The sequence below is a fragment of the Klenkia brasiliensis genome (genome assembly GCF_900100695.1).
Lineage (GTDB): Bacteria > Actinomycetota > Actinomycetes > Mycobacteriales > Geodermatophilaceae > Klenkia > Klenkia brasiliensis.
In genome coordinates this window covers 168051-279900 of sequence record NZ_FNCF01000004.1, presented here as the reverse complement: position 1 = coordinate 279900, position 111850 = coordinate 168051, and the positions used below count along the sequence as shown (strand labels likewise).

The 111850-nt window shown below is 74.5% G+C and carries 119 protein-coding genes and 3 tRNA genes (2 of these 122 only partly in view); 58 read left to right on the top strand and 64 right to left on the bottom strand.

Annotated elements, in window-relative coordinates; all coding sequences use genetic code 11:
* Positions 1-225, top strand: the 3' end of a protein-coding gene (locus BLT39_RS13230; protein ID WP_091063882.1) for an FUSC family protein. 1713 nt of this gene lie to the left of the window's left edge; the window shows 225 of its 1938 coding nt (coding positions 1714-1938); its start codon lies off the left edge, out of view; it ends in the stop codon at positions 223-225.
* Between the two features lie 4 nt (positions 226-229).
* Here BLT39_RS13230 and BLT39_RS13225 read toward each other — a convergent pair.
* The 3 genes from BLT39_RS13225 to BLT39_RS13215 all read right to left on the bottom strand — a co-directional run bounded on the left by BLT39_RS13225 (position 230) and on the right by BLT39_RS13215 (position 1238).
* Positions 230-301: transfer RNA gene (locus BLT39_RS13225), tRNA-Val, on the bottom strand.
* A 34-nt stretch (positions 302-335) separates the two neighbouring features.
* Positions 336-797, bottom strand: coding sequence for a peroxiredoxin (locus BLT39_RS13220; RefSeq protein ID WP_091063879.1), 462 nt, complete (start codon positions 795-797; stop codon positions 336-338).
* Positions 798-812: 15 nt separating this feature from the next.
* Positions 813-1238 carry a DUF3052 domain-containing protein gene (locus tag BLT39_RS13215; RefSeq protein WP_091063875.1) on the bottom strand — a complete coding sequence of 142 codons (426 nt, stop codon included), beginning with the start codon at positions 1236-1238 and terminating at the stop codon, positions 813-815.
* A 194-nt stretch (positions 1239-1432) separates the two neighbouring features.
* Here BLT39_RS13215 and aceE point away from each other — a divergent pair, with 194 nt between their 5' ends.
* The gene (gene aceE, locus BLT39_RS13210) at positions 1433-4234 is read left to right on the top strand and encodes a pyruvate dehydrogenase (acetyl-transferring), homodimeric type (RefSeq protein WP_091065054.1); all 2802 of its coding nucleotides are present in this window, start codon (positions 1433-1435) and stop codon (positions 4232-4234) included.
* Positions 4235-4421: 187 nt separating this feature from the next.
* Positions 4422-5450: a type IV toxin-antitoxin system AbiEi family antitoxin domain-containing protein gene (locus BLT39_RS13205; RefSeq protein ID WP_091063871.1), complete on the top strand. Its 1029-nt coding sequence runs from the start codon at positions 4422-4424 to the stop codon at positions 5448-5450.
* A 124-nt stretch (positions 5451-5574) separates the two neighbouring features.
* On the opposite strand, the gene BLT39_RS13200 is transcribed toward BLT39_RS13205, so the two are convergent.
* Entirely contained in the window at positions 5575-6777 is a 1203-nt protein-coding gene (locus BLT39_RS13200) for a M20 metallopeptidase family protein (protein ID WP_091063868.1), read from the bottom strand.
* An 83-nt stretch (positions 6778-6860) separates the two neighbouring features.
* Between BLT39_RS13200 and BLT39_RS13195 the strand changes: the two genes are divergently transcribed.
* Complete coding sequence (locus BLT39_RS13195) at positions 6861-7172, top strand: ArsR/SmtB family transcription factor (protein ID WP_091063865.1); 312 nt, start codon at positions 6861-6863, stop codon at positions 7170-7172.
* A complete protein-coding gene (locus tag BLT39_RS13190; protein ID WP_091063862.1) occupies positions 7169-7636 on the top strand; it encodes an SRPBCC family protein in 468 nt (155 codons plus the stop codon). Before BLT39_RS13195 ends, BLT39_RS13190 begins: the two co-directional genes overlap by 4 nt.
* Here the strand turns inward: BLT39_RS13190 and BLT39_RS13185 are convergent.
* The gene (locus BLT39_RS13185; RefSeq protein ID WP_242658378.1) at positions 7633-8205 is read right to left on the bottom strand and encodes a pirin family protein; all 573 of its coding nucleotides are present in this window, start codon (positions 8203-8205) and stop codon (positions 7633-7635) included. The genes BLT39_RS13190 and BLT39_RS13185 overlap by 4 nt on opposite strands.
* Positions 8190-8846 (bottom strand): phosphatase PAP2 family protein, encoded by a 657-nt coding sequence (locus BLT39_RS13180; RefSeq protein ID WP_242658377.1) that lies wholly within the window; start codon positions 8844-8846, stop codon positions 8190-8192. The genes BLT39_RS13185 and BLT39_RS13180 overlap by 16 nt, the downstream gene beginning before the upstream one ends.
* 32 nt (positions 8847-8878) lie before the next feature.
* Here BLT39_RS13180 and BLT39_RS13175 point away from each other — a divergent pair, with 32 nt between their 5' ends.
* The 6 genes from BLT39_RS13175 to BLT39_RS13150 all read left to right on the top strand — a co-directional run bounded on the left by BLT39_RS13175 (position 8879) and on the right by BLT39_RS13150 (position 15393).
* Positions 8879-10048, top strand: a complete 1170-nt coding sequence (locus BLT39_RS13175; protein WP_091063856.1) for a PucR family transcriptional regulator — start codon at positions 8879-8881, stop codon at positions 10046-10048.
* Positions 10049-10106: 58 nt separating this feature from the next.
* Positions 10107-11369 (top strand): acyltransferase domain-containing protein, encoded by a 1263-nt coding sequence (locus tag BLT39_RS13170; protein WP_242658376.1) that lies wholly within the window; start codon positions 10107-10109, stop codon positions 11367-11369.
* Positions 11366-12343 (top strand): beta-ketoacyl-ACP synthase III, encoded by a 978-nt coding sequence (locus BLT39_RS13165; protein WP_091063853.1) that lies wholly within the window; start codon positions 11366-11368, stop codon positions 12341-12343. The genes BLT39_RS13170 and BLT39_RS13165 overlap by 4 nt, the downstream gene beginning before the upstream one ends.
* Before the next feature lie 65 nt (positions 12344-12408).
* Complete coding sequence (locus tag BLT39_RS13160; RefSeq protein WP_091063849.1) at positions 12409-12651, top strand: acyl carrier protein; 243 nt, start codon at positions 12409-12411, stop codon at positions 12649-12651.
* A gap of 76 nt (positions 12652-12727) precedes the next feature.
* Entirely contained in the window at positions 12728-13969 is a 1242-nt protein-coding gene (locus BLT39_RS13155) for a beta-ketoacyl-[acyl-carrier-protein] synthase family protein (RefSeq protein ID WP_207507943.1), read from the top strand.
* A gap of 11 nt (positions 13970-13980) precedes the next feature.
* Positions 13981-15393: an acyl-CoA carboxylase subunit beta gene (locus BLT39_RS13150; protein ID WP_091063844.1), complete on the top strand. Its 1413-nt coding sequence runs from the start codon at positions 13981-13983 to the stop codon at positions 15391-15393.
* 110 nt (positions 15394-15503) lie between these two features.
* Here BLT39_RS13150 and BLT39_RS13145 read toward each other — a convergent pair whose 3' ends face one another.
* Positions 15504-15971 carry a DUF3145 domain-containing protein gene (locus BLT39_RS13145; protein WP_242658375.1) on the bottom strand — a complete coding sequence of 156 codons (468 nt, stop codon included), beginning with the start codon at positions 15969-15971 and terminating at the stop codon, positions 15504-15506.
* Positions 15972-16422: 451 nt separating this feature from the next.
* On the opposite strand from BLT39_RS13145, the gene BLT39_RS13140 reads away from it, so the two are divergent.
* Positions 16423-16695 carry a hypothetical protein gene (locus tag BLT39_RS13140; RefSeq protein ID WP_091063837.1) on the top strand — a complete coding sequence of 91 codons (273 nt, stop codon included), beginning with the start codon at positions 16423-16425 and terminating at the stop codon, positions 16693-16695.
* A gap of 62 nt (positions 16696-16757) precedes the next feature.
* Here the strand turns inward: BLT39_RS13140 and BLT39_RS13135 are convergent, their stop codons facing one another.
* Entirely contained in the window at positions 16758-17261 is a 504-nt protein-coding gene (locus tag BLT39_RS13135) for an OsmC family protein (protein ID WP_091063833.1), read from the bottom strand.
* Between the two features lie 35 nt (positions 17262-17296).
* Here BLT39_RS13135 and BLT39_RS13130 point away from each other — a divergent pair.
* Positions 17297-17373: transfer RNA gene (locus BLT39_RS13130), tRNA-Ile, on the top strand.
* A 146-nt stretch (positions 17374-17519) separates the two neighbouring features.
* A complete protein-coding gene (locus tag BLT39_RS13125; RefSeq protein WP_165640268.1) occupies positions 17520-17960 on the top strand; it encodes a DUF2505 domain-containing protein in 441 nt (146 codons plus the stop codon).
* Here BLT39_RS13125 and BLT39_RS13120 read toward each other — a convergent pair.
* Positions 17953-18477: a gamma carbonic anhydrase family protein gene (locus tag BLT39_RS13120; RefSeq protein WP_091063824.1), complete on the bottom strand. Its 525-nt coding sequence runs from the start codon at positions 18475-18477 to the stop codon at positions 17953-17955. The two genes, BLT39_RS13125 and BLT39_RS13120, sit on opposite strands and share 8 nt — an antisense overlap.
* Positions 18478-18671: 194 nt before the next feature.
* Here BLT39_RS13120 and BLT39_RS13115 point away from each other — a divergent pair, with 194 nt between their 5' ends.
* From BLT39_RS13115 to BLT39_RS13105, 3 genes are read left to right on the top strand one after another with little or no spacing between them, the layout of a single operon-like run.
* The gene (locus BLT39_RS13115) at positions 18672-19790 is read left to right on the top strand and encodes a serine/threonine-protein kinase (RefSeq protein WP_242658374.1); all 1119 of its coding nucleotides are present in this window, start codon (positions 18672-18674) and stop codon (positions 19788-19790) included.
* 31 nt (positions 19791-19821) lie between these two features.
* Positions 19822-20325 carry a mycothiol transferase gene (locus tag BLT39_RS13110; RefSeq protein WP_091063820.1) on the top strand — a complete coding sequence of 168 codons (504 nt, stop codon included), beginning with the start codon at positions 19822-19824 and terminating at the stop codon, positions 20323-20325.
* A complete protein-coding gene (locus BLT39_RS13105) occupies positions 20322-20927 on the top strand; it encodes a GyrI-like domain-containing protein (protein ID WP_091063817.1) in 606 nt (201 codons plus the stop codon). The genes BLT39_RS13110 and BLT39_RS13105 overlap by 4 nt, the downstream gene beginning before the upstream one ends.
* A gap of 63 nt (positions 20928-20990) precedes the next feature.
* Here BLT39_RS13105 and BLT39_RS13100 read toward each other — a convergent pair whose 3' ends face one another.
* Positions 20991-22112 carry a glycerate kinase gene (locus tag BLT39_RS13100; RefSeq protein ID WP_091065041.1) on the bottom strand — a complete coding sequence of 374 codons (1122 nt, stop codon included), beginning with the start codon at positions 22110-22112 and terminating at the stop codon, positions 20991-20993.
* A gap of 28 nt (positions 22113-22140) precedes the next feature.
* On the opposite strand from BLT39_RS13100, the gene BLT39_RS13095 reads away from it, so the two are divergent.
* Complete coding sequence (locus BLT39_RS13095; RefSeq protein ID WP_242658373.1) at positions 22141-23346, top strand: acyl-CoA dehydrogenase family protein; 1206 nt, start codon at positions 22141-22143, stop codon at positions 23344-23346.
* Between the two features lie 9 nt (positions 23347-23355).
* Here BLT39_RS13095 and BLT39_RS13090 read toward each other — a convergent pair whose 3' ends face one another.
* Entirely contained in the window at positions 23356-23613 is a 258-nt protein-coding gene (locus BLT39_RS13090) for a hypothetical protein (RefSeq protein WP_091063810.1), read from the bottom strand.
* 184 nt (positions 23614-23797) lie between these two features.
* Between BLT39_RS13090 and BLT39_RS13085 the strand changes: the two genes are divergently transcribed.
* Entirely contained in the window at positions 23798-24397 is a 600-nt protein-coding gene (locus tag BLT39_RS13085) for a TetR/AcrR family transcriptional regulator (RefSeq protein WP_091063807.1), read from the top strand.
* Between the two features lie 3 nt (positions 24398-24400).
* The gene (locus tag BLT39_RS13080) at positions 24401-26581 is read left to right on the top strand and encodes an MMPL family transporter (protein WP_091063803.1); all 2181 of its coding nucleotides are present in this window, start codon (positions 24401-24403) and stop codon (positions 26579-26581) included.
* A 2-nt stretch (positions 26582-26583) separates the two neighbouring features.
* Here the strand turns inward: BLT39_RS13080 and BLT39_RS13075 are convergent, their stop codons facing one another.
* From BLT39_RS13075 to BLT39_RS13065, 3 genes are read right to left on the bottom strand one after another with little or no spacing between them, the layout of a single operon-like run.
* Positions 26584-27042, bottom strand: a complete 459-nt coding sequence (locus BLT39_RS13075) for a cupin domain-containing protein (RefSeq protein WP_091063799.1) — start codon at positions 27040-27042, stop codon at positions 26584-26586.
* A gap of 7 nt (positions 27043-27049) precedes the next feature.
* Entirely contained in the window at positions 27050-28288 is a 1239-nt protein-coding gene (locus BLT39_RS13070) for an alpha-hydroxy acid oxidase (RefSeq protein ID WP_091063795.1), read from the bottom strand.
* Entirely contained in the window at positions 28288-29325 is a 1038-nt protein-coding gene (locus BLT39_RS13065) for a LacI family DNA-binding transcriptional regulator (RefSeq protein WP_207507941.1), read from the bottom strand. Before BLT39_RS13065 ends, BLT39_RS13070 begins: the two co-directional genes overlap by 1 nt.
* A 100-nt stretch (positions 29326-29425) precedes the next feature.
* On the opposite strand from BLT39_RS13065, the gene BLT39_RS13060 reads away from it, so the two are divergent.
* Positions 29426-29785 carry an L-rhamnose mutarotase gene (locus tag BLT39_RS13060; protein ID WP_091063792.1) on the top strand — a complete coding sequence of 120 codons (360 nt, stop codon included), beginning with the start codon at positions 29426-29428 and terminating at the stop codon, positions 29783-29785.
* Positions 29782-30981 (top strand): L-rhamnose isomerase, encoded by a 1200-nt coding sequence (gene rhaI / locus BLT39_RS13055; RefSeq protein WP_207507940.1) that lies wholly within the window; start codon positions 29782-29784, stop codon positions 30979-30981. Before BLT39_RS13060 ends, rhaI begins: the two co-directional genes overlap by 4 nt.
* Before the next feature lie 60 nt (positions 30982-31041).
* Here rhaI and rhaD read toward each other — a convergent pair whose 3' ends face one another.
* The 10 genes from rhaD to BLT39_RS13005 form a co-directional block, all read right to left on the bottom strand.
* Positions 31042-33081 (bottom strand): bifunctional rhamnulose-1-phosphate aldolase/short-chain dehydrogenase, encoded by a 2040-nt coding sequence (gene rhaD, locus BLT39_RS13050; protein ID WP_091063789.1) that lies wholly within the window; start codon positions 33079-33081, stop codon positions 31042-31044.
* 72 nt (positions 33082-33153) lie between these two features.
* Positions 33154-34584 (bottom strand): xylulokinase, encoded by a 1431-nt coding sequence (locus BLT39_RS13045; protein ID WP_165640267.1) that lies wholly within the window; start codon positions 34582-34584, stop codon positions 33154-33156.
* Between the two features lies 1 nt (position 34585).
* Positions 34586-35281: an HAD family hydrolase gene (locus tag BLT39_RS13040; RefSeq protein ID WP_091063782.1), complete on the bottom strand. Its 696-nt coding sequence runs from the start codon at positions 35279-35281 to the stop codon at positions 34586-34588.
* Positions 35278-36054: a class II aldolase/adducin family protein gene (locus BLT39_RS13035; RefSeq protein ID WP_091063778.1), complete on the bottom strand. Its 777-nt coding sequence runs from the start codon at positions 36052-36054 to the stop codon at positions 35278-35280. Before BLT39_RS13035 ends, BLT39_RS13040 begins: the two co-directional genes overlap by 4 nt.
* Positions 36051-37154 (bottom strand): ABC transporter permease, encoded by a 1104-nt coding sequence (locus BLT39_RS13030; protein WP_242658372.1) that lies wholly within the window; start codon positions 37152-37154, stop codon positions 36051-36053. The genes BLT39_RS13035 and BLT39_RS13030 overlap by 4 nt, the downstream gene beginning before the upstream one ends.
* On the bottom strand, positions 37151-38185 hold the full coding sequence (locus BLT39_RS13025) for an ABC transporter permease (protein WP_091063775.1): 1035 nt from the start codon (positions 38183-38185) through the stop codon (positions 37151-37153). Before BLT39_RS13025 ends, BLT39_RS13030 begins: the two co-directional genes overlap by 4 nt.
* A complete protein-coding gene (locus BLT39_RS13020; RefSeq protein WP_091063772.1) occupies positions 38182-39714 on the bottom strand; it encodes a sugar ABC transporter ATP-binding protein in 1533 nt (510 codons plus the stop codon). The genes BLT39_RS13025 and BLT39_RS13020 overlap by 4 nt, the downstream gene beginning before the upstream one ends.
* Before the next feature lie 74 nt (positions 39715-39788).
* Positions 39789-40817, bottom strand: coding sequence for an autoinducer 2 ABC transporter substrate-binding protein (locus BLT39_RS13015; RefSeq protein ID WP_091065029.1), 1029 nt, complete (start codon positions 40815-40817; stop codon positions 39789-39791).
* Between the two features lie 95 nt (positions 40818-40912).
* Positions 40913-42397 carry a rhamnulokinase gene (locus BLT39_RS13010; RefSeq protein ID WP_131801491.1) on the bottom strand — a complete coding sequence of 495 codons (1485 nt, stop codon included), beginning with the start codon at positions 42395-42397 and terminating at the stop codon, positions 40913-40915.
* A 17-nt stretch (positions 42398-42414) separates the two neighbouring features.
* Positions 42415-43200 (bottom strand): DeoR/GlpR family DNA-binding transcription regulator, encoded by a 786-nt coding sequence (locus BLT39_RS13005; protein WP_131801490.1) that lies wholly within the window; start codon positions 43198-43200, stop codon positions 42415-42417.
* Between the two features lie 337 nt (positions 43201-43537).
* On the opposite strand from BLT39_RS13005, the gene BLT39_RS13000 reads away from it, so the two are divergent.
* The 9 genes from BLT39_RS13000 to BLT39_RS12960 all read left to right on the top strand — a co-directional run bounded on the left by BLT39_RS13000 (position 43538) and on the right by BLT39_RS12960 (position 52715).
* Complete coding sequence (locus BLT39_RS13000) at positions 43538-44539, top strand: hypothetical protein (protein ID WP_091063764.1); 1002 nt, start codon at positions 43538-43540, stop codon at positions 44537-44539.
* 2 nt (positions 44540-44541) lie between these two features.
* Positions 44542-46107, top strand: a complete 1566-nt coding sequence (locus tag BLT39_RS12995; RefSeq protein ID WP_131801489.1) for an efflux RND transporter periplasmic adaptor subunit — start codon at positions 44542-44544, stop codon at positions 46105-46107.
* Positions 46104-46820, top strand: a complete 717-nt coding sequence (locus BLT39_RS12990) for an ABC transporter ATP-binding protein (RefSeq protein WP_091063761.1) — start codon at positions 46104-46106, stop codon at positions 46818-46820. Before BLT39_RS12995 ends, BLT39_RS12990 begins: the two co-directional genes overlap by 4 nt.
* A complete protein-coding gene (locus BLT39_RS12985; RefSeq protein ID WP_207507938.1) occupies positions 46817-48097 on the top strand; it encodes an ABC transporter permease in 1281 nt (426 codons plus the stop codon). Before BLT39_RS12990 ends, BLT39_RS12985 begins: the two co-directional genes overlap by 4 nt.
* Before the next feature lie 158 nt (positions 48098-48255).
* Positions 48256-49404, top strand: a complete 1149-nt coding sequence (locus tag BLT39_RS12980; protein ID WP_091063756.1) for an ABC transporter substrate-binding protein — start codon at positions 48256-48258, stop codon at positions 49402-49404.
* A gap of 77 nt (positions 49405-49481) precedes the next feature.
* The gene (locus BLT39_RS12975; RefSeq protein ID WP_091065020.1) at positions 49482-50315 is read left to right on the top strand and encodes an ABC transporter permease; all 834 of its coding nucleotides are present in this window, start codon (positions 49482-49484) and stop codon (positions 50313-50315) included.
* Positions 50312-51214: an ABC transporter permease subunit gene (locus tag BLT39_RS12970; RefSeq protein WP_091065015.1), complete on the top strand. Its 903-nt coding sequence runs from the start codon at positions 50312-50314 to the stop codon at positions 51212-51214. Before BLT39_RS12975 ends, BLT39_RS12970 begins: the two co-directional genes overlap by 4 nt.
* Positions 51211-52311: an ABC transporter ATP-binding protein gene (locus BLT39_RS12965; RefSeq protein ID WP_091063753.1), complete on the top strand. Its 1101-nt coding sequence runs from the start codon at positions 51211-51213 to the stop codon at positions 52309-52311. Before BLT39_RS12970 ends, BLT39_RS12965 begins: the two co-directional genes overlap by 4 nt.
* Complete coding sequence (locus tag BLT39_RS12960; RefSeq protein ID WP_091063749.1) at positions 52311-52715, top strand: PaaI family thioesterase; 405 nt, start codon at positions 52311-52313, stop codon at positions 52713-52715. The genes BLT39_RS12965 and BLT39_RS12960 overlap by 1 nt, the downstream gene beginning before the upstream one ends.
* On the opposite strand, the gene BLT39_RS12955 is transcribed toward BLT39_RS12960, so the two are convergent.
* The 8 genes from BLT39_RS12955 to BLT39_RS12920 all read right to left on the bottom strand — a co-directional run bounded on the left by BLT39_RS12955 (position 52687) and on the right by BLT39_RS12920 (position 60358).
* A complete protein-coding gene (locus BLT39_RS12955; RefSeq protein WP_091063746.1) occupies positions 52687-53268 on the bottom strand; it encodes a dihydrofolate reductase family protein in 582 nt (193 codons plus the stop codon). The two genes, BLT39_RS12960 and BLT39_RS12955, sit on opposite strands and share 29 nt — an antisense overlap.
* A gap of 78 nt (positions 53269-53346) precedes the next feature.
* Positions 53347-54246, bottom strand: coding sequence for an ABC transporter permease (locus BLT39_RS12950; RefSeq protein WP_091063742.1), 900 nt, complete (start codon positions 54244-54246; stop codon positions 53347-53349).
* Positions 54239-55021 (bottom strand): ABC transporter ATP-binding protein, encoded by a 783-nt coding sequence (locus tag BLT39_RS12945; RefSeq protein WP_091063739.1) that lies wholly within the window; start codon positions 55019-55021, stop codon positions 54239-54241. The genes BLT39_RS12950 and BLT39_RS12945 overlap by 8 nt, the downstream gene beginning before the upstream one ends.
* On the bottom strand, positions 55021-56091 hold the full coding sequence (locus BLT39_RS12940) for an ABC transporter substrate-binding protein (RefSeq protein ID WP_091063736.1): 1071 nt from the start codon (positions 56089-56091) through the stop codon (positions 55021-55023). The genes BLT39_RS12945 and BLT39_RS12940 overlap by 1 nt, the downstream gene beginning before the upstream one ends.
* A gap of 330 nt (positions 56092-56421) precedes the next feature.
* Complete coding sequence (locus BLT39_RS12935) at positions 56422-57240, bottom strand: MetQ/NlpA family ABC transporter substrate-binding protein (RefSeq protein ID WP_091063733.1); 819 nt, start codon at positions 57238-57240, stop codon at positions 56422-56424.
* Between the two features lie 23 nt (positions 57241-57263).
* Positions 57264-57923, bottom strand: a complete 660-nt coding sequence (locus BLT39_RS12930; RefSeq protein WP_091063728.1) for a methionine ABC transporter permease — start codon at positions 57921-57923, stop codon at positions 57264-57266.
* Positions 57920-58915 (bottom strand): methionine ABC transporter ATP-binding protein, encoded by a 996-nt coding sequence (locus BLT39_RS12925; RefSeq protein ID WP_091063724.1) that lies wholly within the window; start codon positions 58913-58915, stop codon positions 57920-57922. Before BLT39_RS12925 ends, BLT39_RS12930 begins: the two co-directional genes overlap by 4 nt.
* 369 nt (positions 58916-59284) lie before the next feature.
* The gene (locus BLT39_RS12920; RefSeq protein WP_242658448.1) at positions 59285-60358 is read right to left on the bottom strand and encodes an LLM class flavin-dependent oxidoreductase; all 1074 of its coding nucleotides are present in this window, start codon (positions 60356-60358) and stop codon (positions 59285-59287) included.
* A 262-nt stretch (positions 60359-60620) separates the two neighbouring features.
* On the opposite strand from BLT39_RS12920, the gene BLT39_RS12915 reads away from it, so the two are divergent.
* From BLT39_RS12915 to BLT39_RS12895, 5 genes are all read left to right on the top strand, one after another.
* A complete protein-coding gene (locus BLT39_RS12915) occupies positions 60621-61484 on the top strand; it encodes an ABC transporter permease (protein WP_091063718.1) in 864 nt (287 codons plus the stop codon).
* A gap of 74 nt (positions 61485-61558) precedes the next feature.
* On the top strand, positions 61559-62614 hold the full coding sequence (locus tag BLT39_RS12910; RefSeq protein ID WP_091063714.1) for a taurine ABC transporter substrate-binding protein: 1056 nt from the start codon (positions 61559-61561) through the stop codon (positions 62612-62614).
* Positions 62604-63413, top strand: coding sequence for an ABC transporter ATP-binding protein (locus tag BLT39_RS12905; protein ID WP_207507937.1), 810 nt, complete (start codon positions 62604-62606; stop codon positions 63411-63413). Before BLT39_RS12910 ends, BLT39_RS12905 begins: the two co-directional genes overlap by 11 nt.
* Positions 63414-63438: 25 nt before the next feature.
* Positions 63439-64290 carry a TauD/TfdA dioxygenase family protein gene (locus BLT39_RS12900; protein WP_091063710.1) on the top strand — a complete coding sequence of 284 codons (852 nt, stop codon included), beginning with the start codon at positions 63439-63441 and terminating at the stop codon, positions 64288-64290.
* Between the two features lie 26 nt (positions 64291-64316).
* On the top strand, positions 64317-64661 hold the full coding sequence (locus BLT39_RS12895) for a DMT family transporter (RefSeq protein WP_091063707.1): 345 nt from the start codon (positions 64317-64319) through the stop codon (positions 64659-64661).
* Between the two features lie 465 nt (positions 64662-65126).
* Here the strand turns inward: BLT39_RS12895 and BLT39_RS12890 are convergent, their stop codons facing one another.
* Positions 65127-65930, bottom strand: coding sequence for a COG4705 family protein (locus BLT39_RS12890; RefSeq protein WP_091063704.1), 804 nt, complete (start codon positions 65928-65930; stop codon positions 65127-65129).
* Between the two features lie 82 nt (positions 65931-66012).
* Here BLT39_RS12890 and BLT39_RS12885 point away from each other — a divergent pair, with 82 nt between their 5' ends.
* From BLT39_RS12885 to BLT39_RS12860, 6 genes are all read left to right on the top strand, one after another.
* Complete coding sequence (locus BLT39_RS12885) at positions 66013-66696, top strand: response regulator transcription factor (protein ID WP_207507935.1); 684 nt, start codon at positions 66013-66015, stop codon at positions 66694-66696.
* Positions 66693-68039, top strand: a complete 1347-nt coding sequence (locus BLT39_RS12880; RefSeq protein WP_091063697.1) for a sensor histidine kinase — start codon at positions 66693-66695, stop codon at positions 68037-68039. Before BLT39_RS12885 ends, BLT39_RS12880 begins: the two co-directional genes overlap by 4 nt.
* A 60-nt stretch (positions 68040-68099) precedes the next feature.
* Complete coding sequence (locus tag BLT39_RS12875; RefSeq protein ID WP_242658371.1) at positions 68100-68714, top strand: DedA family protein; 615 nt, start codon at positions 68100-68102, stop codon at positions 68712-68714.
* Between the two features lie 261 nt (positions 68715-68975).
* The gene (locus BLT39_RS12870; RefSeq protein WP_091063693.1) at positions 68976-69740 is read left to right on the top strand and encodes a COG4705 family protein; all 765 of its coding nucleotides are present in this window, start codon (positions 68976-68978) and stop codon (positions 69738-69740) included.
* Positions 69737-70570 carry an undecaprenyl-diphosphate phosphatase gene (locus tag BLT39_RS12865; protein ID WP_091063690.1) on the top strand — a complete coding sequence of 278 codons (834 nt, stop codon included), beginning with the start codon at positions 69737-69739 and terminating at the stop codon, positions 70568-70570. The genes BLT39_RS12870 and BLT39_RS12865 overlap by 4 nt, the downstream gene beginning before the upstream one ends.
* A gap of 24 nt (positions 70571-70594) precedes the next feature.
* A complete protein-coding gene (locus tag BLT39_RS12860; RefSeq protein WP_091063687.1) occupies positions 70595-71371 on the top strand; it encodes an ABC transporter permease in 777 nt (258 codons plus the stop codon).
* A 161-nt stretch (positions 71372-71532) separates the two neighbouring features.
* Here the strand turns inward: BLT39_RS12860 and modA are convergent, their stop codons facing one another.
* Entirely contained in the window at positions 71533-72354 is an 822-nt protein-coding gene (gene modA, locus BLT39_RS12855; RefSeq protein WP_091063683.1) for a molybdate ABC transporter substrate-binding protein, read from the bottom strand.
* A 209-nt stretch (positions 72355-72563) separates the two neighbouring features.
* Entirely contained in the window at positions 72564-74039 is a 1476-nt protein-coding gene (locus tag BLT39_RS12850) for an aldehyde dehydrogenase (protein ID WP_091063680.1), read from the bottom strand.
* Between the two features lie 245 nt (positions 74040-74284).
* Here BLT39_RS12850 and BLT39_RS12845 point away from each other — a divergent pair, with 245 nt between their 5' ends.
* The gene (locus BLT39_RS12845; RefSeq protein ID WP_091063677.1) at positions 74285-75538 is read left to right on the top strand and encodes a sigma-54-dependent transcriptional regulator family protein; all 1254 of its coding nucleotides are present in this window, start codon (positions 74285-74287) and stop codon (positions 75536-75538) included.
* A gap of 42 nt (positions 75539-75580) precedes the next feature.
* Here BLT39_RS12845 and BLT39_RS12840 read toward each other — a convergent pair whose 3' ends face one another.
* On the bottom strand, positions 75581-75790 hold the full coding sequence (locus BLT39_RS12840; RefSeq protein ID WP_091063674.1) for a TOBE domain-containing protein: 210 nt from the start codon (positions 75788-75790) through the stop codon (positions 75581-75583).
* A gap of 246 nt (positions 75791-76036) precedes the next feature.
* Between BLT39_RS12840 and exaC the strand changes: the two genes are divergently transcribed.
* Together exaC and BLT39_RS12830 are read left to right on the top strand one after the other, a co-directional pair.
* A complete protein-coding gene (exaC, locus tag BLT39_RS12835) occupies positions 76037-77560 on the top strand; it encodes an acetaldehyde dehydrogenase ExaC (protein WP_091063670.1) in 1524 nt (507 codons plus the stop codon).
* Complete coding sequence (locus BLT39_RS12830) at positions 77560-78024, top strand: DUF779 domain-containing protein (RefSeq protein ID WP_091063666.1); 465 nt, start codon at positions 77560-77562, stop codon at positions 78022-78024. Before exaC ends, BLT39_RS12830 begins: the two co-directional genes overlap by 1 nt.
* Positions 78025-78044: 20 nt before the next feature.
* Here BLT39_RS12830 and BLT39_RS12825 read toward each other — a convergent pair whose 3' ends face one another.
* The 3 genes from BLT39_RS12825 to BLT39_RS12815 all read right to left on the bottom strand — a co-directional run bounded on the left by BLT39_RS12825 (position 78045) and on the right by BLT39_RS12815 (position 81546).
* Positions 78045-79355 carry an MFS transporter gene (locus tag BLT39_RS12825; RefSeq protein WP_207507932.1) on the bottom strand — a complete coding sequence of 437 codons (1311 nt, stop codon included), beginning with the start codon at positions 79353-79355 and terminating at the stop codon, positions 78045-78047.
* Complete coding sequence (locus tag BLT39_RS12820) at positions 79352-80785, bottom strand: sensor histidine kinase (RefSeq protein ID WP_207507931.1); 1434 nt, start codon at positions 80783-80785, stop codon at positions 79352-79354. The genes BLT39_RS12825 and BLT39_RS12820 overlap by 4 nt, the downstream gene beginning before the upstream one ends.
* 83 nt (positions 80786-80868) lie before the next feature.
* Positions 80869-81546 carry a response regulator transcription factor gene (locus BLT39_RS12815; RefSeq protein ID WP_091063660.1) on the bottom strand — a complete coding sequence of 226 codons (678 nt, stop codon included), beginning with the start codon at positions 81544-81546 and terminating at the stop codon, positions 80869-80871.
* A gap of 89 nt (positions 81547-81635) precedes the next feature.
* Here BLT39_RS12815 and BLT39_RS12810 point away from each other — a divergent pair, with 89 nt between their 5' ends.
* The 7 genes from BLT39_RS12810 to BLT39_RS12780 all read left to right on the top strand — a co-directional run bounded on the left by BLT39_RS12810 (position 81636) and on the right by BLT39_RS12780 (position 87145).
* Positions 81636-82595 (top strand): ABC transporter ATP-binding protein, encoded by a 960-nt coding sequence (locus tag BLT39_RS12810; RefSeq protein WP_091063656.1) that lies wholly within the window; start codon positions 81636-81638, stop codon positions 82593-82595.
* Positions 82592-83473, top strand: a complete 882-nt coding sequence (locus tag BLT39_RS12805; RefSeq protein ID WP_091063654.1) for an ABC transporter permease — start codon at positions 82592-82594, stop codon at positions 83471-83473. The genes BLT39_RS12810 and BLT39_RS12805 overlap by 4 nt, the downstream gene beginning before the upstream one ends.
* Positions 83474-83475: 2 nt before the next feature.
* Positions 83476-83925 carry a hypothetical protein gene (locus BLT39_RS12800; protein WP_091063651.1) on the top strand — a complete coding sequence of 150 codons (450 nt, stop codon included), beginning with the start codon at positions 83476-83478 and terminating at the stop codon, positions 83923-83925.
* On the top strand, positions 83922-84557 hold the full coding sequence (locus BLT39_RS12795) for a phosphatase PAP2 family protein (RefSeq protein WP_091063647.1): 636 nt from the start codon (positions 83922-83924) through the stop codon (positions 84555-84557). Before BLT39_RS12800 ends, BLT39_RS12795 begins: the two co-directional genes overlap by 4 nt.
* On the top strand, positions 84554-85195 hold the full coding sequence (locus tag BLT39_RS12790) for a DedA family protein (protein WP_091063643.1): 642 nt from the start codon (positions 84554-84556) through the stop codon (positions 85193-85195). Before BLT39_RS12795 ends, BLT39_RS12790 begins: the two co-directional genes overlap by 4 nt.
* A gap of 349 nt (positions 85196-85544) precedes the next feature.
* Positions 85545-86783 carry a hypothetical protein gene (locus BLT39_RS12785; protein WP_131801488.1) on the top strand — a complete coding sequence of 413 codons (1239 nt, stop codon included), beginning with the start codon at positions 85545-85547 and terminating at the stop codon, positions 86781-86783.
* Between the two features lie 158 nt (positions 86784-86941).
* Positions 86942-87145 carry a helix-turn-helix transcriptional regulator gene (locus BLT39_RS12780; RefSeq protein ID WP_091063637.1) on the top strand — a complete coding sequence of 68 codons (204 nt, stop codon included), beginning with the start codon at positions 86942-86944 and terminating at the stop codon, positions 87143-87145.
* A gap of 22 nt (positions 87146-87167) precedes the next feature.
* Here BLT39_RS12780 and BLT39_RS23325 read toward each other — a convergent pair whose 3' ends face one another.
* Together BLT39_RS23325 and BLT39_RS12775 are read right to left on the bottom strand one after the other, a co-directional pair.
* Complete coding sequence (locus BLT39_RS23325; protein WP_278246982.1) at positions 87168-87299, bottom strand: hypothetical protein; 132 nt, start codon at positions 87297-87299, stop codon at positions 87168-87170.
* A gap of 99 nt (positions 87300-87398) precedes the next feature.
* Positions 87399-87471, bottom strand: a tRNA-Asn gene (locus tag BLT39_RS12775).
* Between the two features lie 117 nt (positions 87472-87588).
* Between BLT39_RS12775 and BLT39_RS12770 the strand changes: the two genes are divergently transcribed.
* A complete protein-coding gene (locus tag BLT39_RS12770; RefSeq protein ID WP_091063633.1) occupies positions 87589-87789 on the top strand; it encodes a hypothetical protein in 201 nt (66 codons plus the stop codon).
* Between the two features lies 1 nt (position 87790).
* On the opposite strand, the gene BLT39_RS12765 is transcribed toward BLT39_RS12770, so the two are convergent.
* The 12 genes from BLT39_RS12765 to BLT39_RS12710 all read right to left on the bottom strand — a co-directional run bounded on the left by BLT39_RS12765 (position 87791) and on the right by BLT39_RS12710 (position 98455).
* Positions 87791-88327 (bottom strand): hypothetical protein, encoded by a 537-nt coding sequence (locus BLT39_RS12765; RefSeq protein WP_091063630.1) that lies wholly within the window; start codon positions 88325-88327, stop codon positions 87791-87793.
* Positions 88324-90216, bottom strand: coding sequence for a DNA primase (gene dnaG, locus BLT39_RS12760; protein ID WP_091063627.1), 1893 nt, complete (start codon positions 90214-90216; stop codon positions 88324-88326). Before dnaG ends, BLT39_RS12765 begins: the two co-directional genes overlap by 4 nt.
* Complete coding sequence (locus tag BLT39_RS12755) at positions 90216-90680, bottom strand: hypothetical protein (RefSeq protein WP_091063624.1); 465 nt, start codon at positions 90678-90680, stop codon at positions 90216-90218. Before BLT39_RS12755 ends, dnaG begins: the two co-directional genes overlap by 1 nt.
* Before the next feature lie 70 nt (positions 90681-90750).
* Positions 90751-91371 (bottom strand): YdcF family protein, encoded by a 621-nt coding sequence (locus tag BLT39_RS12750; RefSeq protein ID WP_091063622.1) that lies wholly within the window; start codon positions 91369-91371, stop codon positions 90751-90753.
* Positions 91372-91405: 34 nt separating this feature from the next.
* Positions 91406-91855, bottom strand: coding sequence for an Rv0361 family membrane protein (locus BLT39_RS12745; protein ID WP_091063618.1), 450 nt, complete (start codon positions 91853-91855; stop codon positions 91406-91408).
* Positions 91852-93027 carry a tRNA dihydrouridine synthase DusB gene (dusB, locus tag BLT39_RS12740; protein WP_091063615.1) on the bottom strand — a complete coding sequence of 392 codons (1176 nt, stop codon included), beginning with the start codon at positions 93025-93027 and terminating at the stop codon, positions 91852-91854. The genes BLT39_RS12745 and dusB overlap by 4 nt, the downstream gene beginning before the upstream one ends.
* Positions 93024-93653: a response regulator transcription factor gene (locus tag BLT39_RS12735; RefSeq protein ID WP_091063611.1), complete on the bottom strand. Its 630-nt coding sequence runs from the start codon at positions 93651-93653 to the stop codon at positions 93024-93026. The genes dusB and BLT39_RS12735 overlap by 4 nt, the downstream gene beginning before the upstream one ends.
* Positions 93650-94780, bottom strand: a complete 1131-nt coding sequence (locus BLT39_RS12730) for a sensor histidine kinase (protein WP_131801487.1) — start codon at positions 94778-94780, stop codon at positions 93650-93652. The genes BLT39_RS12735 and BLT39_RS12730 overlap by 4 nt, the downstream gene beginning before the upstream one ends.
* 53 nt (positions 94781-94833) lie before the next feature.
* Positions 94834-95610 carry an ABC transporter permease gene (locus BLT39_RS12725; RefSeq protein ID WP_091063606.1) on the bottom strand — a complete coding sequence of 259 codons (777 nt, stop codon included), beginning with the start codon at positions 95608-95610 and terminating at the stop codon, positions 94834-94836.
* Positions 95607-96551: an ABC transporter ATP-binding protein gene (locus tag BLT39_RS12720; RefSeq protein ID WP_091063602.1), complete on the bottom strand. Its 945-nt coding sequence runs from the start codon at positions 96549-96551 to the stop codon at positions 95607-95609. The genes BLT39_RS12725 and BLT39_RS12720 overlap by 4 nt, the downstream gene beginning before the upstream one ends.
* A 154-nt stretch (positions 96552-96705) precedes the next feature.
* Positions 96706-98103, bottom strand: coding sequence for a glycine--tRNA ligase (locus BLT39_RS12715; RefSeq protein WP_091063599.1), 1398 nt, complete (start codon positions 98101-98103; stop codon positions 96706-96708).
* A gap of 64 nt (positions 98104-98167) precedes the next feature.
* Positions 98168-98455, bottom strand: coding sequence for an antibiotic biosynthesis monooxygenase (locus BLT39_RS12710; protein ID WP_165640264.1), 288 nt, complete (start codon positions 98453-98455; stop codon positions 98168-98170).
* A gap of 47 nt (positions 98456-98502) precedes the next feature.
* On the opposite strand from BLT39_RS12710, the gene BLT39_RS12705 reads away from it, so the two are divergent.
* The 4 genes from BLT39_RS12705 (at position 98503) to BLT39_RS12690 (ending at position 102649) form a co-directional block, all read left to right on the top strand.
* Positions 98503-98844, top strand: coding sequence for an ArsR/SmtB family transcription factor (locus BLT39_RS12705; protein ID WP_091063596.1), 342 nt, complete (start codon positions 98503-98505; stop codon positions 98842-98844).
* Positions 98844-99242 carry a Fur family transcriptional regulator gene (locus tag BLT39_RS12700; protein ID WP_091063593.1) on the top strand — a complete coding sequence of 133 codons (399 nt, stop codon included), beginning with the start codon at positions 98844-98846 and terminating at the stop codon, positions 99240-99242. The genes BLT39_RS12705 and BLT39_RS12700 overlap by 1 nt, the downstream gene beginning before the upstream one ends.
* A gap of 82 nt (positions 99243-99324) precedes the next feature.
* Positions 99325-101004 (top strand): serine/threonine-protein kinase, encoded by a 1680-nt coding sequence (locus BLT39_RS12695; protein ID WP_091063590.1) that lies wholly within the window; start codon positions 99325-99327, stop codon positions 101002-101004.
* 70 nt (positions 101005-101074) lie between these two features.
* Complete coding sequence (locus BLT39_RS12690) at positions 101075-102649, top strand: serine/threonine-protein kinase (protein ID WP_207507927.1); 1575 nt, start codon at positions 101075-101077, stop codon at positions 102647-102649.
* 12 nt (positions 102650-102661) lie between these two features.
* Here BLT39_RS12690 and BLT39_RS12685 read toward each other — a convergent pair whose 3' ends face one another.
* From BLT39_RS12685 to era, 3 genes are read right to left on the bottom strand one after another with little or no spacing between them, the layout of a single operon-like run.
* Positions 102662-103426, bottom strand: coding sequence for an isoprenyl transferase (locus BLT39_RS12685; RefSeq protein WP_091063586.1), 765 nt, complete (start codon positions 103424-103426; stop codon positions 102662-102664).
* On the bottom strand, positions 103423-104169 hold the full coding sequence (gene recO / locus BLT39_RS12680) for a DNA repair protein RecO (protein WP_091063583.1): 747 nt from the start codon (positions 104167-104169) through the stop codon (positions 103423-103425). The genes BLT39_RS12685 and recO overlap by 4 nt, the downstream gene beginning before the upstream one ends.
* Entirely contained in the window at positions 104170-105084 is a 915-nt protein-coding gene (era, locus tag BLT39_RS12675) for a GTPase Era (RefSeq protein ID WP_242658370.1), read from the bottom strand. It abuts the gene before it with no gap.
* Positions 105085-105133: 49 nt separating this feature from the next.
* On the opposite strand from era, the gene BLT39_RS12670 reads away from it, so the two are divergent.
* A complete protein-coding gene (locus BLT39_RS12670) occupies positions 105134-105730 on the top strand; it encodes a hypothetical protein (RefSeq protein ID WP_091063575.1) in 597 nt (198 codons plus the stop codon).
* Between the two features lie 3 nt (positions 105731-105733).
* Here the strand turns inward: BLT39_RS12670 and BLT39_RS12665 are convergent, their stop codons facing one another.
* From BLT39_RS12665 to dnaJ, 8 genes are all read right to left on the bottom strand, one after another.
* Complete coding sequence (locus tag BLT39_RS12665; protein WP_091063571.1) at positions 105734-106066, bottom strand: cytidine deaminase; 333 nt, start codon at positions 106064-106066, stop codon at positions 105734-105736.
* Positions 106063-107481 (bottom strand): hemolysin family protein, encoded by a 1419-nt coding sequence (locus BLT39_RS12660; RefSeq protein ID WP_091063568.1) that lies wholly within the window; start codon positions 107479-107481, stop codon positions 106063-106065. Before BLT39_RS12660 ends, BLT39_RS12665 begins: the two co-directional genes overlap by 4 nt.
* Entirely contained in the window at positions 107478-107969 is a 492-nt protein-coding gene (ybeY, locus tag BLT39_RS12655; protein WP_091063563.1) for an rRNA maturation RNase YbeY, read from the bottom strand. The genes BLT39_RS12660 and ybeY overlap by 4 nt, the downstream gene beginning before the upstream one ends.
* Before the next feature lie 3 nt (positions 107970-107972).
* Entirely contained in the window at positions 107973-109022 is a 1050-nt protein-coding gene (locus tag BLT39_RS12650; protein WP_242658369.1) for a PhoH family protein, read from the bottom strand.
* Positions 109023-109109: 87 nt separating this feature from the next.
* Positions 109110-109916 (bottom strand): enoyl-CoA hydratase/isomerase family protein, encoded by an 807-nt coding sequence (locus BLT39_RS12645; protein WP_242658368.1) that lies wholly within the window; start codon positions 109914-109916, stop codon positions 109110-109112.
* On the bottom strand, positions 109913-110272 hold the full coding sequence (locus tag BLT39_RS12640) for an HIT domain-containing protein (RefSeq protein WP_242658367.1): 360 nt from the start codon (positions 110270-110272) through the stop codon (positions 109913-109915). Before BLT39_RS12640 ends, BLT39_RS12645 begins: the two co-directional genes overlap by 4 nt.
* Before the next feature lie 13 nt (positions 110273-110285).
* On the bottom strand, positions 110286-111041 hold the full coding sequence (locus BLT39_RS12635) for a 16S rRNA (uracil(1498)-N(3))-methyltransferase (RefSeq protein ID WP_091063556.1): 756 nt from the start codon (positions 111039-111041) through the stop codon (positions 110286-110288).
* A protein-coding gene (gene dnaJ, locus BLT39_RS12630) for a molecular chaperone DnaJ (protein ID WP_091063553.1) crosses the window boundary here: on the bottom strand, positions 111038-111850 show its 3' portion. 324 nt of this gene lie beyond the right edge of the window; 813 of the gene's 1137 nt are visible here — the last part of the coding sequence; the start codon falls outside the window, past its right edge — the gene reads right to left on this strand; the stop codon is at positions 111038-111040. Before dnaJ ends, BLT39_RS12635 begins: the two co-directional genes overlap by 4 nt.

Sequence of the window (111850 nt, the reverse complement as noted above, 5' to 3'; positions counted from 1 at the left end):
GCGGTCACCGAGGCGGTGATCGCGATGCGGTCGGGCGACCCGGTGCCGCCGCGCGGCCAGGTGCACGTGCTGCGCCGGGCGATCCGGGAGCTGGACGACGACCTGCGGCTGCACCGCTTCCCCGACGACACCGAGATCCACGCCGAGGGGGTGCTCGCCCCGGTGGCCCGGGAGGTCGACGCCGCCCGCCGGCTGGTGCGCGCGCAGGCGCCGGGCCGGCACTGAGGGGTGGGCGCGGCAGGGTTCGAACCTGCGACCGCTCGCTTGTAAGGCGAGAGCTCTACCGCTGAGCTACGCGCCCGGGAGCCGCCCCACCGTAGTGGGCCGGTCCGGGTTCAGGCCGCCAGCGAGGCGATCGCGTCCTTCCAGCCGCTCTGCGCGCGGGCGTCGCCGGGGCCGTTGACCTCGGTGAAGGCGACCTTCCCCTCGGCGTCGACGAGGAACGTGCCGCGGTTGGCCATGCCGGCGGTCTCGAAGAACGCGCCGTAGGCCTTGGCCACCTCGCCGTGCGGCCAGAAGTCGCTCAGCAGCGGGAACTCGAACCCCTGCTGCTCCCTCCACGCCTTCAGCGTCGGCGCGGGGTCGGTGGACACCGCCACGACCTGCACGCCGGCGCCGGTGTAGGTGTCCAGCTCGTCGCGCAGCTGGCACAGCTCACCGGTGCAGACGCTGGAGAACGCGAAGGGGTAGAACACGACCAGCACCGGGGAGCCCCGGTGCTCGGACAGCGTGAACGGCTGCCGGTTCGAGTCGGGCAGCGTGAAGTCGGGCGCGAGGTCCCCCACGGAGAGAGTCATGCCCGCATCTTCACCTCAGCGCTTGGAGCGGGCCGCCTTGGGGGTGACCAAACGGATGCCGGCCCACTCCTTGGCCGCGGAGATGCTGCTGGTCTGCTGCAGCCCCGCGGTCGGCGCGGCCTCGGTGACCTCGCCGGGCTCGACGTGGCCCGGGCGGCCGGACTTCGGGGTCAGCAGCCACACCACGCCGTCGTCGGCGAGCGCGGCGAGGGAGTCCACGAGGGCGTCGATCAGGTCGCCGTCCTCCTCGCGCCACCACAGCAGGACGACGTCGGCCACCTCGTCGGAGTCCTCGTCGACCATCTCCCCGCCGGAGATCTCGACGACGGAGTCGCGGAGGTCCTCGTCGGCGTCCTCGTCCCAGCCGAGCTCCTGCACGACCATGCCCGGCTTGATCCCCAGCCGGGCCGCCATGCTGGCGCTGCCCGAGTCGACGCTCATCCCCGCTCGTCCTCCATGTGCTCCGTGGTCCGCCCCGGTGATCCAGGGTCGGTGCGTCAGTGTGTCCGACGCACGGGCGGAGCGGTAGCCGACCTGCCCAATCCGTTGCCTCGCGGAGACCTGCGGGCGGTTCTCTGCGACCACAACCGGAGGCGGCGTGACGCGCGCGGGTCCGGCAGGAGACGATGGTGCACATGAGCGCCCCGCAGCAGTCGGACGGAGACCCCGCCCGCGAGTCCGGCACCCCCCGTGCGGTCATCACCGACGGCCTGCCGAGCCAGTTGATCGACAACGACCCCGACGAGACCCAGGAGTGGCTGGAGTCCTTCGACGCCGTCGTCGACCACGCCGGCAAGGGCCGCGCCCGCTACCTGATGCTCCGCATGCTCGAGCGCAGCCGCGAGCAGCAGGTCGGCGTCCCCGCCCTGCGCAGCACCGACTACATCAACACCATCGCGCCCGAGCGGGAGCCGTGGTTCCCCGGCGACGAGCACGTCGAGCGGCGCATCCGTGCCTACATCCGCTGGAACGCCGCGATCATGGTGCACCGCGCGCAGCGGCCCGGGGTCGGCGTCGGTGGCCACATCTCCTCCTACGCGTCCTCGGCGTCGCTGTACGAGGTGGGCTTCAACCACTTCTTCCGCGGCAAGGACCACCCCGGCGGCGGTGACCAGATCTGGTTCCAGGGCCACGCCTCCCCCGGCATCTACGCCCGCGCCTTCCTCGAGGGCCGGCTCACCGAGCAGCAGATGGACGGCTTCCGGCAGGAGGTGTCCCACCCCGGCGGCGGGCTGTCCTCCTACCCGCACCCGCGGCTGATGCCCGACTTCTGGGAGTTCCCGACCGTCTCGATGGGTCTGGGCCCGATCAACGCGATCTACCAGGCCCGGTTCAACCGCTACCTGCACCACCGCGGCATCAAGGACACCTCCGACCAGCACGTCTGGGCCTTCCTCGGCGACGGCGAGATGGACGAGCCCGAGTCGCTGGGTGCGATCGGTCTGGCCGCCCGCGAGGAGCTGGACAACCTCACCTTCGTCGTGAACTGCAACCTGCAGCGCCTCGACGGCCCGGTGCGCGGCAACGGCAAGGTCATCCAGGAGCTCGAGAGCTTCTTCCGCGGTGCCGGCTGGAACGTCATCAAGGTCGTCTGGGGCCGCGGCTGGGACAAGCTGCTGGCCGCCGACCGCGACGGCGCGCTGGTCAACCTGATGAACACGACGCCGGACGGCGACTACCAGACCTACAAGGCCGAGGACGGCGCCTTCGTCCGCGAGCACTTCTTCGGCCGCGACCCCCGCACCCGCAAGCTGGTCGAGGGCATGACCGACGACGAGGTCTGGGCGCTGCAGCGCGGTGGCCACGACTACCGCAAGGTCTACGCCGCCTACAAGGCCGCGATGGACCACAAGGGCCAGCCGACGGTCATCCTGGCCAAGACCATCAAGGGCTGGACGCTGGGCAGCCACTTCGAGGGCCGCAACTCCACGCACCAGATGAAGAAGCTGACCGCCGAGGACCTCGCCACCTTCCGCGACCGGCTCTACCTGGACATCCCCGACTCCGCGCTGGAGGACAAGTACCTCCCGCCGTACTACAAGCCCGACCCGGACTCCGACGAGATGCAGTACATGCTCGAGCGGCGCCGGCAGCTCGGCGGCGCGGTACCCCGGCGGCACGTGGCGGCCAAGCCGCTCAAGGCCCCCGAGGACAAGGCGTTCGAGGTGCTGCGCCGCGGGTCGGGCAAGCAGCAGGTCGCCACGACGATGGCGTTCGTCCGGCTGCTCAAGGAGTTCCTCAAGGACAAGGAGCTCGGCCCGCGCTTCGTGCCGGTCATCCCCGACGAGGCCCGCACCTTCGGCATGGACTCGCTGTTCCCGACGTCGAAGATCTACTCCCCGCACGGCCAGACCTACACCGCGGTCGACCGCGAGCTGATGCTGGCCTACAAAGAGTCCACGGCCGGGACGATCCTGCACGAGGGGATCAACGAGGCCGGGTCCACCGCGTCCTTCACCGCCGTCGCCACGTCGTACTCGACGCACGGCGAGGCCATGATCCCGATCTACATCTTCTACTCGATGTTCGGGTTCCAGCGGACCGGTGACGCCTTCTGGGCCGCCGCCGACCAGATGGCCCGCGGGTTCGCCCTGGGCGCCACCGCCGGCCGGACGACGCTCAACGGCGAGGGCCTGCAGCACGAGGACGGCCACTCGCTGCTGCTGGCCGCGACCAACCCCGCGGTCGTGTCCTACGACCCCGCGTTCGGCTACGAGCTCGGGCACATCGTCAAGGACGCCCTCGCCCGCATGTACGGCGAGGACCCGGGCTCGCCGCTGGGCGGGTCGCGCAGCCAGGACGTCTTCTACTACCTGACGGTCTACAACGAGCCGTTCCAGCAGCCGGCCGAGCCCGAGGACGTCGACGTCCGGGGCCTGCTGGCGGGCATGTACCGCTACAACCAGGGCCCGTGGATCGACGACGCCAAGAAGGCGCAGATCCTGGCCTCGGGCGTGGCGGTGCCGTGGGCGCTCAAGGCGCAGCAGATCCTCGCCGACGAGTGGGGCGTCTCGGCCGACATCTGGTCGGTGACGTCGTGGACGGAGCTGCGCCGGCAGGCCGTCGAGGTCGACGAGCACAACCTGCACCACCCGACCGACCTCCGGCGGCCCTACGTCACCGAGGCGCTGGAGGGCGCCGAGGGCCCGGTCGTGGCGGTGTCGGACTGGATGCGCGCCGTCCCCGACCTGATCGCGCCCTACGTCCCGGGTGGCCTGGCGACCCTGGGCACCGACGGGTTCGGCCTGTCCGACACCCGCCCGGCGCTGCGCCGGCACTTCAACGTCGACGCCGAGTCGATCGTGGTGCGGGTGCTGGGCGAGCTGGCCAAGCGCGGCCAGGTCGACCCGCAGCGGGTGGCCGAGGCGGTCGAGCGGTACGCGATCGCCGACCCGAAGGCCGCCCCGCCGGACGACAGCCCCGTCGACAACACCTGACCCCCCGGGGTCTGCCCCCTGGTCGCAGCGTTGATCAGGGGGGTTGATCGAAGTCCGTCCTCCTGCGCCAGCTCTGGTGCAGGAGGACGGACTTCGGTGCAGGAGGACGTCGTCCACAGGCCCGGACGCCGTCCACAGATCGGAGGACGGGGCCCCACGGACGGGGACGACGCCGCACGCTGCGCCGGTGCACCCCGTCATCCGCGCCGCCATGGACCGCCACGGCGAGGTCTTCGCTGCCGCCGACGCCCGCCGCGCCGGGGTCGGCCGCAACGACGTCACCCCGCTGCTGCGCTCAGGTGAGTGGCGGCGGCTGCGGCACGGCGTCTACACGACCGGGGCGGTGTGGCGGGCGCACGAAGCGGCCGGCACGACGCACCTGCTCGCGTGCGCCGCCGTCCTGCTGCGGCTCGACGACGGCGCGGCCATCAGTCACGCCTCCGCAGCGCGGGTGCACCAGCTGGTGCTGCCGAGCGGCCTCGCCGGGGAGATCGAGCTGACCGCCCCGGACAACTACCGGGCCGGCCGCGGCTACACCGTCCACCAGGCCGGCCTCGCGGCTGAGGACGTGGCGGTGGTCGGTGGGCTCCGCGTGACATCCCTGGTGCGCACGTTGGTCGACGTCGCCCGGGAGTGGGACGTCGTGGACGCGGTGGTCGCGATCGACGACGCGCTGGCCGACGGTCGGGTCACCCGGGAAGAGCTCACCGCGGCCGTGCTGCGCCAGACCCACTGGCCCCGCATCGCCCGCGCGGCCGAGGCCGTCCGCCTGGCCCGGGTGGGCGCGCACTCTCCGCACGAGACACGCAGCCGTCTCGCCCTGGTCGGCGCGGGGCTACCCGAGCCGATGCTGCAGGCCGCGGTGTTCGTCGGCGCCCGGTTGGTCGGCGTCCTGGACTGGTTGTGGGAGGAGGAGGGTGTGTTCGGCGAAGCGGACGGCAAGGTCAAGGTGCTCGACCCGTGGGGCGGTCGCACACCCGGGGAGGCGGTGTGGAAGGAGAAGCTCCGCCACGACGAGATGCTGGACCTCGACCTGCGAGGGGTCCGGTTCGCGCCGGGTGACCTCCACGACGCACTCGTCGCCAAGGTGGCCCGCGTGCGCCGGCTGCTGGCCACCCCTCCGCCTCCCGGTCCGCGGCGCTACCGGGTCGAGCAGCGCAACGGCGGCCTGCGCCTGGTACCCCGCGTCGCCCCACCGTCGTCGTCCGCCGCCTGACCACCGTCTCCCTGCACCGGAGTCCGTCCTCCTGCACCAGATCTCGCGCAGGAGGACGGACTTCGATCAACCTCCCTGATCAACGCTGCGCCGGAGGGACACCGGAGGGGCTGCGCCGCCAGGGTCACCCGGCCAGGGCGGCGAGGGCCATGCGGGCGTACAGGGCGGTGCCGGCGGGCAGCGCGTCCTCGTCGAAGACCACCAGGTTCGAGTGGTTGCCCGGCGACTCGCCCGGCACCAGGTCCGGCGGGCAGGCGCCCAGGAACGCCATCGCGCCGGGCACCCGCTCCAGCACGTAGGAGAAGTCCTCGGCGCCCATCAGCGGGTCGGGCATCGGCACCGACGCCGCCGCGCCCAGCAGCGCGGCGGCGCGGGCCTCGACCTGGCCGGCGACCACGGCGTCGTTGACGGTCACCGGGTAGCCCTCCACCCGCTCGAAGACGGCGGTGAGCTCGTGGGCCTCGGCGACCTTCTCGGCCACCCGCTGCACCCGGGCCACCACGTCGGCGCGGCGCTCCGCGGACAGCGTCCGGATGGTGCCCTCGAGGAAGGCGGTCGCCGGGATGATGTTGTTCGTCGTCCCCGCGGCGATGTGCCCGACGGTGACCACGGCGGGGTCGAACACGTCGACCCGGCGGGTGACCATCGCCTGCAGCGCCAGCACGATCTCCGCGGCCACCGGGACCGGGTCGGCGGTGACGTGCGGGGTGGAGGCGTGCCCGCCGGCCCCCTGGAGGGTGATCCGGAAGTGGTCGGCGGCGGCCATCAGCGGGCCGGGCCGCACGTTGATCGTCCCCGTCGGGAACGACGTGCTGATGTGGATCGCGAACGCCCCGCTGATCGGCGCCCCGGGGACGGCGTCGAGCAGGCCCTCGTCGAGCATGTACCGGGCGCCGTGGTGGCCCTCCTCCCCCGGCTGGACCATGAGGACGACCTGCCCGGCGATCTCCTCGCGCCGCTCCGCCAGCAGCCGGGCCGCGCCCAGCAGCATCGCGACGTGGGTGTCGTGCCCGCAGGCGTGCATCGCGCCGGGGATCTCCGAGGCGAAGTCCAGCCCGGTGTCCTCCTGCAGCGGCAGCGCGTCCATGTCGCCCCGCAGCAGGTAGGTCGGCCCCGGCCGCGCCCCGCGCAGCACGCCCACCACGGACGACGTCGTCGTCCCCGTCGTCACCTCCACCGGCAGGTCGGCCAGCGCCTCGAGCACGATCGCCTGGGTCTGCGGCAGCTGCAGGCCGACCTCGGGACGGCGGTGCAGCCGCCGGCGGAGGTCCACCACCCAGGCGGCGTCGGCGCGGGCGGCAGCGAGCAGGGCGGCGTCGTCGGTCATGCCCGACAGTCTTCAGCAAGGCTCACGACCAGCCCAACGCATGACACTTGCGTCATATGACGACGGCGCAATACAGTGCGGCCGTGGATGTCTTCGCCGTGCTGGCCGACCCGACCCGCCGGGCCGTGCTCGACCTGCTGGCCGGCGGCGAGCGCACCGCGGGCGACCTCGCGCAGGCCGCCCCCGCCCTGACCCAACCCGCCGTGTCCCGGCACCTGCGCGTGCTGCGCGAGGCCGGTCTCGTCCGGGTCCGGGTCGACGGCCAGCGCCGGGTCTACCGGCTGGACCCCGCCCCGCTCACCGAGGTCGACGCCTGGGTCGATCGCTACCGCAGCCACTGGACGGCGGCCCTCGACCGGCTGGCCGACCACCTCACCGAGGGAGAACCGACATGACCGGCAGCTACTCCGCCGTCGCCGACGACCGCCGCTCCGTCACCTTCGTCCGGTTCCTGGCGGCCCCGCCGGAGCGGGTCTGGGCCGCACTGGCCGACCCCTCGGCGTGGCTGGCCCCGGCCACGATCGATCCCCGGGTCGGCGGCGCCGTGCGCATCGAGTTCGACAGCGGCGACACGACCACCGGCACCGTGCTCACCTGGGACCCGCCGCGGACACTGGAGCACGAGTGGCACCACCCCGGCGAGGACCGCTCGGTGGTCCGCTACGACCTGGTGGCCGTCGAGGGCGGCACCGAGCTGACGCTGGTGCACCGGCTGCTGCAGGCCGACCAGGCGACCGGCTACGGCGCCGGCTGGCACGCCCACCTCGACGGCCTCGCCGCCGCCCTGGCCGGCACCCCCCACGACTGGGACGCCGTCTTCGGCGAGCAGCTCCCCCGCTACCGCGAGCTGGCCCGCTAGTCGACCGCCCACAGCGGCCGGGCGCGGTCCAACTGCCACACGCACACCGTGGCCGGCCCGGTCACCCGGCCCTCGCCGGTCGTCGCGGCGGGCGCCGCCCAGACCTCGTCCCGGGTGGCCACGACGCGCAACCCGGCCGGGACGGCGACGGTGTCGTCGGCCTGCACCCGCGCCACCCACAGCCGGGCGTCGGGCCGGCCCAGGTCCACCCACCCGCGGTCGGCCACCGCCGACCAGCGCACCAGCCGGTGCCCGGGCTCCTGGCCGGCCGCGGCGGTGCGCAGGTAGGTCTGCAGCACGTGCGCGCCGTCCGCGCCGGCCACCTCGTCGTGCACCAGCCCGGTGCCCGCCCGCAGGATGCCGACGTCCCCGGCGCGCAGGGTGACCCGCCCGCCCCAGCCGTGCGCCAGCGACCCGGACAGCACGACGGCGACGACGTCGACGTCGGCGTGGGGGTGCGCGCCGTAGCCGGCGCCGGGCATGAGGCGGTCCTCGGCGATGCGCAGCAGCGGCCCGGCCGAGCCGTCGGTGGGCTCCACCAGGTGCCGCGAGATCAGGCCCTCGTCCACCGCACCCCCTGCACCACCGTGACGACCAGCAGCGTCCAGGCCACCCCGAGCGCCCACCCGGCGACCACGTCGGACAGGTAGTGCACGCCCAGCCACATCCGCGAGAGCCCCACCAGCAGCGCCAGCACGACGGCGGCCGCCGTCGACCACCGCCGGGCCGTGCGGGAGAGCACCGGCCAGGCCAGCACCAGCGCCGTCGTCACCAGGCAGGCGATCCCGGACGCGTGCCCGCTGGGGAACGACAGCGACGTCAGCTGGGCGCCGCCGTCGGCGAACTGCGGTCGCGGCCGGCCGACCAGCTCCTTGACCGCCGAGTTGACGAGGCCGACCCCCACCACCGAGACCGTCACCCAGACCGCGGAGGTCCAGCGGCGGGCCCGCAGCAGCCAGACCACCACCGGCAGGAAGACCACCAGCCGCGCCACCGTGTAGCCCGGGGCGGTCGCGACGTCCAGCAGCGCCTGCACCAGCGACGAGCGCCCGTCGCCGGCGTACAGCGCCCGGCTGACGTCGGTGTCCAGCCGCAGCTGCGGGCCCCACGAGGCCGCGACGCCCACCCCGAGCAGGACGACGACCAGCAGGCAGCCCGCCGCGACGGCCTGGCGGGCCCCGATCGGGTGGGTGCGCTGCGCCGTCGTCACCGGCCCAGCCTGCCGCATGACAGGCTGCACGGGTGAGTGCGGCAGGCCCGTCGGAGGCGACGTTGCGCCGGCTGGAGCGCGCGTCGGGCTCGCTGGCCACCCAGGCGGTGGCCCGGATGGACGACTCGCTGCCCTGGTTCCGGTCCATGCCGGCCGACCAGCGCTCCTGGGTCACCCTCGTCGCGCAGGCCGGCATCGCCTCGCTGGTGGAGTGGTGCCGCCACCCCGGCCGCCCGCCGCGGCTGACCGGCGAGGTGTTCGGCGCCGCCCCCCGCGAGCTCGTCCGCGCCGTCCCGCTCAAGCAGACCGTCGACCTGATCAAGGTGACCGTCGAGGTCGTCGAGGACCGGCTGGGCCAGGTCGTCGAGCCCGGCGAGGCGCAGGCACTGCGGCTGGCGGTGCTGCAGTACAGCCGCGAGGTCGCCTTCGCGACCGCGCACGTCTACGCCAGCTACGCCGAGAACCGCGGCGCCTGGGACGCCCGGCTCGAGGCACTGGTCGTCGACGCCCTGGTCCGCGGCGAGCGCCCCGAGGAGCTCCCCGGCCGCGCCGCCGCGCTGGGCTGGGCGGCCACCGCCCCGGTGCTCGTGCTGGTCGGGCACACCGCGCCCGACGTCGACGACCTGCACTCCGCCGTCCGCCGGGCCGCCCGGTCGATGCGGGCCGACGTGCTGGTCGGGGTGCACGCCCACCAGCTGGTCGTCGTCCTCGGCGGGGTGCCCGACCTGGCCCCGGTCGCGGAGCGGGTGGGCGCCGAGTTCGGCCCGGGCCCGGTCGTGCGCGGGCCGGCCGTGGACTCCCTGGCGCAGGCGGTGGACTCCGCGGCCGCCGCGCTGGCCGGCCTGCGGGCCGCCGTCGCCTGGCCCGGCGCCCCCCGCCCGGTGGACGCCGACGCCCTGCTCGCCGAACGCGCCCTGGACGGCGACCCGCTGGCCCGCGCCGCACTGGCCGAGCGGGTCGCCGCGCCGCTGGAGGCCGCCGGCGGCGGCGTGCTGGACACCGTGCGGGCGGTGCTGGGCAGCGGCGGCAACCTGGAGGCCAGCGCCCGGGCGTTGTTCGTGCACCCCAACACCGTGCGCTACCGGCTCAAGCGGGTCACCGAGCTCACCGGGCTGTCGGCCACCGACCCGCGTGGGTCCTGGACCCTGCAGGTGGCGCTCGCGCTCGCGGCGCTGGACGGCGGACGCTCGCTCTGGTCCTGAGCTGTGGCCGACCGCACCTCCGGTCACAGAATTGTGGGAACCCTCCAGAAGTGCACCCGTGTTCTTCGTGGCCGACGACGGCCCGCGGGGGCACCGGGACTGGCACGGTGGTCACGTGCTCGCCGTCCTCGCCCCCGGCCAGGGGGCCCAGAAGCCCGGGATGCTCACCGAGTGGCTCGACCTCCCCGGGGCCGAGTCCTTCTTCCGGTGGGCCGGTGCGGTCGCCGACGCCGACCTGCTGACCCTGGGCACCACCGGGGACGCCGAGGCCATCAAGGACACCGCGGTCACCCAGCCGCTGGTCGTCGCGATGTCGCTGTTCGTCGCCCGCGAGCTCGGTGGTCTGCCCGGCCCGGTGGCGCACACGCCGCAGGCCGGCCGGGACGTCGTCATCGCCGGGCACAGCGTCGGCGAGCTCACCGCCGCGGCGCTGGCCGGCGTGCTGTCGGTCGAGGCCGCCATCGCGCTCACCGCGGTCCGCGGCCGGGCCATGGCGCGGGCCTGCGCGCAGACCCCGACCGGCATGTCCGCCGTCCTGGGCGGCGACCCGGCCGAGGTGCTCGCCGCCATCGAGGCGCACGGGCTCACCCCGGCCAACGTCAACGGCGCCGGCCAGGTCGTGGCCGCGGGGTCGCTGGACGGGCTGGCCGCGCTCAAGGCCGACCCGCCGGCCAAGGCGCGGGTCATGCCGCTGTCGGTCGCCGGCGCCTTCCACACCGACTACATGGCCTCGGCCCGCGAGGAGCTCGAGGGCCTCGTCGGCGGCCTGCGCCCCGCCCAGCCCTCCCGCCTGCTGATCTCCAACAAGGACGGCTCCGCGGTCGAGACCGGCGCCGGCGTGCTGAACCGGTTGGTCAGCCAGGTCACCAGCCCGGTCCGGTTCGACGCCTGCCTGGACACCCTGCGCGAGCTCGGCGTCACCGCGGTCATCGAGCTGCCCCCCGCCGGCGCCCTGGCGGGTCTGGCCAAGCGCGACTGGAAGGGCCGCCACGACGTCGAGGTGCTGGCCATCTCCGGCCCCGCCGACCTGGACCGCGCCCGCGAGCTCATCGCCGCCGAGCGCGGCCGGCCCGAGGCCGAGCAGGCGCCGGACTGGCGGATGGTCGTGTCCCCCGCCCGCGGCTCGATCTCGCCGAACCCGATCGAGGAGGGCACCCGGCTCGCCGCCGGCACGCCGCTGGCCAGCATCGCCGGGCGCCGGGAGACCGTCGAGGTCGCCGCCGGGTACGCCGGCGTCCTCGCCGAGTGGTTGGTCGCCGAGGGCGACCTGGTCGACGCCGGTGACCCGCTGGCCCGTCTCTACCCGGAGGAGTCCGCATGAGCGACACCCGCATCCAGCTCACCACCGGCGCGCCCGGTGCCGCGGTGCTCGGCATCGGCGCCTACCGGCCGCGCCGCCGGGTCACCAACGACGAGCTGTCGCAGACGATGGACACCAGCGACGAGTGGATCCAGAGCCGGGTCGGCATCGCCGAGCGTCGCTGGGCCGAGCCCGACGAGACCGTCGTGGAGATGTCGGTCGCGGCCGGCGGCAAGGCCCTGGCGGCCAGCGGCCTGGCCCCCGAGGACGTCGACCTGGTCGTGGTGGCCAGCGCCAGCCTGCCGACGATGATCCCCGGCGCCGGCCCCGAGGTGGCCCACCGCCTGGGCATCCGCCGTCCGGGCTCCTACGACCTCAACGCCGGCTGCGCCGGGTTCTGCTACGCCCTGGGCGCGGCCGCCGACGCCATCCGCACCGGCTCGGCCACCCACGCGCTCGTCGTCGGCGCCGAGAAGCTCACCGACGTCACCGACCTGACCGACCGCAGCACCGCGGTGATCTTCGCCGACGGCGCGGGCGCGATGGTGCTCGGGCCGACCGAGGACCCCGGCGTCGGCCCGGTCGTGTGGGGCAGCGACGGCGACCAGCGCGACGCCATCGCCATCCCCACCGGCGAGGGCGCGAAGCTGACCATGGCCGGGCAGGCGGTCTACCGCTGGGCCACCACCAGGCTCACCGACACCCTGCAGCAGGCCATGGACCGCGCCGGGGTCACCGCCGCCGACATCGACGTCTTCGCCCCGCACCAGGCCAACCTGCGGATCATCGAGCTGATGGCCAAGCGGCTGGGCCTGGGCGAGGACACCGTCATCGCCCGCGACGTCGTGCAGGCCGGCAACACCTCCTCGGCCTCGGTGCCGCTGGCGCTGTCGGCGCTGCTGGAGTCCGGCGAGGCCAAGAGCGGCGACCTCGCCCTGCTGCTCGGCTACGGCGCCGGGCTCACCTTCGCCGGACAGGTCGTCCGGCTCCCCTGATCCCCGGGCGGCTCCGCCGTCCGGTCGCACGACCCCCTGACCAGCACGAAGAAGAGGAGGCCCTCGTGGCCAGCACCGCCGAGATCCAGTCCGGCCTCGCCGAGATCCTGGAGGAGGTGGCCGGGGTCGCCCCCGCCGACGCCACCCCGGAGAAGTCCTTCACCGAGGACCTCGACGTCGACTCGCTGTCGATGGTGGAGATCGCCACCGCCGTCGAGGACAAGTTCGGCGTCGCGATCCCCGACGACGAGCTGGGCGGCATCAAGACCGTCGGCGACGCCATCTCCTTCATCGAGAAGAACCAGTAGCACTGGCCCCCGTCGCAGGACCCGACGTCCTGCGACGGGGCCGTCCCACCCCTTCCGCTCGTCCCAGGAGGACACCGTGAACATCAACAACACCGACGTCGTGGTGACCGGGCTCGGCGCGACCACGCCGCTCGGCGGCGACGTCGCCTCCACCTGGGACGCGCTGCTGGCCGGGAAGTCCGGGGTCACCCGGATCACCGACGAGTGGATCGAGCCCTTCCCCGCCCAGCTGGTCGCCCGCCTGGCGCAGGACCCCTCCGAGAAGATCGACCGGGTCCGCTCCCGCCGGCTGGACCGCAGCCAGCAGGTCGCGGTCGTCGCCGCCGAGGAGGCCTGGGCCGACTCCGGCGCCGGGGACGCCGGCTACGACTCGCTGCGCGTCGCGGTGGTCATGGGCACCGGCATCGGCGGCGCCATGACGCTGCTGGACCAGGACGACATCCTCGAGGCCAAGGGCCCCAAGCGGGTCTCGCCCTTCACCATCCCCATGCTCATGCCCAACGGCCCGGCCGCCGCGGTGGGCCTGGCCATCGGTGCCCGCGGCGGCGTGCACGCCCCGGTCAGCGCCTGCGCGTCCGGCGCCGAGGCCATCCGCTGGGGCCTGGACATGCTCCGGCTGGACCGCGCCGACGTCGTCCTCGTCGGCGGCGCCGAGGCCTGCGTGCACCCGCTGCCGATGGCCGGCTTCGCCTCGATGCGCGCGATGAGCACCCGCAACGACGACCCCGAGCACGCCTCCCGGCCCTTCGACGCCGGCCGCGACGGCTTCGTCCTCGCCGAGGGCGCCGCCGCGCTGGTGCTCGAGCGCGCCGACGCCGCCAAGGCCCGCGGCGCGAAGGTCTACGGCACGCTCGCCGGCGCCGGCGGCACCTCCGACGGCTACGACCTGGTCGCCCCGCACCCCGAGGGCGAGGGCGCCCAGCGCGCCATCGGCGCCGCACTGCGGGACGCCGGCCTGTCCGCCTCCGACGTCGGCCACGTCAACGCCCACGCCACCTCCACCCCGGTCGGCGACATCGCCGAGGCCGCCGCGATCCTCGAGGCGATCGGTGACCACGCCGCGGTCACCGCCACCAAGAGCCAGAGCGGTCACCTGCTGGGCGCCGCCGGCGCGCTGGAGTCGGTGTTCTGCCTGCTCGCCCTGCGCGACCAGGTCATCCCCGGCACCCAGAACATCGAGCAGCTCGACGACGCAGCCGCCGTCCAGAAGCTCGACATCGTGCGCGGCGCCCCGCGCAAGGCCACCTTCTCCGCCGCGCTCAACGACTCGTTCGGCTTCGGCGGCCACAACATGGCCCTGGTCTTCACCACCGCCTGAGGGGACCCCGCATGACCACCGTCAGCCCTGCCGCCACCCTGGCCGAGCCCGACCCGCGCGACCCCGAGGACCGGCTCGCCCGGTTCTTCGACGAGGGCACCATGCAGCCGCTGGCCGCCCGCGACACCTCCGGTGCGATGGCCGCCCGCGGCACCGTGCAGGGCTCCCCCGCCATCGCCTACTGCACCGACGCCACGATCATGGGCGGCGCGATGGGCGTCGACGGCTGCCGGCACATCGTCGACGCCATCGACACCGCGCTGCGCGAGCACGTGCCGGTGATCGGCATCTGGCACTCCGGCGGCGCCCGGCTGGCCGAGGGCGTCACCGCCCTGCACGCGGTCGGCGAGGTGTTCGCCGGCATGATCCGGGCGTCGGGCCGCATCCCGCAGATCTCCGTCGTCCTCGGCCCGGCCGCCGGCGGTGCGGCCTACGGGCCGGCGCTGACCGACCTGGTCGTCATGGGCCCGCTCGGCCGCGTGTTCGTCACCGGCCCGGACGTCGTCCGGTCGGTCACCGGCGAGCAGGTCGACATGGAGGCCCTCGGTGGCCCGGACACCCACGGACGGCGCTCCGGCGTGGTGCACGTGGTCACCGACTCCGAGCAGGAGGCGCTGGCGACCGCACGCCGCGCGGTCGACCTGCTCGCCGCGCAGGGCAGCTTCGCCTCCGTCGACGGCGAGGCCGACGACGACCTGTCCGCGATGCTGCCGGAGGCCAAGCAGCGCGCCTACGACGTCAAGCCGATGATCGCCGGCCTGCTGGACGAGGCACCGCTGGAGCTGCAGAGCCGGTACGCGCCCAACGTCATCACCGCGCTGGGCCGCCTGGCCGGCCGCACCGTCGGCGTCATCGCCAACAACCCGCTGCGGCTGGGCGGCTGCCTGGACTCCCCCTCGGCGGAGAAGGCGGCCCGCTTCGTGCGCATGTGCGACGCGTTCGGCGTCCCGCTGGTGGTGCTGGTCGACGTCCCCGGTTACCTGCCCGGGGTCGGGCAGGAGTGGGACGGCGTCGTGCGCCGCGGCGCCAAGCTGCTGCACGCCTTCGCCGAGGCGGTGGTGCCGCGGGTGACGCTGGTGACCCGCAAGTCCTACGGCGGTGCCTACATCGCGATGAACTCCCGGTCCCTGGGCGCGACAGCCGTCTACGCGTGGCCGGGCGCCGAGGTCGCCGTCATGGGCGCCAAGGCCGCGGTCGGCATCCTGCACCGCAAGAAGCTCGCCGCGGCGCAGCCCGGTGAGCGGGAGGCCCTGCACGCCCAGCTGGCCGAGGAGCACGAGCGGATCGCCGGCGGCGTCGGGCGGGCGCAGGAGATCGGCGTGGTCGACGAGGTCGTGGAGCCGGCCCAGACCCGCAAGCGCCTCGTCGGCGCGCTGGCGGCGGCCCCCGCCGGCCGCGGCGCCCACGGCAACATCCCGCTCTAGCAGCTCCCCCCGCACAGCACAGCGGCCCGGCACCCATCCGTGGGTGCCGGGCCGCAGTGCGTCCGGGACGGTGTCGGTCCGGGGTCAGGGGGCCGACCGGTCCCGGCGCGCTACACCACCTGGTGCAGCCAGCTGATCGGGGCGCCGTCGCCCGCGTGGCGGTAGACCTCGAGGTCGTCGTCCCAGGCCGCGCCCAGGAGGGCGTCCAGGCCGTGCCGGAAGGACTCCCCCGAGCCGGCGGTGGCGGCCAGGTGGCGGAGCTGCTGCTCGGACACCATCAGGTCGCCGTTGGCCGACATGGGCGCGCGGAACACGCCGTGGCCGGGGACGTACATCATCCGCTCGCCGTCGGAGCCCTGGCTGGGCTCCTCGGTCACCTCGAAGCGCAGCATCGGCCACGCCTTGAGGGCAGCGACGAGCTTCGCACCGGTCCCGGAGGCTCCGGTCCAGGCGACCTCGGCACGGTAGGCACCGTGCTGCGCGGGCTGTTCGGCCCAGGACAAACTCACCGGCGCGCCGATGACCCGCTCGAGGGCCCAGTCGACGTGCTGGCAGAGCGCCTTCGGGCACGCGTGCACGAAGACAACACCCTGCGTAGACCGTCGTTGCACAGTGCACCTCCATCGGATCAAGACGGGTCTCGTCTTCCCCAACGGACCTGACTCGGGATGGCGGTGCGTGTTGCTCGAACGGGTGGTGCGGGGTGCTCGGGACAGTCTGCCCGACTACCACGCCCGAGCGCTACTGCGGGTCCGAATCGCGGGGCCAGCTGTGCCAGAAGTGACGCATGAGGTTCGTGGGACCAACAGCGTGTCCACGATCGGCCGAGGTTCGCCGTCAGGTTCTGCCCACACCCCATCGGCAGCCATCCAGCCGTTCGGCAGATGTCGCTGGACGATCGACCCGGAGATGTCCACTGCCTGGGACCGGTGTGCCGGTTGAGCCAGGATGGCCGATCGTGACTGTGTCGTTACGCGGAGTCCGGACTGTCGCAGCGGTGACCGCCTGTGCGACTGCCATGGTCGCTGCGTGACGTCGACACAGCGCCGCGGCCGGCACTCGGTCATCAGCGAGGAGACCTTCGCCTGCGGGCAGGCTGCCCTGCAGGTGCTGTGGGACGGCGTCAGCGGGACGCCGATCGTCGACTCCAGCGGGCCGTGGCACGCCATCGAGCCCGGCCCGGCCGACATCGTGTTCTCCCTCTGCGGGCGGGAAGTGGCGCGCATGGACGGCGCCGCTGTGTGGCCCGACCCCCGCCGGACGCCGGCCTGCGTCGTCTGCGCCGAGCTCGCCCTGGACTGAGTCCCCCCGGACACGCCGACGGCCCCGCACCTGCACGGTGCGGGGCCGTCGTGCTGTCGGGGTCAGGCGCGGCGGACGGTGAAGGTCGGCGGCTCCTTGAGCGTCTGGGCGACCACGCAGTACCGCTCGGTCAGCTTCGCCAGGGTGGCCAGCTTCTCGTCGTCGGCGTCGGTGTCGAGCTCGGCGACCACCTCGATGCCGGTCATGCCGACCGGGACGTCACGGGCGACGCCCAGGGTCCCGCGGGCGTCCATGTTCCCGCGCGCCGTCAGCTTGGCGCTGCGGATGTCGAGGGACATCGCGGTGGCGACGCTGCGCAGGGTGACCCCGGAGCAGCCGAGCAGGGCCTGCAGCAGCATGTCGCCGGAGCAGGCGTCGGAGCCGTCGCCGCCGGTGGTCTCGTGGAACCCGGCCCGCTGCGGGCCGGACCAGGTCTCGATCGTCGCGGTGACGCCGTCGTCGCGGAAGTCACCCTCGGCGTGCAGGTGGGCCATCGCGGCCGACGGGTCGTCCTTGTACTTCTGCTTGATGGGGGCCTGCATCTCGCGCAGGGCGGCAGCGTCCATGGCCGCATCCAACCCGCATGGCAGGCTGTCCGCTCGGGGCGGTAGCTCAGCCGGTCAGAGCATGGGACTCATAATCCCTGGGTCGTGGGTTCGAGCCCCACCCGCCCCACCACGCCTTCCGCGCTCTGACCTTGCAGAAGCGCAACGGCGGCGCGCCGGCCGCCCGCGTGCCGGCGGTGCCGTTCTGCACGATCAACGCGGGCGTGGGCCGCTGATCCGGGTCAGGATGGGGCGGTGCCGTTCCGCCACGAGACACCTGTGACCGCCCCCGCCGCGACCGTCGTCGCCACGCTGACCGACGAGGCCTTCGTCCGGGCCTTCCTCGCCGACCTCGGCGCCGAGGTCCGCGACGTGCAGGTCGGCGAGGGCCGGACGACGGCGCGCTACACCGTCCCCACGCAGGGCATCCCCGAGGTGTTCGCGCGCTTCGTCGGCGACCGCGTGGAGCTCACCGACGTCCGCACCTGGACCGTGGACGGCGACACCGCGACCGGCACCGTGCTGGTGACCGCCTCCGTGTTCGGCCGCGACGTCCGGCTCGAGGGGGACCGCTGCATCGCCGGCGGCACGCTGACCACCACCGGCCGCTCGCACGTCGACGCCCCCTTCGTGGGCCGCAAGGCCGAGGGCGGCGTCGACGAGCTCGCGGTCGTGGTGATGAAGAAGGAGGCGGGGACGCTCGGCCGTCGGCTCAGCTGAGCCGCTCGACGCCGGCGGCGTGCCGGCGGGCCAGCTCCCGGTAGATCGACGGGTTGCCGTCGACCCACTGCGCCGCGCCCTCGGTCAGCGGGCCGCGCACCCTGGCGGGCGACCCCAGCGCCAGCACCTCGTCCGGGACGACGAGCCCCGGCGGCACCAGCGACCCGGCACCGATGAGCGCCCGGCGCCCGATGCGGGCGCCGTCCTGCACGGTCGACCCGTTGCCGACCAGCGCCTCCGCGCCGACGACGCAGCCGTGCACCACGCACAGGTGCCCGATGGTGGCGCCCGGCCCGACCTCGGTGACCGGGTCCTCGCCGCCGTGCAGCACCGACCCGTCCTGCACGTTGGCGCCCTCGCGGACCACGATGCGGCCGAAGTCCGCCCGCAGCACCGCGCCGTACCAGACCGAGGCGTGCGCCTCCACGACGACGTCGCCGACCAGGGTCGCGGTCGGGGCGATCCAGGCCTCGGGATGCACCTGCGGGGAACGGCCCTCGAAGGAGAACAGCGGCATGGGCGGCACCCTCGCACAGCGGGACCGGCTGCACAGGTGCACCGTGTCGACATGACGACACCGCAGTCCGACGAGCCCCAGCCGCGCGACATCGCCCTGGAGCAGGAGACCGAGGAGCAGGCGCTGGACCTGGAGGAGCAGAGCGACCCCGAGTGACCGGGCAGGGCGATCCCTTACGTCGTACGTTGCCTTCCGTGGACCCGCAGCAGCCCCGTGTCCTGGCCGGCCGGTACCTCCTGGGCGAGGAGATCGGCCGCGGCGGCATGGGCGTGGTCTGGCGCGCACACGACCAGGTGCTCGACCGGGAGGTCGCCGTCAAGGAGGTCACCTTCGGCGTCCAGGTGTCGGCCCAGGAGCGCGAGGTCCTGCGCGAGCGCACGTTCCGCGAGGCCCGCGCCGCCGCCCGCCTGGACCACCCGGCGGTCACCACCGTGCACGACGTGGTCGAGGAGGACGGCCGGCCCTGGCTGGTCATGGAGCACGTCCGCTCCCAGACCCTGCTGCAGCTGGTCGAGCAGCACGGCCCGCTGCGCGTGGACCTGGTCGCCCGCGTCGGACTCGACGTCCTGGACGCGCTGTGCGCCGCGCACCGGGAGGGGATCATCCACCGCGACGTGAAGCCGGCCAACGTGCTCGTCGACGCCGACGGCCGCGGCCACCTCACCGACTTCGGCATCGCCACCACCACCGGCGACTCCAGCCTGACCGCCACCGGCACCGTGCTCGGCTCGCCGTCCTACATGTCGCCCGAGCGGGCCACCGGCCAGCAGCCCCAGCCGCGCGACGACCTGTGGTCGCTGGGGGCCACGCTCTACACCGCCGTCGAGGGCCGCCCGCCCTTCGACCGCGGCGAGCCGATGGCCACCCTGCTCGCCGTGGTCGGCGACCACCCGGCGCCGATGGTCCGGGCCGGCGCGCTGCAGCCGGTGCTGACCGCGCTGCTGGCCCGCGACCCGCAGCGCCGGGCCACCGCCGACCAGGCCCGCGCCGCGTTCGAGGCCGCGCTCGCCGCCCCGGCCACCCCGGTCGCGCCACCGGCCCCGCAGTACGAGGCGCCGGCGGTGCCGGCGGCCGGCGGGTCGGTGCAGCGCTTCGACGCCGCCGACCTGCGCCGCCGCGCGCACGACGCCAAGGAGGCGCTCAAGGCGCTGGCCGAGAAGCACGTGCCGCCGCCGCAGGAGCCCCGGCCGAGGTTCCGGTTCAAGCGGCGCTGGGTCGTCGTCCCCACGGTGGTGCTGCTGCTGGTCGTCGTGGCCCTGGTGGCGGGCGCGGTCTGGCTGGTCGCCGAGGGCGGGCAGCTCCTCGGCGGTTGACGCGGGCACGGCACCGGGTAGCGGCGGTCGCATGCGCACCGACGAACTGCTCGCCGCCGCCTTCGACAACATCGCCGGCGTGGTCGACGCCGCCGTCGACGGCCTGTCCCCCGACCAGCTGGCCCAGGCACCCGAGCCGGGCGCGAACACCATCGCCTGGCTGGTCTGGCACCTGACCCGCATCCAGGACGACCACGTCGCCGACGTCGCCGGCTCCGAGCAGGTCTACACCGCCGACGGCTGGGCCCGCCGCTTCGACCTGCCCTTCGACGACGCCGAGCACGGCTACGGCATGGACGCCGAGGACGCCGCGAAGGTCCGCGCCGACGCCGACCTGCTCACCGGCTACCACCACGCCGTGCACGCCCGGACCAAGGCGTACCTGGCGACGCTCACCGACGCCGACCTCGACCGCGTCGTGGACACCCGGTGGGACCCGCCGGTGACCCTCGGCGTCCGGCTGGTCAGCGTGGTCACCGACGACCTGCAGCACGCGGGGCAGGCCGCCTACGTGCGTGGTCTGCTGGGGGCGTGACCGCACCGGAGGTCGACCTGGCGGACGACGACGCCTACCGGGCGCACCGCGGTGAGTGGCGGCTGGTCGACCTGGGCCCGCGCCAGTACCTCGCCGTCGACGGGCACGGCGACCCGGACGGCGCAGCGTTCGCGCCGGCGGTGGAGTCGCTGTACCCGGTGGCCGCCGCACTGAGGACCGCCAGCGAGGACGCCGGCCGCGGCTACGTCGTGCCGCCGCTGGAGGGCCTCTGGTGGGCGCAGGACCTGGACGCCTCCACCCGCCGCCGGGACAGGGCCGTCTGGGAGTGGACGCTGCTGCTCGCCGTCCCCCACTGGCTGGGCGCGGCCGAGGTCGAGGCCGCCGTCGAGCGCACCCGACCCCAGGCGCCGCCGCGGCTGGACGACGTCCGGCTGGAGACGCTGACCGAGGGCCGGTGCATGCAGACCCTGCACGTCGGCGCCTTCGACGACGAGGGCCCGGTGCTGCGCCGGCTGCACACCGAGGTGCTCCCCGGGGCCGGGTTCGCCCCGACCGGCAAGCACCACGAGGTCTACCTCACCGACCTGCGCCGCACCGAGCCGGCGGCACGGCGCACGATCCTCCGCCAGCCCATCGCCTGAACCGTCACCTGACGGCCGTGGCCCAGAACGGGGCCAGCACGGGCCATGGGCGTCAGGTGATGGCTACGGGGCGGCGTCGGCGAGCGCGCGGGCGGTCAGCTCCGTCAGCAGGCGGGCGGGCTCGGCGAGGCAGACGGCGACGTCGGGCTCGATGTCGACCAGCCCGTGCGCGGCGGCGAACCCGGCGGCGGCGAGCTCGGCGGGCCCCAGCCGGACGACACCCGCCACCCCGACGCAGCGCACCCCGGCGGCCGCGGCCCGCTGCGCCACCACGGCGGGCGCCTTCCCCGACAGGGTCTGCACGTCCAGGGCGCCCTCGCCGGTCAGGCACAGGTCGGCGCCGGCCAGCGCGGCGTCCAGCCCGACGAGGTCGCAGACCAGGTCGGCCCCCGAGGTGATCCGGGCGCGCAGCACGGCCAGCGCGCCGGCCGCGGTGCCGCCCGCTCCCCCGGCGCCGGGCACCGCGTCGACCTCGACACCGAGGTCCCGGCGGACGACGTCGGCGAAGCGGACCAGCGCGGCGTCGAGCACCGCCACGTCGTCGGGGGTCGCGCCCTTCTGCGGGCCGAACACCGCCGCCGCCCCGCGCGGGCCGGTGAGCGGGTTGTCCACGTCGGTGGCCACGACCACCTCGACGCCGGCCAGCCGCGGGTCCAGCCCGGTGACGTCGACGCGGTCCAGCCCGGCCAGCGCGGCGCCGCCGGGCGGCAGCTCCGTGCCCGCCGCGTCCAGGAACCGGACGCCGAGCGCGGCCAGCATCCCGGTGCCGCCGTCGGTGGTGGCGCTGCCGCCGATGCCGACGACCAGCCGCCGGGCGCCGGCGTCCAGGGCGGCCCGCAGCAGCTCGCCGACGCCGCGGGTGGTCGCGGTCAGCGGGGCCGGCGGGGCCAGGTGCAGCCCGGCCGCGGTGGCCAGCTCGACCAGCGCGGTGCCGCCGTCCAGGGCCAGGACGGCGTCGCGCGGGGCGCCGTCCGGCCCGCTGACCCGCACCCGGTGGGCGGCCCAGCCGGCCCGCAGCGCCGCGGCGACCGTGCCGTCCCCGCCGTCGGCGACCGGCCGCAGCAGCAGCTCGGCCCCGGGGTGCACCCGACGCACGCCGGCGGCGACCGCGTCGGCCACCTCGTCGGCGTCGAGGGTTCCCTTGAACTTGTCGGGGGCGATGACGATCCGCACGCCGCGCAGCATGCCCGACACCGGCCTACCGTCCGTCGACGTGAGCACCGACGCCGACACCCTCGCCCCGGCCACCGACTTCTACGCCGTCGACGACCTCATCGACCCGGCCGACCTGGAGATCCGCGACCGGGTGCGCGCGTTCTGCGCCCGCGAGGTCACCCCGGTCATCAACGACTACTGGGAGCGGGCCGAGTTCCCCGCCCACCTGGTGCCCAAGCTCGCCGACCTGGGCATCGCCGGCGGCACGGTGAAGGGCCACGGCTCGGCCGGGATGAGCGCGGTCGCCGCCGGGCTGGTCGCCGCCGAGTGGGCGCGGGCCGACGGCTCGATGGGCACCTTCCACGGCGTGCACTCGTTCCTGGCCATGCAGTCGATCGACCTGCTGGGCAGCGAGGAGCAGAAGGAGCGCTGGCTCCCGCAGATGGCCCGGATGGAGAAGATCGGCGCGTTCGGCCTGACCGAGCCCGACCACGGCTCCGACGCCGTCGCGCTGGGGACCACGGCCACCCGCGACGGCGACGGCTTCGTGCTCAACGGCGCCAAGAAGTGGATCGGCAACGGCTCCATCGCCGACCTGGTGATCATCTGGGCCCGCGACGAGGAGGGGGACGTCGGCGGGTACGTCGTGGAGAAGGGGACGCCGGGATTCACCGCCACGGTCATGACCGGCAAGACGGCGCTGCGCGCGGTGTGGCAGGCCGAGATCACGCTGGAGGACTGCCGGGTCGGCAGCGAGAACAAGCTCGCGAACTGCCGGAACTTCAAGGACGTCTCCCAGGTGCTCGACCGCACCCGGTACACCGTGGCGTGGCGGGCGCTGGGCGTGGCGCAGTCGGCGTACGAGCTGGCGCTGGCGCACACCCTGCAGCGCGAGCAGTTCGGCTCGCCGATCGCCGGCTACCAGCTGGTGCAGGAGAAGCTCGCCCGGATGCTGGCCGAGATCACGACCATGCAGCTGATGTGCTGGCGGCTGTCGACGCTGGCCGACCAGGGCCGGATGACCGCGGCGATGGCCTCGCTGGCGAAGATGAACTGCTGCAAGAAGGCACGCACGATCATCGCCGACGCCCGCGACCTGTTCGGTGGCGACGGGATCCTGCTCGAGCACCACATCGCCCGCCACCACGCCGACATCGAGGCGATCTACACCTTCGAGGGCACCGACCACGTGCAGGCGCTGATCGTCGGCCGCGAGGTCACCGGGCTGTCCGCGATCACCGGCCGCCGGCCCCGGAAGGACTGACCCGCAGGGTCAGCTGGCGCGGGAGAGCTGGCCCGCGGTGATCCGCTTGCACTCGGCGCAGGCGGTCTCGCGGGCCCGCACGCGGTCCCAGCGGTGGGCGCCCCACACCTGCACGATCGCGCCGCAGCTGGCCAGCTCCACCTCCCCGTCGAGCTCGGCGGGCGGGCGGTGCGCCTCGACGGCGTGCCAGGAGGAGGAGACGGAGTCCTCCGGCTTCGACCGCGACCAGCGGTCGGGCCGGGCGCATCCGACGGCGTAGCTGTCCACGGCTCCAGTGTGCCCCCGATCACAGGTCCCTGCCATCGGATCGGAACCGGCCTGGTCGGCGGGGCGTCACGACACGCAGCGCCGAGCACGCAGCGCCGTCGGATCATCACGTGTGCCCGAGGTCACCGACCATTCTGGTCGGTCCACCGACCAGAATGGTCGGTACGCCGCTACCGTCGTCCGGGTGACCCGCCTGCAGCGCCAGCACGCCGACGACGCCATCCTCGACTCCGCCGCGGGCCTGTTCGCCCGGCACGGCTTCGCCGGCACCTCGGTCCAGCAGGTCGCCGACGCGGTGGGCCTGTCCAAGGCGGGGCTGCTGCACCACTTCCCGAGCAAGGACGCCCTGCACGCCGCGGTGACCGCCCAGGCCGACCGGCTCGCCGACCAGGTGCTCGCCGCCGGCGCCCGGCTGCCCGAGGGTCCCGAGCGCGACCGGGCGACCGTCGAGGTGCTGGTCGACGTCGCCCTCGCCCACCCCGGCCTCGTCGCCCTGATGCTGTCCCCCACCGGCGCGCAGCCGGGCCCCGACTGCGCGGTCAGCGCCGGGGACGCCGCCGTCCGCGCCTTCGGGCTGGTGCCCGGGGAGGTGCCGGCGGACCCCACGCGCACCGTCCGCGTGCTCGGTGCGCTGGGCGCCCTCGCCGTGCTGTCCCTGTCCGCCGCCGAGCTCGACGCGGTCACGACCTGGCGCCCGCTCGTGGTCGCCACCTGCCTCGACGCGCTCGGCCACGGCCGCCCGGGCGCCACCGACCCCACCCGCTCCACCGACTCGGAGGCCTGACCCATGGCTGCACTGCTCGCCCGGCTCGGCGCGCTCGCGCACCGGCGCCGCTGGTCCGTCGTCCTCGTCTGGCTCGCCGTCCTGGTCGCCGGCGGCGCCGGGGCCGCCACCCTGGCCGGGGAGACGACGACGTCGTTCTCCATCCCGGGGCAGGAGTCCACCGTCGCCCTGGACCGCATCCAGGCCGAGTTCGGCGCCGGCGACTCCGGGGCCGGCGCGCAGGTCGTCGTCCGGGCGCCCGAGGGCACCACCCTGACCGACCCCACCCAGGCGGCGGCCCTGCAGCAGCTGGTCACCGAGCTCGGCGCGCTCCCCGGCGTGGTGTCGGCGAGCAACCCGCTCGACCCCGCCGCGCCCACGGTCAACCAGGACCTGACCACCGGCTACAGCACGGTCACCTACGACGCCGGGCCCGGCGAGGTCACCCCCGCCGAGCAGGACGCGCTGCGCGGGGCCGTCGCCGACGCCCGCGGCTCCGGGTTGACCGTCGAGGTCGCCGGCCAGGCCCTGGAGGCCGCCCCCGAGGTGGGCGGCATCGGGGAGGTCGCCGGGGTCGTGGTCGCCGTCCTGGTGCTCGCCCTGACCTACGGCTCGCTCGTGGTCGCGGGGATGAACCTCCTCACCGCGGCGGTCGGCGTGGGCATCGGCGTCCTCGGCATCACCATCACGACCGGGTTCCTCGAGCTGTCCTCGACCACGTCGATCCTGGCCGCGATGCTCGGCCTCGCGGTCGGCATCGACTACGCGCTGTTCATCATCAACCGGTACCGCCAGGAGCTGCGCCGCGGCGCCGACGTCCCCGCGGCCATCGCCACCGCGGTGGGGACGGCCGGCTCCGCGGTGGTCACCGCCGGCCTCACCGTCGTCATCGCGCTGGTCGGCCTCTTCGTCGCCGGCATCCCGTTCCTGACCCAGATGGGTGTCGCGGCCGGGGCGACCATCGTCGTGGCGGTGCTCGTCGCGCTCACGCTGGTGCCCGCGGTGCTGTCGTTCCTCGGCCGCCGGGCGCTGCCCCGGAAGCAGCGGGACCTGCCGCCGGTCGCCGACCCCGACGACGCCGCGCCCACCACGGGCCTGTTCGCCCGCTGGGCCGCCGGCGTCACGCGGCACCGGGTGGTCGCCCTGCTCGCCGCGGTCGTCGCGCTCGGCGTCGTCGCGGTGCCGGTCGTCTCGATGCGCACCACGCTCATCCAGGCCCCGCCGGCCGGCAGCACGCAGGAGCGGGCCCAGCAGCTGCTCGCCGACGGCTTCGGCGCCGGCGTGAACGGCCCCATCACCGTGCTCATCGAGGGCCCGGACGCCGCGACCGCCGCCGGTGCGGCCACCCCCGGCATCCAGGGCCTGCCCGACGTCGTCACCGTCACCCCGCCGGTGCCCAGCGCCGACGGCGACGCCGCGCTGCTGACCGTCGTCCCGGGGTCCGGCCCGACCAGCGCGGCCACCGAGCAGCTGGTCGAGGACCTGCGCGGCCAGCTGGCCGACCTCGACGGGGTGACCGCCTCGGTGACCGGGCAGACCGCGGTGAGCGTCGACGTCGCCGCGTCGCTGAACAGCGCGCTGCCGGTCTACCTGGCCCTGGTCGTCGGGCTGGCGTTCGTGCTGCTCGTGCTGGTCTTCCGCTCGCTGCTGGTGCCGCTGGTCGGCGTGCTGGGCTTCCTGCTCACCATCGGCGCCTCGCTCGGGGCGACGGTGGCGGTGTTCCAGTGGGGCTGGCTGGGCGCCCTGGTCAACCTGGACAGCACCGGCCCGCTGATCAGCCTGACGCCGATCCTGGTGATCGGGATCCTGTTCGGCCTGGCGATGGACTACCAGGTCTTCCTGGTCAGCCGGATGCACGAGGCGCACGCCCACGGGCGGTCGCCGGTGGCGGCGATCCGCAGCGGCTTCCGGTCGGCCGCCCCGGTGGTGTTCGCCGCCGCGCTCATCATGTTCAGCGTCTTCGCCGGGTTCGTGCCGGCCGGGGACGCCACCATCAAGTCGATCGGGTTCGCCCTGGCGATCGGGGTGCTGCTGGACGCCTTCGTCGTCCGGATGGTGCTGGTGCCCGCCGCGCTCGCCCTGCTCGGCGAGCGCGCCTGGTGGCTGCCGCGCTGGCTGTCCTGGCTGCCCGAGCTGGACGTCGAGGGCGCCGCGCTGCAGCGGGACCGCCACGACGACCGCGAGCTGGTGGGCTCGCCGGGCTGAGCTCAGGCCGAGGTCGTGCCGTACCGGGCGCGGAGCCTGCCCAGCAGCTCGGGGGTGGGCTCCTGCCCGGCGGCGACGGCGGCGTGCACGTCGCGGAAGTACTGCTCGTAGCCGGCCGGGGTGTAGACGCACAGCGCCCGGGCCGGCTGCTCGGTGTCGTTGCGGTAGCCGTGCACCGTCCCCCGCAGGGCCGCGGCGGTGTCCCCCGGGCCGAGCACGACGGCGTCGCCGGCGGTGGTCAGGGTCAGCTCGCCGTCGAGGACGACGAAGACCTCGTCGTGGTCGGCGTGCACGTGCGGCCGGGCGCCCACGGCCCCCGGCGGGACGGTGAACTCCTCCAGCCCCACCCGCCCGCCGGTCTGGCCGGCGGTCAGGGCGAACACGTGCCGGACGCCGGCCGCGTCGATGTCCTCCCCCTCCCCGGCGCGCACGACCAGCGGCGGGGAGCCGTCCTCGCCCACGTCGGTCTCAGCCGCGGGGCAGCAGGCGGTGCAGCTGGGTCACGTGCCGGGGCTCGAGCTCGGCGACCGAGCTGACGCCCAGCAGCCGCATGGTGCGCACGATCTCCGACTGCAGGATGGCGATGGTCCGGTCCACCCCCTCGCGGCCGCCGGCCATGAGGCCGTAGAGGTAGGCCCGGCCGATCATCGTGAACGAGGCGCCCAGCGCCATCGCGGCCACCACGTCGGCGCCGTGCATGATCCCGGTGTCGACCATGACGCAGGCGTCGTCCCCGACCTCCTTGCGCACCGCCGGCAGCAGGTGGAACGGCACCGGCGCCCGGTCCAGCTGGCGGCCTCCGTGGTTGGACAGCACGATGCCGTCCACCCCGGCGTCCAGCAGCCGGGCGGCGTCGGCGACGGACTGGACGCCCTTGACCACGAGCTTGCCCGGCCACATGCCGCGGATGACGCCGAGGTCGTCGTAGCTGATCGTGGGGTCCATCGCCATGTCCAGCAGGTCGCCGACCGTGCCGCCGGTGCTCGACAGCGAGGCGAACTCCAGCTTCGGGGTGGTCAGGAAGTCGAACCACCACCAGGGCCGGGTCGCGGTGTCCAGCACCGTCGAGAGGGTGAGCTGCGGCGGGATCGAGAACCCGTTGCGCCTGTCCCGCAGTCGCGCCCCGGCGATGGGGGTGTCCACGGTGAACTGCAGGGTGTCGAACCCGGCCGCGGCGGCCCGCTCGACCAGGCCGTAGGAGATCGACCGGTCGCGCATCACGTAGAGCTGGAACCAGTTGCGGCCGTGCGGGTTCGCGGCCCGGACGTCCTCGATCGTGGTGGTGCCCAGCGTGGACAGCGTGAACGGGATCCCCGCCGCGGCCGCGGCGCCGGCGCCGGCGGTCTCGCCCTCGGTCTGCATCAGCCGGGTGAACCCGGTCGGCGCGATGCCGAAGGGCAGCGCGCTGGGCCCGCCGAGCACCTGCACCGAGGTGTCGACCTCGACGGCCGGGCGCAGCACGTCGGGGTGGAACTCCACGTCGGCGAAGGCCTGCCGGGCGCGGGCCAGCGACAGCTCACCCTCCGCGGCGCCGTCGGTGTAGTCGAAGGCGGCCCGCGGGGTGCGCCGCTTCGCGATCGTGCGCAGGTCGGCGATCGTCTGCGCGTTCCCCAGCCGGCGCTTCCTCCCGTCCAGCTCGGGCTTCTTGAACCTGACCAGCTCGAGGAGCTCGGCCGGTCGGGGCGCCTGGCGGCGGGTTCGGGACATCAGGGCACCTCGGGGTGGTCGGGGTCGGGACGCCGTGCACGGGAGGACTCCCGGACGACGAGGACGGGCTCGTGCACGACCTGCTCGTGCACGTGGTCGGGGCGGGCCTCGTCGAGCACGAGGCGCGCGGCGCGGCGGCCGAGCTCCTGGCGCGGCCGGCGCACCGAGGTGAGCGGGACGGCGGCGGCCGCGGCGAAGTCGATGTCGTCGTAGCCGACGATCGCGCACTCCTCGGGCACCCGGACGCCGCGCCGGGTCAGCTCCTGCAGCACCCCGAGGGCCAGCAGGTCGTTGGCGCAGATGACCGCGGTCGGGCGGACCGCGGCCGGCAGGGCGAGGACCTCCGCGGCCGCCTCCCGGCCGGTGGCCACGGTCAGCGCGGCGGGGGCGAGCACGGTGAGCGTCTGCTCGCCGCCGAGCAGCTGCCGGACGGCGGCCACCACCCCGGCCTGCCGCTCCTCGATCTGGGGCAGCCCGGACGACCCGCCGACGAAGGCGATCCGCCGGTGCCCGCGCTCGACCAGGTGCTCGGCGGCGAGGCGGCCACCGAGCACGTCGTCGACGGACACCGAGCACTGGCCCGGGCCAGTGGCCCGCCGGTCGACCAGCACCACGGGCGTGCCCCGGCGCCGCAGGGACTCCAGGTGCGGTGCCAGGTCGGCGGTCGGCGTTATCAGCACCCCCTGCACCCGCTGCTCGGCCAGCAGGTCGAGGTAGGCCGCCTCCTTCTCGGGGCGGTCGTCGGTGTTGCACAGGATGACCGCCAGGCCGGCGTCCTCCGCGACGTCGGTGACCCCGCGGGCGACGTCGGTGAAGAACGGGTTGGCGATGTCGAGCACGACCAGGCCCAGGGTGCGGGAGGCCCCCGCCCGCAGCTGCCGGGCCGACTCGTTGCGCACGAACCCCAGCTCGGCGATCGCCGCGCGCACCTTCTCCCGGCTGGCCGCGCCGACCTGGTCGGGGCGGTTCAGCACGTTGCTCACGGTGCCCAGCGAGACCCCGGCCCGGCGGGCGACGTCCTGGATGCTGGCGGGCACGGCGGGGCCTCCCGGGTCGGCGCAGCGCGGTCGGTTGACCGCGCACGCACCGGATCATAGTGTGCTGCAGACCACTTGTGAAACGATTCAGAGGATCGTCGTGCCCCGCGTCTGCTTCACCCTCCAGGTCCGCCCCGACCGGCTGTCCGAGTACCGCGCCCGGCACGCCGCCGTCTGGCCGGAGATGCTCTGCGCCCTGCGCGGGGCGGGCTGGCGGGACTACCAGCTCTTCCTGCGCCCCGACGGCCTGCTGGTCGGCACCGCCGACGTCGACGACCTCGCCCGCGCCCAGGCCGCCGTGGCCGCGACCGAGGTCAGCGCCCGGTGGGAGGCGGAGATGGGACCGCTGTTCGTGCCCGGCACCGGCGACGGCGGCAGCAAGGCCCCGCTCGACCTCGTCTTCGACCTCGACGCCCAGCTCGCGGCGCTCGACCCCACCACCCCCGAGGAGAACCCGTGACCAGCCCCGACCGCCGCGCCCGCGCCCTGGAGGTGCTGCGCGAGCAGCGCATCGAGACCCCGTCGTGGGGCTACGGCAACTCCGGCACCCGGTTCAAGGTCTTCGCCCAGCCGGGGGTGCCGCGCACCCCCGAGGAGAAGATCGACGACGCCGCGACGGTGCACCGGTTCACCGGCGTCGCCCCGCTGGTGTCCCTGCACATCCCGTGGGACCGGGTCGAGGACTTCGCGGCGCTCGCCGAGCACGCCCGGGCCCAGGGCATCGAGCTGGGCGCGATCAACGCGAACACGTTCCAGGACGACGACTACCGCCTCGGCAGCGTCTGCCACCCCGACCCGGCCGTCCGCCGCAAGGCCACCGACCACCTGCTCGAGTGCGTGGACATCATGGACGCCACCGGCTCGCGCGACCTCAAGCTCTGGTTCGCCGACGGCACGAACTACCCCGGGCAGGACTCGATCCGCGACCGCCAGGACCGGCTCGCCGAGGTGCTGGCCGAGGTCTACGCCCGGCTGACCGGTGACCAGCGGCTGCTGCTGGAGTACAAGTTCTTCGAGCCGGCCGTCTACACCACCGACGTCCCCGACTGGGGCACGTCGTTCGCGCACTGCCTGGCGCTGGGGCCGCAGGCGCAGGTCGTGCTGGACACCGGGCACCACGCCCCCGGCACCAACATCGAGTTCATCGTGGCGACCCTGCTGCGCCACGGCCGGCTGGGCGCCTTCGACTTCAACTCGCGCTTCTACGCCGACGACGACCTGATGGCCGGGGCCGCCGACCCGTTCCAGCTGTTCCGGATCATGCACGAGCTGGTGCAGGCCGAAGCGGTCGCCGGGGTCCCCGCGACCGGTTCCTCGACCGGTCAACCCATCTCGTTCTTCCTGGACCAGTGCCACAACATCGAGCCCAAGGTGGCCGCGATGATCCGCTCGGTGACCAACATCCAGGAGGCCACCGCCAAGGCCCTGCTGGTCGACACCGACGCGCTCACGGCGGCGCAGCGCTCCGGCGACGTGCTCGGGGCCTACGCCGTCCTCAAGGACGCCTACGACACCGACGTCCGCCCCCTGCTCGGTGAGCTGCGCGAGGGCCTGGGTCTGCACCCCGACCCCTCGGCGGCCTACGCCGCGTCCGGGTACTTCGAGCAGGTCTCCCGCGACCGGGTCGGCGGGGAGCAGGCCGGCTGGGGCGCCTGACCCCCCGACGACGACGGCCCCGTCCCCGGGTGGGGGCGGGGCCGTCGCCGTCGGTGCCGGTCAGCGCAGGAAGGCCGCGGCCACCCCGGAGTCCACCGGCACGAGCAGGCCGGTGGTGACCGCCAGCGTCCCGTTGGTCAGCGCCAGCACCGCCCCGGCCACGTGCTCGGGGAGCACCTCCTCCTTGAGCACCGTGCGGGAGGCGTAGTACTTGCCCAGGTCGTCCTCCTGGACGCCGTAGGTCGCCGCACGGGACGCCCCCCAGCCGCCGGAGAAGATGCCCGACCCGCGCACCACGCCGTCGGGGTTGATGCCGTTGACCCGGATGCCGTCGTCGCCGAGCTCGGTGGCCAGCAGCCGCACCATGTGCGCCTGCGCGGCCTTGGCCGAGGAGTAGGCCAGGTTGTTGGGACCGGCGAACACGGCGTTCTTCGAGCAGATGTTGATCACGTCGCCGCCCAGGCCCTGGGCCCGCATCACCGGCGCGGCCGCCTGCGCGACCACGAAGCTGCCGCGGGTCATGACCGCGAACTGGGCGTCCCAGTCGGCCAGCGTGGTGTCGGCCAGCGACCCCGGCTTCACGAACCCGGCGTTGTTGACCACGATGTCCACCCCGCCGAGTGCCAGCACCGCCTGCTGGATGCCGGCGGCCACCGCGTCGGGGTCGGAGACGTCCATCCGGACGGCGACGGCGCGGTCGGGCCCGCCGAGCTCGGCGGCGACCTCCTCGCTGCGGGCCAGGTCGAGGTCAGCGACCACGATGTCGGCGCCGTGCTCGGCCAGCAGCCGGGCGGTGGCCAGGCCGATGCCCGACGCCGCCCCGGTGACCAGCGCGACGCGGCCGGACAGGGCCTTGGGCTTGGGGCGCCGGGCGAGCTTGTCCTCCTCGAGCTGCCAGTACTCGACGGCGAACTTCTCGGCCTCGCTGATCGGCGCGTAGCGGGACAGGCCCTCGGCGCCGCGCATGACGTTGATGGCGTTGACGTAGTACTCCCCCGCCACCCGTGCGGTCTGGTGGTCGGCGCCGAAGGAGAACATGCCGATGCCGGGCACCAGCACGATCGCCGGGGCGGACCCGCGCATCGCCGGCGACCCCGGCTGCGCGTGCCGCTGGTAGTAGGCGCTGTACTCGGCCTGGTACTCCGCCAGCAGCTCGGCCAGCCGGGCCTCGACGTCGGCCAGCGGGGCGTCCACCGGGGTGTCCAGCACCATCGGACGGATCTTGGTGCGCAGGAAGTGGTCGGGGCACGAGGTGCCCAGGGCCACCAGCTCCGCGAGCTTCTCGCGGGAGAGGAAGTCGAGCACGACCTCGGAGTCGGTGAAGTGCCCCACCTGCCGGCTGCTGGCCGAGGCCACCCGGCGCAGCAGCGGGAACAGCTGCGCGGCACGGGCCCGGCGCTGCTGCTCCGGCTGGGCCTCGTGGCCGGGGACCACGGCGCCGAAGGGCTCGGCGACCGACCGGGCCGCGATGAACTCCGCGGCCTGCTCGATGATGCCCAGCGCGCGCTCCTGGGCCTGCGCGGAGGTGGACCCCCAGCTGGTCAGCCCGTGGCCGCCCAGGACGGCGCCGATCACCTCGGGGTCGCGGGCGATCTCCGAGATCTGCCGGCCCAGCTCCCAGCCCGGCCGCTTCCAGTCGACCCAGGCCACCTTCCCGCCCCACAGCTCGGCGACCAGCGCCGGGCCGTCGGCGGCGCAGGCCAGCGCGGTCACCGAGTCCGGGTGCAGGTGGTCGACGTGCGGGCAGTCGACCAGGCCGTGCATCGGGGTGTCGATGGACGGCGTGGCGCCACCGGCGCCGAACGCGGCGTGCGGGAACAGCGCGACCATCTCGTCCTCGTGCTCCACCCCCCGGTACACGTCGTCCAGGGCCAGGAAGGGCGCGCGCTCGAGCACCGCCAGGCCCTGCGGCTGCAGGGTGCCGAGGTCACCGCCGGAGCCCTTCACGTAGACCAGCTCGACGTCCTTGCCGGAGGCCGGGCTGGTCACGGTCACCTTGACCGAGGTGTTGCCGCCGCCGTAGTTGGTCACCGTGGGGTCGCTGCCGTACCGGTGGGACCGGTCGAGCAGCTCCTGCACGCCCTGGGGCAGGGAGGTCATGGTCGTTCTCCGTCCTGGCGGCCGGGCCGCCGTGTGGTTCCGCTGTGGGTGCCGGGCAGGGGTGGTGGGTCGTCAGGCCGGGACGGCCGGGGTGGGCAGCGGCCGGTGCTCGAGCAGGCCGCGGCGGCCGAGCTCGTCGAGCAGCCGCCGGTAGCCGGCGGCCAGGCCCTCGACCTGGGCCGGGTCGGGGTCGACGACGACGTCGGGGTGGACCGCGCGGGCGGTGACCTCGGGCAGCGCGGCCGGGCCGCCGGCCTCCAGCGCGGTGGCCGCCAGCAGGGCGGCGCCGAACCCGCTGTGCGGCGTGGCCGGCCGGGACACCGGGCGGCCGAGGGTGCTGGCGCGCACGGTCAGCCAGGGCAGCGACCGGCTGCCCCCGCCGACGGCGCGGTGGTCGGTGCTGGCCACGCCGAGCCCGGCGAGCAGCTCGAGGCCCAGCCGCTCGGTGAAGGCGACGCCGTCCAGCTCGGCCCGGTGCCGCTGCACGGGACCGGCCCGGTCGGCGCCGGGGCCGACCAGGAAGGCCTGCACCTGCTCGTCGCGGAAGGGGAACCGTTCGCCCTGCCGCGGCGGCGGGGGCAGCGGGTAGCAGGTCAGCGGCGAGGGACCAGCCGCCAGGGCCTCGGTGTCCAGCGCCGCCAGGTCCGCCGTCGCGGTCAGCGTGCCCGCCCCGGTGTTGGACGCACCGCCCGGCCACCACGAGCCGTCGGGGGCCAGGTGGGAGTAGACGCCGTCCCGGTCGACCTCGGCGGCGGCCACCCCCTTGAGGACCAGGGTCGTGCCGAGCACCCCGATGGTCTGGCCGGGGGCGACGGCGCCGGCGGCGATCTGCGCGGTGCAGCCGTCGGTCATGCCGGCGACCACGACCACCCCGCGGGGCAGCCCGAGCTCGGCGGCCACGGCGTCGCGGACCGTGCCCACCGGGGTGCCCGGGTGCACCAGGTCCGGCAGCGCCGCCCCCAGCCGGTCGGCCAGCGGCTGCGGCCACCGCCGGGCCGCGGGGTCCGTGCCGGCCTTGAGCGCGTGCGACGTGTCGGTCACCAGCACGCCGGTCAGGTCGGCGACCACGACGTCGGGCGTGTGCAGGTACCGGGCGCCGGGGGTGTGGGCGGCCAGCCAGAGCAGGCGGCCGGCGCTGGCACCGGTGCCGGCGGGGACGAGGTCGCGGCCGCGGTCGTCGGAGTAGAGCAGCGCAGGCCCCGTGGGCCGGCCGTCGGCGTCCGCGGCGAGGACCGTGCCGGAGGTGCCGGTCACCGACAGGGCCGCGACGTCCGCGGCCCGGGCCCCGAGCGCGGCGCAGACCTCGGCCAGCGCACCCCGGGCGGCGTCGGCGTACTGCGGGTCCTGCTCCACCCAGCCCGGGCGGGGCGTGCGCGGGGCGGGCAGCGGCCGGGCCGCCTCGGCGAGCACCGTGCCGTCGGCGGGGTCGACGGCGTGCACGCGGGCGGCGGCGGTGGCCAGGTCCACACCGAGCACGACCGGCCGGCCGGCCCCTCCCCCCACGTCAGGCACCCCGTGCCGGGAACAGTGCCGCGGCCAGGCCGTCCAGGCCGGGGACGGCGAGATCGGGCTCGGCCAGCTGCTCGGGCGTGGGCCGGTCGGGGGCCTCGCCCCGCAGCACCCACACCGTGCCGAGGCCCAGCGCCGATGCCGGCCGCACGTCGGTGTCCAGCCGGTTGCCCACGTGCACGGCCTCCCCCGGCGACACCCCGGCCTCGCGCAGGCACCAGCGGAACAGCTCGGGGCTGGGCTTCTCGTACCCGACCACCGCCGACACGCCCCAGACGTCCACGTGGTCGGCCACGCCGTCGCGGGTGAGCGCCTCGATGACCGTCTCCTCCTGGTTGGCCAGCACGCCGACCACCACGTCGTCGGACAGCGCCCCCAGGAACGGCAGGACGTCGGCGTAGAGCGTGCCCGCGGGGTGCCGCCAGTGCGCGCGGGTGCGCTCGTGCAGCTCGTCGCGGGCGCCGGCGTCGCCCAGCAGCTCGGTGGCCAGCGCGGTGCGCAGCGAGCCGCCCTGCTGGGCCCGGATCCGGTCGTAGACCCCGGCGAAGGCGGACCGGTCGACCGGGCCGCGACCGGCCTGGGCGCTCATCTCGTCCAGGGCGGTGAGCACGGCGTCGACGAAGTTCTGGTCGTCGTAGATCGGCCCCCCGACGTCGAGGAACACCGCGCGGGGGGCCGCGGGCAGGCTCACGCCGTCCCCCCGGCCAGCGAGCGCCGGCGCTCCTCGATGTCGTCGCGGGCGAAGAACTCGTCCACCGACTCGGTGGGCAGGGGTGCCACGCCCCCGGCGGCGTAGGCGGCCGAGCGGACCAGGGCGCCCTTCACGGCCATCTGCGACACGCCCTCGACCCCGGCCGCGCTCGGGGCGTGGGCCACGATGCCGTGGTTGCCCAACAGCACCAGCTGCGGGAGCTCGCCCCACGTCTCCCAGTGCCGGGTCAGCCCCTCCAGGTACACCCGGCCCAGCTTGACCCCGGGCTGGGCGTAGGGCACGAACAGCGGCCGGCCGATGACCACCGCCTCGTCGGAGTAGACGTGCCGGTCCCAGGCGGTGGCTGCGTGCACGCTGGCCAGCAGCCCGACCACCGCGGTCGGGTGGGTGTGCGCGACGAAGGGCACCGGGGCGAAGGCCTGCGCCGCGACGTGCACCAGCGTCTCGATCGACGCCCGGCGCCGGCGGCCGTCGTGCTCGCCGGCGTCCAGGGCGGCGGTGAGGTCGGCCTGCGTCGAGCGCGGGTCGCGCACCAGCTCGACCAGCGGGTCGACGTCGACGACGACGAAGTCCTCGGCGGTGGCGGTGCGCATGCTCGAGCCCGACGCCTTGACCACCACCCGGCCGTCGGGCAGCCGGGCCGAGGTGTTGCCCTCGGCCAGGATGACCAGGTCGCGGCCGGGCTCCCCGAGGTCGCGGGTGAGCTGGACCAGGTCGGGCCCGACGAGCGAGGGGTCCCACGTCGCGGTCACTGGGTTCCTCCGTAGCGGCGGTTGGTGATGCCGTTGAGCAGGGCGGCGAAGACGAGCACGGCGCCGAGGGCGAAGAGCTGGAGCTGGGTGCCGGCGTTGCCGGGGACGGCGAGCAGGATCCCGGCGTTGAGCCAGACCACGAGCAGGGCGGCCAGCACGACGCCGGCCACCCGGCCGATGCCGCCGGTGATGGCGACCCCGCCCAGGACGGCGATGGTGATGGCCGGCAGCGCCATGCCGGTGCCCGAGACGCCGGCGTCGGGCCGGGCCGAGGCGAACTGCGCCACGGTGACCACGGCGACCAGGCCGGAGATGGCCCCGGCCGCCACGTAGGCGGAGAAGCGGGTGCGTCGCACGTCGATGCCGGTCCACTCGGCGGCCACGTCGTTGGTGCCGACCGCGTACAGGCGTCGTCCCCACGTGGTGCGGGCCAGCACCAGCCAGACCACCACGACCGTGGGCACCAGGAAGGTGAAGATGCCCAGCGGCACGCGGGGGAAGGACTCGGGCAGGAAGGGCAGCTGCACCGCCGCGGCGGTGGAGTACAGGTCCTGCACCGGCTTGGTGCTGATCGGCTGCTGGTCGTTGATGACCAGCGCCAGCGACCGGAAGGCGTAGTAGGTGGCCAGCGTGGTGATCAGCGCGGGGAAGCCGACGTAGGCGACCAGCACCCCGTTCAGCGCGCCGCACAGCGCCCCGAAGGCCACCGCGAGCGCCAGCGCGGCCAGCAGCGACCAGCCCCACTGCCCGTAGGCGAAGCCGAACACCATGCCGGTCAGCGAGACGATGGCGCCCACCGAGAGGTCGATGCCGCCGCGCCCGGAGGTGATGACCAGCAGCTCGGCCAGCCCCAGCAGCACCAGCGGGACCAGGTTGATCAGCGTCGCGGACATGTAGGACGGGCTGTACGGGGCGCTGAGGTAGTTGTTCTGGCTGAGCGTGGTCATGGTGATGACCACCGCGACCAGCAGCACCACCAGCAGCGCGATCCGCTGGGTGAGCACCAGGCGCAGCAGCCGGGAGGCGAGCGAGGGCCGCTCGTCGCCGGTCGTGCGGGCCGGCGGGGTGCCGGTGGGGTCGGGCACGGTCGCGGTGGTCACGAGGTCCTCCTGCTCCGCTGCCGGACGAGGTCCGCACCGACGGCGACGACGATGAACAAGCCGACGAACAGGTCCGACAGCTGGGACTGCCAGCCCAGCTGCGTGACGCCGGTGGTGACGGTCTGCACCAGCAGCGCGCCGAGCACGGTGCCCAGCACCGACCCCCGCCCACCGGTGATGGACGTGCCGCCGATGACGACGGCGGCGATGACGGCCAGCTCGGTGCCCGAACCGACCGACGCGGCCAGGCTGGTGGTGCCCTGCGCGATGACGAAGCAGGCGGCCAGGCCCGACAGCAGGCCGGTGAGCACGTAGGCGATCAGCGACCGCCGGCGGACGGCGACGCCGGCCAGGCGGGCGGCCACGGCGTCGCCGCCGATGGCGTAGAAGTGCCGGCCCCCGGCGGTGTGGCGCAGGTAGAACCAGGCCGCGGTCGCCACCACCAGCATGATCAGGAAGCTGTGCGGGATGCCGAGCGTGCGACCGGCCTCGCCCCGGCCGAAGAAGGCGAACGTGGCGGGGATGCCCTCGACGGTCGAGGACCCGAAGAACTGCAGGCCGACGAACTTGAAGAGGTTGAGCGTGCCGAAGGTGATGATGATCGCCTGCACCCGCCCGTAGGCGATGAGCACGCCGTTGACCAGGCCGAGGACACCGCCGACCAGCACCGACAGCAGGACGGCGACCGGCAGGGACAGGCCGTGGTCGACCAGCGCCTGTGCCGTGACCACCGCCGACACCATGACGATGCTGCCCACCGACACGTCGATGCCGCCGGTGATGATCACGATGGTCATGCCGACGCCGATGAGCGCGATCGGGCTCATCGAGACCAGCAGCGGGATGATCGACCCGCTGGTGAAGAACGCCGGCGTGGCCAGGCCCAGCACCAGCCACAGCGCGGCGATGACGACGACGAGCACGACCTCCTGGCCGGTGACCGGCCGCGGCAGGATCCGCCCCCGCGCGGGGGCGTCGTGCACGACCTCCCCCACCCCGCCCGGCGGGGTGGCCGTGGTGGGTGCGCTCATGCCGGCACCCCCGACTCGTCCACGGCCCCGGCGGCGGCGGCGAGCACGTCGACCTGGGTGGCGCCCGGGCCGAACTCGACGGTCGTGGTGCCGGCGCGGACCACCTGCAGGCGGTCGGAGATGCGGATGGCCTCGGCGAGGTCGGAGGTCACGATGAGCACGGCGGTCCCGTCGTCGGCGAGCTGGGTGATGATCCGGTGGATCTCCTCCTTCGCGCCGACGTCGACCCCCTGGGTCGGTTCGGCGAGCACGAGGATCCGGGGGCGTTCGACGAGCTGGCGGGCCAGCACGACCTTCTGGGCGTTGCCGCCCGACAGCGCGGAGACCGCCTGCTTCTCGTCGGGGGTCTTCACCGAGAGCCGCGTGATCGAGCTGCGGGCCACCTCGCGCTCGCGGCGCCGGTCGACCCACACCCCCAGCCGGGACAGCAGCGGCAGGTGGCCGGCGGAGATGTTGAAGGAGATGGGCTGGAAGCCGAACAGGCCCTGCTGCTTGCGGTTGGCCGGCAGCAGCGCGATCCCCAGCTGCTGGGCCTGGCGCGGGGACCGCGGGCTGACCTCGCGGCCGGCCACCAGGATCGACCCGGCGGTGGCCCGGCTCATCCCGTAGACCGTCGCGCCGATCTCGGCGACACCGGACCCGACGAGGCCGTAGAGACCGACCACCTCACCGGGCCGGATGGCGACGTCCACGTCGTGGAAGGCACCCTCCAGGCCCAGGCCGCGCAGCTCGAGCACCGGGTCGCCGTCGGGCACGACCCGCTCCTGCCGGGCGTCGTCGAGGATGCCGCCGACCATGAGCTCGACGATGCGGCGCACGCTGAGCTCGCCGATCGGGTGGGTGCCGATGGTCTGCCCGTCGCGCATGACGGTGACCGTGTCGGCGATGGTGAACAGCTCGTCGAGGCGGTGGCTGATGTAGATGATGGAGACCCCCGAGGCGGCCAGCCGGCGGACGACGCCGAACAGCACCTCGACCTCGGTGTCGGTGAGGATCGCCGAGGGCTCGTCGAGGATCAGCACGCGGGCGTCGCCGGCCAGGGCCTTGGCGATGGAGACCTGCTGCTGCTCGGCGATGGACAGCTGGCCCACCGCCACGGTGGCGTAGCGGGCGGGCAGGCCGATGAGCTCGAGCAGCTCCACGACCTTCGCGTTCTGGGCGGCCCAGTCGATGCGGCCGCCGCGGGTGATCTCGCGGCCGGTGAAGACGTTCTCGGCCACGGTGAGCTCGGCGAACAGCTGCGGCTCCTGGTAGACCGTGGCGATCCCCAGGGCCAGGGCGGCGGCGGTGGAGCCGATGTCGGTGGGCCGGCCGTCGAACTCGACGCGGCCGGTGTCGGCGGTCTCGGCGCCGGACAGGATCTTGATCAGCGTGCTCTTGCCGGCGCCGTTCTCGCCCACGAGGGCGTGCACGCTCCCGGCGTCGACGCGCATGTCGGCGTGCCGGATGGCGCGCACCGCGCCGAAGCGCTTGGCGATGCCGGCGACCTCCAGACGGGGCGGCGCCGCTGGGGTCGGGTCTGCGGTCATGACCGGGTCCTCCGGGGTTGGCGGTACGGGGTGGCCGGCACGCGCGCGGGGCGCGCGTGCCGGCCGGGGTCCGATCAGTAGTCGAAGTCGCCCACGTTCTCGGTGGTGATGACCAGCGGCGGGCCGAGCAGCAGGGTCTTCGACGAGTCGTCGTACTCGACGCCGGACAGGTCGGAGCTGACGTCGTTGCTGGCCTCGAAGCCCGCGTCGTCGGACAGCTGCAGGCCGGCCCAGGCGGTCAGGTAGCCCAGGTTCTGCACGTTCCACAGCACGCTGGCCGAGGACGAGCCGTTGGCGAGGTAGTCGGCCATCGAGCGCGGCGTGCCGAGGCCGACGGTGAAGACCTGGCCCACCCGCCCGGCGTCCTGCACGGCCTGCGCCACACCCGGCGCGGCCGAGGTGCACTCGCCGACCAGGCCGGTCAGCGTCGGGTCGGCGTTGAGCAGGTCGGTGGCCATCTGCGTGGCCGCCGCCTGGTCCTCACCGGCGTAGACGACGTCGGTCAGGGTCACGTCGGGGTACTGCGAGGCGGTGTACTCCCGCTGCACGTCGATCCAGGAGTTGAGGTTCTCCGCGGTCTCGCCGCAGGAGACGATCGCGTAGCGGCCGGTGCCGCCCATGGCGTCGACGATCTGGTCGGTCAGCGCCTGGCCGATGCCCTCGGCGGTGGCCTGGTTGACGAACACCTCGCGGACCGAGTCCGGGGCGTCGGTGTCGGTGGTGCCGACCTTGATGCCGGCGTCCTCGGCCTCCTGCAGCAGCGGGGCCATCGAGTCGGGGTCGTTGGGGGCCACGAAGAGGACGTCGACGCCCTGCTGGATGAAGGAGCGCACGATGTCGGCCTGGGCGGCGGCGTCGGCCTCGACCGGGCCCTGGTAGAGCCAGGTGCAGCCGAGCTCCTCGCAGGCGGCCTGGCCGCCGGCGTTCATCGCCTCGAAGTAGGGGATGCCCTGCAGCTTCGGGACGAAGGCGATGGTGGGTCCGCCGGACTCCCCGCCCGAGTCACCCCCGGAGGCGGACCCGCCGCTGCCCTGGCCGCAGCCGGTCAGCACGAGGGCCAGGCCGACCCCGGCCACCACGGACTTGTAGTGCGCTGCCTTCATGATCACTCCATCGTGTTGCGGGTGGTCCCCGCTGTGCGGCCGCCGCCCGTGGGGTCAGCGGGTGTCACCCCGGGCCGGAGGGCCCGGGAGGTCTGTCAGGGCCCGCGGAGGCCCCGGGCGCGGTCGTCCTCCTCGACCAGGCCGCGCAGCCGCGCGGCGGCGTCGTCCCAGGCGGCGGAGGCCCGCGGCTCGTGCGAGCGCAGCTCGGTGGACGCGGCCACCACCCGGCGCAGGTCGGCCAGGTCGGCCAGCTCGCCGAGGGCGATGAGCTGCACCCCCGCGTTGCCCAGCGCGGTGGCCTCGGCCGGCCCGCAGTGCACCGGCAGGCCGGTGGCGTCGGCGGTGGCCTGGGCCAGCAGGCGGTGGTTGGCCCCGCCGCCGGTCACGTTCACCGACCCCGGTCGCCGTCCGGTCACCTCGGCGACGTCGTCGACGACCAGCCGGTAGGCCAGGGCGAGGCTGTCGACCACGCAGCGGGCGACCGCACCGACGCCCTGGGGCACCGGGTCGCCGTGCCGGGCGCAGTAGGCCTGCACGCGCGCGGGCATGTCCCCGGGGGCCAGGAAGTCCTGGGCGTTGACGTTGACGACGCTGCGCAGCGCCGGCTCGGCGGCGGCCAGCTCGGCGATCTGCGCGTAGTCGAGGTCGTGCCCCTCGGCCCGCCACTGCGCGCGGCACTGCTGCAGGACCCACAGCCCCATGACGTTGCGCAGCAGCCGGGTGGTGCCGTCGTAGCCGCCCTCGTTGGTCAGGTTGGCCGCCGCGGTGCCGGCCGTGATGAGCGGCTGGTCGCGCTCGACGCCGACCAGCGACCAGGTGCCGGAGGAGATGAACACGCCCCCGGGCGTGGCGAACGGGGTGCCCACCACGGCGGCCGCGGTGTCGTGGCCGGTCGGGGTGATGACGCGGGTGCGGCCCAGGCCCCGCTCGGCGAGCGGCCCGGTCACCGCGCCCAGGTCGGTGCCGGCCGGCACGACCTCGGGGAACAGCCGGGAGGGGATGCCGAGCTCCTCGGCCAGGTCGACGGCCCACTGCCCGGTGTCGCTGCGGTACAGCGCCGAGGTCGAGGCAGCGGTGGACTCGGTGACCCGGGCGCCGGAGAGGAGGTGGTGGAAGACGTCGGGGATCATCAGCATCGTCTCGGCCCGGTCGAGCCGGTCGGTCCGCGCGGCGTCGTCCATCAGGGCGAAGACGGTGTTGATCTCCATGGTCTGGATGCCGGCCGCGCCGTACAGGCGGTCGGCACCCACCCGCTCGACCGCCTCCCGCATGGCGCGCACCTGCCGCGGGTCGCGGTAGCAGGTCGGCTGGTCGACCAGCGACCCGTCGGCGGCGAGCAGGCCGTAGTCGACGCCCCAGGTGTCGACCCCCACCGAGGCGACGGGGGTCGAGGCGGCCAGGCCGGCGAGCACGTCGGACACGTGCGTCCACAGCGCGTCCAGGTCCCACCGGAGCAAGCCGTCGGCGAAGGGGCGGGCACCGTTGGGGAACCGGCCGGCGACGTCGAGCGCCAACCGCTCGCCGTCGAAGGCCGCCCGGACGACGCGACCGCTCTCGGCCCCGAGGTCGACGGCGGCCACGCTCAGCCCTCCCCCGGTCACCGGCCGGCCTCGACCTCGACGGCGTGCACGGGGACCCCGGCGGACTTGATCGCCGCCGCGGCCGCGGGGTCGACCCCCGAGTCGGTGTAGACGGCGGTCAACCGGTCGACCGGGACGCAGGTGTGGATGGAGAAGCTGCCGAACTTGCTGGAGTCCAGCAGGCCGTAGACCAGGTCGCAGGCGTCGGCCAGCTGCGCCTTGGCCGCGGCCTCCTCGCTGGCGAGGTCGAGCAGGCCGCGCTCGGCGGAGATGCCGTGACCGCCCAGGAAGCCCCGGTCGATCCGGCCCCGGCCGGCGAGGACGTCGCCGACGTGGCCGACGAGGGACCGCGCCGAGCGGCGCACCGTGCCGCCGGGCATGACGACGGTGGCGTCGGTGCGCTCGCTGAGCAGGGTGGCCGTGGGCAGGCTGGTGGTGATGACCACCAGGCCCCGGCGGTCGACGAGCTGGGCAGCCAGGTACCAGCAGCTGGTCGAGGAGTCCAGGGCGATGACGTCGCCGTCGCGCACCAGGGGCGCGACCGCTTCGGCGATGGCCTCCTTCGCCGCCTGCCGGTGGCGCAGGCGGGTCTCGAAGGCGCCCTCCTCGGCGGCCGGGGTCGCGACCGCGCCGCCGCGGACCCGGCGCAGCGCCGAGCGCTGCTCGAGCGCCTCGAGGTCCTTGCGGATGGTGACGGTGGAGACGCCGAGCTGGGCCGCCAGCTCGGTCACCTGCACCCGACCGACCACCTCGAGCGCCTGCAGGATCGCCTCCGACCGGGCGAACTCGTCGAGTGCGACCACCGCGCCGTCACCTCCGCCCTGGCTGTCCGTGAGCTGGGTCTCTGTGACCCAGGCCGCAACCTTGGAGAAAGCGAAAGCGAGCGTCAAGTAACGAAAGCGCAACGAAAGCGCAGTGGTTGTCCACCGCAAGTCCCGGCTTGCGGATGACCGGGACACCCCTGCAACGGGGGGCCTGACGCGGGTGGCGGTCGACGGGCCACCTGTCCCCGCGGGCCCGGTCCGGACCGGGATCAACCGGTCGTCTGGCAGGACCACCTGGGAATCCGACTCGGGGATGACTCGGAGAAAGCTGTGATTGTCCTACTGTCCGGGCACACCGCAACCCGGAGGAGATCCCATGCGCGTTCGTCGTCTGCCCGGCACCGTCCTCGCCGCGGCCGCCGCGGCCCTCGTCCTGGCCGGCTGCTCCTCCTCCGGGGGCGGCGGCGAGGCCGCGGCGGAGGAGACCACCTCGCCGCTGAGCGCGTACCTGGACGCCGTCTGGGGCGGCGACCTGTCCGAGGAGGAGCAGCAGCGGCAGTCCGAGGACCAGAACCGGCGCGTCGAGGAGCTGGTCGCCGACTGCATGCAGGAGCAGGGCTTCGAGTACGTCCCGAACACGGCGAACCTCAGCTGGGGTGGCGGCACCGAGTACGAGTGGGAGCCCGACGACCGGGCGTGGGTGTCGCAGTACGGCTACGGCGCGGTCGACTTCCCCGGCCGTGACGACGTGCCCGAGGACACCGGCGAGGAGTACGTCGACCCGGACGGCGACTACGTCGAGAGCCTCTCGGAGTCCGAGCAGACCGCCTTCTACGAGGCGCTGAGCGGTCCGGCGCCGACCGAGGAGCAGATGGCCGCCATGGAGGACGGCAGCTACGAGTACGACTGGGAGGACAGCGGCTGCTACGGCGCCGCCCAGCACGAGGTGTACGAGGCCGAGGACCTGTCGCAGTCGGCGGAGTTCGCGTCGCTGTTCGAGGCGATGGACGAGTTCTGGACCAGTACCGGTGAGTCGCCGGAGATGAGCGCGCTGGACGGCGAGTGGGCGGCCTGCATGGACGCCGCGGGCCACCCCGGGTTCGCCCAGCAGTGGGACGCGCAGAACTCGATCTACGACGAGCAGAACGCGCTGTACGAGGCCGGCGGCTCGGGCGAGGAGTACGTCGAGCCCGACCAGGCGGCCATGGACGCCCTGGGCGAGCGCGAGGTCGAGCTGGCCCTGGCCGACCTGGACTGCCGCGAGGAGACCGACTACCGCGACCGGCAGACCAGCATCCAGAACGAGCTGGAGCAGCAGTTCGTGGACGACCACCGGACCGAGCTCGAGGCGCTGCGCGCCGCGGCCGAGCAGGACTGAGCGTGGACCGGGACGCCACCGCCGCGCTCGACCCCGTCGACCCGACCGACCCCGCCGACCCCGCCACCGGGGGACGACGCGCCCGGCTCGCCGCGTGGGCGGCCCTCGCGCGGCGCAACCGCACGCTCGGGCTCACCGCACTCGTGGCCGTGGTCGCCCTGGTCGCGGGGCTCGTGCTCGGTCGGTTCGTGCTGGTCCCGGACGACGCGGCCGCCGACACCCCCGCGCCGGGCCTGGTCACCGCCCCGGTCGAGCTCGGCCAGCTGAGCAACGACGTCACCATCCGCGGCGAGGTCGCCTACGCCGACCCGGTCGAGGTCACCGTCGACACCTCGACGCTGTCCGGGCCGGCCGTCGTCACCGGGCAGGTGCCCGAGGTGGGCGCGGAGCTCGGCCCGCTCTCGGTGGCGCTGGAGCTGGCCGGTCGGCCGGTCATCGTGCTGCCCGGCGAGCTGCCAGCCTACCGCACGCTGCGGGTCGGGGTGTCCGGCCCGGACGTCGTCCAGTTCAAGGAGGCCATGCGCGCCGTCGGCCTGGACGCCGGCGACCCGGCCAGCAACCTCTTCGACGGGACGGCCGCCGCGGCCATCGGCACCCTCTACGCCCAGGCCGGCTACCCCGCACCCGCCGGCGAGGAGGGCGCCGCGGACGCGGTGTCCGCCGCGTCCGAGGCGGTCACCTCCGCCCAGCAGGGGCTCACCGCGGCGCAGGCCGCGCTGACCGCCGCGCAGGCCGGCCCCGGCCCGGTCGAGGTGCGGACGGCGGACAACGCGGTGGCCAGCGCCCAGCGCGCCCTCGACGCGGCCCTGGCCGCAGACCCCGGCGACACCGCCACGATCGGCGACCTGCGGGACGCGCTGGCGCTCGCCCAGCTGCAGCGCCAGCAGCTCGGGGCGCCGCGCAGCACCACGGAGGAGCGGGCCGCGGTCACCGGGGCCCAGCAGCTGGTCGACCAGGCCCAGGACGCCCTGGCCCAGGCCCGCCAGGACGCGCTGCCCTCCCTGCCCGCCGGCGAGGTGCTCTACCTGCCCCAGCTCCCCCGGCGGGTCGACGCCACCGAGCTGCGCCGCGGCGCCGTGCTGGAGGGCGCCGCCATGACCGTCTCCGGTGCCACCCTGGGGCTGAGCGGCACGGTCGCCGCGGCCGACGCCCGCCTGCTCTCCCCCGGCCTCACCGCGGCCTTCGACCTGCCCGAGGGGGGCGAGCAGGCCGCCACCGTCACCGCGGTGACCCCCGGGACCGACGCCGAGGACCGGTGGACCGTCGAGCTGGAGCCGGCACCGCTGACCCCCGAGCAGATCACCGCGCTGCAGGGCGCCAACGTCCGCGTGCAGATCCCGGTCGGCGCCACCGAGGGCGACGTGCTGTCGGTCCCGCTGGCCGCGCTCTCCGCCGGCCCCGGCGGGGAGTCCCGCGTCGAGGTGGTGGACGGCGACCCCCGCGACGGGGAGCGCGCGGCGACGCGGCTGGTCACCGTGGACACCGGCCTGGCCGCCGACGGCGCCGTCGAGGTCACGCCCACCGGGGGCGAGCTGGGCGAGGGCGACCTCGTGGTGGTCGGGCGGTGACCGCCCCGGCAGCGACCGGCGCCCGGCACGCCGGGCCGGGCACCGAGCCGGCCATCGAGCTGCGCGACGTGACCCGCTCGTTCCCGGGGCCGCCGGAGGTGCAGGCGCTCAAGGGCGTGAACCTGACGGTCGCGGCCGGGGACTACCTGTCGATCGTCGGGCCCAGCGGGTCGGGGAAGTCCACGATGCTCAACATCCTCGGCCTGCTCGACCGGCCCACGGTCGGTGAGTACCGGCTGGGCGGCATCCTGACCAGCACGCTCAGCGAGGACCAGCGCGCGGCCGTCCGGGCCCGGCAGCTGGGGTTCGTGTTCCAGGCCTTCCACCTCATGTCGCGGCGCACCGTGCTGGACAACGTGCTCCTGCCGATGCTCTACGCCGGTACGCCCCGGGACGAGCGCGAGCCGCGCGCACGCGAGGCGCTGGAGCGGGTCGGGCTCGGGCACCGGGTCGCCTTCCTGCCCGGTCGGCTCTCCGGCGGCGAGCGGCAGCGGGTCGCGGTCGCCCGCGCGGTCGCCACCCGGCCGCGGGTGCTGCTGGCCGACGAGCCCACCGGCAACCTCGACCAGACCACCACCGGCGGCATCATGGAGCTGTTCGAGGACCTCCACGGCGACGGGCTCACCCTCGTGGTCATCACCCACGACGCCGCCGTCGCACGCCGTGCGCGACGCTGCGTGCGGCTGGCCGACGGCCGCGCGGAGGAGGTGTGAGGCTGCCCCGCCGCCGACGCGGTGCCGCCCCGCCGTCCGCCGTCGACCCGGTCCCGGCCCGCGACCGGTTCGGCCTCACCGACCTGCTCGGGGAGGCCACCGCCGACATCGGCGCGCGGCCCGGCCGGCTGGTCACCACCGTGGTGGGCACCGTGCTCGGGGTCGCCGCCCTGATCGCGACCATCGGCTTCGCCCAGACGGCCGCCGCGCAGATCGCCCGGCAGTTCGACGCCGCGGCCGCCACCGCGCTGGTGGTCACCCCGGCGACGGCGAGCACCGGAGGGGGCGAGACGGTCGCCACCGGCACGCTGCCCTGGGACGCCGTCGACCGGCTGGAGCGGCTGGCCGGGGTCGACTCCGCGGCGCTGCTGGCGGAGCTGTCGCTGCCGGAGGCGACCGTCACCGCCGTCGCGGTCAACGACCCGTCCCAGGCGCCGGTCGCCCCGCCCGCGCTGTACGCGGCGTCCGCCGGGCTGCTCGACACCGTCGGCGGGCACCTGGCGACGGGGCGGTTCTTCGACTCCGGGCACGACGCGCGCGGGGACCGGGTGGTGGTGCTCGGCAGCCGCGCGGCGGAGCGGCTGGGTGTGGACCGGGTGGACAGCCAGCCGTCGGTGTTCGTCGACGGCATCGCCTACGCGGTGCTGGGCATCGTCGACGCCACCGATGTCCGCGCCGAGCTGCTGGACGCGGTCGTCCTGCCCACCGGCACCGCGCGGGCGGACTTCGGGCTGCGCGCCCCCGGCGACCTGCAGGCCCACATCGCCGTCGGAGCCGGTCCGCAGCTCGCCGAGCAGGCGCCGCTGGCGCTGGCGCCCGACGCCCCGGAGACCGTCGAGGTGAACGCTCCGTCGGCCCGCTCGCAGCTCGGCCGGGCCGTGCAGGCCGACGTCAACGGCGTGTTCGTCATCCTCTCGGTGGTGGTGCTGCTGGCCGGCGGGGTCGGGATCGCCAACGTCACCATGCTCTCGGTCGTCGAGCGGATCGGGGAGATCGGGCTGCGGCGGGCGGTCGGGGCGACCCGCCGCCAGATCGCCGGGCAGTTCATGGCCGAGTCGGTGGTCATCGGCCTGCTCGGCGGGCTCATCGGCGCCGCGGTCGGGGTGCTCGCCGTCGTCGGCATCTCCGTCGCCCGGGGGTGGAGCCCGGTCGTCGACCCGTGGACCGCGCTCGGCGGCACGCTGCTGGGCGCCGTCCTGGGCCTGGCCGCCGGTGGTCTGCCGGCCCGCCGCGCCGCCCGCGTCGAGCCGGTCGAGGCGCTGCGCGGGGGCACGTGACCCGCACCGGGACGACGCACCCGATCCGCCACCTGCTCTTCACCTGGGCGCCGCTCCGGCGTCGGGGCCGGTCCAGTCGCGCACCGCCTACTTCCAGACGGCTCGCCACGCCGGTCCCACCCGGGGCCCGGGCGGCGGCCCCTGGAACGGGAGTGACTGTGCGGACGACCCTCGTGCGGCCGGTGGCCGTGCTCTTCACCGCTGCCCTGGCCCTCACGGCCTGCGGCTCGGGCGACTCCGGCGGCGGCAGCGCCTCCGGCGGCGACGGCGACGCCGCCTCGGCGACCTCGCTCGCCGACTTCGGCAGCATGGACGCACTGGTGCAGGCGGCCCAGGCCGAGGGCACCCTCAACGTGATCGCCCTGCCGCCGACCTGGGCCAACTACGGCACCATGCTCGACACCTTCTCGCAGAAGTACGACATCGAGATCAACTCGGTCAACCCGGACGGCTCCAGCCAGGACGAGCTGAACGCGGTCACCAGCCAGCGCGGTCAGGACCGCGCCCCCGACGTGCTGGACCTGGGCACCTCCTTCGCCCAGCAGGCCGCCGCGCAGGACCTGCTCGCGCCCTACCAGGTGGCCACCTGGGACGACATCCCCGACGACCAGAAGGAGAACACCGGCCTCTGGTACAACGACTACGGCGGCTACGTCTCCATCGGCTGCAACGCCTCGGTCGTGACCACCTGCCCGACCAGCTTCGAGGAGCTGCTCGACCCGCAGTACGCCGGCCAGGTCGCCCTCAACGGCAACCCGACCCAGGCCGCGGCCGCCTTCGGCGGCGTCTGGGCCGCGTCGCTGGCCAACGGCGGCAGCCTGGACGACATCGGCCCGGGCGTGGACTTCTTCCGCCAGGTCAAGGACGCCGGGAACTTCAACCCGGTCGAGGTCACCCCGGCCACCATCCAGTCGGGCGAGACCCCGCTGGCCATCGACTGGGACTACCTCAACGCCTCGCTGACCGGCGACCTGGCCGACCAGGGCGTCACCTGGGAGGTCAACGTGCCCACCGACGGCCTGTTCGGCGGCTACTACAGCCAGGCCATCAGCGCCTACGCCCCGCACCCGGCCGCGGCCCGGCTGTGGCAGGAGTTCCTCTACAGCGACGAGGGCCAGAACATCTGGCTGGCCGGCGGCGCCCGGCCGGTCCGGCTGCCGGTGATGGAGTCCGACGGCACCGCCGACGCCGAGTCCCTCGCCGCCCTGCCGTCGGTGTCGGGCACCGCGGAGTTCCCGACCCAGGAGCAGAACTCCGCCGCCCAGCAGGTCGTCGCCAGCCGGTGGAACGCGGAGATCTCGGGCTGAGCACCGGCCCCGGCACCACCCCCCGCACGACCGCAGCGGTCCCCCGGCGCCACCGGCGCCGGGGGGCCCTGCCCGCGGTGCTGGGCACCCTGCCGTTCTTCCTGCTCGTCGGTGTCGTCCTGCTGCTGCCGGTCGTCGTGCTCGCCGTCGAGGCCTTCCGGGTCACCGACCCGGTCACCTACGAGGACACCTGGTCCACCTCGGCCATCACCTCGGTGACCACCGGCGCCTACGGCCGGGCCTACCTGGGCAGCCTGCGGCTGTCCCTCGTCACCGCGGCGCTGGGCACGGTCCTGGGCCTGGGGCTGGCCGCGGCGATGCTCTCGGTGCGGCGCGGCCGGCTGCTGCGCCGGCTGCTGCTCACCGCGTCGGGCGTGCTGGCCAACTTCGGCGGCATCCCGCTGGCCTTCGCCTTCATCGCCGCCATCGGCAACGCCGGCGTGGTCACCGCGCTGCTGTCCGACCTCGGCATCACCCTCGGCGCCTCCCTGTACTCCACGACCGGGCTCGCGCTGGTCTACCTCTACTTCCTGGTGCCGCTCATGGTCCTCACCATCACCCCCGCGCTGGAGGGACTGCGCCCGCAGTGGCGGGAGGCCTCCGACGTCCTGGGCGGTTCGGGCTGGCAGTACTGGCGCCGGGTGGGCGGGCCCGTGCTCCTGCCCTCGGTGCTCGGTGCCTCCGTGCTGCTGTTCGCCTCGGCGTTCGCCGCCTACGCCACCGCCCGCGCCCTGGTCGGCAGCAGCATCCCGTTGGTCACCCTGCAGATCGCCGACGCGCTGTCCTCCAACGTGCTGGTCGGCTCCGAGGCGCAGGGCAAGGCCCTGGCGCTGGGCATGGTCGTGCTGGTCGGCGCGGTCATGCTGGTCTACGGCTGGCTGCAGCGCCGGGCGAGCCGGTGGTCGGCATGACCGCCGTCGACACCGCGGCCGGCCTCCCGGCCGCGGCCGCCGCGGTGGACCCCGGCCCCGCGCCCACCGGTCGCCGCGGTCCCCGTCGCGCCGGGGTGCGCGTCGCCCGCGCCGTGCTGTTCACCGTGCTCGGCGCGTACTTCCTGGTGCCCATCGCGGCCTCGGTGGCCTTCACCGTCCGCGACCGCGGCACCGGTGGGCTGACCGCCCGCTGGTACACCGGCATCCCGTCGGCCGACGGGTTCGCCGAGACCTTCGGCCGGTCGCTGACCCTCGGGCTGCTCACCGTGGCCGGCACCCTGCTGCTCCTGCTGCCCACGGTCGTGCTGGTCACCCTGCGGCTGCCGCGGGTGCGCCGGGTGGTCGAGTTCCTCTGCCTGCTGCCGCTGGTGCTGCCGCCGATCGCCCTCGTGGTGGGGGTGCGCAGCGTGCTGTCCTGGGCACCGGACCACTTCTACGGGACCCCGCTGGCCGACGCCTTCTTCGCGCTCCAGGAGCCCGACCTGCCCTGGATCCTCGTGCTGGTCTACGTCGTCCTCGCCCTGCCCTTCGCGCACCGGGCACTGGACGCCGGGGTGCGGGCGGTCGACCTGGGCACGCTCACCGAGGCCGCCCGCAACCTGGGTGCGTCCTGGCCGCGGGTGCTGGTCACCGTCGTGGTCCCGGCGCTGCGCACCGCGGTGCTCAACGCCGCCTTCCTCACCCTCGCCCTCGTGCTCGGCGAGTTCACCATCGCCTCGCTGCTGGGCTTCCGCACCTTCCCGACCTGGATCGTCGAGATCTCCGGCGCCTCACCGCAGCTGTCGGTGTCGGTGTCGGTGCTCTCCCTGCTGCTCACCTGGGGGCTGCTCGTGCTCATCTCCGCCCTGGACCGCCGCCGCCCCCGGACGACGGCATGACCGCCGCCGTGGCCGGGACCCCCACCGCGACCGTCGCCGAGCTACGCGACCGTCCCCCGGCCGACGTCGTCCTCTCCGGGGTGACCCGCACCTACGGCTCCACCACGGCGCTGGACGCCCTGGACCTGCACGTCGCCGGCGGGGAGTTCCTCGCCGTCCTGGGGCCCTCCGGGTGCGGCAAGACCACCGCGCTGCGGGCGATCGCCGGGTTCGAGGTGCCCGACGCCGGCACGATCACCGTCGGCGGGCGCGACGTCACCACCGTGCCGCCGAGCAAGCGCGACATGGGCATGGTGTTCCAGGCCTACTCGCTGTTCCCCAACCTGACCGCCGCCGACAACGTGGCCTACGGCCTGGCCGTGCGCCGCCGGGGCCGGACCGAGCGCCGCCGGCGCGCCGCCGAGCTGCTGGAGCTGGTCGGCCTGGCCGACCGCGGCGACCGCTACCCCCACCAGCTCTCCGGCGGCCAGCAGCAGCGCGTCGCGCTGGCCCGCGCGCTGGCCGTGGCGCCGCAGGTGCTGCTGCTGGACGAGCCCCTGTCGGCGCTGGACGCGCAGGTCCGGGTCCAGCTGCGCGACGAGATCCGCCGCATCCAGCTCGAGCTGGGGACGACGACGGTCTTCGTCACCCACGACCAGGCCGAGGCGCTGTCGGTGGCCGACCGCGTCGCGGTGCTGCGGGCGGGACGGCTCGAGCAGGTCGCCTCCCCCGACGAGCTGTACTCGCGGCCGGCGACCGCGTTCGTCGCCCGCTTCGTCGGCACCACCAGCGCGGTGCCGGCACAGCTGCGCGCCGACGGGCAGGTCGACCTCCTCGGCACCACCCGCCCGGTGGCGGGCCCGGTGCCCGTCGGCGACGTGGTCGCGCTGCTGCGGCCGGAGCAGGTCGTGCTGCGCCCCGACGCGGGCGGCCGCGGCCGGGTGGTCACCCGCACCTTCTCCGGCGGCACGACCCGGGTCACCGCGGTCCTGCCCGACGGCACCGAGGTGGCCGCCGACGTGGTCAGCACCGAGTCCACCGAGCTGGTGCCGGGTACCGCGGTGGAGGTCGCCCCGACGGCCCGGCCGGTGCTGCTCGTCCCGGCCGGGGACGCCTGATGGAGGCCGAGCAGCGGGTGCAGCTCGCCCTGTCGGTGCCGCTGGTCGCGGCCCTCGGGGTGCAGCTGGTCGACCCCGGCCGCCCGTCGGCCGGGGTCTGGCTGCCGGTCGGGCCCCTGGCGGCCAACGGCGCGGGCGGCGCGCACGGCTCGGCGCTGTCGGCGGTGCTGGAGCTGGCCGGGTACCTGGCGCTGGCGCCCGCGCTGGCCGACGACGAGCACGCGGTGTCCCACGCCGTGGCGCTGCAGCTGATCGGCCCCGCCGCGGCGGGCAGCCGGGTGGTGGCGACCGGTCAGCTGGACCGGCGGGGTCGGCGCAGCGCGTTCGTCACCGCGGTCGCGCACGTGGAGGACGTGGTCGTCGCCCGCGCGCAGATCACGAAGACCGTGGTGCCCTGGGGCTGACCGGGCGGTACAGCTGGGCCACGACGCCCGACCGCAGCTCCTGCCGGTCCACGAGCTCCAGCGGCACCCGCTGCGGCAGGCCGGCGAGCAGCGTCGGGCCGTGACCGGCCACCAGCGGGTGCACCAGGAACTCGTACTCGTCGACCAGACCCGCGGCGGCCAACGCCACGGGCAGCCGCACACCGCTGACCGACAGCGGACCGCCGGGCTGCTCCTTCAGCCGCCGGACCGTCCCGACGACGTCGTCGCGCACCAGCTCGGCGTTCCAGTCCGCCGCGGGCAGGGTGCGCGAGAAGACGGTCTTCGGGACGGCGTCGAGCGCCTCGGCGAAGCGGACCTCGCGCTCCCCCATCCAGCCCGGCCAGCGCCCGTCGGCCGGACGGCGCCAGACCTCCGCCATCATCGCGTAGGTCACCCGCCCGAGGAGCATCACGTCGACCCGGCGGGCGCGCTCGGTCCACCAGGCCATCGACTCGTCGTCCGGCGGGAGGCCCGCCTCGTGGTGGCAGCAGCCGTCCAGGGTGGTGTTGATCGAGTACCGCAGCGGCCGCACGCCCGGGGACCGTACCGGTCCGGCGCGCCCGGAGGCCAGGAGCGCCGTCCCGGGGTCCGGGACGGCGCTCCGTGCGCCTCAGCCGCCGACCGTCAGCCCGCGGTTGCGCAGGATGCGCCGCTCGACCGGCGCGAAGACCAGCAGCTCGATGGCGATGCCCACCACCAGGATCAGCACGATCGAGGTGATGACCAGCGACATCTGCGAGAGCTCACGGCCCACGTTGAGCAGCTGCCCCAGGCCCAGACCCAGGGACGGCGAGTAGGTGATCAGCTCGGCGGCCATGAGCGAGCGCCAGGCGAAGGCCCACCCCTGGCGCAGGCCGCCCAGGTAGCCGGGCAGCGCCGCGGGCAGCAGCACGTGCCGCATCCGGCCGGCCGCGCCCAGACCGAGCACCCGCCCGACCCGGTCGTACAGCGGCGGGACCTGCTTGAAGCCGCCGAGCAGCCCGTTGGCGATCGAGGGCACCGCCCCCAGCAGCACCACGGTGTAGATGGCGGCGTCGGTGAGCTGGAACCAGATGATCGCCGCCGGCACCCAGGCCACCGACGGCAGGCTCTGCAGCCCGCTGACGATCGGGCCGACGGCCGCCCGCACCCACCGGCTGGACCACAGCAGCAGGCCCAGCAGGGTGCCGATCACCAGCGACAGGGCGAACCCGACGAAGCCCCGGCTGACGCTGACCCACACCGCCTCGAGCGCGCGGCCGTCGGCGACGGTCTCCAGGAACGTCGACCAGACGTCGGCCGGCCCGGGCAGGGCGTAGGGCGGCTTGACCTCCGCGACGTAGGCGATCTGCCAGACCCCGACGAGCAGGGCGAGGAAGACGACCGGCGGCAGCACCGAGCGCACCAGCACCCGGCCGAGGCCCGGCCGGGGCGGCAGCTGCGGAGCGGTGTCCAGGGCGTCGAGCCCGGCCTCGACCGAGCGCGCGTCGGCGTGCCCGTCGACCAGGGTGTCCGCGGACCGGTCAGCCATGACGACTGATCTCCCGGTGCAGCTGGGCGGTGATCTCGCTGGCCATCGCCCCCACGGCGGGGGCCTCGATGGAGCGGGGGTGGGAGATGTCGATCCGCCACTCCCGCGCGATCCGGCCCGGCCGCGAGCTCATGAGCACCACGCGCTGCCCGAGCCGGACGGCTTCCCGGACGTTGTGCGTGACGAACAGGACGGTCAGGCCCTGCTGCTGCCACACGCGGACGAGCTCCTCGTGCAGCACGTCGCGGGTGATCGCGTCCAGCGCGGCGAACGGCTCGTCCATGAGCAGGACGGGGCTGTCCTGGGCCAGCGCCCGGGCCAGGGCGACCCGCTGCCGCATGCCGCCGGAGAGCTCGTGCACCCGCTTGCCCTCCGAGCCCGACAGGTTGACCAGCCCGAGCAGCCGCTCGGCCTCGGCGCGGCGCTCGGCCTTGGCCACGCCGCGGGCCCGCAGGGCCAGCTCGACGTTGCCCCCGGCGGTCAGCCAGGGCAGCAGTGCCGACTCCTGGAACATCAGCGCCGGGCGGTCGGCCGCCACCTGGACCGTCCCGGCGGTGGGCGGCAGCAGACCGGCGACGAGGTTCAGCAGCGTGGACTTGCCGCACCCGGACGCGCCCAGCAGGCAGACGAACTCACCGGGGGCGACGGACAGGTCGACCCGGTCGAGCACCGGCGGCCGGCCCTCCTCGAACACCTGCGAGACACCGGTCACCCGGACCGCCGGGGCGGCGTCGGTGGCCACCGCCTGGTCGGCGGTGAGGTCGCGGGTGGCCATCACTCGGTCCCGAGCCCGTCGGAGGAGACCGGGTCCAGGCCCTGCTCCTCGAGGATCGCGTTCAGCGGGGCCAGGTCGTAGATGCCGTCGAGGTCCACCTCGTCGGCGGTGGTGCCGGCCTCGACCGCGTTCTGCGCCGACTGCGCCAGCGCCGTCGCGACGGGGTCGTAGGTGACCGTGAGGTTCGACCAGGCCCGCTGCAGGACCGCGTCGTCCAGCGCCGAGCCGCCGGCCGCGACCAGGCCGTCGTTCACCGCGGCCTGGGCGGCGGTGGGGTCGGAGTCGGCGAACTGCACCGACTCCACGTTGGCGCGCAGCAACGCGTCGACGGTCTCGGGGTGCTGCTGCAGGAACTCGGTGCGCACGATCAGCTGGGTGGTCACGAACCGGCCCTCGGGCCACAGGTCCGCCTCGTCCACCAGCACGTGGGCGCCCTCGTCGAGGACCAGGTCCGACGCGTAGGGCTCGGGGACCCAGGCGCCGTCGAGGTCGCCGGAGGCGAACAGGCTGAGGATGTCGCTGTTCTTGGTCGGGGTGATGGTGACGTCGCCGCCGCCGTCCACGCTGTTGGCCAGGCCCTGCGAGGTGAGCCAGGTGCGCAGCGCGACGTCCTGGGTGTTGCCCAGCTGCGGGCTCGCCAGCGTCGTCCCGCGCAGGTCGTCGGGGGTGTCGATGCCGTCGCGCACGACGAGCTGCGCGCCGCCGGACGCCGCACCGGAGATGATCCGGATCGCGTCGCCGTTGCTCTGGGCGTAGGCGTTGATGGTCGGGCTGGGCCCGATGTAGGCGGCGTCCAGCCCGCCGGCGAACAACGCCTCGACCTCGTCGGGGCCGGCGTTGAACACCTGGGTGGTCAGGGTGGTGCCCTCGCCGAGCTCGTCCTGGATGAAGCCCTGCTGCACACCGATGAGGGCGGCCGCGTGGGTGACGTTGGCGAAGTAGCCGAGCCGCAGCTCCGAGGCGGGGCCGGAGGCGCTGTCGTCGGAGGAGGAGCCGCAGGCGGCGAGGGCCGAGACGGTCGTCAGCACGGCGAGCGCGGCGAGGGTGCGGGTGGTGCGTCGAGAGCGCATGGGTCTTCCTGGGGGCCATGGCGCAGCCACGTGCGCGTCCACCGGTGCCCGCGCGGCCGTGACCGCGCCCGAGGGAGGTGGGGGCGGTGGGTCAGACGGCGCGACAGAGACTGCTGCTCAGCCGACCCTGGTCGACGTGGCGGCAGACCACGAGGAGGGGCAGCTTGGGCACGCGGGGACCTTAACCCCATCTCCATCGGGATGGTGAGGAATCCGGGAACCCGTCCTGCACCGCGGGAGTGGTCCTGCTCACGGTGGCGGGACGACGGAGGGCCCGGCGCGTGCGCGCCGGGCCCTCCGTGGTGGCTCCCCCGTCCCGGGGGCCGGGCGTCAGAACGCCGGCAGCACCGCGCCGTCGTACTCGTCCTCGATGAACTGCCGGACCTCGTCGGAGTGCAGCAGCTCCTCCAGGGCCTGGATGCGCTCGTCGCCCTCGTCGCCGGTGCGCACGACGAGCAGGTTGGCGTTGGGGTTGCCCTCGGCCTCCTCCAGCGCCAGGGCGTCCTCGGCCGGGGAGAGGTCGGCGTCGATGGCGTAGTTGCCGTTGATGACGGCGATGTCGACGTCGGCCAGCGACCGGGGCACCTGGGCGGCCTCGACCTCGGAGATCTCGAGGTCCTTCGGGTTCTCCTCGATGTCCAGCGAGGTGGGCGCGGTGTCGCCGGTGTCGGCCAGGGTGATCAGGTCGTTGGCCTCGAGCAGCCGCAGCGCGCGGGCTGCGTTGGTCGGGTCGTTGGGGATGGCCACGGTGCCGCCGTCGGGCAGGTCGGCGAGGTCGGTGAGGGAGTCGGAGTAGATGCCCAGCGGCTCGATGTGCACCGGCTCCAGGGCGGTGAAGTCGTAGCCGGCGCTGGACTCCTGCTCCTCCAGGTAGGGGATGGTCTGGAAGAAGTTGGCGTCCAGCGAGCCGTCGTCGAGGGCGACGTTGGGCTGCACGTAGTCGGTGAACTCCACGACGTCGAGGTCCAGCCCGGCGTCCTCGGCCAGGTTCTCGTCGATGAACCGCAGGATCTCGGCGTGCGGCACGGGCGAGGCCCCGACGCGCAACGGCTCGTCGGCGGCGGACAGCTCGGCGTCCCCTCCCCCGCAGGCCGCCAGCACGGCGGCCGAGGTGAGGACGGACAGGGCGAGGGCGAGGCGGGAGCGCACGGTTCTCTTCTCTTCGGGGATGGTCAGCGACGCGCCAGGCGGCGCGCCCAGGTGTCGCCGCCGAACTGCAGCGCCTGGACGACGACGAGCAGCAGGACGACGGTGAGCAGGGTGATGTCGGTGCGGAACTGCTGGTAGCCGAACCGGATGGCGAAGTCGCCGAGCCCGCCGCCTCCGATCGCGCCGGCCATGGCGGAGTAGCTGATCAGCGCGACGACGGTGACGGTGACGCCGGCGACCAGCGAGGGCAGCGCCTCGGGCAGGAGCACGGTGCGCACCACCTGCCGGCGGCGGGCGCCCATGGCCAGGGCGGCCTCGACCTTGCCGTGGGACACCTCGCGCAGCGAGGTCTCCACCAGCCGGGCCAGGAACGGGACGGCGCCGATGGTCAGCGGCACGATCGCGGCGGTGGAGCCGATGGTGGTGCCCACCAGGCCGCGGGTGACCGGTGCGACCAGGACCAGCAGGATGATGAACGGCAGCGACCGGCCGAGGTTGACGACCAGACCGAGGACCCGGTTGGTCCAGGGTCGCGGGGCCAGCCCGTCGGGGGCGGTGACGGTCAGCAGGACGCCGAGCGGGATGCCCAGCAGCACGGTGAGCACGGCCGAGACCGCGACCATGTAGAGGGTCTCCCCGGTGGCGTCGGCCAGCTGCGGGGCGATCCGGGACCAGTCGCTCATGCCGCCACCCGCTCGACCTTGGAGCCCTCGGCGCGCAGCTGGGTGAGCGCGGTGTCCAGGCCGGACAGGTCGCCGTCGGTGATCCGCAGCAGCAGCCGGCCGTGCCGGCCGCCGGCGACGGTCTCCACCGACCCGCCGGCCACCTCGACGGCCAGGCCCAGCTGGCCGACCAGCACCCGCAGCACGTCGGCCTCGGGCGCGGCCTCGGTGACGGTGACCCGCAGCAGGGTGCCGGCGACGCGGTCGTCGGCCACCGGCGCGGGCAGCAGTGCCGCGGCCAGCGGCGAGTCGTCGCGGGTGAGGACGTCGTCCAGCCGGCCGCCGTCGACGACCCGGCCGGCCTCCAGCAGGACGGCGGAGTCGCAGACCGCCTTGACCACGGCCATCTCGTGGGTGATCAGCAGGACGGTGAGGCCGAGTTCGTCGCGCACCCGGCGCAGGAGCTGCAGCACCCCGGTGGTGCTGGCCTGGTCCAGGGCCGAGGTGGCCTCGTCGCAGAGCAGCACCTGCGGCCGGGCGGCCAGCGCACGGGCGATGGCGACCCGCTGCTTCTGCCCGCCGGACAGCTGCCGCGGCCGCGCACCGGCCCGCTCGGCCAGCCCGACGAGGTCCAGCAGCTCGGCCGACCGGCGACGCCGCTCGGCGCGGCCCACCCCGGCCAGCTCCAGCGGGTGCTCGACGTTCTCGGCCGCGGTCCGGGAGTCCATCAGCTCGAAGTGCTGGAAGACCATGCCGATGGAGCTGCGCGCCTGCCGCACCTGGTCGGCCGGCAGGTCGGTGAGCACCCGGCCGTCGACGGCCACCGACCCCGACGTGGGCCGCTCCAGCAGGTTGACCAGCCGGATCAGCGTGCTCTTGCCGGAGCCCGAGGGGCCGACGACGCCGGCGAAGTCACCGGCCGGGACGGCGAGGTCGACGCCGTCGAGGGCGACGACGTCGGGACCGCCGCGGCGGCCGGGGAAGACCTTGCGGACGTGGTGGAGCTCGATCACGGGACAGCTGTTCCTCGGGCAGACGACGGATGGGGGCGCAGCGCCCCCTCGGGGACGACGTCGTCAGCGACAGAGGTAGCTGGCCGTGCCGGCGTGGTCGACGGCGCGGTCGCACGTCAGGAGGAGCCGGGGCACGCCGCCCATCCTGCCTGCCTGTGCGCAATCCCTACAACGTCGGTGGACTTTCTGTGAGCAAGCGCTCAGCGTCGCCCGCCGTGGATCCGGAGCCCGGATCGACGACCGGGCTCCGGATCGTCGGTCAGGGGACCTCGTGCAGCTTCCCGGTGGCGACGTCGAGGACGAAGCCCCGGAGTGCACCCGACCAGCCTGGCGATGCACATCCCTGCCGAACTGGTGCGCGGTGCGGAGTCAGCGCAGGAGCGGGAGGACCTCCTCGCCCACCCGCCAGGCCTCCTCCAGGTGCGGGTAGCCCGAGAGCACGAACTCGTCGAACCCCAGGTCGGCGTACTCGGTGATCCGCGCGGCGACCTGCTCGTGGCTGCCCACCAGGGCGGTCGCCGCGCCCTCCCGGACCAGCCCGATGCCGGCCCACAGGTTCGGCGCCACCTCCAGAGACCGGGCGCCGTCCCCGGCCGACCCGCCGTGCAGCGAGGCCATCCGGGCCTGGCCGACGGAGTCCATCCGGGCGAAGCGCTCCTGGGTGGCCGCGACCGCGTGGGCGGGCATCCCGGCGAGCATCCGGTCGGCCTCGGCCCAGGCCTGTTCGGGCGTGTCCCGGCTGACCACGTGCAGCCGGATCCCGAACCGGACCGTGCGGCCCTGCGCTGCGGCCTTCTCACGCACCCGGTCCAGCCGCTCGGCGACCATCGTCGGCGGCTCGCCCCAGGTCAGGTAGGTGTCGACGTACTTCGCGGCGACGTCCTCGGCCGGCCCGGACGCCCCGCCCAGGTAGACCGGCGGGACGACGTCGGGCGGGTTGGTCAACCCGGCGCCCTCCACCCGCACGTGCTCACCGGCCAGGTCGAAGCGCTCCCCGGCGAAGCAGCGGCGCACCACCTCGAGGAACTCCGCGGTGCGGGCGTAGCGGGCGTCGTGGTCGGCGAAGTCGCCGTAGGCCCGCTGCTCGACCGGGTCCCCGCCGGCCACCACGTTGAGCCGCAGCCGACCCCCCGACAACCGCTGGAAGCTCGCCGCCTGCTGCGCGGCCAGCACCGGGGCGATGAAGCCGGGCCGGAACGCGACCAGGAAGTGCAGCCGCCGGGTGCGGTCCAGCAGCGCCGCGCAGGTCACCCAGGCGTCCTCGCAGCCGGACCCGGTCGGGGTCAGCACGGCGGCGAACCCGGCCTGCTCGGCGGCCTGGGCCACCGCGCCCAGGTAGTCCAGGGTCGGCCGCCGGCGCAGTGCGGCGGCGTTGTGCCCGCGGTCGGTGGTCGCCGGGCCGACGTCGCGGCTGTCGCCCCGGGTGGGCAGGAACCAGTGCATCTCCACCGGTGAAGTGCACCATGTCGATGGGAATTGACGGGATAGCAGTCGGGCACATAGGTTGCCGCCGTCGACCCGGGCGGGAGCCCACGGACCAGGACGAGGTGAGTGCAGTGCGACACAGCCTGCTCACCGTTCGCCGGGTGGTCGACCACGGGCGCGTCTGCAGCGCCCTCTGTCTGCGCACGCGCTGACCTCTCCTCACCTGACCCCGCCACCGGTCCGCCCTCACGCGCCGGGGCCTGCTCCGTGGAGTCCCCCTGTGACCACCCTGCTCGCGCGTGCCGAGGAGGAGGCGCCCACCGGCGCCGCCCCCGGCCGCCCGCGGCTCGCCCGCTCCGCCAGCCGCTGGCGCCGCGTCGGCGTCCGCATCCTGGCCACCGGCGTCCTGCTGGCGCTGTGGCAGCTGCTGTACTCGCTGCAGATCTGGAGCCCGGTGCTGCTGCCCTCACCGGGCGCGGTCTGGGAGGCGCTCGTGCGCACCTCGACCACCAACGACGGTGTGGTCGGCTACCAGGGCCACTACCTGATCGACCACCTCGGCATCAGCCTGGGCCGCATCGGTCTCGGGTCGCTGTTCGGCGTCGCCGCCGGCCTCGTCGTCGGGCTGCTCATGGGGACCCTGCCCTGGGTCCGGGTCGTCGTCGAGCCCTGGGTGACCTTCCTGCGCACCCTGCCGCCGCTGGCCTACTTCAGCCTGCTGATCATCTGGCTGGGCATCGACGAGTCACCCAAGATCTGGCTGCTCGGCATCGCGGCCATGCCGCCGGTCGCGGTCGCCACCGCGGCAGCCGTCGTCGGCGCCCCGGCAACCCTGGTGGAGGCCGCCCGGGCGATGGGCGCCAGTCGGTGGCAGACCACGATCAGCGTGGTGCTGCCCTCGGCGCTGCCGGAGATCTCCACCGGCGTCCGGCTGGCCGTCGGCATCGCCTACTCCTCCCTGGTGGCCGCCGAGACGGTCAACGGCCTTCCCGGGATCGGCGGCATGATCCGCCAGGCCCAGGCCTTCAACCAGTCCGACGTCGTGATCCTCGGACTCTTCGCCATCGGCATCTCCGGCCTGCTCATCGACGCCGCGCTGCGCGCCGTCGAGCGGCGGGTCGTGCCGTGGCGCGGCCGCGCCTGACCCCGCCGCCGCCCCCTCCGCACTCCCCGCAGACCTCCGGCCCGCCGGGTCGGACCCCACCCCGAAGGAACCCCATGACCGCGCACCGCGGCTGGCGGCGTCTTGCCGCAGCCCTGTCCCTGACCGCCCTGCTCGCCGGCGTCACCGCCTGCGGCGGCGGCTCGGACGACTCCGCCGACGGCGACCGGCCGACGATCCGCATCGCCTACCAGAACTTCCCCAGCGGCGACCTCGTCGTGAAGGACCAGGGCTGGCTGGAGGACGCGCTGCCCGACTACGACATCGAGTGGACCCTGTTCGACTCCGGCGCCAGCATCAACACCGCCTTCGTCGCCGACGCGGTCGACATCGCCGCCATCGGCTCCAGCCCGGTGGCCCGCGGGCTCTCCGAACCGCTGAACATCCCCTACCAGGTCACCTGGATCCTCGACGTCGCCGGCGACAACGAAGCCCTGGTCGCCCGCGACGGCGCCGGCATCAGCTCGGTGTCGGACCTGGTCGGCAAGAAGGTCGCCACCCCCTTCGCCTCCACCTCGCACTACAGCCTGCTCGCCGCCCTCGACGACGCCGGCGTCGACAGCTCCCAGGTCGACCTGATCGACCTGCAGCCGGCCGACATCCTGGCCGCCTGGACCCGCGGGGACATCGACGCCGCCTACGTCTGGCTCCCGACTCTGGCCGAGCTGCAGGACAGCGGCACCACGCTGACCACCAGCGCCGAACTGGCCCAGGGCGGCAAGCCCACCCTCGACCTGGGGGTCGCTGCCACCTCCTTCATCGAGGACCACCCGGACGCCGTCTCGGCCTGGCGTCAGGTGCAGGCCCGCGCCCTGCAGCTGATCGCCGACGACCCCGACGCCGCCGCAGCGGCCGTGGGCCGGCAGCTGGGCATCGACGCCGACGAGGCCGCCACCCAGCTCAGCCAGGGCATCTTCCTGAGCCCGGCCGACGAGGCCAGCGACCAGTGGCTCGGTGGCGCCGACGGCCCGGGCAACCTGGCCGCCAACCTCGAGGACGCCGCCCGGTTCCTCGCCGACCAGCAGCAGATCCCCGACGCACCGTCCCTGGAGACCTTCCAGGACGCGATCTACAACGACGGCCTCGAGGACGACGTCACCGGTGGCCAGTGACCAGCCGGCGGCGACCCCGCTGACCACGCCCCGGGGCGGCGCCCTGTCGCTGCGGGGGGTGGAGCACGACTACGGCCAGGGCCGGGACGCCGTGCACGCCCTCGGCCCGGTGACGCTGGAAGTGCCGGCCGGGGAGTCCCTGGTCCTGGTCGGCCCCTCCGGCTGCGGCAAGAGCACCCTGCTGCGGCTGGTCGCTGGCTTCGAGACCCCCACCCGCGGCACGCTCACCGTCGACGGGGACCAACCCGAACCGGGCCGGCAGGCCGGCGTCGTCTTCCAGCAGGCCCGGCTGTTCCCCTGGCGGACCGTCGGCGGCAACGTCGAGCTCGCCCTCAGGCTGGCCGGGGTGGCCCGCGAGGAGCGGCGGGCGCGGGCCGGCGAGCTGCTGGCCCGCGTCGGGCTCGAGGGCGTGGCCGGTCGGCGCACCTGGGAGGTCTCCGGCGGCCAGCAGCAGCGGATCGCCATCGCCCGGGCCCTGGCCGGCGCGCACCCCCTGCTGCTGCTCGACGAGCCCTTCGCCGCCCTCGACGCGCTCACCCGCGAGCGGCTGCAGGAGGACCTCCGCGGGGTCAGCGCGCAGACCGGGCTCAGCTCGGTGTTCGTCACCCACAGCGTCGACGAGGCCGTGTTCCTCGCCTCCCGGGTCATCGTCCTCACCCGAGCGCCCGGGACGGTCGCCCTCGACGTCGCCGTCGACCTGCCCCGCACCGGCGTCGAGCCCGACGAACTGCGCGGGTCACCGGAGTACGCCGCCTTCCGCGCCGAGATCGGCGCCGCCGTCCGCACCGTCGCCAGCTAGCACCCACCCGATCCGAGGAGCCGTCATGACCTTGCTCGCATCCACCGACACCCTGGTCGTCGAGCGCCTCGGCGCCTTCCACGGCGCCCGCATCCACGGCCTCGACCTCGCGCAGGCCACCGACGAGCAGATCGCCGCCGTCCGGGCCGCACTGGTGGAGCACAAGGTGCTCTTCTTCGGCGGCCAGGACCTCGACCCCGACTCCCAGGTGCGGCTGGGCAACCGGGTCGGCGAGCTCACCCCCTCGCACCCCGTCATCAAGGGCGTCGACGAGGCGCACCCGGAGATCTACGCGCTCGACGCCGCCGACAACGGCTTCGCCGACATCTGGCACACCGACGTCACCTTCGTCCGGCGTCCTCCCCTGGGCTCGATCCTGCGGGCGGTGTCGATCCCCCCGGTGGGCGGGGACACCCAATGGGCCGACGCGGAGGCCGCCTACGCCTCGCTGTCCGAGCCGGTCCGGCGGCTCGCCGACCAGCTGACCGCCGTGCACGACGGCACCCGGGAGTTCGGCTACTACCTGGCCCAGCGGGGCGGCAACAGCTGGGAAGGCGAGGACGTCGCCCGCCTGGAGCCGGTCGAGCACCCCGTGGTGCGGGTGCACCCCGAGACCGGCCGGCGCAGCCTGTTCGTCAACCCGGGCTTCACCTCGCACATCAGCGGGGTCTCCGACGCCGAGAGCCGGCACCTGCTGGACCTCTTCTACGCCCACATCACCAAGCCCGAGCACATCGTCCGGCACCGGTGGAGCGAGGGCGACGTCGCCATGTGGGACAACCGGGCCACGCTGCACTACGCCAACCGCGACTACGGCGACTTCCGGCGGATCATGCACCGCATCACCCTGCGCGGCGACGAGCCGGTCGGGGTCTGACCGGCACCGGCGGGCAGGATCACCGGGTGCCCTACGTCCTGCTCGCCGGAGCCATCGCCGCCGAGGTCGCCGCCACCTCGCTGCTCCCCCGGACCCTCGGCTTCACCCGCCCCGGGGTCAGCGTCCTGGTGGTGCTCGGCTACGCCGCCTCGTTCTTCCTGCTCTCCCAGGTCGTGAAGACCGTGCCGGTCGGGATCGCCTACGCGCTGTGGTCGGCGGTGGGCACGCTGGCCGTGGTGTCCATCGGCGCGGTCTTCCTCGACCAGCAGGTCACCGGGTGGCAGGTCGCCGGGATCCTGCTGGTCGTCGTCGGCGTCGTGCTGCTCAACCTCGGCGGCCCGACCGTCGGCCACGGCCCACCCGCGGGGTGAGCGCGACGACGACACGACCCCGACATACCGAGAGCCTGGTCAGACCGAGGTCTGACCAGGCTCTGGTGCTCCCCCGTCTGGACTCGAACCAGAAACCGTTCGAGTTGATCTTGTTGTATTCATGGTGTGCGGCTGGCGTTGAGAACGTGGGTCTGACCTGCGAAATCAGCGCCTCGAACCAAAGTCCGAATTCCGCCACAGCACTTCTCAACCGCCCCATTCTCGGTACATCGAACCGATTACGGAACCAGTTCGCCATTCCAAGCAGGTCATCGGCAGCCTCTTCGGCAGCGTCGCGCCGTGTTCCCGGGCGTGCCGCAGTACCTGGGCGCACCCGTGGCCACGGGCCCGGACGAGCGGCGAGACCTCGTGCGCGCACCTCTCGACGAGCAGGGGCGACCCTCACCGCGGCGAGCCGTGGCCGTCACCGCCTACAGCGACGGCCGTGGCCCGCCCGACCTCGCGCTAGCCCTGGCGCACCGCGTCGGTCTCGACCGGGGGCAGCTGGTCTCGCTTGCTCACCGCCAGGTAGGTCACGACCGCGACGATGGTGACCAGGAACAGCACGCTGGTCAGAGTCGTGCCGAGACCCAGGCCGCCGTCGACCTTGTCCTGCGAGAACCCGTCGCCCAGCGACGCACCCAGCGGGCGGGTGAGCACGTAGGCGATCCAGAAGGTCAGCACCGCGTTGGCCTTGAACACCAGGTGGCTGGCGGCCACCGCACCGATCAGCGCAGCGAACAGCAGCGCCGACAGCCAGTACCCGGCACCGAGGCGCTCGGCGGTCAGGTCACCGGCTGCGGTGCCGAGGGCGAAGGTGAACAGGATGGCAAGCCAGTAGAAGGCCTCCCGGCGACGGGTGACGATCGAGTGGATCGACAGGGTGCGCTCCGAGGCGTACCAGCCGGCGAAGGTGAGGCCCAGCGCGACGGCGAAGACGGCGGTGGTGGCCTCCAGCGGCACCCCCAGGTTGTCGGTCAGGTTGTCAGTGATCAGCGTGCCGACGACGCTGATCAGCACGACCGTGGCCCAGTACAGGGGCGCGATGTAGCGCCGGGCCCGGAACTGGAAGCCGAGGACGACGAGGAAGACCGCCCCGATGACCAGGGTGGTGTTGGTCAGCCCGAACCCGAGGGTGTCGTTGAGGTAGTCAGCGGCGGTCTCCCCGACCGTGGTGGCCAGGATCTTGATGACCCAGAACCAGATGGTGACCTCGGGGACCTTGTTCAGCAGCGCGCGCCCCGTCGAGGGGGCCAGGGGTGTGGTCATGGCGGCAGCGTCGGGCCCGTCGTCTGCACACGACCTGAACGGTTCGCCGACGATCGGGGCAGGTCACCCCATGATGGGTTCCGTGAGCGAACTCGAGCCCCGGGTGCTGGTCGTCGAGGACGACCACGGGCTGCGCGACGTACTGGCCCGCGGGCTGCGCGAGCACGACGTCGTCGTCGTCACCGCCCGGGACGGCGCGGGTGCGCTCGGCGCGGTGCGCGGCGCCGGCCCCGACGCCTTCGACGCGGTGGTCCTGGACATCGGCCTGCCCGACTCCGACGGCCGCGACGTCTGCCAGGCGCTGCGCGCGGCCGGGTTGACCGCGCCAGTCCTGTTCCTGACCGCCCGCGACCAGCTGCACGACGTCCTGTCCGGGTTCGCCGCCGGCGGTGACGACTACCTGGCCAAGCCCTTCCACCTCAGCGAGCTGGTGGCCCGGCTGCGGGTCGCCCTGCGCCGGTCGGCCGCGGCCCGGCCGGCGCCCTCCGGGCTGGCCCTCGACCCGACCACCCATGCCCTGGTCGGCCCCTCGGGCACGCAGCGGCTGACCCCGACCGAGTTCCGGGTCCTCGCCGCGCTGATGGCCCGCTCTGGAGAGGTGGTCCGGCGCCGGGACCTGCTGGCCGCCGGCTGGCCCGACGGCGCCCGGGTCGCCGACAACACCCTGGACCAGTACGTCGCCCGGCTGCGCCGCAAGGTCGACGCCGCCGGGGACGCCGGACGCTCCATCGGGACCGCCCACGGCGTGGGCTACACGTTCACGTGACCGACCGGACCGCCCGCACGAGCCTGCGCACCCGGCTGTCCTGGTCGGCCACGCTGGTGGTCGCGCTGTGGGTGCTGCTGCTCGCCGTCGGCGCCAACACGCTGCTCGCCCGGGTACTGGCCGGGCAGGCCGACGACGTCCTGCAGGCCCGCGCCGAGGCCGTCGCGCAGACCGTCGACGTGTCCGCCGACGGAACCGTGACCGTCCTGGACGCCCGCGACGACCAAGCCCTGGACGTCGGCACCTGGATCATCGACGGCGCCGGCGGCATCGTGGAGAGCCCGTCGGGCAGCACCGACGCCCTCGACCGCCAGGCCATCGAGCTCGCCGCGCGGGGCGCCGGGGCCGTCGACGTCGACGCGGGCGGACCGCTGCGGCTCCGCGCGCTGCCGTTGACCGACGGCGGTACCCGGGTGGCCAGCGTCGTCACCAGCACGTCGCTGTCCCCCTACCGGCAGGTCGAGCGCACCGCCCTGCTGGGCAGCGTCGGGGTGGCTCTGCTGCTGGTCGTCGTGGTGCACCTGGTGCTGCGCGCCAACGTCACCCGCGCGCTCCGACCGGTGCAGGACATGAGCGCCCAGGCCGATAGGTGGAGCGCCGACGACACCGACCTCCGGTTCGGACAGGACGCGCGCCCGGCCGAGCTCGCGGAGCTGGCCCGCACCCTGGACCAGATGCTGGACCGGCAGGCGGCGGTGCTGCGGCACGAGCAGCGGTTCACCGAGGAGCTGTCGCACGAGCTGCGCACCCCGCTGGCCCGCGCGCAGGCCGAGCTCGACCTGCTGCTGGCCCAGCCCCGCGGGCCCGAGGAGACCGCGTGGGCCCACGCCGCCGTCGACCGGGCCACCCGGTCCATGGCCTCGATCCTGGAGACGATGCTGTCGGCCGCGCGCAGCTCCGACGTGCTGACCCCCGGAAGGTCCCGCCTGGCCGACGCCCTCGCCCGGCTCGCCGACCCGCGCGGGGAGGACCACCCGGTGCCGGTCATCGTCGAGGTTGCATCCGACGTCGTCGTCGGGGTCGACCCCGACGTCGTGGTCCGGGCGCTGTCCCCCGTGGTCGACAACGGCGTCCGGTACGCCGAGACCGGTGTGCGGATCACCGCCCGGCAGGACGGCGGCCGGGTCGAGGTGGTGGTCGCCGACGACGGTCCCGGGATGACGCCGGAGGTGGCCGCCCGTGCATTCGACCCGGGCTACCGGGGCGATGCGGGGAGCACGCACCCGGGTGCCGGTCTCGGGCTGGCGCTCACCCGCCGGCTGGTGGTCGCCGCCGGCGGCGGGGTCACCGCCGTGGCCTCCCCCGACGGCGGCCGCGTCGTGCTGAACCTGCCTGCGGGCTGATCCGGGCGCCGTCCCCGGCGTACAGGTCGTGTTCAGGCCTGACGCGTCACGGTGGCCACCGTGAGCTCATTCCTGGACCCGACGCACCTGGTCAACACCTTCGGGCTGATCGGGATCATGGTGATCCTGTTCGCCGAGTGCGGACTGCTGATCGGGTTCTTCCTGCCCGGTGACTCCCTGCTGTTCACCGCGGGCCTGCTGGTCGCCAGCGGCGTGCTCACCGTGCCGCTGTGGGTGCTTCTCGTCGCGGTGCCGCTGGCCGCGATCGCCGGCAACCTCGTCGGCTACTGGATCGGCCGCCGCGTCGGCCCCGCCGTCTTCAACCGACCCGACAGCCGCCTCTTCAAGACCCAGCACGTCGAGCGGGCGCAGGCGTTCTTCGACCGCAACGGCAACCGGACCATCCTGCTGGCCCGCTTCGTCCCGATCGTGCGCACCTTCGCCACCGTCATGGCCGGGGTCTCCCGCATGGACGTCCGCCGCTACGTCGTCTGGTCCGTCCTCGGCGGCGTCCTCTGGGCCGCCGGCGTCACCCTGCTGGGCTACTTCCTCGGCCAGGTCGCCGTCGTCCGCGACCACGTCGAGCTGTTCATCCTCGGCGTCGTCGCGCTGTCCCTCGTCCCCGTCGCCGTCGAGGTGCTCCGTGCACGGTCCGGCAGCCGTGCCCGTGGCTGACCGGTGAGCGGGACCGGCGAACAGGTCGCCGCGGACCTCTCCTTGACCACTCTGGCTTTCCTGGCGGCGGTGGGCGGGGTCACGGGCCTGGCCCTGCACTGGGGGCGCGGATGGCGGGACGCTCCCCCACCGGAGCCGGGCGACCGTTCAGGTCGTCGTCAGGAACAACCCCGCACCATCACCGCGGCCCTCGTCACCGACGCACCGGCCGACGGGCTCAGCGCCGAGCTCCCCCCTCGACACCATGCCCTGGAGCAGCCCGTGCCGCAGCACGCCCCGACCACCCGCCACCGGGTGCCGGTCACCGCCGTCAAGGTCCCCGCCGTCACCGCTGTGTTCTGGCTGATCAAGCTCCTGACCACCGGCACCGGCGAGGCCGCCGCCGACGGCGCCGCCCTGGCGAACCTGCCGGTGGCCGTCGCGGTCTCCGGGGTCGGCCTGGTCACGGCCCTGTGGTGGCAGCTGCGCGCCGACCGGTTCCACCCCGGCCGCTACTGGACCACGGTCACGATGGTCGCGGTGTTCGGCACGATGGTGGCCGACGGCCCGCACGTCGTCCTCGGCCTGCCCTACACCGTCACCGCCGGGCTGGCCGCCGCCACGCTGGCCGTCGTCTTCGCGGTCTGGCACCGCCTCGAGGGCACCCTCGACGTGCACAGCATCACCACCCGGCGGCGCGAGGTCCTCTACTGGGCCGCGGTGCTGACCACCTTCGCGCTCGGCACCGCCCTCGGTGACCTGGCCGCCGTCGTCTGGCACCTGGGGTTCGCCGGCTCGATCGTGCTGTTCGGCGTCGCCATCGTCGTCCCGTGGGTCGCCTGGGCCCGGTTCGGGCTCTCGCCCGTGGTCGCGTTCTGGGCCGCCTACGTGCTCACCCGCCCACTCGGCGCCTCGATCGCCGACTGGCTGGGCAAGCCCGCGGAGCTGGCCGGCGGCCTCGGCCTGGGCGACGGCCCCGTCGCGGTGACCGGTCTGGTGCTCATCGCCGTCCTCGTGGGGACGACGGCCCGGCGGGTGACCCGGTGAGCTGGCTGGAGGCCCTCGTCCTGGGCGTCGTGCAGGGGCTGACCGAGTTCCTGCCGGTGTCCTCGAGCGCGCACCTGCGCATCGTCGGCGCCCTCGCCGGCTGGCCCGACCCGGGTGCGGCGTTCACCGCGATCATCCAGATCGGCACCGAGCTCGCCGTGCTGGTCTACTTCGCCCGCGACATCGCCCGCATCGTCGCGGCCTGGTGCTCGGCGCTGGTGCACCGGGAGCGCCGCGGCGACCCCGACGCCCGGATGGGCTGGCTGATCATCGTCGGCAGCATTCCCATCGTGGTGCTCGGCCTGCTGCTGCAGAACACCATCGAGACCACCTTCCGCGACCTGCGCATCGTCGCCACCGCGCTCATCGTGTTCTCGCTGTTCCTGCTGGTCGCCGACCGGGTCGGCCGCAAGCAGCGCACGCTGGACCAGCTCACCGTCGGGCACGGCGTGGCCTTCGGGCTCGCCCAGGCCCTCGCGCTGGTCCCCGGGGTGTCCCGATCCGGCGGCACCATCACCGCCGGGCTGCTCCTGGGCTACACCCGAGAGGCCGCGGCGCGGTACTCCTTCCTGCTCGCCGTCCCTGCCGTGCTGGGGTCGGGCGCCTACCAGGCCTACGACGCCCTGCACGGCGCCACCGCCGGCGCACCCGTCGCCTGGGGCCCGACCGCGCTGGCCACCGTGGTGTCCTTCGGCGTCGGGCTCGCCGTGATCGCGTGGCTGCTGCGCTACCTGCAGCACGGCAGCTTCGTGCCCTTCGTCGTCTACCGGGTCGTGCTCGGCGCCGTGGTGCTGGGCCTGGTGTCCGGCGGTGTGCTCGCCGCCCGCTGACCGGGTGCGGCGAGGATGACCGGCATGGGGTCCTCCGTCGTCACCCTGGGCCCGGGCCTGCTCGTCGCGCTCGCCGCGCTGCTGGTGCTCGCCGCCGTCGTCGGGCGGCTGTCCGGCCTGGGGCAGCAGCGCCCGGTCGTGTGGGCCGTGCTGCGGGCCACCGCCCAGCTGGCCGCGGTGTCCTCGGTCATCGTGGTGGTCGTCCGGTCGCTGTGGACCTCGGCCGCGTTCGCCGCCCTGATGCTGCTCGTCGCGGCGGCCACCTCGGCCGGCCGGGTCACCGGCGGGCCGGCGTGGGGCCGGGGGTCACCCCGCAGGGCGGCGGTGCTCGCCGCGCCGATCGCCGCCGGCGTGCTGCCGGTGCTGGGCCTGGTGCTGGCCAGCGGGTCGGTCCCGCTGCGCGGCGTGGCCGTCGTCCCGGTCGCGGGCATCGTCATCGGTGGGGCGATGACCGCCACCTCGCTGGCCGGACGGCGGATGCTCGACGAGCTCGAGCAGCGCCATGGCGAGGTCGAGGCCGCCCTCGCCCTGGGGTTCCTGCCCCGGGACGCCGCGATGCTGGTCGCGCAGCCGGTGGCCGCCACCGCCCTGGTCCCCGCGCTGGACCAGACCCGCACCGTCGGCCTGGTCACCCTGCCCGGCGCCTACGTCGGCGTCCTTCTCGGCGGCGGCGGCGCACTGCAAGCCGGCGCTGCCCAGCTGCTCGTCCTCGTCGGCCTGCTGGCAGCGGAGGTCATCGCGGTGTGGATCGTCTGCGAGGAGGTCGCCCGGGGTTGCCTCCGCCGGACGGAGCTCAGCTGAGCTGAGCCGCGGCGCCCGGTTCGGATCACGACGAAATGCCACTGCAGCACTGACAACCGGAATGGTTGTCGGCGTCCCCGACCGGCCGGAGACGCCCGGTCACCTCGATCGACGGATGATGGTGCGGCGAACGTGCGGCCGTCGCACCATCACCCGATGGTTCAGCTAGCGGGGCTCCGGAACCCGGCGTCGGTGAGCGCCTGCTGACCGGCCTCGGACTCCACCAGGTCCAGGAACGCCTGCGCGGCCTCCGGGTTCTGCGTCCCGTCGAGGGTGCAGATCGGGTACTCGTTGACCGCGTCCTCGGCCTCGGGGAACTCGATGCCCTCCACCTGGTCGCCGGCGGCCTGCACGTCGGAGGCGTAGACCAGCGCGGCGTCGACCTCGCCGAGCTCGACCTTGGTCAGCGCGGCCCGCACGTCCTCCTCCAGCGTGTCGGGCTGGGCGGTGATCCCGGCGGCCTCGAAGACCTGCTCGGCGGCCGCACCGCACGGCACGTCGGGCGCGCAGATCGCCAGGGTGAGGTCGGGGTTGGCGAAGTCCGACAGCCCGGTGACGTCGGCCGGGTTGCCCTGCGGGACCGCGATCTCCAGGACGTTCTCGGTGAACACGGTCGGGTCGTCGCCGTTGAGCCCGGCGTCGGTGACGACCGTCATCTGGGTCTGGTTGGCGCTGGCGAACACGTCGGCGGGGGCGCCCTGGGTGATCTGGGTGGCCAGCGCCGAGGAGCCGGCGAAGTTGAACGTGATGTCGAGGTCGGGGTTGTCGGCCATCAGCTGGTCGCCGAGGTCGGTGAAGACGTCGGTGAGGCTGGCCGCGGCGAACACGGTCAACGTGCCGCTGAGGTCGCCGCCGTCGGAGCTGCTCGCAGCAGCCCCCGAGGAGGACGACGCGGACGAGGTGTCCGAGGACGACGAACCGCCGCACGCGGTCAGGGTGAGCAGGCCGGCGACGGCCAGGACGGGGAGGGCACGGAAGCGCACAGCTGGGCCTTTCACAGGGAGCAGACAGAGGCGCCATTAGAACGCATCCGCGGTTCTCAGGCCGGATTGAGCCCGTAGCTGCGGCTTTCCGGGCCCGAGCCGCTCACGGTCCTGTGCGCGTGTGCCGACCGCGCGCCATGGCCCATCTGCTGCGGGGGCCTAGCTAGACCCCCGCAGCAGGCGTAGAGCGCCCCTGCCCCGCGCTGCTCCTACGCCAGCTGGTCGGCGCTGACGAAGACCGACTTGTACTCGAGGTAGTTGTTGAGCGCCTCGGGGCCGAGCTCGCGGCCGATGCCGCTGGCCTTCATCCCGCCGAAGGGCGAACCGAGGTCGAGCTGGTAGTAGTTCACCCCGATCGTGCCGGTCCGCACCTTGCGGGCGACGTCGATGCCGCGCCCCTCGTCGGTGGTCCAGACCGAGCCACCGAGGCCGTACTCGCTGTCGTTGGCGATCGCGATGGCCTCCTCCTCGGTGTCGTAGGGCATGACGGCGTAGACGGGACCGAAGACCTCCTCGCGGGCGAGCTGGTCGCCGTTGTCGACGTCGGCGAACACGGTGGGCTCGACGAACCAGCCCCGGTCCAGACCGGCGGGCCGGCTGCCGCCGGTGATCAGCCGAGCACCGGAGGCCTTGCCGATCTCGATGTACTTGTTCACCCGCGCCAGGTGGGTCTCGCTGGCCATGGGTCCCAGCGTCGTGGACTCCTCCAGCGGGTTGCCGACGACGAGTCCGCGGCAGTAGTCAGCGAGGGCGTCGGTGACCTCGGCGTAGCGGCTGCGCGGGGCGAGGATCCGCGACTGGGTGGTGCAGGTCTGCCCGTTGTTCATGAACGAGGCGCCGTCGAGGTTGGCCAGGAAGGTGTCCATGTCGGCGTCGTCGAGCACGATGGCCGCGGACTTGCCGCCGAGCTCGAGGGTGACGCGGCGGATCAGGCGGCCGCACTCGGCGCCGATGGTGCGGCCGGCTGCGGTGGAGCCGGTGAAGGCGACCTTGTCCACCAGCGGGTGGCTGACGAGTGCGGCGCCGGCCTCGCGGCCTGCGAGGACGATGTTGAGCACGCCCGGGGGCAGCCCGGCCTCCTGCGCTGCGTCGGCGAACACGTAGGTGTCCAGCGCGGTCTCCGGAGACGGCTTGAGCACGATCGTGCAGCCCGCGGCGAGCGCGGGGGCGATCTTCATCATCGCCAGCACCTGCGGGTAGTTCCACGGCGTGATGGCCGCGACCACGCCGACCGGTTCGCGGCGGACGATGGTGGCACCGCTCAGGCTGGGTCGTACGGACTCGAAGTCGGTCTGGCGGGCGATCTGGGCGTACATCTGGAGCAGCCCGGCCGGGGCAGCGCCGTTGAAGGCGTTGGACAGCGTGATGGGCATGCCGTTCTCGCGGCTGACCAGGGTGCTGGTGGCGTCGGCGCGCTCGGACAGTGCGGCTGCGAAGCGTTCCATGACCTGGGCGCGCTCCTCGGCCGTGGTCCGGCCCCACGGGCCCTCGTCCAGCGCACGTCGGGCGGCGCGGACGGCGGCGTCGATGTCGGCCTCGGTCCCCAGGGACGCGACCCCGATGACCTCCTCGCTGTGCGCTTCCAGAGCGGTGTGCTGCTCGGTGCCCTGGGGGGCGACCCACTCGCCGTCGATGAAGAAGCGGGTGCGGTCGAACTCGGTGCGACTCTCCTCGATGAGCGTCACGTCAACTCCTCAGCTGGGGCCGGGTGGGCCTCGGGGTGGGGCCGGACGGGAGTGACCGGCAGCACACATCATGCGCACGCATCTGCGGGCCCTGGCGAGCGTTGGCTCCGCTCAATCGTGGATAGTGGCCGGAAGTCACCGCTGACGCGGATCCGGAACGTTGCAGGGGAGGTTGCACGATGGCAGCCGGACTACCCGATCCCGGTGCGCGGCGTCCTCGGTTCGCCCTTCCCCCGCACCTGCCGTTGGACGACGCGGGCGCCGTCGAGGAGGCCCGTGCCTGGCTGTTCGCCCTCGGTCCGGAGGCAGGCGTCGATGCCGCGCCGCCGGCCATCCGGGAGGAGATCTGGACGTCGTGGCTGCGGTCGCTGTGCGCCGGCGCGGACCCGTCGCTGACCTCAGCCCCGGTCGTGCGCGGACCGTCGGAGGTGGCATCCATCCGTGCCGCTGGGCCGTGGCCGGCCGCCGTCGCCCGCCTCGAGCGCGACCTGGTCGAGGACGCCGCCGCCGACCAGCTGCTGGTGGTGCTGTGCGACGTCGACGGCGTCGTCGTGTGGACCGGGGGCTCCTGGACCATGGGCCACCGGACCGCCTCGATCGGCCTGGTGCCGGGGGCGAGCTGGGCGGAGGGCACCGTCGGCACGAACGCGCTGGGGACGGCGCTGGTGACCGGCGCTCCGGTCCAGGTGCTGCGCGGGGAGCACCACCTCGGCCCGGCCCGGGCCTTCGCCGGCGCTGCGGCCCCGGTGCGGGACCATGCAGGTGGCCTTGTCGGCGCAGTCGGGGTCGTGGGCGGGGACCACGTGGCGACACCCCTGGCCCTGGCACTGGTGCGGTCGGTCGCCGGCGGGCTGGGTCACGACGTCACCCCGGCCGGAGGACAGGGGCACCCCGGCGACGTGGGTGCGGCCGCGACGCACCTGCACGTGCTGGGGCGGGAACGCGGCGTCCTGGAGGGCCCGCACGGCAGCGTGGAGCTGTCACCCCGGCACTCGGACCTGCTGCTGAGCCTGGCACTCGCGGCCGACCGGGGCACCGGCCGCTCCGCAGGGGAGCTGGCCGCTGAATGCTGGGACGCCGCCGTCCCCGAGGCGACGGTGCGCGCGGAGATGCACCGGCTGCGGCGGGCGGTGCCCGGCCTGCTGCCGAACTCGCACCCCTACCGGCTGCACCACCGCCTGGCCGTCGACGCCCTCGACGTGCTGGCCCTGCTGCGGCGGGGGGCGCACCGGCAGGCGGTGCAGGCCTACCGTGGGCCGCTGCTGGCCCGCTCGACCGCGCCCGGCACGCGGGCGTTGCGGGAGCGGGTGGCCGAGCACCTGCGGCAGGGCCTGGTGGCCCATGCCCGGACCGACGTCCTGATGGAGTTCGCCGAGCGCAGCGGGGAGGACGCCGTCCTCTGGCAGGCGGTGGTCGACCGGTTGCCGTCGGGGACGGCCCGCCACACCGCGGCGCTGCTGCGGCTGGACGAGATTGAACGCCGGCTCGTCCAGTTCTGACCGTGCCGGAGGAGGACTGCGGCCCTCCTCCGGCGGGGTGGATCAGTCCTCGACGCCGAGCATGACCTCGGTGGACTTGACCAGGGCGACGACCTTCGATCCCACGGTCAGGCCCAGCTCCTCGACGGCCTCCTTGGTGACGGCCGCGGTCACCTCCTGGCCGGAGACATCGACCTTGACGGTGGTCATGACCGAGCCGACGTTGATGGCGGTGACGGTGCCGGCGAGCTGGTTGCGGGTGGACAGGCGCACGGATGCTCCTCAGACGTTCGCGGATGGTGTTCCCCGACCGTAAAGGCCCGGTGAGCAGCGTGTTCGCTGCGATCCGCACACGCGGCCGGGGCGCCGGGGACCGTGCCGCAGCACCGACGCCGGTGTGGCACAGATCGCTTTCCGTTGCCCGTACGTTGTCGGTGCGACCCCGCTGCAACCCCGTCTGGACCCACCCTGTGGTCACCGCCGGTGGTTCCCGGCGTTCCCCGGTCGAGGAGGACCACGATGGCCGTCTACCCGGCACCCGGCAGCAGCGAGAGCAGCGTCGCGGTCAAGCCCCGCTACGACAACTGGATCGCCGGGGAGTGGACCCCGCCGGCCAATGGCCAGTACTTCGACAACCCGACCCCGGTCACCGGCGCGGTCTACACCCAGGTCGCCCGCGGCACCGCCGATGACGTCGAGAAGGCCCTCGACGCCGCCTGGGCCGCGTTCCCTGCCTGGGGGAAGACTTCGGTCGGTGAGCGCGCCGGCATCCTGCTGAAGATTGCCGACCGCATCGAGGCCAACCTCGAGGACCTCGCCGTCATCGAGTCCTGGGACAACGGCAAGCCCATCCGGGAGTCCCTGGCCGCGGACCTCCCGCTGGCCATCGACCACCTGCGCTACTTCGCCGGCGCCGCCCGCGCCCAGGAGGGCGGCATCTCCCAGGTCGACGAGGACACCGTCGCCTACCACTTCCACGAGCCCCTGGGCGTCGTCGGGCAGATCATCCCGTGGAACTTCCCGATCCTGATGGCGATCTGGAAGCTCGCCCCCGCACTTGCCGCCGGCAACTGCGTCGTCCTCAAGCCGGCCGAGCAGACCCCGGTCTCGATCCTGCACCTGGTCGAGCTGGTGGCCGACCTGCTCCCCGCCGGGGTGCTCAACGTGGTCAACGGCTTCGGGGTGGAGGCCGGCAAGCCGCTGGCGTCCTCCTCCCGGATCCGAAAGATCGCCTTCACCGGTGAGACCACCACCGGGCGGCTGATCCTGCAGTACGCCAGCCAGAACCTCATCCCCACCACCCTGGAGCTGGGCGGGAAGAGCCCGAACATCTTCTTCGCCGACGTGATGGCCGAGCACGATGCCTTCCAGGACAAGGCGCTCGAGGGGTTCACGATGTTCGCCCTCAACCAGGGCGAGGTGTGCACCTGCCCGTCGCGGGCGCTCATCGAGCGGCCCATCTACGACGACTTCCTCGAGCTGGGTGCCATCCGCACCAAGGCCGTCCGGCAGGGCGACCCGCTGGACACCGACACGATGATCGGCGCGCAGGCCAGCAACGACCAGCTCGAGAAGATCCTGTCCTACATCGAGTTCGGCAAGGGCGAGGGCGCCCGCCTGGTCACCGGCGGCGAGCGGGCCATGCTCGGCGGCGACCTCAACGGCGGCTTCTACGTCCAGCCCACGATCTTCGAGGGCCACAACAAGATGCGGCTGTTCCAGGAGGAGATCTTCGGCCCCGTGCTGTCGGTGACCTCCTTCGACGGCTACGACGACGCCATGTCCATCGCGAACGACACCCTCTACGGCCTGGGCGCCGGCGTCTGGTCCCGCAACGGCACCACCGCCTACCGCGCCGGCCGCGAGATCCAGGCTGGCCGGGTGTGGACCAACTGCTACCACGCCTACCCCGCGCACGCGGCCTTCGGCGGCTACAAGGCCTCCGGCATCGGCCGGGAGAACCACAAGATGATGCTCGACCACTACCAGCAGACCAAGAACCTGCTGGTCAGCTACTCCGACCAGGCGCAGGGCTTCTTCTGATGGCCGGCCCGCTCACCCAGGTCGAGCGGGTCGCGATCACCCCGGAGGCGGCGGACGTGGTCCGCCGCCTCCGGGCCACGCACGGCCCGCTGATGTTCCACCAGTCCGGCGGCTGCTGCGACGGGTCGGCACCCATGTGCTACCCCCGGGGTGACTTCATCGTGGGGGACGACGACGTCCTGCTCGGCCTGGTCGACGACGCCCACCCCGGCGCGCCCTCACCCGCCCACACGGCCGGGACGCCGATCCCCGACGACTTCTCGCCCGTCTGGATTTCCGGCCCGCAGTTCGCCCTGTGGGAGCACACCCAGCTGCTGCTCGACGTCGTCCCCGGCCGCGGCGCCGGCTTCAGCCTCGAAGCCCCCGAAGGCGTCCGCTTCCTCACCCGTAGCCGCGTCTTCGACGACGCCGAGCGCGCCTGGCTCGACGCCTGCCCCGCACCCCGCGGACGCGACATCAGCTGACCGTCGAGACATCGCCGCCTTCAAGACGAGGGACGGTGGGCAGCCTCACCGGCTGTCTGCTGACCGGGTCCCGAGACCGGTGCCGGCCCAGTCCGGAAATGTTGCGAGCGCAGCGTGACGAGCAGCAAGCACCCGGCCCCCACTTGGAGGACGGCGACGACGCCGGCCAGCAGCGGCACCGAGCGTGCGTACAGCCCACCGGCCAGCGCGCCGCCCGCGACCGCGGCGACTCCTTGCACCGCGGCGAACATCCCGTAGGCGGTGGCCCGCCGGGTTGCCGGGACCAGCTGAGCGACGAGCGCCTTGACGGTGGAGTCCTGCAGCCCGGTGGCCGCGCCCCACACGAGCACGCCGACGAGCACCACCGGCCAGGAGCCCGCGAAGGCGAGGGGCGGCACCACCGCCACCAGGACCGGCACGAGAACCATCGTCCGGGCGCCCCACCGGTCGTGCGCCCAGCCGACGCCGAGGGCGGCGACGGCAGCCGCCGCCATCGCCGCGGCGTAGACGACCGGCACCGCGGCCGTCGGGACCAACTGGTCGGTGACCAGGTGGTAGCTGATGACCCCGAAGGTGACCAACCCCGCGGTCGTCAGCGCGGCGCAGCCGCTGAACGACCAGAAGGCCCTCGGCAGGCCGCGGTAGACCGCGGAGAACGGCGCGCGCGGGCGCGGCCCGGCCTCGAGCGTCTGCTCGCGCAGCGGGTCACCGACCCGCCGCCGCAGGAATGCCAGCAGAGCGATGCTGGCTGCCCCGGGCAAGGTCAGCGCAGCCATCGCGGGCCACAGCGCCCCGGTGCCGGCCACCAGCGCCGCCACCAGGAGCGGACCGGAGAACGCGCCGACCTGGTCCAGCGCCTTGTGCACGCCGAACCCGCGGCCGAGCCCCACCGGGCCGGCGGCGTGGGCGAGCAGGGTGGACTTGGCCGGGCTGCGCACTGCCTTGCCCGCCCGCTCGGCGAGGACGAGGACGCAGGCGACGGCGAGCCCGGCGGCGCCGAGGAACGGGGTCACCGCCAGCAGCGGTACGCAGACCGCCGTCAGCCCGTAGCCGGCGATGGTGGCCCGCCAGTAGTTGCCCGAGCGGTCCACCCGGGCGCCGAAGGGCAGCCGCAGCACGAGTGCCGCGGCCTCCCCGAGCCCGGTGACGAGGCCGACGAGCAGCGCCGAGGCGCCGAGGGAAGCGAGCAGCGGACCGGTGATCGACCGGGCACCTTCGTAGACCATGTCCGCAGCCAGGCTGACCACGCCGAACCCGGCGACCGCCCGCCACGCCGACCGGGCGGAGGCGACCTCGGGCGCGGCCCCCGACGTGGGGCCGAGGTCACTCACGTGGCCGCTCCGGTGTCGGCGGGGTCGACCACGGGCAGCAGGACGGTCACCGTCGTCCCGCTGCCGGGGTGTGCGCAGGGCAGGTCGTGGCGCTGCTCGTACCGGTGGTGCGCACCGGATGAGCACAGCCGCAGTTCGCCCCCGGCCCGGTCGACGAGTTCGTGCACCAGGGACAGGCCGAGTCCGGCGCCCGGCCTGCCGCGGGCGTCGTCGGTGCGGCTGAAGCGCTCGGCAGCGTGCGGCAGGAAGCCGACCGGGATCCGTCCGCCGTCGCTGACGGTCAACACGGCGACGGCGCCCTCCGGTGCGGGCGCGGCGCGCACCGCGACCTGGACGGGGGGTGCGCCGTGCACCGCGGCGTTGCCGAGCAGGTTGAGCAGCACCTGCCGCAGGGCGGCGTCCGGCACGGGGACGGGCACCGTCTCCGTCCCGGCCATGTCCACCGACCACGTCGCGGGGAGGCGGGCGCCCGGCGCGTGGTCGCCGGTCGGGGTCAGCCGGGCGACGACGGAGCGGACGTCGCCGGTCTCGCTCGGCCCCTGGGCCGGCGCCCCGGTCGCCACGCCGATCTGCAGCAGCTGCTCGGCGAGGTCGGTGAGCGCGACCACGTCGGTCTGCAGGTCCCGCAGGACGGCCTCGTGCTCCTGGGGCGACCGTGGCCGGCGGAGGGCGAGCTGCACCCGCGTGGACAGCAGGGTCAGCGGGGTGCGCAGCTCGTGGCTGGCGTCGTCGAGGAACCGGCGTTCGCGGGCGAGGGAGCGGTCCAGGGCGTCGAGCATGTCGTTGAGGGTGTGCCCGAGGCGGGTGATCTCGTCGTCCCGTTCGGTGGGGACGTCGAGACGCACGCCGGTGGCACCGGAGGCGATGGAGCGGGCCCGCGCCCGGTAGCGCTCGACGGGTGCGAGGGCGGCCTTCGCCAGCCGTTCACCGACCACCGCGGTGATGACGAGCGCGCCGAGGCCGGCGATGGCGAGCTGGCCGAGCAGCTCGCGGAGTGCTTCGTCGCGTTCGTCCCGGCGCAGGCCCACGACGAGGACGGCCGCCGGTCCGGACCCCGGCACGGGGGTGGCGAGCAGCCGCAGGGGCCGCTTGCTGATGGGCAGCAGCAGCCCGATGTCGGAGTACACCGGACCCCGCTGGGCTGCCTCGACGTCGCCCGCGTCCAGGACCGGGGCGTCCCCCAGGCCGGGACCGGCCGACAGCACCCGCCCGGTGCGGTCGAGCACCTGGTGCTCGCTGACCCCTGGTACGGCCGCGTCGAGATCCGACGTCCGGAGCGTGCCGTCGGGCTGGACGAGCGGGCTGAGGACGTCGGCCTCGGCGGCGAGGTCGGCGTCCAGCCGCTGGTCCAGGGCGTACTCCACCCGCCAGTAGATGAAGCCGCCGGTGGCCAGCAGGACGACGGTCATCGCCGCGGTGAAGCCGGCCACGAGCCTGGCGCGCAGGGGCAGCTGCCTGGCCCACCGTCGCAGACGGCCGGGCCGGGACGCGGGGCGGGCGGGTCCGGTCGCGGTCATCCGCCGGCCGGGTCCAGCCGGTAGCCGACGCCGCGGACGGTCTGGATGGCCGACCGCCCGAAGGGGGAGTCGATCTTGGCGCGGAGGTTGGCGACGTGGACGTCGATGACGTTGCTGGACAGGTCGGTGTTCCCGTCCCACACCTCGTCCAGGATCGCGAAGCGCGTGACGTGCCGGCCGGCCCGCTGCAGCAGGAGCACCAGGATGGCCAGCTCCCGGGCCGACAGCTGCACCTCCCGCGCGCCGCGCAGGACGCGACCGGACTCGGGGTCGACCACCAGGTCCCCGGCTCGCAGCGCGACGACCGCGCTCGGGGTGGCACGGCGGTGCAGGGCCCGCAACCGGGCCAGCAGCTCGTCGACCTCGAAGGGCTTGGCCAGGTAGTCGTCAGCGCCGGCGTCCAGACCCTGCACCCGGTCGGGCAGGGTCGCGCGGGCGGTGAGCATGAGCACCGGCGTGGCGTGCCCCTCGGCCCGCAGCGCGGTGAGCACGTCCGGGCCCTCCAGACCCGGCAGCCCCCAGTCCAGGACGAGGACGTCGTGCCCACCGCTGCGCACCGCCGCCAGCGCCGCGGGACCGTCCGGGACCGCCGTCGCCGTCCAGCCGGCCTCGACCACCACCTGGACGAGGAGGTCGGCCAGCCGGCCCTCGTCCTCGGCGATCAGCACCCGCACGGTGGCCAGTGTGCGCCCGCCGTCCGGCCCTCCCGTGGGGCGTGCCGGCCTTCATCGTCACTTCATGCCGCCTCCCTAGCGTCGCCGGCGTGACAGATCAGCTGGCCGTCCGCATCGAGGGGCTCACGAAGCGGTACGGGTCCCTCACCGCCGTCGACGGCATCGACATCGCCGTGGCCGAGGGCGAGGTCTACGGCGTCCTCGGTCCCAACGGCGCCGGTAAGACCACCGTGCTGCGCATGCTGTTCGGGCTCATCCGGCCCGACGCCGGCGTGCTGGAGGTCTTCGGCCGCTCCTGGGAGCAGAACGGGACCGACACCCTGGCCGGGGTCGCCGGGTTCATCGAGAGCCCGAAGTTCTACCCGTACCTGACCGGCCGGAAGAACCTGCAGCTGCTCGCCGGCCTGGACGGCGGGGCCGCCCGGGAACGCATCGACGAGGTCCTCGACGTCGTCGACCTCACCGGCCGCGACCGGGACAAGGTGGGCGGCTACTCCTTCGGCATGCGCCAGCGCCTCGGGGTGGCGGCGTCCCTGCTGCGCGACCCGCGGCTGCTGGTGCTGGACGAACCGGCCAACGGCCTGGACCCCGCCGGCATCCGCGACATGCGCGCCCTGGTGCACCGCCTGGCCGACTCCGGTCTCACCGTCCTGCTGAGCAGCCACGACATGGCCGAGGTCGAGGAGATCTGCGACAACGTCACGATCATGAAGACCGGCTCGGTCGTCTACCACGGCACGATCAGCGCACTGCGCGCCCAGGCGCCCCCGCAGGCGCACCTGCTGCGCACGACCGACGACGCCGCCGCGGCGCGCCTGGCCGCCGGGGCCGAGGGCCTGTCCGTCGCCACCGCGGAAGGCCAGCTGGCCGTCCGCGGCACCCAGGACGCCATCGACGCCTACGTGCGCACCCTGGCCCTGGCCGGGATCGCCCCCCGCAGCCTGACCCTGGGCGAGGCCCCCCTCGAGGCCCTTTTCTTCATGCTCACCGAGGCCAGCCCCGACAGCCCGCCGCACGGCACCCGCACCGACCAGGAGGCCCTGTCGTGACCACCGCACGCGCACTCCCCACGACGCCGGCCGGTCCCGGCCACGCCGGCCCGTCGCCGGCGCGCCCGGCCGGGGTCGGCACCGCCTACCGGTGGGAGATCACCAAGCTGGCCGCCCTCGTCCGGACCCGCGCCGCACTGGCTGCGGCCCTGGTCCTGCCCCCGCTGGTGGTGCTGGTCCTGAACGGCCAGACCCCGCCGGTGGACACCCTCTACGGCCGGTACGTCCACGACAGCGGCTACGCCGTCCCGCTGCTGCTGCTCGGGTTCGCCACCCAGTTCGTCTACCCGCTGCTCACCAGCCTGGTGGCCGGGGACATCTTCGCCAGCGAGGACCACTTCGGGACCTGGAAGACCGTGCTCACCCGCTCGGTCAGCCGCAGCCAGGTCTTCTGGGCCAAGACGCTGGCCGCGTCCACCTTCGCCGTCGTGCTGCTCGGCGTCCTCGCGACCAGCTCGATCGTGTCCAGCCTGCTGCTGGTCGGTCACCAGCCCCTGACCGGCCTCACCGGGCAGACCATCGCGCCCGGCCGCGCTCTCGGGCTGGTGGCCGCCGCGTGGGCCACCGACCTGCCCCCGCTGATCGGCTTCACCGCCCTGGCGATCCTGCTGTCGGTGGTGTCCCGCAACCCCGCCGTCGGCGTCGTCGGACCAGTCGTCATCGGCTTCGTCATGAGCCTGGTCGGGTCCGTCGGCGGCATCGGCCTGCTCCGCCCGGCGCTGCTCACCACACCGCTGGAGTCCTGGCACGGCCTGTTCACCGACCCGTCCTTCCACGGGGTCATCTGGCAGGGCGTCGCGGTGTCCGCCGTGTGGACCGCCGTGTGCCTGTTCCTCGCCTACTCGTCGCTGCGTCGCCGCGACATCACCGGAGGCTGACCGTGAAGTTCCTCAAGCCCACCCTCGCCACCGTCGGCGTCCTCGCCGTCGCCGGCGCCCTCACCGCGTTCGGCAGCCCCGACGTCACCCAGCCCCGCGTGCAGGACTCGGTGACGACGACGTTCGTCAACCTCTACCTCGACCAGCAGCGCCTGCTCGGCGACGACCAGGTCACCGCCGACTCGATGGCGCCCAGCACCACGTGCGACCGCCACAACGGCGCCGTCGCGCCGGTCGGGCCGGGGACGGACTGGATCTGCATGATCACCTGGAACGACGCCACCGGGACCTCCCAGGAGGGCAAGTTCGAGGTCCAGGTCCACTCGAACTCCTGCTGGACCGCCTCCGGCCCAGCAAAGATCGTCGGCTCGTTCACCATCACCGACGCGCAGGGCAACGAGGTCACCAACCCGGTCAACGCCTTCGACGGATGCTTCGACCCCTCGTCATGACCACCCTGCGCCGCCTCGACGACCAGCTGCTGTTCGAGGTCAACCACATCGCCCGCTCCACACCGGGGCTGCACGGGGTGGTCCTCGGCTACGCCACCTACGGAGTGGTGCTGTTCGCCGTGCTCCTCATCCTGGGCCTGCTCGCCACCCGGTCCGGCAGTGACCGCCAGCTCGCAGCGGCCGGCTGGGCGGCCGGGGCCCCGCTGATCGCCGTCGGGCTGAACCAGCCGCTCGTCGGTCTCGTCGCCGAGGCCCGGCCCTACACCAGCCACCCGGGAGTGCTGGTCCTGGCGACCCGCAGCTCGGACTACTCCTTCCCCTCCGACCACGCCGTCATGGCCGGGGCCGCAGCGGCCGGCCTCTGGCTGGCGTCGCGCCGGCTCGGGTGGGTCGCGCTGGGAGCTGCACTGCTCATGGCGTTCGCCCGGGTGTACATCGCTGCTCACTACCCGTGGGACGTCGCCGCCGGCCTCCTGGTCGGTGCCGTCGTCACCGTCGTCGGCTGGGCCCTGCTCCGCCGACTGCTGACCACGCTCACACAGCGGCTTCGTCGGCAACCGGGGCTGTCGAGGCTGTTCCCTGACCCAGCCGCCGGTAGAGCCGGTACGCCCGCCGGAGCAGCAACCGCATGAGTGGCTGGATCGAGCGCATCCTCGGCCTGCCCGGTTGGCTGGTGCTCGTCATCGCCGGCGCGGTCGTCTTCGCCGAGGACGCGCTCTTCGTCGGGTTCGTCATCCCGGGCGAGACCGTGGCCTTCCTCGCCGGGGCGGCCGCGAAGGTCGGCAACGCACCAGTGGCGGGGGTGGTCGTCGTGGTCGTCATCGCTGCCGTCCTGGGCGACACCGTCGGGTACCAGGTCGGCAAGCACGCAGGTCCGCGGGTTCTCCGCCTCCGGGTCCTCGACAAGCGGCGACCGAAGATCGATCAAGCCCAGGCGTTCTTGGCCCGCCGCGGCGGCAGCGCCGTCTTCCTCGGCAGGTGGGTCGCCTTCTTCCGCGCAGTGATGCCGTTCCTCGCCGGCTCCTCCCGGATGCCCTACGGCACGTTCCTGGCCTGGAACGCCGCCGGCGGCCTCGCCTGGGGCGCAGCTGTCACCCTGCTCGGATTCGCCGCCGGAGCCTCCTACGCCCGCGTCGAGAAGACCTTCGGCCGGGACGCTGCACTCGTCGTCCTGGGCGTCGCGATCGTCGCCCTCGTCGTCTGGCGAGTCCGCGAGCACCGGTCCGAACGCAAGGCCAACGATCGAGCGCCCGTCAGACGTCCACGTTGAACCCCGGACCGCAGGTCGAGGGACCGGGTGCTGGGTTGTGGCCGCCGCGTCCGCCCGCGATCGATGGGCCAGCGACCACACTGCGCAGGGCAACGGCGACCGCTGGACCATCGCCGCCGTCCGACCCTCCGGTGCCGTGGACGTCGTCCACACCAGCACCGCTGCACTGGTCACCCTGCCGCCCGACTACGTCGCCGCTCACCTCGCCCTCGGCTACGCCACCACCGTCCACGGCGCCCAAGGCGTCACCGCGGACACCAGCTACACCGTCGTCGCCGGCACCGAGTCGCGTCAGCTGCTCTACGTCGCGCTCACCCGCGGCCGGCACACGAACCACGCCTTCGTCACCGTGACCGGCGACGGCGACCCCCACACCGCTATCACCCGCGACGGCGTCCTTCCCCCCACCGCGGTGGAGGTCCTGCGGCGCATCCTGGCCCGCGACGACGCACCGACGACGGCCACCCGCATCGCCGCCGACCAGCACGACCCGGCCTTGCAGCTCGTGACCGAGGTCGGCCGCTACGTGCACTCGCTCACCACCGCCGCGGAGGACCAGCTCAAGGCCGACGAGCTGGCCGCCATCGACCGTGCCGCCGAGACCACCGTCCCGGGCCTGACCAGCGCACCGGCCTACCCCACGCTGCGAGCAGCCCTGACCCTGCACGCCGCCGCCGGATACGACCCAGTCCGGGTCCCGCGCGAGGCCGCCGACGACCCGCGCGGCCTGCAGGACGCCGCCGATGCGGCCGCAGTTCTGGACTGGCGCATCGGGACACCGGCACCGGATGACCCACCGCCCCTTCCCTGGCTCCCGGCGATTCCCCACCCGCTCGCCGGCGATCCGATCTGGGGTGGCTACCTGGCCCGCCGGGTGGAGAGGGTGCGGGACCACGCTCAGGCCGTCGCGAACACCGCGGCAGGATGGACCACTGTCACGGCACCGGCCTGGGCGCGGCCACTGACCGGCGATCCGGAGCTCGTCCGTGACCTCGCGGTCTGGCGGGCTGCCACCGGCACCGACCCCTCCGACCTCCGATCAACCGGCGCCACGAGCACCATCGCCACCGACGCAGCCCACCAACAGCAGCTCGATGACAGCGTCGGCCGCTGCGTCGGCAGCAGGACCCCGGACTCCGGACGCTGGGCCGAGCGCCTTCGCGACGCCGCGCCCGACATCACGGCGGATCCCCACTGGCCGGTCCTGCTGGACCAGCTGGCCGATCTTCAGATGGGCGACCCGGCCAGTGCGTCCCTGCTGGCTGCGATGACCGCGACATCGCTGCCCGACGAGCTGCCGGCGGCTGCCCTGTGGTGGCGTCTTGCCGAACATGTGCAACCCGGCGCAGCGCCCCCCGACCCCGGCGGCCAGGACCTGGACATCCCCGCCCCTGTGGCTCCCGCGGCGACCCTGGTCATGGGTGCGCCCTCGCTGGGCGGCGTCGTGGACGCGGACGAACCAGCCGGCGTCGCCGAGCACCAGCTCGAGCCGCCGACCCAGATAGGGCGGTTGGTGGCTGCTGCGCTGCGCCACGACCGCAGTGTTCTGACGCACCGCACCCCTGCTCGTCCGGGGCCCCGTCGCTGAATGCATCTTCATCTCCTGCAGTCCCCGGCCGCCCGCTCGGTCGGGGTGACGTGCGTGCAGTCGGCCGGGCAGCAGATGTCACCCCGGCGCAACCGGCAGCCGGCCGCAATGTCCAACGCCTGGGCAGGTGTCCAGCACGTGATCCGAGGAGGAGCACCATGCCGAGCCCACTGCTCACCACCGACGACGTCGCCGCCCGCTTCCGCACGAGCCCGGCCACGGTCCGCTACTGGCGCCACGCCGGTATCGGGCCGGCCGGGGTCAAGGTGGGTCGCCGGGTCCTTTACGAGGAAAGCGAGTGTGACCGCTGGTGGGAGGCCAAGCGGTCGGCAGCCCTCGCTGCCGCTCTCGCCGTCTCCTGACCGGGCCCAGCGCCGAGGTCGCTCACCGGCCCAGCACGGTGGCGGCCTCGGCGCTGACGACCTTGCGGCCGATGTCACGGAACCGGGCCCGAGCGATGACCGCCCCGCCCTCGGTGGGCAGGAAGGAGATCTTCCCGTAGGTGCCGACGGGCAACGGGGGTCGACCTGCGCCCACCAGACATCATCTCCGCATCGTTTCCGGTGCATTGATGATGTCTGGTGGAGGCTCTGCAGGCCATACCTGCAGGTCAGGCTCCCCCGTCTGGACTCGAACCAGAAACCGTTCGATTAACAGTCGAATGCTCTGCCAATTGAGCTACGGGGGACCGTGTCGTGCGGGTCCCGAGATTACCCCACGCGGGCGGACCCCCCGGGGGCGGCCCCCGGGCGTGTCGGGCCGGTAGCGTCGGACGTCCCCCGCCACCCCCCAGGAGGTCTCCCCCGTGGCCAAGTTGTCCTTCCTCGCCGGCTTCGGCGCCGGGTACGTGCTGGGCGCGCGTGCCGGCCGCGAGCGGTACGAGCAGATCCGCCGCGCCTACGAGCACGCCAAGGACGACCCGCGGCTGCAGTCGGCCGCCGGCACCCTGCGGGCCCAGGCCGACCACGCCGTCTCCGACCTCCGCACCCAGCTGCGCGGCCGCTGACTCAGCGGGTGGCGTCCTCGCCGTCCACGGCCTCGGCCAGCCGCGCCCGGGCGACCTCGCGCGCCGCGGGGTCGTCGCGGTCGGCGTCGTCGTCGAACACGACGCTCCACTCCCGCGCGGCCTGACCGGGCACCCGCCGGGCGACCAGGAGCACGCCGCCCCCGGCCGGAAGCGGGTGCCGCCTGCTGGCCACCACGGTCTGGTCGACCCGCCGCCGCACGACGGCCGGGAGCTCCCCGGCGTCCTCCAGCACGTACCGGGTCACCGGGCCCCGGGCCTGCACCCCCGGCTCGACCTCCACCAGCGGCGTGACGGCGAAGGACCCGCCCCCGTCCGCCGCGGTCCAGCGGGCGTGCCCGACCAGGTGCCAGGGCAGCACCTCACCGCCGGGGACCGCGCGCAGCCCGACCGAGCTCGCGACCAGCCAGCCGCCCCCGGCCCGCGAGCCCCAGGCCAGCACGTCCTCGTCGCCGGCCGCGGTGACCACCTCGGCGGGCGGGCGGCCGAAGCGCTGCACCAGCCGGCGGAACGGGTTCACGCCGAGAGACCGCCGATGGCCCGTTCGCGCAGCGCCCGCGCCTCCTGCTCGAGCGCGACGAGCTGGCCGAACACCTTGGTGTACTCGTCGGCGGACTCCACCGGGTTCATCCGCTGCAGCCGGCCCTTGAGCGCGGCCACCCGGCGCACGGCGGCCATCTCCTGCAGCCGGGCCAGCACCGCGTGCACGTACCCGCTGTCGGGCTCGTCGGCCGGGGACTTCAGCGGCTCCACGGCCAGCGCGGGCAGCAGCCGCCGGACGTCGTCGGTGCCGGCGTGCTGGCCCACCTGGTCCACCCACGCGGCGCCGCTGACGGTGGCCGAGGCCGCACCGCCCGCGGCGGCCACGGCGACGGCCACCGCCGCGTAGTCGGCGTGCGTCCAGGACTCCGGGGCGATCGCGTCGAAGGCCGGGCCGGCCAGCTCCGGGCACTGCAGCGCGGTCTTGACCGCCTCCCGCTCGATCTCGGCGGCGGCGTCGTCGGCGGTGCGGGCCGGCGCCTTGGGGCGCGACCGCGGCCGTGCGGACGGCGCACCCTCGCCGGTCGCGGCCCGCACCCGCTCGAGCACCTCGGCCTCGTCGGTGTTGCCGAGCATGCCGGCGAGCTGGCGGGCGTAGGCCGGCCGCAGCGCGTGGTCCTTGATCTGGGCGACCATCGGGACCGCCTTGTCCAGGGCGTGCACCCGGCCCTCGACGGTGTCCAGGTCGTAATCGGCCAGGGTCGTCTTGAGCACGAAGGCGATCAGCGGCACACGCCGGGCGACCAGGTCGCGGACGGCGGCGTCGCCGTGCGCCTGGCGCAGCTCGCAGGGGTCGCGGCCGTCGGGCTCGACGGCGACGAAGGTCTGCCCGACGAAGCGCTGGTCCTCGGCGAAGGTCTTCATCGCGGCGGCCTGGCCCGCCTTGTCGCCGTCGAAGCAGTAGACGACCTCACCGCGGAACTCGTCCTGGTCCATGAGCAACCGGCGCAGCACGTTGATGTGCTCGGCACCGAAGGCCGTGCCGCAGGAGGCGACCGCGGTGGTGACACCGGCAATGTGGCAGGCCATCACGTCGGTGTAGCCCTCGACGACGACGGCGCGGTGCTGGCGGGCGATGTCGCGCTTGGCCCGCTCCACGCCGTAGAGCACCGTCGACTTCTTGTACAGCGGTGTCTCGGGGGTGTTGAGGTACTTCGGGCCCGGGTCGTCGTCGGCGAGCTTGCGGGCGCCGAACCCGATGACGTCGCCGGTGATGTCCCGGATGGGCCACAGCAGCCGGCGGTGGAACCTGTCGATGTAGGTGCCGCGCGAGGACTGCTTGGACAGGCCCGCGGTCTCCAGCTCCTGCTGGCTGAACCCGGCCTGCCGCAGGTGCTTGGTCAGGGTATCCCAGCCGGCCGGGGCGAAGCCGCAGTCGAAGTCGGCGGCCATCTCGCGGGTGAACCCGCGCTGGGCCAGGAAGGTGCGGGCGATCGCGGCGTCGGGGGTGGCCAGCTGGGCGCGGTAGAACTCCGCGGCGGCGGTGTTGGCGGCGACCAGCCGGGCGCGCTGGCCGGCCGCGGCCCGGTCGGGGGCGCCGGTGGGCCGGCCGCCGTCGTCCTCGTACTGCAGCTGGACGCCGGCCCGCCCCGCCAGCAGTTCGACGGCCTCGCTGAAGGTCAGGTGGTCGATGTCCTGCACGAACTTGATGACGTCGCCGCCGGCGCCGCAGCCGAAGCAGTGGAACAGGCCCCGGGTCGGGGTGACGTGGAACGAGGGCGACTTCTCGTCGTGGAAGGGGCACAGGCCCTTGAGCGACCCGCCGCCGGCCCGCTTGAGCTGCAGGTGCTCGCCGACGACCTCGTCGATCTTGGCCCGCTCGCGCACGGTGGCGATGTCGGCGGCCCGGATCCGCCCGCGACCGGCCATCAGACGGCCACCGGCCGGGTGCGCCGCCGGGTGACCAGGGCGACCCAGAGCAGGAACACCTGCTGGTCCAGCGGCACCCCGGGGGCCGGGTCCAACGACAGGGCGGCGGTCCAGGACGTGGCCGACGTGGTGCCCAGCACCCGGCCGCCGCTGGTGAACCGGTGCGTCCCGTGCGCGGCCGACACCAGCTCCATCGCCACCGGCTCCTCGTGCAGCTCGATCTCCCACAGGTCGGTCGCGAACCCGGTGCGCCGGGCCCGGAACCGGGCGGCTGCGTCGTCGTCCTGCTGGGCGAGGAGCTGGTCGCGCTCGCCGCGGTAGGTCCAGGCCCGGTCGCCGACGGTCGCCGCAACGGTCTCCTGCCAGCCCCGCGACCGCAGGGAGGCCACGACGGCACCGTCGGCGAGGACGGGGGTCAGCTTGTCGCGCACCCCGTCGGTCATGGTCTCGCCCAGCACCAGCACCGCTCCCCCTCCTGCTCCCCGACCATCATCCCAGCGTGCTGCCCGGCACGGCCCGCGGTGTGGACGGAGCTCACCCGATGCCCGGGGCGCCGGCGACGCTCTCGCCGGTGACGCGGTAGAGCAGGTAGGCCGCGGTCTCCCGGAGGATGTAGCGGAACTGCGTGGTGCGGGTCTGCACGGCCGGGCCCTGCCGGGTCGGCGAGCTGGCCGCGTCGATGCCGGAGTCCTCGGCCATCCGCTCGGCGCGCATCGCGTGCCACGGGTCGGTGACCAGCACGGCGGTGCTCCAGCCGCGCTGGCCGAACTCCGCGGCGACCAGCCGCATGCTCTCCAGGGTGTCGACGCCGTCGGTCACCGGCACCAGGTCCTCGGCCGGGACGCCGGCCTGCTCCAGGTAGTCGCGGCCGGCCTCGGCCTCGGTGAACTCGTCGCCGCCGCGCTTCCCGCCGACGGTCACCACCACCGGCGCCACGCCCTCGCGCCACAGCTGCAGCGCGTGCTCCAGCCGGGCCTCGAAGATCGAGCTGGGGACGCCGTTGTACTGCGCCGACCCCAGCACGACGATCGCGTCGGACGGGGGCTCGGAGTCCTGCCGGGCGGTCCACCAGATCGCGGCGGCCGTGGAGACGACCACCAGGGCGACGGCGAGCACGGCGGCGCCCACGGCGCGCCCGACGAAGCCTCCGACCATGCCGACATGGGTACCACGCCCGGCCGTGCCGCGGTCAGGACAGGCCGCAGACCCTCGCGCCGTCCTCGGGGACGACCGTCAGCTCGACGGTGGTCACCGCGCCCCCGTCGTCCCAGGTGACCGGGACCTGCTCGGTGCGCTCCTCGCCGGTGCCGCGGACCGGCGTGCCGACGGTCGGCGTCCCGGGCCGCAGGTACTCCCCCGCCACCTGGTCCGGCTGCAGCCGGGTCTGCTCGTCCTGGCACAGCAGGCCCCACGCGGTCTCGGAGTCGCCGGCGGCCAGCGCCCGGCTGAACACGTCGGCCACCTGGCTCGCCTGCTCACCGGCGGTGCCCTGCAGCAGCGGCAGCGCGACGACGGCGCCGACCGCGACCGCGACCGTGCCCACCCCGATGGCCAGCAGCAGGCCACGGCGGGAGCGGCCGGGACCCGCGTGCAGCGGCTGCGGGTCGTCGTCGTAGAGGTACTCCGGGGCGCCGCTCACCCGCCGCTGACCTCCAGCTCGGCCCCGGCCGGGGGCCGGGGGTCGTCGCGGTCGTCCAACCAGCCCTCAGGCAGCGCGACCGGCCGCGGGGACGACGTCCGGCCGCGCGGGGCGCCGAGGACGGCGGTCGGGTACGGCTGGTCCTCCACCCGGGCCAGCAGCCCGGCGAGCTCGTCCAGCGAGCTGACCATGGCCAGCGCCCGGCGCACCTCGGAGCCGACGGAGAAGCCCTTGGTGTACCAGGCGACGTGCTTGCGGAAGTCCGCGCAGCCGTGCGCCTCGCCGTGCTCGTCGGCCAGCAGGGTGGCGTGCCGGTGCATGACCGCGGCCACCTCGCCGAAGGTCGGCAGCGCCCGCTGCGCGGAGCCGGCGAAGGCGGCGGCCAGGTCGCCGAACAGCCAGGGCCGGCCCAGGCAGCCGCGGCCGACGACGACCCCGGCGCACCCGGTCTCGGCGACCATCCGCAGCGCGTCGTCGGCCTCCCAGACATCGCCGTTGCCCAGCACCGGGATGTCCACGGCCTCGACCAGGCGGGAGATGTAGCTCCAGTCCGCCGTCCCGCTGTAGAGCTGGTCGGCGGTGCGGCCGTGCAGCGTGATGGCCGCGGCACCGGCGTCGGCGGCGATCCGGCCGGCGTCGAGGTAGGTGTGGTGCTCGGGGTCGATGCCGATGCGGGTCTTCACGGTGACCGGCACGTCGCGCGCGGCGCGCACGGCGGCGGCGACGATGTCGGCGAAGAGCCGGCGGCGCCACGGCAGGGCCGACCCGCCGCCCTTGCGGGTCACCTTGGGCACCGGGCAGCCGAAGTTGAGGTCGACGTGGGCGGGCCGGGTGCCGGCGACGCACTCGTCGACCAGCATCTCCACCGCCCGCCCGACGGTGGCCGGGTCGGTGCCGTAGAGCTGCACGGAGAACGCGTCGTGCTCCTCGGTGGTCGCCCGGACCATCCGCAGGGTCTTCTCGTTGCGCTCCACCAGCGCCCGGGTGGTGATCATCTCGCAGACGTAGAGCCCGGCCCCGAACTCGCGGCACAGCGTGCGGAACGCGGGGCCGGTGATGCCGGCCATCGGCGCGAGGACCACCGCCGGGTCGACGGTCAGCGCGCCCAGCCGCAGCGGCGGCAGCGCGCCCGGCCGCGGCGGCGGCGGTGCGGTGTCGAGGACGGCGGTCACCGGTCCAGGGTAGGCGGGGCGCCGAGCCAGCCGTTCGCGTCGGCGATGCGCACCGCCTCGGCGCGGGTGCGGGCACCGGTCTTGCCGATCGCGGCCGACAGGTGGTTGCGCACCGTGCCCGGCGCCAGGTGCAGCGCGGCGGCGAGGTCGGCGACCGTCCCGCCGCCCTGCGCGGCGGCCAGCACCTCGGTCTCCCGCTGGGACAGCGGCGAGTCCCCCGCGGTGAGGGTCTCCGCGGCCAGCACGGGGTCCACCACCCGCAGCCCGGCGTGCACCCGGCGCACCGCGTCGGCCAGCTCCCGGGCCGGGGTGTCCTTGACCACGAACCCGGCCGCACCGGCGTCCACCGCGCGGCGCAGGTAGCCCGGCCGGCCGAACGTCGTCACCACCAGCACCCGGCAGCCCGGCACCGCCCGGCGCAGCTGCGCAGTGGCGGCGATGCCGTCCAGCCCGGGCATCTGGACGTCGACCAGCGCGACGTCGACCGCGTGCTCCCGGACGGCGGCCACCACCTGGTCGCCGCGGCCGACCTCGGCGACCACCTCGAGGTCCGCCTCCAGGTCCAGCAACGCGGCCAGCGCCCCGCGGACCAGCGCCTGGTCGTCGGCCAGCAGCACCCGGATCACGCGGCCCCCGACCCGACCACCAGCCGCAGCCGGTACCCGCCGCCGGGCACCGGCCCGGACACCAGCCGCGCACCGGCGGCCTCGGCCCGGGCCCGCAGACCGGCCAGCCCGGTGCCGGCGGCGGTGACGCCGACCCCTCGGCCGTCGTCGACGACCTCCAGGCACCCGGCGTCCCAGTGCACCCGGCAGCGCCGGGCCGCCGAGTGCCGCACCACGTTGGTGACGCCCTCGCGCAGCACCCAGGCGTACAGCTCGCGGTGCGCCGCCGAGGCACCCTCCACCGACAGCGGCAGGTCGGCCTCGATGCCGGCGGAGCCCAGCGCGCGGCGGGCCGCGGCCAGCTCACCGGCCAGGGAGACCTCGCGGGTGCCGGCGACGGTGGCCCGGACGTCGGCCAGCGCGCTGCGGGCCAGCTGCTCGATCTCGGCGACCTCGGTGCGGGCGCGGTCGGGGCCGGTGGCCTCGATGAGCCGGCCCACCAGCTCGGTCTTGACGGTGATGACGGTCAGCGAGTGGCCGAGGATGTCGTGCACGTCGCGGGCCACCCGCTCCCGTTCGCGGCTGACCGCCAGGTCCACGACGAGCTCGCGCGCCCGGGAGAGCTGGGCGTTGCGCAGCAGCACCTGGTCGACGCCGTAGGCGGCGAAGCAGGCCAGCAGCAGCTCGGGCAGGAAGTCCCACTGCGGCTCCCAGCCGGGCAGGCCGTAGCCCAGCCCGACGGCCGAGGCGGTCAGCCCGGCGACGGTGAGGAGTGCCTCCCGCTTCGGCAGGCCCATGACCGCGGCGACCCCGAGGTAGACGTAGCCGACCAGCACGTCCTCGCCGGCCGCCGGCTCGGCGGCGACCAGCAGCGCCACGCCGGCCACCAGCGTCGCGGCGACCACCGCCTGGGGTACCGGCTCCCCGGCGGCCCGGACCCGGCGGAGCCAGTGGAAGAAGACCGCGAACCCGGCGGCGAAGGCGGCCAGCGCCGCCAGCGCCAGCACCCTGGTCCCCGGGGCGGGCGCACCCCAGGCGGTGTGCACCGGCTGCAGCAGGTAGACCAGCCACACCACGGCGAACAGCCCGCCCCAGCGCCACGGCGGGCGCACGCCCAGCTGCGGGTCGTCGAGCACCGTGCCCGTCACGACGACCACCTCCGGGGGCCATCCTGCTCCGCGGCGGGGGGTGTCGGTGCTGGTCACACGCGCGCGGTGTCGCGGCGGAAGCGCAAGGCGGCCCCGACCCCGAACACCGCGGTCCAGACGGCCACGTTGAGCACCGCGGTGACCAGCGAGCCCTCGTCGGTCAGCGGCATCCGGGCCAGCACGCCCACCCCGTAGGCCGGGGTGTACTCCGCGAGGTCCCGGAAGGTCTGGCCCAGCACGTCCAGCGGCACGAACAGGCCACCGAGGAAGGCCAGCACCGCCAGCAGCGGGCCGAGCAGCTGCATCACGTTCTCCGAGGGCAGCAGGTAGCCGGCCAGCAGACCGAGGGCGGCGAACACGAGGGCACCGAGCCAGGCGACCAGGCCGGAGACCACCCACACCCAGGCGTCCATCCGGGCCCCGCCCAGCACCCCGGCGGCCAGGAACACGACCACGACGGCGATGGCGCCCATGACCATCGCCGACAGCAGCTTGGTGGCGATGTAGGCGGCGGGCCGCAACGGGGTGAGCCGCAGCTGCCGGGACCACCCGACGGCCCGCTCGACGGACACCTGGGCCCCGGCCGAGGTGGTGGCGATCATCGCGCCGTAGACGGCCAGGCTGATCATCACGTAGGCCGACACGTTGCCCCGGCCGGCGGTCTGGTCGGCGTAGGAGGCCCCGCCGAACAGGAAGTAGAAGGCCGGCGGCAGCACGACGGTGAAGACCAGCGTGCGGCGGTTGCGCACCAGGCGACGGACCTCGAGGGCGAGGAAGCCGAGGGAGAAGCCGCCGGCCCTCGGGGCGCGGCGGACGGGGACGGCGGTCACCGGGCACCGCCGTGGGCGGAGGTGAGGGCCAGGAAGGCGTCCTCGAGCCCGCGCGAGGCGATCTGGACGTCGTGGGCGGCGGTGGCGGTGAGCAGGTGGCGGGCGACGACGTCGGAGTCGGCGCTGTGCACGTGCACGGTGCTGCCGCGCAGCTCGACGTCCTCGACGCCGGGCAGTGCGCGGAGGTCGGCCAGGTGGTGGTCGGCGTCCGGCAGGGTGGCGGTGACCGTGCGGCCGGCGGACAGGGCCCGGATCTCCGCGGCGGTGCCGTCGGCGACGACCCGCCCGCCCGCGACGAGGACGACCCTGTCGGCGTAGGCGTCGGCCTCCTCCAGGTAGTGGGTGGCGAACAGCACGGTGCGGCCCTGCTGGGCGTCGGCGCGGATCGCCGTCCAGAAGTCGCGGCGGCCCTCGACGTCCATGCCGGTCGTGGGCTCGTCGAGCACGAGCAGCTCCGGCTCGGGCAGCAGCGCCATCGCGAAGCGGAGCCGCTGCTGCTGACCACCCGAGCACTTCCCGACGCGGCGGTCGGCGATGTCGGCGATGCCGGCGCGCTCGAGGACCTCGGCGACCGGGCGGCTGTGCGCGAACAGCCCGGCGGTGAGCCGGACGGTCTCGGCGACGGTGAGGTCCTTGAGCAGGCCGCCGGTCTGCATGACCGCGGCGACCAGGCCGTGCGCGACGGCGGTGCGCGGGGGCAGCCCGTGCACCTCGACCGACCCGGCGTCGGGGCGGGAGAGGCCGAGCAGCATGTCGATCGTCGTCGTCTTGCCCGCGCCGTTGGGGCCGAGGAAGGCGACGACCTCGCCGGCGCGGACGGTGAGGTCCAGCCCGTCGACGGCGGTCACGGCGCCGAAGCGCTTGGTCAGCCCCACGAGCGCGACGGCGGGCGGGGTCTGGGGAGGTGCCGACGCCGGGGGCGCCGCGGTGGTCTCGGTCACGGCACCACCGTGCCGATCAGCCGGCCGGCGCACATCGGCCGCGCATCACCACCTCGCCGTGACACCTGTCATGAGGTGGGTCGACCCACCCGCGTGTCCCGTGCTCCAGGGCATGCCGTGGACCGAGGGACAGCGCGGTGGGTCCACCCACCGCTCAGCAGCCGACGAGGCGCTGGCCCAGGTAGCCGACGACCTGGTCGAGGGCGACGCGCTCCTGGGTCATGGTGTCGCGGGAGCGCACGGTGACGGCCTGGTCCTCGAGGGTGTCGAAGTCGACGGTCAGGCAGAACGGCGTCCCGATCTCGTCCTGGCGGCGGTACCGGCGGCCGATGGCGCCGGCGTCGTCGAACTCCACGTTCCAGTTCTTCCGCAGCTCCGCGGCGAGGTCGCGGGCCTTGGGCGAGAGGTCGGCGTTGCGCGACAGCGGCAGGACGGCGGCCTTGACCGGCGCCAGCCGCGGGTCCAGGGCGAGCAGGGTGCGGGTGTCGGTGCCGCCCTTGGCGTTGGGCGCCTCGTCCTCGCGGTAGGCCTCCACCAGGAAGGCCATCAGCGAGCGGGTGAGCCCGGCTGCCGGCTCGATGACGTAGGGGGTCCACCGCTCGTTGGTCGCCTGGTCGAAGTAGGACAGGTCGGTGCCCGAGTGCTGGGTGTGGGTGGACAGGTCGAAGTCGGTGCGGTTGGCGATGCCCTCCAGCTCGCCCCACTCCGAGCCCTGGAAGCCGAAGCGGTACTCGATGTCGACGGTGCGCTTGGAGTAGTGCGACAGCTTCTCGGCCGGGTGCTCGAAGTGCCGCAGGTTGGCGGCGTCGATGCCCAGGTCGGTGTACCAGCGGGTGCGCTCGTCGATCCAGTACTGGTGCCAGGTCTCGTCCTCGCCGGGCTTGACGAAGAACTCCATCTCCATCTGCTCGAACTCCCGCGTCCGGAAGATGAAGTTGCCCGGGGTGATCTCGTTGCGGAAGCTCTTGCCGATCTGGCCGATGCCGAACGGCGGCTTCTTGCGGGCGGCGCCCATGACGTTGGCGAAGTTGACGAAGATGCCCTGCGCGGTCTCCGGGCGCAGGTAGTGCAGCCCGGACTCGTCCTCGACCGGGCCGAGGTAGGTCTTGAGCATCATGTTGAAGTCGCGCGGCTCGGTCCAGGAGCCGGTGGTGCCGCAGTTCGGGCAGGTGATCTCGGTCAGCCCCTCGGGCAGCCGGCCCTTCTTGGCCTCGAAGGCCTCCTCGAGGTGGTCGGCGCGGAACCGCTTGTGGCAGTTGAGGCACTCGGTCAGCGGGTCGGTGAAGACCCCGACGTGGCCGGAGGCGACCCAGGTCTGGCGCGGCAGGATGACCGAGGAGTCCAGGCCGACGACGTCCTCGCGGCTCTGCACCACGGTGCGCCACCACTGCTTCTTGATGTTCTCCTTGAGCTCGACGCCGAGCGGGCCGTAGTCCCAGGCGGAGCGGGTGCCGCCGTAGATCTCACCGGCGGGGAAGACGAAGCCCCGTCGCTTGCAGAGGTTGACCACCTTGTCCAGGCGGGCGGGGTCGGCGGTGCGGGCGGTGCTCAACGGAGGATCTCCATCCGGCTGGCGGTCGGCGGTTGCCCTGCAACGCTAGACGCCCCCCGCGACCTCATTCCGCGGCACCGTCGTCGAGGTACACCCCGGGCTCGTCCACCGCGTGCAGCCACACCGGCGCCCCGGCGACCTTCACCTCGTGGGCCGACAGCGCGCGGCGGTAGGAGCCGACGCCGTCCCAGGTGGTGAGCAGGGCCGACAGACCCGGGTCGTCGGCCGCCGTCCCGTACTCCCCGGTCAGGAACCCGGGCCGCTGCCGCAGCGCGGTGAGCAGCAGCGCCGCGTCGGCGCGCAGGGCGGCCGGGTCGTCGGTGCGGAACCTGGTGAGCGCGAACACGGGCATCCCCCGGGAAGTTGACAATGGTTCTCACATGCGCCGACGATGGTGGCATGACCGCCGCCCCGCTCCCGCTGCCCCGGCGGCTCCCCGAGGACGTCGCCGCCGCCAGCGAGCTGCTGTCGGCGCTGGCCGCGCCGCTGCGCCTGTCCATCGTGTCCCTGCTCGACGAGCACGGCACCCTCTGCGTGCACGAGCTGGTCGAGGCGCTCGGCGTCCCGCAGCCCCTGGTCTCCCAGCACCTGCGGGTGCTGCGCGGCGCCCGGCTGGTCGCCGGCGACCGCCGCCACCGCGAGGTGCACTACCGCCTCGTCGACTCCCACGTGGGCCACATCGTGCGCGACGCGCTGGAGCACGCCGGGCACGGCGACGTCCCGGCTGCGACGATCGGCTGATGGTCCGCACCACCCGCCAGCGCACCGCGGTCGCGGCGGTCTTCGACCAGCTCGAGGGTTTCCACAGCGCCCAGGAGGTGCACGCCCGGCTGCGCGCCGAGGGCGACACCGTGGGCCTGTCGACGGTCTACCGCGCCGTGCAGGCCCTGGCCGACGACGGCGAGCTGGACTCGATCCGCACCGACACCGGCGAGGCGCTCTACCGGCGCTGCAGCACCCGCCACCACCACCACCTGGTCTGCCGCAGCTGCGGCCGCACCGTCGAGGTCGAGGGCCCGGCCGTCGAGCGGTGGGCCGACCGGGTGGCCGACGAGCACGGCTTCGCCGACGTCAGCCACACGCTGGAGATCTTCGGCACCTGCGCGGCCTGCCGCGACGCCGGTGCGCCGACGGGCTGAGGTCCTGGTCGGGGGCTGCGGGCCTCCCTAGACTCGCTGCCCGGTGGTCGCGCGGGCCCCACGGAGACGGAGGGGGCGGGCGGTGGAGTCCGGGCAGTTCGGCAGCTACCGCATCGAGTCGCTGATCGGCCGCGGCGGCATGGGCGAGGTCTACCGCGCCTGGGACACCGAGCACGAGCGCACCGTCGCCCTCAAGGTCCTCTCCGAGCACCTGGCCGCCGACCGCGGCTACCGGGAGCGCTTCCGCCGCGAGGCGCACGCCGCGGCCCGGCTCAACGAGCCGCACGTGGTGCCGATCCACCGCTACGGCGAGATCGACGGCCGGCTGTTCCTGGACATGCGGCTGGTGCAGGGCGACGACGTGGCCACCGTGCTGCACCGCGAGGGCCGGATGACCCCGGAGCGGGCGGTGTCGGTGATCAGCCAGGTCGCGCAGGCGCTGGACGCCGCGCACGCCGACGGCCTGGTGCACCGCGACGTCAAGCCCTCCAACGTGCTGCTCACCGGCAGCGGGGACGCCGAGTTCGCCTACCTGGTCGACTTCGGCATCGCCCGCTCCACCAGCGACTCCCAGGGCCCCTCGCTCACCATGACCGGCGCCGCGCTGGGCTCCTTCGACTACATGGCGCCCGAGCGGTTCCTGGAGCAGCCGGTCGACCGCCGGGTCGACGTCTACGCCCTGGCCTGCGTGCTCTTCGAGTGCCTCACCGGCCGGCGGCCCTTCCCGCGCGAGGGGCTGGCCGCGCAGATGTTCGCCCACGTCAACACCGAGGTCGACCGCCCGTCCGCGCTGGTGCCGGGGCTGCCCGCGGGCCTGGACGCGGTGGTCGCCCGGGGCATGGCCAAGGACCCCGCCGGCCGGCCGGGCAGCGCCGGCCAACTGGCCGCGCAGGCCCGCGCCGCGCTGCGGGCCGGGCCGGCGCGCACCGAGGTCGTGGTGCCGCAGCTGCCGCCGAACCCGGTGCAGCGGCCCGTCCCGCAGACCGTCGGGTTCACCGACCCCTCCGGCGGCGGGGGCTGGTCGGGCCCGCCGCCGGCCTGGACCGGTGGCGGCACCGGTCCCGGGTGGGGTGCGCCCCCGCCACCGGCTGCGCCGTCGCGCACCTCCCCCGCCCTGGTCGTCGCCCTGGTCGCCACTGTCGTCGTCGCCGTCCTGGTGGTGGTCGCCGTCGTCGCCACCCGCGGCGGCGGTGGCAGCGACGCCGTCGCCACGACCACGGCTGCCACCACGACCGCGGAGGCGACGACGACGGCGTCGAGCACCACGAGCACGCCGGGGACGACCGAGCCCACCGAGCCCACCGGCGGCAACGACGCCCTGCTCACCCGGCTGCCCGGTGACTTCGACCCCGCCGACTGCGAGGACAACGACCTGCCCGGGGACGGCGCCGACGCCGCGGTGCGCTGCTCCGCGGCGCTCTCGGGGCCGGTCCCGCGGTCGGGCAACTTCTACGGCTACCCCGACACCGGCACGCTGCGCGACGCCTTCAGCGGCGACGTCGACCGGCAGGGCCTGGCCGAGATGTCCTCGCTGGCCGACTGCGCGACCGCCCGCGGCTGGATCGACTACGCGGGCCAGGACGGCGGCCGAGCCGGGTCGGTGGCCTGCTTCGTCAACGCCGACGGCGACGGCGTGGTGGCCTGGACCCAGGAGGACGCCCTCGCCGAGGGGTTCGTGTTCATCAGCGACGGGGAGACCCGGCTGGCCGAGCTGTTCGAGTGGTGGAACGACGCCGACCGGAGCGACTTCCAGGCCGGCTGAGTCCGCACGGCCCCCTACGATCGACGCCACGACGGGGGCAGGCCCCGCCGCGCACGCCCGAGGGAGGCCCGTGGAGCCCGGTCGGTTCGGGGCCTACCGCATCGAGGAGCTCATCGGTCGCGGCGGCATGGGCGAGGTCTACCGGGCCCACGACACCGAGCACCGCCGGACCGTCGCGCTCAAGGTGCTCTCCGCCGGCCTGGCCGGGGACGCCGGCTACCGGGAGCGGTTCCGCCGCGAGGCGCACGCGGTCGCCCGGCTCTCCGAGCCGCACGTCATCCCCATCCACCGCTACGGCGAGGTCGACGGCCGGCTGTTCCTGGACATGCGGCTGGTGCAGGGCGTCGACCTCGGCGACCTGCTGCACCGCGAGGGAGCCCTCGAGCCGGCCCGGGCGGTCGCCGTCGTGGCCCAGGTCGCGCGGGCGCTGGACGCCGCGCACGCCGAGGGCCTGGTGCACCGCGACGTGAAGCCCTCCAACGTGCTGGTCACCGGCGAGCCCGGGGACGAGTTCGTCTACCTGGTCGACTTCGGCATCGCGTGGTCGGCGGGTGACTCCGCCACCGCGTCGCTCACCCAGACCGGGTCGGCGGTCGGCTCGTTCGACTACATGGCCCCCGAGCGCTTCGCGGAGCGCCCGGTGGACGCCCGCACCGACGTCTACGCGCTGGCCTGCGTGCTGTTCGAGTGCCTGGCCGGCCGGCGGCCGTTCACCGGCGAGGGCCTCGCCGCGATGATGTACGCCCACCTCAACGCCGTCCCGCCGCGGGTGTCGTCGGTCCGGCCGGGCCTGCCGCCGGGGCTGGACGACGTGGTCGCGCGCGGGTTGGCCAAGGACCCGGCGCAGCGCTGGCCCTCGGCCGGCGCGCTGGCCGCGGCGGCCCGGGCGGCGCTGAGCACCGGCGGGGTCACCCCGCAGCGGGACAACGGCCCGGCGCCCGGCCCCCCGCCGCCGCCACCGCAGGCCGTGGGCACGGCCGCGCCGTCCTGGTCCGCGCCGCCGGCTCCCGGTCCGGGCTGGCGCGGGCCCGCGCCGGTGCCGGTCACCCACCCCGGGCCGGCCACCCGACGCCGCTGGCTGCCGTGGGCGGCGGCCGGGGCGGCCGCGGTGGCGGCCGCCGTCGTGCTGGCGGTCGTGCTGTCGGGGGGCGGGGACGCCGGGGACACCACCGCGCCCACGACGTCCGCCGCGCCGACCACCTCGGCGGAGGAGGCCGCGCTGCGCGACCGGCTGCCCGCCGCGCTGACCGGGTGCGCGTCCGCGACGCCGGACGGCGTCGGGGAGGACGCCCGGGTCCAGTGCGCGGCCGACCAGCCGGGACCGACGTCGGTGCGGGTGTCGGCCTACGCGGACGCCGACGACGCCGACGCCGCCTTCCTCGGGCTGGTGGACCGGGGCGACCTGCCGCCGCTGCAGGCGCGCGACACCTGCCCGACGTCCACCGGCTACTACTACTGGCGCGACGCCGACCAGCAGACCGCCGGCCGGGTGGGCTGCATGACGACCACCCGCGGCGACGCCGTGCTCTTCTGGAGCTCCAGCGCCCAGCAGCTGCTCGTCGTCGCCACCTCCGCCGGCACCGGCGCCGACGGCCTGGCCGAGCTCACCGACTGGTGGACGGCGACCCGGGACTCCTTCGGCTGAGGCGCCGGGGACTCAGGCCTTGCCGAAGCGCCGCTGGCGGGACGCGTACTCCTCGCACGCGGCCCACAGGTGCCGTCGGTCGAAGTCCGGCCACAGCACGTCCTGGAAGACCAGCTCGGCGTAGGCGGACTGCCAGAGCAGGAAGTTCGACGTGCGGTTCTCCCCGGAGCTGCGCAGGAAGAGGTCGACATCGGGCATGTCGGGCTCGTCGAGGAACCGCGCGACGGTCTTCTCGCTGATCCGGTCGGGGTCCAGCCGGCCGGCGGCGACCTCCCGGCCGATGGCGCGCGCGGCGTCGGCGATCTCCGCCCGGCCGCCGTAGTTCACGCACATGGTCAGGGTGAGGACGTCGTTGTCACGGGTGAGCTCCTCGGCGACCTCGAGCTCCTTGATCACCGAGCCCCAGAGCCTCGGCCGGCGGCCGGCCCAGCGGACCCGGACGCCGAGCTCGTGCATCTCGTCGCGGCGGCGGCGGATCACGTCGCGGTTGAACCCCATGAGGAAGCGCACCTCCTCGGGGCTGCGCTTCCAGTTCTCGGTGGAGAACGCGTACGCGCTGATCGCGCCGATGCCCAGCTCGATCGCGCCCTCGACGCAGTCGAACAGCGAGGACTCCCCCGCCTCGTGGCCCTTGGTGCGGGGCAGGCCGCGCTCCTTGGCCCACCGGCCGTTGCCGTCCATGACCACGGCGACGTGGTGGGGCACCTTGTCGCGCGGGATGTCCGGCGGCCGGACGCCGGAGGGGTGCGGGTTCGGGGGGCGGACGGCCCGCCTCACGACCGGTCCACCAGGCTCAGCGAGCGCAGCCCGCGCTCCAGGTGCCACTGCAGCAGCGCGGCCACGAGCCCGCTCCCCTCGCGTCGGTTGATCCCCTGGCTGGCCTCGGCCGTGGCCCAGTCGCCGGTGAGCAGGGCGTCCAGCAGCTCGACGGTGACCGGGCTGGGCATCGCCGACCCGGTCGGCCGGCAGGCCGGGCACACCATGCCGCCGCCCGGCACGGAGAAGTGCCGGTGCGGGCCGGGCTCGGCGCAGCGCGCGCAGTCGCTGAGCGCGGGCTCCCAGCCGGCGACGGACATGGCGCGCAGCAGGAAGGCGTCCAGCACCAGGCCCGGCGGGTGCGCCTGCTCGGCCAGGCTGCGCAGCGCACCGATGACCAGCAGGAACATCCGCAGCGAGGGCTCCTTCTCCTCGGCGGTGAGCCGGTCGGCGGTCTCCAGCACCGCGGTGCCGGCCGTGTAGGCGCGGTAGTCGGCCACGATCGCCGGGCCGTAGGAGTGCAGCGACTCGGCCTGGCTGACGATGTCGAGGTTGCGCCCGGTGTAGAGCTGCAGGTCGACGTGGCTGAACGGCTCGAGCCGGGCGCCGAACTTGCTCTTCGTGCGGCGCACGCCCTTGGCCACCGCCCGGACCTTGCCGGTGCGGCGGGTGAGCACGGTGACGATGCGGTCGGCCTCGCCCAGCTTCTGCACCCGCAGCACGACGCCCTCGTCGCGGTAGAGGGACTTCGGGGTGGTGCTCACTCAGTAGCCCAGCCGCTGCAGCTTCTTGGGGTCGTCCTGCCACTCGCCGAGGACGGTGACGTGCAGCGCCAGGTGCACCCGGCCGCCGAGCAGGTGCTCCAGCCCCACCCGTGCCTCGCTGCCGATGGCCTTGATGGTGGCCCCGCCCTTGCCCAGCAGCATCGGCTTCTGGCTGGGCCGCTCGCAGTGCAGCAGCACGTGCAGCTCGGTGAACACCGCGTCGGGGTCGCGGGGGTCGGGCTTGCGGACGATCTCCTCGACGCTGACGGCCAGGGAGTGCGGCACCTCCTGGCGCACCTTCTCCAGCGCGGCCTCGCGGACCAGCTCCGCGATCTGCCGCTCCAGGTCGTCGTCGGTGAGCTGGTCGTCGGGGTAGAGCGGCGGGCCCTCGGGCAGCATGCCGATCAGCAGGTCGGCGAGCAGGTCGACCTGGTCGTCGGCCACGGCGCTCACCGGTACGACCTCGCGGGCCTCGACCAGCTGCGAGGCGGCCACGAGCTGCTCGGTGATCTGCTTCTTCGACGCCGCGTCGGTCTTGGTGACCACCAGGACGACCGGGGTGCTGACGTTCTTCAACTGCCGGGCGATGAACGCGTCACCGGCGCCGACGGGCTGGTCGGCCGGGATGCAGAACACGACCACGTCGACCTCGGTGAGGGTGTCGCGGACGACGTCGTTGAGGCGTTGGCCGAGCAGGCTCTTGGGCTTGTGCAGGCCGGGGGTGTCGACGAGGACCAGCTGGCCCTCGGGCCGGTGCACAACGCCGCGGATGGCGTGCCGGGTGGTCTGCGGCCGGTTGCTGACGATGCCGACCTTGTCGCCGACGAGACGGTTGGTCAGCGTGGTCTTGCCGGCGTTGGGGCGACCGACCAGCGCGACGAAGCCGCTGCGGTACGGCACCTCCGGGTTGCTCACGCCGACCAGTCTCCCACCGGGGTCCGACAACGCTTGCGAGGATGGAGCCATGGCCCGACGCACGCGACGCCCGAACGACGAGCCGCCCGCGGTGCGCGCCGCCCGCGACCGGGAACGGCACGTCAGCCAGGTCACCAGCTACGGGTTCTTCGCCCGGCGCGGCCCGAAGCGGTCGGTCACCGTCACCCCCGCGCCGCTGCGGTACTGGCAGTACCTGCTGGTGTCCCCCGGCGTCGCGGCCGCCACGGTCGCCGCGGTCGTCGTGTGGCTGGTGGCGCTGGGCCTGATCAGCGGGTGGGCCGCCGCCCGGTCGGAGACGCCGCTGGCCATCGTCCTCGGGCTGCTGGTGCTGGTGCTGGCGACCAGCCGGCTCACCGTCTCGGACTTCGCGGTCTCCACCGACATCGCCGGGGTGCGGCAGACCTCGTCGTTCGGCGTGGTGCCGCTGGTGCTGGTCGAGGACGTCGTCCGCGCCCCCGCGCCGGCGGACTGGCCACGGGCCAAGCGGCGCGGCGGCTGGTGGCCGGGGCGCCGGCGGGTCGTCGTCCGGCACCTCGCCGCCGACGGCGAGCGCGACCGGGCCTTCTCCGTCTGGGTGCGCGACCCGCAGGCCTTCGCCGAGGCGCTGGACCGCCCGCTGGAGTAGGCGTCAGGCGGTGGTGACCAGGGTGCCGTCGGGTCCGGCCAGGTACACCGGGGCACCCGGGGCGAGGTCGTGGACGGCGGCCAGCCCGGCCTCCTCCACCGCGCCCGCGGCCGACACCACGGCGGCGGCCTCCAGGCCCTCGACCCCCGAGGACACCGCGGCGGCGACGGCGGCCTGCAGGGCCGACAGCTGCAGCGACGGCAGCGCGACGGTGGCCGCGAGGTAGGTGCGGCCGTCGGTGTCGCGGACGGCGGCCCCCTCCGGCGCGCCGGTGCGGCCGCGGGCGGAGCGGGCGAGGGTCACGAGCTTGGCGTCCTCGGTGTCGAGCTGGGTCACGGGGCCACCTTCTCAGGCCCGTCCGCGCCCTCGGCGGCGAGGGCGGCGGCCTCCTTCTTCTCCCGCTTGCGCCGGCGCCGCTCGGCCCGCTCGTCGTCCTCGGGCTCGTCGGTCTCCTCCGGCTCGCCCTCGGCGGTCTCGGGCTCCTCCTCGACCCGGCGGACGAGCATCGTGTCGATCTGGTTGCGCCGACCGCCGGTGGACTCGGCGAGCAGGTGCAGCTCGCCGACCACGGTCTCCGAGCCCTCGATGGGCACCCGGCCGATGGCGCGGGCGAGCAGACCGCCGACGGTCTCGACGTCGTCGTCCTCGGGCAGCTCGACCCGGAACAGGTCGGCGAGGTCCTCGACCGGCAGCCGGGCGGTGACCCGGTAGGACCCGTCGGGCAGCTCCTCGACCGGGGGCCGGTGCACCGCGTCGTGCTCGTCGTCGATCTCCCCGACGATCTCCTCGAGGATGTCCTCGATGGTCAGCAGGCCGGCGAAGCCGCCGTACTCGTCGACCACGACGGCCATGTGGATGCGGCGGGCCTGCATGTCGCGCAGCAGCACGTCCACCGGCTTGGACTCCGGGACGAAGGAGGCCGGGCGCATGATCTCCTCGACCCGGATCCGGCTGGTGTCCTGGTCGCCCTGCGTGCGGCGGACAAGGTCCTTGAGGTAGACCACGCCGACGATGTCGTCGACGTTCTCCCCGATGACCGGGATGCGGCTGAACCCGCTGCGCAGCGCCAGCGCCAGGGCCTGCCGGAGGTTCTTCGAGCCCTCCACGAAGACCACGTCGGGGCGGGGCACCATGACCTCGCGCGCGATCGTGTCGCCGAGGGAGAACACCGACTGGATCATGTTGCGCTCGCCGGACTCCACCACCCCGCGCTCCTCGGCGATGTCGACCAGCTCGCGCAGCTCGACCTCGGTGGAGAACGGGCCGTCGCGGAAGCCGCGGCCGGGGGTGATGGCGTTGCCCAGCAGGATCAGCAGCGTGGACACCGGCCCGAGCAGCCGGCCCAGCAACCGGGTCGGGCCCGCCGCGGCCAGCGCGATGGAGTAGGCGTGCTGGCGGCCCAGCGTGCGGGGGCCGACGCCGACGAGCACGTAGCTGACCACCGTCATGACCGCGGCGGCGGTGACCACGCCGGCCGCCACGCCGTCGAACTGGACGAACAGGATGACGGCGATCAGCACCGCCGCGGTCGTCTCGCAGACGATGCGCAGCAGGAGCAGCAGCGACACGTGCCGGGCCCGGTCCTCGACCACGGCCAGCAGCGCGCCGGCCCGCCGGACGCCGTCGCGCCGCATGGTCTCCACGCGGGCGCGCGAGATCCCCTGCAGGGCCGCGTCGACGGCGGCGAAGACACCGGCCAGGGGGACGAGCAGGACGGCGATCACCAGCAGGGTGATCGCGGTGGGGCTCATCGCGGCGCGGTCTCCTCGCCGGTGACCTGGTCGCGCGGCACGGAGGCGAACTTCTTCAGGAGGTCGGACTGCAGGCCGAACATCTCCTTCTCCTCGTCGGGCTCCATGTGGTCGTAGCCGAGGATGTGCAGCACGCCGTGCGTGGCCAGCAGCAGCAGCTCGTCGTCCATGGTGTGGCCGGCGGCGCGGGCCTGGCGGATGGCGACGGCCGGGCACAGCACGACGTCGCCGAGCAGCTCGGGGCCCGGGTCGGGGTCGTCGGGCCGGCCGGTGTCCAGCTCGTCCATGGGGAAGGCCAGCACGTCGGTGGGGCCCTTCTCGCCCATCCACCGCTCGTGCAGGCTCGCCATGTGGTCGACGTCGACGCACAGCACCGACAGCTCGGCCAGCGGGCTGACGCCCATCTCGCCGAGCACGAAGCGGCAGACGCCGGTCAGCGACGTCTCGTCGACGGCGATGCCGGACTCGTTGGCGACCTCGACGGCCACGGGTCAGCTGCCCTTCTGCCGCCGCTGGCCGGGGCCGCGGACGGGGTCGGTGGTGCGGGGGGCTGCGTCGTAGCGCTCGTAGGCCTCGACGATGTCGCCGACCAGCCGGTGCCGGACGACGTCGGAGCTGGTTAGCTCGGAGAAGTGGATGTCGTCGACCCCGTCGAGGATGTCCCGGACCACGCGCAGGCCCGAGGCGGCCCCACCGGGCAGGTCGACCTGCGTGATGTCGCCGGTGACCACCATCTTGGAGCCGAAGCCCAGCCGGGTGAGGAACATCTTCATCTGCTCGGCGGTGGTGTTCTGGGCCTCGTCGAGGATGACGAAGGAGCTGTTCAGCGACCGGCCGCGCATGTAGGCCAGCGGGGCCACCTCGATGGTCCCCGACTGCATGAGCCGCGGGATGGACTCGGGGTCGACCATGTCGTGCAGCGCGTCGTACAGCGGCCGCAGGTAGGGGTCGATCTTCTCGCTGAGCGTGCCCGGCAGGTAGCCCAGGCGCTCACCGGCCTCGACGGCGGGGCGGGTCAGGATGATCCGGTCGACCTGCTTGGTCTGCAGCGCCTGCACCGCCTTGGCCATGGCCAGGTAGGTCTTGCCCGTACCGGCCGGGCCGATGCCGAAGACCACGGTGTTGCGGTCGATGGCGTCGACGTAGTGCTTCTGGTTCAGCGTCTTGGGCCGGATCGTGCGCCCGCGGCGGCTGATGATGTCGAGGCTGAGCACCTCGGCGGGGCGCTCGCTCCCGCCGGCGCGCAGCATGCCGACGATCCGCTGCACCTCGTCGGGGCGCAGGGTCTGGCCCCGGCGGACCAGGGCGATCAGCTCGTCGAGGACCCGGACGGCGAAGGCGGTGTCACCGGGCGGACCGGTCAGCGTGATCTCGTTGCCGCGGACGTGGACGTCGGCGGCCAACTCGGTCTCCACCAGGCGGAGCAGCTCGTCGCCGGAGCCCAGGAGGGCCACCATCGGGACCGACTCGGGGACGGTGATCGTGGTCCGGACCGGGTCGGTGCCCGTGGGCGGGGTGGAGCTGGGTGCGGTGTCGGGCAAGAACGCTCGACCCTGCCTTCCTGCGACGGGGGTGGGACCCCACCGAGCCTACGCCGAGCGCGTGGACCCGGCGTGCGCATTCCCGGCTCACCGACCCCGGTGGGTGGCCTTCCCCGGCCCCTCGGCCAGGAACGAGGCGACCGCGCCGTGCAGGTCCTCGGTGCCGAACAGCGCGCCGGACACCGCGGGGACCGCGTCGTCGGCGGCCCGCACGCCCTGCCGGGAGGCGGTGGCGACCAGCGTCTTGGTGGCCGCGTGGGCCACGGTCGGGCCGGCGGCGACCTGCCGGGCCAGGGCGAGGGCGGCGTCGGCGAAGCCCTCGTCGGGCAGCACGCGGTTCACCACGCCCCAGCTGTGCAGGCTGGCGGCGGAGTACCGCTCGCCGGTGAACACCAGCTCCTTGGCACGGGCGGCGCCGGCGCGCTCGGCCAGCCGCTGCGGCCCGCCCATCGACGGCGTCAGCCCGACGACGAGCTCCACCAGGCCGAAGGAGGCCCCCTCGGCCGCCACCAGCAGGTCGCAGGCCAGCGCCAGCTCGAAGGCGGCGGTGAGGGTGAGCGCGTGCGCGGCGAACACCGTGGGCACTGGCAGGTCCTCCAGGGTCTGCACGGTGCGCAGCAGCCGGGCCCACAGCGCGCCGCCGGCGGCCTCGGCGTCGGGCCCCTCGGCGATCGCGGCGAACAACGACACGTCGACCCCGGCGGAGACCACCCGGCCCTCGGCGCGGACCAGCACCGCGCGCGGGCGGTCCGGGCGCCCGGGCGCGGTCAGGTCGGCGAGCTCGTCGACGCGGGCCTCCAGGGCGTCGAGCACCGCGGCGTCGAAGAGGTTGACCGGCGGGTTGTCCAGCACGAGGACGGCGACGTCGCCGTCCCGCTCCAGCCGGACGGTCACCCGGGCGGCCAGGTCAGGTCGCGGCCGCCGAGGACGTGGCCGTGCACGTGGTGCACCGTCTGCCCGGCCTGCGGACCGGAGTTGAAGACCAGCCGGTAGCCGGGCTCGGGCGCCTCGGCGGTGGCCAGCCCCTCCTGCACGGCGACGGCGTGCGCCGCGGCCACCACCTCGGCCAGCAGCTGCGGCTCCGCGCCGACCAGCAGACCCGCGGTGGCGTGGTGGTCCTTGGGGATGACCAGCACGTGGGTGGGCGCCTGCGGGTTGATGTCCCGGAAGGCCAGGGTGCGCTCGGTCTCGTGCACGACGTCGGCGGGGATCTCCCCGGCGACCATCCGGCAGAACAGGCAGTCGGTCACGGCGCCGACCCTCTCACGCCCAGCGGGTGCGGGCGCAGATCGCGGCGAGGACCGCGGCACCGGCGGTCGACGTCCGCAGCACCTCCTCGCCCAGCCGCACGACCTCGGCGCCGGCGGCGCGGAAGGCGACGGCCTCGCCGTCGGTGATGCCGCCCTCGGGCCCGACGACGACGGCGATCGAGCCGGCGCCGCCGACCTGCACCGCGGAGAAGGGACGGCGGGCCTGCTCGTGCAGCACCAGCGCCAGGTCCACGTCGGCGAGCAGGCCGCAGACCGCCCGGGTGCTCATCGGCTCGGTGACCTCGGGCAGCCGCGGACGGCGGGCCTGCTTGCTCGCCGCGCGGGCGGCCGAGCGCCACTTGGCCAGGCCCTTGTCCACCCGGTCGTCGCGCCACTTCGTCACGCACCGGGACGCCGTCCAGGGCACCACCCGGTCCACGCCGAGCTCGGTGGCCAGCTCCACGGCCAGCGGGCCGCGGTCGCCCTTGGGCAGGGCCTGCACGAGCACCAGCTCGGGGGTGGGCGGGGGCACCTCGTGCCGGGCGAGCACCTCGACCTGCAGCCCCTCGGGACCGGCCGCGGCGACCACGCCCTCGACCAGGGTGCCCTCGCCGTCGGCGACCCGGACCCGCTCCCCCGCCGTCATCCGCAGCACGTCGACGGCGTGCCGGGCCTCGTGCCCGGTCACCAGCACCGTGCCGCCCGCGGGCAGCTCGTCGACCAGGAACAGCGGCGCGCCGTCGTGGGTGAGGGTGCCGGGGTCGCTCATCGGCCGTTGAAGGCGTCGCGGACCCGGCCGAACAGGCCGTTGTGCTGCGCCCTGCTGGCCTCGGGGTGGTCCTCGCCCCGGACGGCGGCGAGCTTGCGGAGCAGCTCCTCCTGCTCGGCGTCCAGCCGGGTCGGGGTCTGCACGTCCACGTGCACCATGAGGTTGCCGCGGCCGGTGGCCCGCAGCCGGGGCGCGCCGTGCGCGCGCAGCGTCAGCACCGAGCCCGACTGCGTGCCGGCCTTGATGTCCAGCGGCTCGTCGCCGTCCAGCGTGCGCAGGGTCAGCGTGGTGCCCAGCGCAGCGGCGGTCATCGGCAGGGTGACCCGGCAGTGCAGGTCCTCGCCGTCGCGGGTGAACACGTCGTGCGGCCGCTCGTGCACCTCGACGTACAGGTCGCCGGCCGGGCCGCCGCCGGGGCCGACCTCGCCGTGGCCGGACAGCCGGATCCGCATGCCGTCCTCGACGCCGGCCGGGATCTTCACCGGGATGGTGCGGCGGGCGCGCACCCGGCCGTCGCCCGCGCACTGCGAGCAGGGCTGCGGGATGACCTGGCCGGTGCCCCCGCAGGTGGGGCAGGGCCGGGAGGCGACGACCTGGCCGAGGAAGGAGCGCTGCACGCTCTGCACCTCGCCGCGGCCGTTGCAGGTGGTGCACTGCGCGGGGTGGGTGCCCGGCGCGGTGCCGGCCCCGGTGCACAGGGTGCACAGCACCGCGGTGTCCACGGTGATCTCGGTGGTGGTGCCGAAGACGGTCTCGGCGAGGTCCAGCTCGACGCGGATCAGGGCGTCCCCGCCGGCGCGGGTGCGGCT

Excerpts from the sequence above, each read along its gene's own strand:
- BLT39_RS13190 (WP_091063862.1), top strand. The coding sequence starts at position 7,169 with ATGACCGGCAGCTACTCCGCCGTCGCCGACGACCGCCGCTCCGTCACC.
- BLT39_RS12780 (WP_091063637.1), top strand. The coding sequence starts at position 86,942 with ATGCCGAGCCCACTGCTCACCACCGACGACGTCGCCGCCCGCTTCCGC.
- BLT39_RS13080 (WP_091063803.1), top strand. The coding sequence starts at position 24,401 with ATGGCTGCACTGCTCGCCCGGCTCGGCGCGCTCGCGCACCGGCGCCGC.
- BLT39_RS12635 (WP_091063556.1), bottom strand. The coding sequence starts at position 111,041 with ATGAGCGACCCCGGCACCCTCACCCACGACGGCGCGCCGCTGTTCCTG.
- BLT39_RS13150 (WP_091063844.1), top strand. The coding sequence starts at position 13,981 with ATGACCACCGTCAGCCCTGCCGCCACCCTGGCCGAGCCCGACCCGCGC.
- BLT39_RS12750 (WP_091063622.1), bottom strand. The coding sequence starts at position 91,371 with ATGGTCGGAGGCTTCGTCGGGCGCGCCGTGGGCGCCGCCGTGCTCGCC.
- BLT39_RS12930 (WP_091063728.1), bottom strand. The coding sequence starts at position 57,923 with ATGAGCGACTGGTCCCGGATCGCCCCGCAGCTGGCCGACGCCACCGGG.
- exaC (WP_091063670.1), top strand. The coding sequence starts at position 76,037 with ATGGCCGTCTACCCGGCACCCGGCAGCAGCGAGAGCAGCGTCGCGGTC.
- aceE (WP_091065054.1), top strand. The coding sequence starts at position 1,433 with ATGAGCGCCCCGCAGCAGTCGGACGGAGACCCCGCCCGCGAGTCCGGC.
- BLT39_RS12900 (WP_091063710.1), top strand. The coding sequence starts at position 63,439 with ATGACCTTGCTCGCATCCACCGACACCCTGGTCGTCGAGCGCCTCGGC.
- BLT39_RS12660 (WP_091063568.1), bottom strand. The coding sequence starts at position 107,481 with ATGAGCCCCACCGCGATCACCCTGCTGGTGATCGCCGTCCTGCTCGTC.
- BLT39_RS13015 (WP_091065029.1), bottom strand. The coding sequence starts at position 40,817 with ATGAAGGCAGCGCACTACAAGTCCGTGGTGGCCGGGGTCGGCCTGGCC.
- BLT39_RS12945 (WP_091063739.1), bottom strand. The coding sequence starts at position 55,021 with ATGGCCACCCGCGACCTCACCGCCGACCAGGCGGTGGCCACCGACGCC.
- BLT39_RS13020 (WP_091063772.1), bottom strand. The coding sequence starts at position 39,714 with ATGACCGCAGACCCGACCCCAGCGGCGCCGCCCCGTCTGGAGGTCGCC.
- BLT39_RS12830 (WP_091063666.1), top strand. The coding sequence starts at position 77,560 with ATGGCCGGCCCGCTCACCCAGGTCGAGCGGGTCGCGATCACCCCGGAG.
- BLT39_RS12960 (WP_091063749.1), top strand. The coding sequence starts at position 52,311 with ATGGAGGCCGAGCAGCGGGTGCAGCTCGCCCTGTCGGTGCCGCTGGTC.
- BLT39_RS12700 (WP_091063593.1), top strand. The coding sequence starts at position 98,844 with ATGGTCCGCACCACCCGCCAGCGCACCGCGGTCGCGGCGGTCTTCGAC.
- BLT39_RS12705 (WP_091063596.1), top strand. The coding sequence starts at position 98,503 with ATGACCGCCGCCCCGCTCCCGCTGCCCCGGCGGCTCCCCGAGGACGTC.
- BLT39_RS13025 (WP_091063775.1), bottom strand. The coding sequence starts at position 38,185 with ATGAGCGCACCCACCACGGCCACCCCGCCGGGCGGGGTGGGGGAGGTC.
- BLT39_RS12670 (WP_091063575.1), top strand. The coding sequence starts at position 105,134 with ATGGCCCGACGCACGCGACGCCCGAACGACGAGCCGCCCGCGGTGCGC.
- BLT39_RS12710 (WP_165640264.1), bottom strand. The coding sequence starts at position 98,455 with ATGCCCGTGTTCGCGCTCACCAGGTTCCGCACCGACGACCCGGCCGCC.
- BLT39_RS12860 (WP_091063687.1), top strand. The coding sequence starts at position 70,595 with ATGGGGTCCTCCGTCGTCACCCTGGGCCCGGGCCTGCTCGTCGCGCTC.
- BLT39_RS13100 (WP_091065041.1), bottom strand. The coding sequence starts at position 22,112 with ATGCTGCGCGGCGTGCGGATCGTCATCGCCCCCGACAAGTTCAAGGGA.
- BLT39_RS12795 (WP_091063647.1), top strand. The coding sequence starts at position 83,922 with ATGACCACCCTGCGCCGCCTCGACGACCAGCTGCTGTTCGAGGTCAAC.
- BLT39_RS12920 (WP_242658448.1), bottom strand. The coding sequence starts at position 60,358 with ATGCACTGGTTCCTGCCCACCCGGGGCGACAGCCGCGACGTCGGCCCG.
- BLT39_RS12970 (WP_091065015.1), top strand. The coding sequence starts at position 50,312 with ATGACCGCCGTCGACACCGCGGCCGGCCTCCCGGCCGCGGCCGCCGCG.
- BLT39_RS12910 (WP_091063714.1), top strand. The coding sequence starts at position 61,559 with ATGACCGCGCACCGCGGCTGGCGGCGTCTTGCCGCAGCCCTGTCCCTG.
- BLT39_RS13220 (WP_091063879.1), bottom strand. The coding sequence starts at position 797 with ATGACTCTCTCCGTGGGGGACCTCGCGCCCGACTTCACGCTGCCCGAC.
- BLT39_RS12940 (WP_091063736.1), bottom strand. The coding sequence starts at position 56,091 with ATGCGCTCTCGACGCACCACCCGCACCCTCGCCGCGCTCGCCGTGCTG.
- BLT39_RS13215 (WP_091063875.1), bottom strand. The coding sequence starts at position 1,238 with ATGAGCGTCGACTCGGGCAGCGCCAGCATGGCGGCCCGGCTGGGGATC.
- BLT39_RS12965 (WP_091063753.1), top strand. The coding sequence starts at position 51,211 with ATGACCGCCGCCGTGGCCGGGACCCCCACCGCGACCGTCGCCGAGCTA.
- BLT39_RS12790 (WP_091063643.1), top strand. The coding sequence starts at position 84,554 with ATGAGTGGCTGGATCGAGCGCATCCTCGGCCTGCCCGGTTGGCTGGTG.
- BLT39_RS13120 (WP_091063824.1), bottom strand. The coding sequence starts at position 18,477 with ATGCCGCTGTTCTCCTTCGAGGGCCGTTCCCCGCAGGTGCATCCCGAG.
- BLT39_RS12950 (WP_091063742.1), bottom strand. The coding sequence starts at position 54,246 with ATGGCTGACCGGTCCGCGGACACCCTGGTCGACGGGCACGCCGACGCG.
- BLT39_RS12890 (WP_091063704.1), bottom strand. The coding sequence starts at position 65,930 with ATGACCACACCCCTGGCCCCCTCGACGGGGCGCGCGCTGCTGAACAAG.
- rhaD (WP_091063789.1), bottom strand. The coding sequence starts at position 33,081 with ATGACCTCCCTGCCCCAGGGCGTGCAGGAGCTGCTCGACCGGTCCCAC.
- BLT39_RS13000 (WP_091063764.1), top strand. The coding sequence starts at position 43,538 with ATGCGCGTTCGTCGTCTGCCCGGCACCGTCCTCGCCGCGGCCGCCGCG.
- dnaG (WP_091063627.1), bottom strand. The coding sequence starts at position 90,216 with ATGGCCGGTCGCGGGCGGATCCGGGCCGCCGACATCGCCACCGTGCGC.
- BLT39_RS13135 (WP_091063833.1), bottom strand. The coding sequence starts at position 17,261 with ATGGACGCTGCCGCCCTGCGCGAGATGCAGGCCCCCATCAAGCAGAAG.
- BLT39_RS13200 (WP_091063868.1), bottom strand. The coding sequence starts at position 6,777 with ATGACCGACGACGCCGCCCTGCTCGCTGCCGCCCGCGCCGACGCCGCC.
- BLT39_RS13110 (WP_091063820.1), top strand. The coding sequence starts at position 19,822 with ATGCGCACCGACGAACTGCTCGCCGCCGCCTTCGACAACATCGCCGGC.
- BLT39_RS13165 (WP_091063853.1), top strand. The coding sequence starts at position 11,366 with ATGAGCGACACCCGCATCCAGCTCACCACCGGCGCGCCCGGTGCCGCG.
- BLT39_RS13070 (WP_091063795.1), bottom strand. The coding sequence starts at position 28,288 with ATGTCCCGAACCCGCCGCCAGGCGCCCCGACCGGCCGAGCTCCTCGAG.